Annotated in this window: 98 protein-coding genes (1 of these 98 cut by a window edge); 45 read left to right on the plus strand and 53 right to left on the minus strand. The window is 62.8% G+C overall.

Annotation, left to right across the window (positions count from 1 at the left end):
- Positions 1-228 carry the 3' end of a LysR family transcriptional regulator gene (locus OUZ45_RS06840; RefSeq protein ID WP_266169287.1) on the plus strand. Its footprint begins 747 nt before the window's first position, so 228 of the gene's 975 nt are visible here — the last part of the coding sequence; the start codon falls outside the window, past its left edge; its stop codon occupies positions 226-228.
- 106 nt (positions 229-334) lie between these two features.
- On the opposite strand, the gene OUZ45_RS06845 is transcribed toward OUZ45_RS06840, so the two are convergent.
- The 7 genes from OUZ45_RS06845 to OUZ45_RS06875 form a co-directional block, all read right to left on the minus strand.
- On the minus strand, positions 335-925 hold the full coding sequence (locus tag OUZ45_RS06845) for a 1-acyl-sn-glycerol-3-phosphate acyltransferase (protein ID WP_266169192.1): 591 nt from the start codon (positions 923-925) through the stop codon (positions 335-337).
- The gene (gene arfB, locus OUZ45_RS06850) at positions 922-1,344 is read right to left on the minus strand and encodes an alternative ribosome rescue aminoacyl-tRNA hydrolase ArfB (protein WP_266169193.1); all 423 of its coding nucleotides are present in this window, start codon (positions 1,342-1,344) and stop codon (positions 922-924) included. Before arfB ends, OUZ45_RS06845 begins: the two co-directional genes overlap by 4 nt.
- A 70-nt stretch (positions 1,345-1,414) precedes the next feature.
- Positions 1,415-2,122, minus strand: coding sequence for a pseudouridine synthase (locus OUZ45_RS06855; protein ID WP_266169194.1), 708 nt, complete (start codon positions 2,120-2,122; stop codon positions 1,415-1,417).
- Between the two features lie 223 nt (positions 2,123-2,345).
- Positions 2,346-3,983 (minus strand): ubiquinone biosynthesis regulatory protein kinase UbiB, encoded by a 1,638-nt coding sequence (gene ubiB, locus OUZ45_RS06860; RefSeq protein WP_266169288.1) that lies wholly within the window; start codon positions 3,981-3,983, stop codon positions 2,346-2,348.
- A gap of 5 nt (positions 3,984-3,988) precedes the next feature.
- Positions 3,989-4,639: a ubiquinone biosynthesis accessory factor UbiJ gene (locus OUZ45_RS06865; RefSeq protein WP_266169195.1), complete on the minus strand. Its 651-nt coding sequence runs from the start codon at positions 4,637-4,639 to the stop codon at positions 3,989-3,991.
- 69 nt (positions 4,640-4,708) lie between these two features.
- Positions 4,709-5,173 (minus strand): tRNA (uridine(34)/cytosine(34)/5-carboxymethylaminomethyluridine(34)-2'-O)-methyltransferase TrmL, encoded by a 465-nt coding sequence (gene trmL / locus OUZ45_RS06870; protein ID WP_266169196.1) that lies wholly within the window; start codon positions 5,171-5,173, stop codon positions 4,709-4,711.
- A gap of 46 nt (positions 5,174-5,219) precedes the next feature.
- Entirely contained in the window at positions 5,220-5,423 is a 204-nt protein-coding gene (locus OUZ45_RS06875) for a hypothetical protein (RefSeq protein WP_266169197.1), read from the minus strand.
- Positions 5,424-5,677: 254 nt separating this feature from the next.
- Here OUZ45_RS06875 and OUZ45_RS06880 point away from each other — a divergent pair, with 254 nt between their 5' ends.
- From OUZ45_RS06880 to pssA, 7 genes are all read left to right on the plus strand, one after another.
- Entirely contained in the window at positions 5,678-8,554 is a 2,877-nt protein-coding gene (locus tag OUZ45_RS06880; RefSeq protein ID WP_266169198.1) for a M16 family metallopeptidase, read from the plus strand.
- 152 nt (positions 8,555-8,706) lie between these two features.
- Entirely contained in the window at positions 8,707-9,114 is a 408-nt protein-coding gene (locus OUZ45_RS06885) for a DUF4156 domain-containing protein (protein WP_266169199.1), read from the plus strand.
- A 132-nt stretch (positions 9,115-9,246) separates the two neighbouring features.
- Positions 9,247-9,741, plus strand: a complete 495-nt coding sequence (locus OUZ45_RS06890) for a MarR family transcriptional regulator (protein WP_266169200.1) — start codon at positions 9,247-9,249, stop codon at positions 9,739-9,741.
- Between the two features lie 5 nt (positions 9,742-9,746).
- Entirely contained in the window at positions 9,747-11,876 is a 2,130-nt protein-coding gene (locus OUZ45_RS06895; RefSeq protein WP_266169201.1) for an FUSC family protein, read from the plus strand.
- The gene (locus tag OUZ45_RS06900) at positions 11,866-12,066 is read left to right on the plus strand and encodes a DUF1656 domain-containing protein (protein WP_266169202.1); all 201 of its coding nucleotides are present in this window, start codon (positions 11,866-11,868) and stop codon (positions 12,064-12,066) included. The genes OUZ45_RS06895 and OUZ45_RS06900 overlap by 11 nt, the downstream gene beginning before the upstream one ends.
- A gap of 9 nt (positions 12,067-12,075) precedes the next feature.
- Positions 12,076-13,092 carry an HlyD family secretion protein gene (locus OUZ45_RS06905; protein WP_266169203.1) on the plus strand — a complete coding sequence of 339 codons (1,017 nt, stop codon included), beginning with the start codon at positions 12,076-12,078 and terminating at the stop codon, positions 13,090-13,092.
- Positions 13,093-13,149: 57 nt separating this feature from the next.
- The gene (pssA, locus tag OUZ45_RS06910; protein ID WP_266169204.1) at positions 13,150-14,544 is read left to right on the plus strand and encodes a CDP-diacylglycerol--serine O-phosphatidyltransferase; all 1,395 of its coding nucleotides are present in this window, start codon (positions 13,150-13,152) and stop codon (positions 14,542-14,544) included.
- Positions 14,545-14,552: 8 nt separating this feature from the next.
- On the opposite strand, the gene OUZ45_RS06915 is transcribed toward pssA, so the two are convergent.
- Genes OUZ45_RS06915 through OUZ45_RS06925 form a run of 3 tightly spaced genes read right to left on the minus strand, consistent with a single transcriptional unit; the run spans position 14,553 to position 16,098 of the window.
- Positions 14,553-15,212, minus strand: a complete 660-nt coding sequence (locus tag OUZ45_RS06915; RefSeq protein ID WP_266169205.1) for a YdcF family protein — start codon at positions 15,210-15,212, stop codon at positions 14,553-14,555.
- Positions 15,213-15,258: 46 nt separating this feature from the next.
- Positions 15,259-15,870 (minus strand): GNAT family N-acetyltransferase, encoded by a 612-nt coding sequence (locus tag OUZ45_RS06920; protein WP_266169206.1) that lies wholly within the window; start codon positions 15,868-15,870, stop codon positions 15,259-15,261.
- Between the two features lie 21 nt (positions 15,871-15,891).
- Positions 15,892-16,098, minus strand: a complete 207-nt coding sequence (locus tag OUZ45_RS06925) for a YdcH family protein (protein ID WP_266169207.1) — start codon at positions 16,096-16,098, stop codon at positions 15,892-15,894.
- Positions 16,099-16,204: 106 nt separating this feature from the next.
- On the opposite strand from OUZ45_RS06925, the gene ttcA reads away from it, so the two are divergent.
- The 9 genes from ttcA to OUZ45_RS06970 all read left to right on the plus strand — a co-directional run bounded on the left by ttcA (position 16,205) and on the right by OUZ45_RS06970 (position 24,595).
- A complete protein-coding gene (gene ttcA, locus OUZ45_RS06930; protein WP_266169208.1) occupies positions 16,205-17,071 on the plus strand; it encodes a tRNA 2-thiocytidine(32) synthetase TtcA in 867 nt (288 codons plus the stop codon).
- Positions 17,072-17,117: 46 nt separating this feature from the next.
- Positions 17,118-18,317: an amino acid aminotransferase gene (locus OUZ45_RS06935; protein ID WP_266169209.1), complete on the plus strand. Its 1,200-nt coding sequence runs from the start codon at positions 17,118-17,120 to the stop codon at positions 18,315-18,317.
- 65 nt (positions 18,318-18,382) lie between these two features.
- On the plus strand, positions 18,383-19,300 hold the full coding sequence (locus OUZ45_RS06940; RefSeq protein WP_266169210.1) for a recombination-associated protein RdgC: 918 nt from the start codon (positions 18,383-18,385) through the stop codon (positions 19,298-19,300).
- 423 nt (positions 19,301-19,723) lie between these two features.
- On the plus strand, positions 19,724-20,494 hold the full coding sequence (locus tag OUZ45_RS06945; protein WP_266169211.1) for a M48 family metallopeptidase: 771 nt from the start codon (positions 19,724-19,726) through the stop codon (positions 20,492-20,494).
- Between the two features lie 76 nt (positions 20,495-20,570).
- The gene (locus OUZ45_RS06950; protein WP_266169212.1) at positions 20,571-20,939 is read left to right on the plus strand and encodes a YkgJ family cysteine cluster protein; all 369 of its coding nucleotides are present in this window, start codon (positions 20,571-20,573) and stop codon (positions 20,937-20,939) included.
- A 50-nt stretch (positions 20,940-20,989) separates the two neighbouring features.
- Entirely contained in the window at positions 20,990-21,763 is a 774-nt protein-coding gene (locus tag OUZ45_RS06955; protein ID WP_266169213.1) for a class I SAM-dependent methyltransferase, read from the plus strand.
- A gap of 154 nt (positions 21,764-21,917) precedes the next feature.
- The gene (locus OUZ45_RS06960; protein ID WP_266169214.1) at positions 21,918-22,283 is read left to right on the plus strand and encodes a YciI family protein; all 366 of its coding nucleotides are present in this window, start codon (positions 21,918-21,920) and stop codon (positions 22,281-22,283) included.
- Positions 22,284-22,295: 12 nt separating this feature from the next.
- On the plus strand, positions 22,296-23,537 hold the full coding sequence (locus OUZ45_RS06965) for an RNA polymerase sigma factor (RefSeq protein ID WP_266169215.1): 1,242 nt from the start codon (positions 22,296-22,298) through the stop codon (positions 23,535-23,537).
- Between the two features lie 260 nt (positions 23,538-23,797).
- Positions 23,798-24,595 (plus strand): hypothetical protein, encoded by a 798-nt coding sequence (locus OUZ45_RS06970; protein WP_266169216.1) that lies wholly within the window; start codon positions 23,798-23,800, stop codon positions 24,593-24,595.
- An 87-nt stretch (positions 24,596-24,682) separates the two neighbouring features.
- On the opposite strand, the gene OUZ45_RS06975 is transcribed toward OUZ45_RS06970, so the two are convergent.
- A complete protein-coding gene (locus tag OUZ45_RS06975) occupies positions 24,683-26,662 on the minus strand; it encodes a M9 family metallopeptidase (protein ID WP_425601672.1) in 1,980 nt (659 codons plus the stop codon).
- Positions 26,663-27,173: 511 nt separating this feature from the next.
- On the opposite strand from OUZ45_RS06975, the gene OUZ45_RS06980 reads away from it, so the two are divergent.
- Positions 27,174-27,920, plus strand: coding sequence for an AraC family transcriptional regulator (locus OUZ45_RS06980; protein WP_266169217.1), 747 nt, complete (start codon positions 27,174-27,176; stop codon positions 27,918-27,920).
- A 128-nt stretch (positions 27,921-28,048) separates the two neighbouring features.
- On the opposite strand, the gene OUZ45_RS06985 is transcribed toward OUZ45_RS06980, so the two are convergent.
- The 5 genes from OUZ45_RS06985 to OUZ45_RS07005 form a co-directional block, all read right to left on the minus strand.
- Complete coding sequence (locus tag OUZ45_RS06985) at positions 28,049-28,480, minus strand: GFA family protein (protein WP_266169218.1); 432 nt, start codon at positions 28,478-28,480, stop codon at positions 28,049-28,051.
- 187 nt (positions 28,481-28,667) lie between these two features.
- Positions 28,668-29,687: an MBL fold metallo-hydrolase gene (locus tag OUZ45_RS06990; protein ID WP_266169219.1), complete on the minus strand. Its 1,020-nt coding sequence runs from the start codon at positions 29,685-29,687 to the stop codon at positions 28,668-28,670.
- A 301-nt stretch (positions 29,688-29,988) separates the two neighbouring features.
- Positions 29,989-30,978: an alpha/beta fold hydrolase gene (locus tag OUZ45_RS06995; RefSeq protein ID WP_266169220.1), complete on the minus strand. Its 990-nt coding sequence runs from the start codon at positions 30,976-30,978 to the stop codon at positions 29,989-29,991.
- 83 nt (positions 30,979-31,061) lie between these two features.
- Positions 31,062-32,924 (minus strand): M1 family metallopeptidase, encoded by a 1,863-nt coding sequence (locus OUZ45_RS07000; RefSeq protein WP_266169290.1) that lies wholly within the window; start codon positions 32,922-32,924, stop codon positions 31,062-31,064.
- A 227-nt stretch (positions 32,925-33,151) separates the two neighbouring features.
- Entirely contained in the window at positions 33,152-33,793 is a 642-nt protein-coding gene (locus OUZ45_RS07005) for a glutathione S-transferase family protein (protein WP_266169221.1), read from the minus strand.
- Positions 33,794-33,934: 141 nt separating this feature from the next.
- Here OUZ45_RS07005 and OUZ45_RS07010 point away from each other — a divergent pair, with 141 nt between their 5' ends.
- On the plus strand, positions 33,935-34,081 hold the full coding sequence (locus OUZ45_RS07010; RefSeq protein ID WP_266169222.1) for a hypothetical protein: 147 nt from the start codon (positions 33,935-33,937) through the stop codon (positions 34,079-34,081).
- A gap of 87 nt (positions 34,082-34,168) precedes the next feature.
- On the opposite strand, the gene pip is transcribed toward OUZ45_RS07010, so the two are convergent.
- Entirely contained in the window at positions 34,169-35,122 is a 954-nt protein-coding gene (gene pip, locus OUZ45_RS07015) for a prolyl aminopeptidase (RefSeq protein WP_266169223.1), read from the minus strand.
- 140 nt (positions 35,123-35,262) lie between these two features.
- On the minus strand, positions 35,263-35,766 hold the full coding sequence (locus OUZ45_RS07020; protein ID WP_266169224.1) for an Lrp/AsnC family transcriptional regulator: 504 nt from the start codon (positions 35,764-35,766) through the stop codon (positions 35,263-35,265).
- A gap of 110 nt (positions 35,767-35,876) precedes the next feature.
- Between OUZ45_RS07020 and OUZ45_RS07025 the strand changes: the two genes are divergently transcribed.
- From OUZ45_RS07025 to OUZ45_RS07035, 3 genes are read left to right on the plus strand one after another with little or no spacing between them, the layout of a single operon-like run.
- Positions 35,877-36,800 carry a DMT family transporter gene (locus tag OUZ45_RS07025; protein ID WP_266169225.1) on the plus strand — a complete coding sequence of 308 codons (924 nt, stop codon included), beginning with the start codon at positions 35,877-35,879 and terminating at the stop codon, positions 36,798-36,800.
- 3 nt (positions 36,801-36,803) lie between these two features.
- Positions 36,804-37,100 carry a cupin domain-containing protein gene (locus OUZ45_RS07030; RefSeq protein ID WP_266169226.1) on the plus strand — a complete coding sequence of 99 codons (297 nt, stop codon included), beginning with the start codon at positions 36,804-36,806 and terminating at the stop codon, positions 37,098-37,100.
- Positions 37,101-37,128: 28 nt separating this feature from the next.
- Positions 37,129-37,815, plus strand: coding sequence for a glutathione S-transferase family protein (locus tag OUZ45_RS07035; RefSeq protein WP_266169227.1), 687 nt, complete (start codon positions 37,129-37,131; stop codon positions 37,813-37,815).
- A 171-nt stretch (positions 37,816-37,986) separates the two neighbouring features.
- On the opposite strand, the gene OUZ45_RS07040 is transcribed toward OUZ45_RS07035, so the two are convergent.
- From OUZ45_RS07040 to OUZ45_RS07050, 3 genes are all read right to left on the minus strand, one after another.
- Positions 37,987-38,538 (minus strand): NMCC_0638 family (lipo)protein, encoded by a 552-nt coding sequence (locus tag OUZ45_RS07040; protein WP_266169228.1) that lies wholly within the window; start codon positions 38,536-38,538, stop codon positions 37,987-37,989.
- Positions 38,539-38,600: 62 nt separating this feature from the next.
- Positions 38,601-39,260, minus strand: coding sequence for a Pr6Pr family membrane protein (locus OUZ45_RS07045; RefSeq protein WP_266169229.1), 660 nt, complete (start codon positions 39,258-39,260; stop codon positions 38,601-38,603).
- Between the two features lie 21 nt (positions 39,261-39,281).
- Complete coding sequence (locus OUZ45_RS07050) at positions 39,282-39,920, minus strand: TMEM175 family protein (RefSeq protein ID WP_266169230.1); 639 nt, start codon at positions 39,918-39,920, stop codon at positions 39,282-39,284.
- Between the two features lie 1,958 nt (positions 39,921-41,878).
- Here OUZ45_RS07050 and OUZ45_RS07055 point away from each other — a divergent pair.
- The 6 genes from OUZ45_RS07055 (at position 41,879) to OUZ45_RS07080 (ending at position 48,543) form a co-directional block, all read left to right on the plus strand.
- Entirely contained in the window at positions 41,879-44,818 is a 2,940-nt protein-coding gene (locus OUZ45_RS07055; protein WP_266169231.1) for an RHS repeat domain-containing protein, read from the plus strand.
- Between the two features lie 179 nt (positions 44,819-44,997).
- Positions 44,998-45,354: a hypothetical protein gene (locus OUZ45_RS07060; RefSeq protein ID WP_266169232.1), complete on the plus strand. Its 357-nt coding sequence runs from the start codon at positions 44,998-45,000 to the stop codon at positions 45,352-45,354.
- A 618-nt stretch (positions 45,355-45,972) separates the two neighbouring features.
- Entirely contained in the window at positions 45,973-46,962 is a 990-nt protein-coding gene (locus OUZ45_RS07065) for an RHS repeat domain-containing protein (RefSeq protein WP_266169233.1), read from the plus strand.
- Positions 46,944-47,555, plus strand: a complete 612-nt coding sequence (locus OUZ45_RS07070) for a hypothetical protein (RefSeq protein ID WP_266169234.1) — start codon at positions 46,944-46,946, stop codon at positions 47,553-47,555. Before OUZ45_RS07065 ends, OUZ45_RS07070 begins: the two co-directional genes overlap by 19 nt.
- Positions 47,556-47,804: 249 nt before the next feature.
- Complete coding sequence (locus tag OUZ45_RS07075; protein WP_266169235.1) at positions 47,805-48,161, plus strand: hypothetical protein; 357 nt, start codon at positions 47,805-47,807, stop codon at positions 48,159-48,161.
- A 28-nt stretch (positions 48,162-48,189) separates the two neighbouring features.
- Positions 48,190-48,543 carry a hypothetical protein gene (locus OUZ45_RS07080; RefSeq protein ID WP_266169236.1) on the plus strand — a complete coding sequence of 118 codons (354 nt, stop codon included), beginning with the start codon at positions 48,190-48,192 and terminating at the stop codon, positions 48,541-48,543.
- Between the two features lie 291 nt (positions 48,544-48,834).
- On the opposite strand, the gene OUZ45_RS07085 is transcribed toward OUZ45_RS07080, so the two are convergent.
- Entirely contained in the window at positions 48,835-49,185 is a 351-nt protein-coding gene (locus tag OUZ45_RS07085) for a hypothetical protein (protein WP_266169237.1), read from the minus strand.
- Between the two features lie 312 nt (positions 49,186-49,497).
- Here OUZ45_RS07085 and OUZ45_RS07090 point away from each other — a divergent pair, with 312 nt between their 5' ends.
- The 3 genes from OUZ45_RS07090 (at position 49,498) to OUZ45_RS07100 (ending at position 51,926) form a co-directional block, all read left to right on the plus strand.
- Complete coding sequence (locus tag OUZ45_RS07090; protein WP_266169291.1) at positions 49,498-49,782, plus strand: hypothetical protein; 285 nt, start codon at positions 49,498-49,500, stop codon at positions 49,780-49,782.
- Positions 49,783-49,979: 197 nt separating this feature from the next.
- Positions 49,980-50,336 (plus strand): hypothetical protein, encoded by a 357-nt coding sequence (locus OUZ45_RS07095; RefSeq protein ID WP_266169238.1) that lies wholly within the window; start codon positions 49,980-49,982, stop codon positions 50,334-50,336.
- 192 nt (positions 50,337-50,528) lie between these two features.
- Positions 50,529-51,926 carry a hypothetical protein gene (locus OUZ45_RS07100; protein WP_266169239.1) on the plus strand — a complete coding sequence of 466 codons (1,398 nt, stop codon included), beginning with the start codon at positions 50,529-50,531 and terminating at the stop codon, positions 51,924-51,926.
- A gap of 119 nt (positions 51,927-52,045) precedes the next feature.
- On the opposite strand, the gene ubiE is transcribed toward OUZ45_RS07100, so the two are convergent.
- Positions 52,046-52,801: a bifunctional demethylmenaquinone methyltransferase/2-methoxy-6-polyprenyl-1,4-benzoquinol methylase UbiE gene (ubiE, locus tag OUZ45_RS07105; RefSeq protein WP_266169240.1), complete on the minus strand. Its 756-nt coding sequence runs from the start codon at positions 52,799-52,801 to the stop codon at positions 52,046-52,048.
- A gap of 373 nt (positions 52,802-53,174) precedes the next feature.
- Here ubiE and OUZ45_RS07110 point away from each other — a divergent pair, with 373 nt between their 5' ends.
- Genes OUZ45_RS07110 through OUZ45_RS07125 form a run of 4 tightly spaced genes read left to right on the plus strand, consistent with a single transcriptional unit; the run spans position 53,175 to position 56,251 of the window.
- Positions 53,175-53,717, plus strand: a complete 543-nt coding sequence (locus OUZ45_RS07110; RefSeq protein WP_266169241.1) for a DsrE family protein — start codon at positions 53,175-53,177, stop codon at positions 53,715-53,717.
- Between the two features lie 13 nt (positions 53,718-53,730).
- On the plus strand, positions 53,731-54,675 hold the full coding sequence (locus tag OUZ45_RS07115) for a substrate-binding domain-containing protein (protein WP_266169242.1): 945 nt from the start codon (positions 53,731-53,733) through the stop codon (positions 54,673-54,675).
- Complete coding sequence (locus OUZ45_RS07120) at positions 54,672-55,322, plus strand: c-type cytochrome (RefSeq protein ID WP_266169243.1); 651 nt, start codon at positions 54,672-54,674, stop codon at positions 55,320-55,322. The genes OUZ45_RS07115 and OUZ45_RS07120 overlap by 4 nt, the downstream gene beginning before the upstream one ends.
- Positions 55,319-56,251, plus strand: a complete 933-nt coding sequence (locus OUZ45_RS07125) for a c-type cytochrome (RefSeq protein ID WP_266169244.1) — start codon at positions 55,319-55,321, stop codon at positions 56,249-56,251. Before OUZ45_RS07120 ends, OUZ45_RS07125 begins: the two co-directional genes overlap by 4 nt.
- A gap of 44 nt (positions 56,252-56,295) precedes the next feature.
- Here OUZ45_RS07125 and plsB read toward each other — a convergent pair whose 3' ends face one another.
- The 3 genes from plsB to OUZ45_RS07140 form a co-directional block, all read right to left on the minus strand.
- A complete protein-coding gene (gene plsB / locus OUZ45_RS07130; protein WP_266169245.1) occupies positions 56,296-58,938 on the minus strand; it encodes a glycerol-3-phosphate 1-O-acyltransferase PlsB in 2,643 nt (880 codons plus the stop codon).
- Between the two features lie 22 nt (positions 58,939-58,960).
- A complete protein-coding gene (locus OUZ45_RS07135) occupies positions 58,961-59,944 on the minus strand; it encodes an RAD23 family protein (protein ID WP_266169246.1) in 984 nt (327 codons plus the stop codon).
- A gap of 550 nt (positions 59,945-60,494) precedes the next feature.
- Positions 60,495-61,391, minus strand: a complete 897-nt coding sequence (locus OUZ45_RS07140) for a 5'-nucleotidase, lipoprotein e(P4) family (RefSeq protein ID WP_266169247.1) — start codon at positions 61,389-61,391, stop codon at positions 60,495-60,497.
- 161 nt (positions 61,392-61,552) lie between these two features.
- On the opposite strand from OUZ45_RS07140, the gene OUZ45_RS07145 reads away from it, so the two are divergent.
- Positions 61,553-62,584 (plus strand): AI-2E family transporter, encoded by a 1,032-nt coding sequence (locus tag OUZ45_RS07145; RefSeq protein ID WP_266169248.1) that lies wholly within the window; start codon positions 61,553-61,555, stop codon positions 62,582-62,584.
- Between the two features lie 7 nt (positions 62,585-62,591).
- On the opposite strand, the gene OUZ45_RS07150 is transcribed toward OUZ45_RS07145, so the two are convergent.
- The 3 genes from OUZ45_RS07150 to OUZ45_RS07160 are packed head-to-tail and all read right to left on the minus strand — an operon-like array spanning position 62,592 to position 66,293.
- Positions 62,592-63,518: a hypothetical protein gene (locus tag OUZ45_RS07150; protein ID WP_266169249.1), complete on the minus strand. Its 927-nt coding sequence runs from the start codon at positions 63,516-63,518 to the stop codon at positions 62,592-62,594.
- A 55-nt stretch (positions 63,519-63,573) separates the two neighbouring features.
- The gene (gene bluB / locus OUZ45_RS07155) at positions 63,574-64,287 is read right to left on the minus strand and encodes a 5,6-dimethylbenzimidazole synthase (protein WP_266169250.1); all 714 of its coding nucleotides are present in this window, start codon (positions 64,285-64,287) and stop codon (positions 63,574-63,576) included.
- 23 nt (positions 64,288-64,310) lie between these two features.
- On the minus strand, positions 64,311-66,293 hold the full coding sequence (locus OUZ45_RS07160) for a UvrD-helicase domain-containing protein (RefSeq protein ID WP_266169251.1): 1,983 nt from the start codon (positions 66,291-66,293) through the stop codon (positions 64,311-64,313).
- Between the two features lie 267 nt (positions 66,294-66,560).
- Between OUZ45_RS07160 and OUZ45_RS07165 the strand changes: the two genes are divergently transcribed.
- The 3 genes from OUZ45_RS07165 to OUZ45_RS07175 all read left to right on the plus strand — a co-directional run bounded on the left by OUZ45_RS07165 (position 66,561) and on the right by OUZ45_RS07175 (position 69,420).
- Positions 66,561-67,901: an NAD(P)/FAD-dependent oxidoreductase gene (locus OUZ45_RS07165; RefSeq protein ID WP_266169252.1), complete on the plus strand. Its 1,341-nt coding sequence runs from the start codon at positions 66,561-66,563 to the stop codon at positions 67,899-67,901.
- 54 nt (positions 67,902-67,955) lie between these two features.
- Positions 67,956-68,585, plus strand: a complete 630-nt coding sequence (locus OUZ45_RS07170; RefSeq protein ID WP_266169253.1) for a thymidine kinase — start codon at positions 67,956-67,958, stop codon at positions 68,583-68,585.
- A gap of 67 nt (positions 68,586-68,652) precedes the next feature.
- A complete protein-coding gene (locus OUZ45_RS07175) occupies positions 68,653-69,420 on the plus strand; it encodes a hypothetical protein (protein WP_266169254.1) in 768 nt (255 codons plus the stop codon).
- A gap of 73 nt (positions 69,421-69,493) precedes the next feature.
- Here OUZ45_RS07175 and mutM read toward each other — a convergent pair whose 3' ends face one another.
- The 6 genes from mutM to OUZ45_RS07205 all read right to left on the minus strand — a co-directional run bounded on the left by mutM (position 69,494) and on the right by OUZ45_RS07205 (position 75,491).
- Positions 69,494-70,321 (minus strand): bifunctional DNA-formamidopyrimidine glycosylase/DNA-(apurinic or apyrimidinic site) lyase, encoded by an 828-nt coding sequence (gene mutM / locus OUZ45_RS07180; RefSeq protein WP_266169255.1) that lies wholly within the window; start codon positions 70,319-70,321, stop codon positions 69,494-69,496.
- A gap of 189 nt (positions 70,322-70,510) precedes the next feature.
- Complete coding sequence (gene gndA / locus OUZ45_RS07185) at positions 70,511-71,935, minus strand: NADP-dependent phosphogluconate dehydrogenase (RefSeq protein ID WP_266169256.1); 1,425 nt, start codon at positions 71,933-71,935, stop codon at positions 70,511-70,513.
- Positions 71,936-72,104: 169 nt separating this feature from the next.
- Positions 72,105-72,596: a hypothetical protein gene (locus OUZ45_RS07190; protein WP_266169257.1), complete on the minus strand. Its 492-nt coding sequence runs from the start codon at positions 72,594-72,596 to the stop codon at positions 72,105-72,107.
- Complete coding sequence (locus OUZ45_RS07195) at positions 72,593-73,948, minus strand: GldG family protein (RefSeq protein WP_266169258.1); 1,356 nt, start codon at positions 73,946-73,948, stop codon at positions 72,593-72,595. The genes OUZ45_RS07190 and OUZ45_RS07195 overlap by 4 nt, the downstream gene beginning before the upstream one ends.
- Positions 73,948-74,736, minus strand: coding sequence for an ABC transporter permease (locus OUZ45_RS07200; RefSeq protein WP_266169259.1), 789 nt, complete (start codon positions 74,734-74,736; stop codon positions 73,948-73,950). The genes OUZ45_RS07195 and OUZ45_RS07200 overlap by 1 nt, the downstream gene beginning before the upstream one ends.
- Positions 74,733-75,491 (minus strand): ABC transporter ATP-binding protein, encoded by a 759-nt coding sequence (locus OUZ45_RS07205; protein WP_266169260.1) that lies wholly within the window; start codon positions 75,489-75,491, stop codon positions 74,733-74,735. The genes OUZ45_RS07200 and OUZ45_RS07205 overlap by 4 nt, the downstream gene beginning before the upstream one ends.
- Positions 75,492-75,652: 161 nt before the next feature.
- Here OUZ45_RS07205 and OUZ45_RS07210 point away from each other — a divergent pair, with 161 nt between their 5' ends.
- Both OUZ45_RS07210 and OUZ45_RS07215 read left to right on the plus strand, forming a co-directional pair.
- Complete coding sequence (locus OUZ45_RS07210) at positions 75,653-76,849, plus strand: DesA family fatty acid desaturase (protein WP_266169261.1); 1,197 nt, start codon at positions 75,653-75,655, stop codon at positions 76,847-76,849.
- A gap of 115 nt (positions 76,850-76,964) precedes the next feature.
- Entirely contained in the window at positions 76,965-78,074 is a 1,110-nt protein-coding gene (locus OUZ45_RS07215; protein WP_266169262.1) for a saccharopine dehydrogenase family protein, read from the plus strand.
- A 65-nt stretch (positions 78,075-78,139) separates the two neighbouring features.
- Here OUZ45_RS07215 and OUZ45_RS07220 read toward each other — a convergent pair whose 3' ends face one another.
- From OUZ45_RS07220 to rpmB, 3 genes are all read right to left on the minus strand, one after another.
- A complete protein-coding gene (locus OUZ45_RS07220) occupies positions 78,140-78,691 on the minus strand; it encodes a DUF4166 domain-containing protein (RefSeq protein ID WP_425601673.1) in 552 nt (183 codons plus the stop codon).
- Between the two features lie 141 nt (positions 78,692-78,832).
- Entirely contained in the window at positions 78,833-79,000 is a 168-nt protein-coding gene (rpmG, locus tag OUZ45_RS07225) for a 50S ribosomal protein L33 (RefSeq protein ID WP_008211962.1), read from the minus strand.
- 10 nt (positions 79,001-79,010) lie between these two features.
- Positions 79,011-79,247: a 50S ribosomal protein L28 gene (gene rpmB / locus OUZ45_RS07230; protein ID WP_266169264.1), complete on the minus strand. Its 237-nt coding sequence runs from the start codon at positions 79,245-79,247 to the stop codon at positions 79,011-79,013.
- A gap of 352 nt (positions 79,248-79,599) precedes the next feature.
- Between rpmB and secB the strand changes: the two genes are divergently transcribed.
- The 4 genes from secB to OUZ45_RS07250 all read left to right on the plus strand — a co-directional run bounded on the left by secB (position 79,600) and on the right by OUZ45_RS07250 (position 85,054).
- Complete coding sequence (gene secB / locus OUZ45_RS07235; RefSeq protein WP_266169265.1) at positions 79,600-80,094, plus strand: protein-export chaperone SecB; 495 nt, start codon at positions 79,600-79,602, stop codon at positions 80,092-80,094.
- A 9-nt stretch (positions 80,095-80,103) separates the two neighbouring features.
- On the plus strand, positions 80,104-81,129 hold the full coding sequence (locus OUZ45_RS07240) for an NAD(P)H-dependent glycerol-3-phosphate dehydrogenase (RefSeq protein WP_266169266.1): 1,026 nt from the start codon (positions 80,104-80,106) through the stop codon (positions 81,127-81,129).
- A gap of 149 nt (positions 81,130-81,278) precedes the next feature.
- A complete protein-coding gene (locus OUZ45_RS07245; RefSeq protein WP_266169267.1) occupies positions 81,279-84,305 on the plus strand; it encodes a DEAD/DEAH box helicase in 3,027 nt (1,008 codons plus the stop codon).
- 125 nt (positions 84,306-84,430) lie between these two features.
- Positions 84,431-85,054, plus strand: a complete 624-nt coding sequence (locus OUZ45_RS07250; protein ID WP_266169268.1) for a class I SAM-dependent methyltransferase — start codon at positions 84,431-84,433, stop codon at positions 85,052-85,054.
- A 6-nt stretch (positions 85,055-85,060) separates the two neighbouring features.
- On the opposite strand, the gene OUZ45_RS07255 is transcribed toward OUZ45_RS07250, so the two are convergent.
- From OUZ45_RS07255 to kdpB, 15 genes are all read right to left on the minus strand, one after another.
- Positions 85,061-85,399 (minus strand): hypothetical protein, encoded by a 339-nt coding sequence (locus tag OUZ45_RS07255; protein ID WP_266169269.1) that lies wholly within the window; start codon positions 85,397-85,399, stop codon positions 85,061-85,063.
- Between the two features lie 84 nt (positions 85,400-85,483).
- The gene (locus tag OUZ45_RS07260; RefSeq protein WP_266169270.1) at positions 85,484-86,167 is read right to left on the minus strand and encodes an HAD family hydrolase; all 684 of its coding nucleotides are present in this window, start codon (positions 86,165-86,167) and stop codon (positions 85,484-85,486) included.
- Positions 86,168-86,553: 386 nt separating this feature from the next.
- On the minus strand, positions 86,554-87,990 hold the full coding sequence (locus OUZ45_RS07265; RefSeq protein ID WP_266169271.1) for a Tle-like phospholipase domain-containing protein: 1,437 nt from the start codon (positions 87,988-87,990) through the stop codon (positions 86,554-86,556).
- Positions 87,987-88,586, minus strand: a complete 600-nt coding sequence (locus OUZ45_RS07270; protein ID WP_266169272.1) for a hypothetical protein — start codon at positions 88,584-88,586, stop codon at positions 87,987-87,989. Before OUZ45_RS07270 ends, OUZ45_RS07265 begins: the two co-directional genes overlap by 4 nt.
- Before the next feature lie 13 nt (positions 88,587-88,599).
- Positions 88,600-89,103, minus strand: coding sequence for a DUF4189 domain-containing protein (locus tag OUZ45_RS07275; protein ID WP_266169273.1), 504 nt, complete (start codon positions 89,101-89,103; stop codon positions 88,600-88,602).
- Positions 89,100-90,194 (minus strand): TrbL/VirB6 family protein, encoded by a 1,095-nt coding sequence (locus tag OUZ45_RS07280; RefSeq protein ID WP_266169274.1) that lies wholly within the window; start codon positions 90,192-90,194, stop codon positions 89,100-89,102. The genes OUZ45_RS07275 and OUZ45_RS07280 overlap by 4 nt, the downstream gene beginning before the upstream one ends.
- Positions 90,195-90,275: 81 nt before the next feature.
- Positions 90,276-91,043 carry a hypothetical protein gene (locus tag OUZ45_RS07285; protein ID WP_266169275.1) on the minus strand — a complete coding sequence of 256 codons (768 nt, stop codon included), beginning with the start codon at positions 91,041-91,043 and terminating at the stop codon, positions 90,276-90,278.
- Positions 91,044-91,173: 130 nt separating this feature from the next.
- A complete protein-coding gene (locus tag OUZ45_RS07290; RefSeq protein WP_266169276.1) occupies positions 91,174-91,629 on the minus strand; it encodes a hypothetical protein in 456 nt (151 codons plus the stop codon).
- The gene (locus tag OUZ45_RS07295) at positions 91,626-91,850 is read right to left on the minus strand and encodes a hypothetical protein (RefSeq protein ID WP_266169277.1); all 225 of its coding nucleotides are present in this window, start codon (positions 91,848-91,850) and stop codon (positions 91,626-91,628) included. The genes OUZ45_RS07290 and OUZ45_RS07295 overlap by 4 nt, the downstream gene beginning before the upstream one ends.
- A 336-nt stretch (positions 91,851-92,186) precedes the next feature.
- Complete coding sequence (locus OUZ45_RS07300; protein ID WP_266169278.1) at positions 92,187-92,885, minus strand: response regulator; 699 nt, start codon at positions 92,883-92,885, stop codon at positions 92,187-92,189.
- Positions 92,882-95,542 (minus strand): sensor histidine kinase, encoded by a 2,661-nt coding sequence (locus tag OUZ45_RS07305; protein WP_266169279.1) that lies wholly within the window; start codon positions 95,540-95,542, stop codon positions 92,882-92,884. Before OUZ45_RS07305 ends, OUZ45_RS07300 begins: the two co-directional genes overlap by 4 nt.
- Before the next feature lie 94 nt (positions 95,543-95,636).
- Positions 95,637-96,215: a potassium-transporting ATPase subunit KdpC gene (kdpC, locus tag OUZ45_RS07310; protein ID WP_266169280.1), complete on the minus strand. Its 579-nt coding sequence runs from the start codon at positions 96,213-96,215 to the stop codon at positions 95,637-95,639.
- A 10-nt stretch (positions 96,216-96,225) separates the two neighbouring features.
- A complete protein-coding gene (locus tag OUZ45_RS07315) occupies positions 96,226-97,701 on the minus strand; it encodes an outer membrane beta-barrel protein (RefSeq protein ID WP_266169281.1) in 1,476 nt (491 codons plus the stop codon).
- A 76-nt stretch (positions 97,702-97,777) separates the two neighbouring features.
- Positions 97,778-97,990: a hypothetical protein gene (locus tag OUZ45_RS07320; RefSeq protein WP_266169282.1), complete on the minus strand. Its 213-nt coding sequence runs from the start codon at positions 97,988-97,990 to the stop codon at positions 97,778-97,780.
- A gap of 175 nt (positions 97,991-98,165) precedes the next feature.
- Positions 98,166-100,238: a potassium-transporting ATPase subunit KdpB gene (gene kdpB / locus OUZ45_RS07325; protein ID WP_266169283.1), complete on the minus strand. Its 2,073-nt coding sequence runs from the start codon at positions 100,236-100,238 to the stop codon at positions 98,166-98,168.
- Between the last annotated feature and the right edge of the window lie 265 nt (positions 100,239-100,503).

Here is a 100,503-nt window from a genome sequence, read left to right on the forward strand (position 1 = left end):
GCGATGGGCCTGGGCATTTCCATCGTCACCGGCATCTGCATCACCGAGGCCGACCGCGGACGTCTAGCCGTCCGAAACCTTCGCCAGTATTTCCCGCAGCGAAGCTACGGCGTGGTGATGCGAAAGGGAAAATTCCTCAGCGCCGAGGCGCGTGCCTTCGTCGACCTGATCCGACCGGGCTTGCTAACCCATCGCGACTACGACGAGTCAGGTCATTCGGAGCGCTGAGCCCCGCTTGTCTGCAGGAGCGCACCCTGTGCGCTCCTGCACAAGGTGCGTTATTGCTGGCGCTGCAGCGCCATTCCACACACATGGCCCAATCCGCGCGTGGTCATCACGCATTCCGATGCTTGCCGCGGTATGGCGCAAACAGCGTGCGAATCTTCAGCATGTCGGCTTCATGGTCATCGGTGGCGCGCACCACCGGGCCGAGCGTGAAGGTCTTGGTGGGGTAATCGATAAACAGCGTCTGGATCGGTACGTTCGCATCGTGGGCAATGCGCAGGAAGCCCGACTTCCAATGCTTTACTTTCTTGCGCGTACCTTCCGGCGTGATGCCCAGCCACATCCGCTCTCGCTCGGCAAAGCGCACCACCATCTGGTCGACCACGTTGAGCGCGGCTTTGCGATTGATTGGAATCATGCCGATCGGGCGCAGAATCAGGCCCAGCGGTCCGTCCAGCACTTCGCGCTTGATCATGATGTTGATGTCCACACCCAGGCCGATCTTCATCAGCAGGCCCCACACGCCATCCCAATACGACGAATGCGGCGCGCCGATCAGGATCAGCTTGGGCTCGTCCGGAAACGCGCCGAGCAGGCGCCAGCCGGACAGACGCAGCAGGCTGCGCGCCAGCCACGGCCAGAAGCGGCTGTTGAGCTTGGGCGCGGACAGCGGCGAAGGCGGCAGGATGACTTGGCTCATTCGGAACTCCAGTTGCGCGAGCGCGTTTGCTTGACCTTGCCGCGCTGCTGCTTGCCGGCGAGCCGGCGCTCTTTCGACGCGCGCGTGGGCTTCGTCGCGACTCTTGGCTTGGGTGGCACGAGTGCGGCGCGGATGATCTCCACCAGCCGCTCGCGCGCATCCTCGCGATTGCGGCCCTGATCGCGGAAGCGCCGGGCCTGGATCACCATCACGCCATCGTCGGTCAGGCGTCGGTCCCGTCGCGCCAACAACCGCTCGCGCACGGCATCGGGCAGGGATGGGGAATGCGCCACGTCGAAACGCAGTTCTACCGCGCTTTCGGTACGGTTGACGTGCTGGCCGCCGGGGCCGTCGGCGCGCATGAAGCGCTCGGTCAGCTCGCTCTCGGGCAGGACGATGGATCGGCTGACAGTAAGCATGCCGCGCAGTTTAGCGGGCGCGGGGGTGACTTGCCGATCCGGATGTTGCGGCAGCCTGCCCGCCAAAGTCTCAGCTAGCGGGCATGGCCCAGTCGAAGCGTTTGAGCAGGGCGGCAAAAGCGTCATCCAGCGGTGCTTCGATCAGCATCGGCGCCCCTGTTACCGGATGCTTCAATCGCAGCCGCCAGGCATGCAGCAGCATGCGATGACAGCTGAAATACTGCTTGTAAAGCCGGTTGTGATCGCCGCGGCCGTGCTGGCAGTCGCCGATCACCGGGTGGTGGATGTGCGCCATGTGCTTGCGGATTTGACGGAAGCGACCGGTCTCCGGCTCGGCCAGTACCAGGGCGTAACGCTGCTGCGGATAGCGGCCCAGGGCAATCGGCACTTCGACCGTTTCGAGGCGGCGAAAGCGGGTGCGGGCATCACGGCGTGGCCCGGTCTCGCGCGAGCCCGGGAGTGGATAGTCGATCAATGCTTCTTCCGCTTCCGGCCAGCCGCGCACCACCGCGAGATATTGCTTGTGTACGTCACGGCTCATGAATTGCTCGCCGAACGCGGCGGCAATCTCAGTCGAGCGGGCGATCAGTAGCACGCCGCTGGTGGCACGATCCAGGCGGTGCGCCAGATACACCGTGCCGCCCACTTGATCGCGTAGCCGATCGATGAGGAATTCCTCGGCATTGCCGACCATCTTCGAGCGATGCACGGCCAGGCCCGCGGGTTTGTTCACCGCGATAAGGGCGTCGTCCTGGTAGAGGATTTCAAGTTGCGTCATTGAGATTCCGGGTGACTCCCTGCTCTGCGTGCAAGCAGGGGAGGAGCAAAGAGCACAAGCCGAAACAACCTACTCCCTCCCTTGCGTGAAGCAGGGGAGGGCCGGGGTGGGGTGAAGCCCCTCAAATCTGTAACGGCGTCACAAGGGCTTACCCCCTCCCAGCCTCCCCCTGCGAGCAAGGGGAGGGGCAAAGCGGCGTCACCATGTTCTGAGTGCGATGTGATTACCGGCGCGGCCAGCCCACGACAAAGGCAACGATGCCCGCGACGCCCACGCACAGCGACGGCCAAATGCCGTGTTGTGGCGCTAGCGTCCACAACAGCGCGGCGCTGATGATCAGCGCGCCACCAAGCAGGCCGGCGCCAAGCAGCCGGTGCTGCTCACGCGATGCTTCAAGCTGTTGTGCCAGAGCCAGCGGATCACTGAGCTGCCGCTGTTCACCGCGCGCTGTCTGGCGCAGCGCATCGCGAACCAACTCGGGAAGCTGCGGCGCCGCATGAAACCACTCCGGCAAGCGCTTGCGTACCTCGCGCAGTGTGCGGCGCGGGCTGTAGCGCTCGCGCAGAATGCGCTTGAGTACCGGGTGCGCCACCGCCCAGATGTCGATCTGCGGGTCGAGCATGCGGCCGACGCCTTCAATATTCAGCAGCGTCTTCTGCAGCAGGATCAACTGCGGCTGAAGGATCAGCTCGAAGCGCCGCGCGGTCTGGAACAGCTTCACCACCAGCTCGGCCAGCGAGATCTGCGACAGCGGGCGGGTGAAGTACGGTTCGCACACGGTGCGCACGGCTGCTTCCAACTCATCCACGCGTACCGTACCCGGCATCCAGCCGGCATCGATGTGCAGCTGTGCGATGCGTGCGTAATCACGCTCGAACAGAGCGATGAAGTTCTGCGCCAGCCAGTACTGGTCGGCCTCCGGCAGCGAGCCCATGATGCCGAAATCCAGCGCGATGAAGCGCGGTTCGGCAGCGCGCGTGACGTCGACCCAGATGTTGCCGGGATGCGCGTCCGCGTGGAAAAAGTTGTCGCGAAATACCTGCTCGTAAAACACGCGCACGCCCTTCACGGCGAGCGCCTTGCGATCGACGCCGGCCGCATCGATAGCGGCGATGTCGTCGCAGCTCACGCCGCTCACGCGCTCCAGCGTGAGCACGCGCTCGGCGGTCAGCTCCCAATGCACCTCGGGCACATAGAGATCGACGCCGCTCTCGAAGTTGCGGCGAAGCAGGCTGGCGCTGGCGCCTTCGCGCTGCAGGTCCAGCTCGTTCTCCAGCATCTTCTCGACTTCGGCGACCACGTCGAGCGGGCGGATCTTGTCGGCGTTGGGGTGCCAGCGCTGCGCCAGTTCGCCCAGCGAGCGCAGCAGGCGGATGTCGCGTGCGATGCGTTCGTCGATACCGGGGCGCAGCACCTTCACCACCATCTCGCGGCCATCGTGCAGCGCGGCGGCATGCACCTGGGCGATGGAGGCGGAGGCCAACGGCGCTTCGTCGAAGCGGGCGAACAACTGTGCGATCGGCGCCTTCAACTCGCGCTCGACGATGGCGCGCGCCTCGCTGCCCGGGAAGGGTGGCACCTGATCCTGCAGTAGCGCGAGTTCGTCGGCGATATCGGCAGGCACCAGATCGCGCCTTGTCGACAGCACTTGGCCGGCCTTGACGAAGATCGGACCCAGTTCGGTCATCGCCAGGCGCAGGCGTGCGCCGCGCGAAAGGTCTTTCACGTCCGCGCGCGGGCTCGCCAGCAGCGGACGCAGCAGTTTCAGCGGGCGGAACAGATGGGCGGCCTCAACCAGCTCATCGAGCCGGTAAGCCAACAACACGGATGCGACGCGCAGCACGCGCGGCACGACTTTCAGCGGCGTCACGCGGCAGGTCCTTTCAACTTCTGCTCCAGCCGGGCCAGGCGGGATTCCAGGCGTTCGCTGCGTTCGCGCAAGGCATCGACGCCATCGAGAAAACCTTCCACTTCGCCAGGCGCGATCGCGACGCGCACTTCTTCGCGCAGCCAGTCGGCGGTGTCCTCGGTCAGGTGGCTGGCGCTCTCGCGGGCATGGGCCAACCCCTTGCGCACGGCCTTGGCCAGAGGCACGCCGAGCACGTCGCCAAAGGTGCGTGCGAAGGCTTCCTCGAAGTCCGGTGCGAACTTGCTGGCGAGTTTCTCCAGGCGGCGCGCGAGTTCCGCGTCGCCAGCGATCTCCACCTTGCCCGGGGCGACACCTTCATCGTCGCGCTTGAGCATCATCGCCAGCAGGCTGCCCGGCGATGCGCTGACGCGCAAATGACTGTCGTCCTGCGCCGGGCCGACCTTGAGCCGCCCGTCTTCCACCGTGATCGCCAGGGCGAGGTTCGGCCCCTGCAGGTGTAACTGCACGCTGCGACCATTCAGGGCGGTAAGCCGTTGCACGGTGTCTGGATCGAGCGATAGTGCGTGATTCAGCGCAGTTTCCAGCGCGCGACCGGCGAGTGCTCGCAAGGGTCGCGGCAGGAAGGGACGGGAAGCGGGATCGGTCATGCCCGTCATTGTAGCGGGAGGCTGCCGCAGGCCGTGACAGGCGTGCCTGGGTGAAGCAGCCATCACTGCTCAGGCCGCGCCGATAAAACCAAGCTGACGCCAGGCCTCGTACACGGCCACCGCCACCGTATTAGAGAGATTGAGGCTGCGGCTATCAGGGCGCATCGGCAGGCGCAGGCGCTGCGCTTCGGGAATCGCGTCCAGCACGTCGCCGGGCAGGCCGGCCGTTTCGCAGCCGAACAGCAACGCGTCGTCCTCGGCGAAGCACGCATCGATATGCGCCACGCGTCCCCGAGTGGAGAACGCAAACACGCGCGGCTTGCCGATGCTTTCCAGGCAGCTGGCCAAATCGTCGTGCACGGCCAGCTGCGCGTACTCGTGATAGTCCAGGCCGGCGCGGCGCAGCCGCGTATCGTCGAGCTCGAAGCCCAGGGGCCGGATCAGATGCAGCGTGGCGCCGGTATTGGCGCACAGGCGGATCACGTTGCCGGTGTTCGGCGGAATCTCAGGACGGAACAGAATGACATGGAGCATCCGGTCATTATCAGGCCATGGCCGGTCGCTGTGTGCGTATCGGCGATCAGGTACCGATACGCGGGCAAACCACGCCGTCGGGTGGCAGCATGCAATGGGCATGCGCGGCCACCACCAGCTGACCGGCGCTACCGTTGGCGGCCAGACGAACGGCGTTGGGGGTGCCGATAACCATGGCGCCCAGGATCAGGCCGCAAACCAGCAAGCAGGCAACGAACAGGCCGCGCAACATCAAGGCTTCGAATTTCATGATCATGTCTCCGATGAATGAGTGGGTCCTACACCCCCTTTGTGGCAAGCACCGTGCCAATCTTTGATCGTCATCAAGACGTTGATTTCACGACATTTATTTTAATGATGCAGGGCGCATTGTCCGTCCGCGGACAGTGAGCACGGCCGCGCGGACAGTGTCCGGACACCGCCGTCATCCCTGCCGTTGGTCATTTGCGGTTCTCGGCAGGCACCACTAGCCTCGGGGGTTCTGTGAAACAGGAGGTTCACCTCATGCGCAAACCCCTTGCCTTGCTCATCGCCGGGCTGCTGACCTTCGGTGGCGTAGTCACCATGCCATCCATGGCCGCGCCGTCCGCGACCCAGACCATTCCCGAGATCGCCTATACCCGCTTCACTCTGCCCAACGGGTTGACCGTGGTGGTGCACGAGGACCACAAAGCGCCCGTGGTGGCGGTAAGCATCTGGTACCACGTGGGCTCCGGCGACGAACCCAAGGGCAAGACCGGTTTCGCGCATCTGTTCGAGCACCTGATGTTCTCCGGTTCGGAGAACCACAAGGGCACCTATTTCCAGCCGTTCGAACTGGCCGGTGCCACCGACATGAACGGCACGACCTGGTTCGACCGCACCAACTACTTCGAGACCGTGCCCACCACCGCGCTGGACATGGCGTTGTGGATGGAGTCCGACCGCATGGGCCATTTGCTCGGCGCCATCGGCCAGAAGGAACTCGACACCCAGCGCGGCGTGGTGCAGAACGAAAAGCGCCAGGGCGAGAACCGCCCCTATGGCCGCGTGGACCAGAACATCCTGTCCAACACCTATCCGGGCAATCACCCGTACCAGCACGACACCATCGGTTCGATGGCCGATCTGGATGCCGCCTCGCTGGGTGACGTGAAGCAGTGGTTCCACGACTACTACGGCGCCGCCAACACCACCATCGTGTTGGCCGGCGACATCACTGTGGCGCAGGCCAAGGAGAAGGTCGCCAAGTATTTCGGCGACATCCCGGCTGGCCCGCCAGTGCCGCGCCAGCAGGCGTGGATCACCCCGCTGGAGAAATCCACGCGTGGCGTGCAGCACGACCATGTCGCGCAGCCGCGCATCTACCGCACCTGGGTGGTGCCGCAGCTCGGCACCGACGACCTGATTTTGCTTGACCTCGCTTCTACCGCACTCGGTGGCGGCAAGACCTCGCGCCTGTATCAGCGTCTGGTTTACCAGGACAAGCTGGTCGACGAGATCTCCGCCAGCGTGGCGCCGTTTGCGCTGGCCGGCCAGTTCCAGATTCAGGCCGACGTGAAGGAAGGCGTGGACCAGGCCAAGGTCGAAGCGGCCATTGCCGACGAGCTGAAGAAATTCCTCGCCGAAGGTCCGACCCAGGATGAACTGAGCCGCGCCAAGGTCAGCAGTCGCGCCGCCTTCGTGCGCGGTCTGGAGAAAGTCGGCGGCTTTGGCGGCAAGGCGGTGATCCTGGCCGAGGGACAGGTCTATCGCGGCGACCCGGGCGCCTACAAGAAGGACCTGGAGCGCATCGAAGGCGCCACGGTATCCAGCGTCAAGGCCGCCGCGGACAAGTGGCTGAGCAAGGGCGATTACCTGCTGACCGTGCTGCCCGCCGGCAAGGACTTCAATCCCGATACCGAGGACGCCAAGGTGGTCGCGCTCAGCGATGCCGCGGGTCGTCCGCAGGCCAAGCTGCCGGCTGCGCACGATTACAGCGTGGGCAAGAACGAGGTCGATCGTGCCAAGGGTGTACCCGAGGTCAGTCAGTTTCCCGACCTGAGCTTCCCCGAGCTGGAGCGCGGCAAGCTCAAGAACGGTATCGAAGTGGTACTGGCGCAGCGCCACACCATCCCGGTTACCCACGTTCAATTGCAGTTCGATGCCGGCTATGCAGCCGACCAGGGGCACAAGCTTGGCACGGCCAGCTTCACCACCACGCTGATGAACGAGAGCACCAAGGCGCTCGACTCGGTGGAAGTGGCCAAGCGCAGGCAGCGCCTCGGTGCCATCACCAGCATCGGTTGCGGCCTGGATACCTGCTCTGCCTCGCTCAACGCGTTGAACGACCAGTTGAAGCCGTCGCTGGAGCTGTTCGCTGACATCGTGCGCAACCCGGCCTTCAAGGCGGAGGACATCGAGCGCGTGCGCGGCCAGTGGCTGGCGAGCATCGCGCAGGAGAAAACCCAGCCCACCGGTCTGGCCCTGCGCACACTGCCACCGCTGCTTTACGGTGCGAATCACGCCTACGGTATTCCGTTCACCGGCACCGGTACCGAAGCCGCCGTCAAGTCGTTTACCGCGGCGGATCTCACCGCGTTCCAGCACGACTGGCTGCGTCCGGACAACGTGAAGATTCTCGTCGCCGGCGACACCACGCTGGCGCAGATCATTCCGCAGCTCGAGGCGGTGTTCGACGATTGGAAGGCGCCGTCGACGGCACTGCCCAAGAAGAACATTGCCAAGGTGGCGGCACAGCCGAAGCCGCGCGTGTTCCTGATCGATCGCCCGGATGCACCGCAGTCGCTGATCCTTGCCGGCTTGTTGGCACCGTCGAGTACCGCGCCCAACGACATCGAGATCGAAGTTGCCAATGGTGCGTTCGGCGGCAGCTTTACCTCGCGCCTCAATATGAACCTGCGTGAGGACAAGCGCTGGGCCTACGGTGCCTTCAGCTTCCTGCGCGATGCGATCGGCCAGCGTCCGTTCCTGATGTACGCACCGGTGCAGACCGACAAGACCGCCGACTCGGCCAAAGAAGTGCAAAAGGAAGCCGTGGCGGTGGTCGGCGACAAGCCGCTGACCAAGCAGGAAGTGGACAAGATCAAGGCCTCAAACATCCGCGGCCTGCCGGGCAGCTTTGAAACCACCTCGGCGGTGCTTGGTGCGGTTAGCGAGATCGTCCAGTACCACCGTCCCGACGACTATGTGCAGACCCTCAAGCAGCACACCGAAGCCGTGGCTCAGTCAAGCGCGCAGGCGGCAATCACGGAGATCGTCAAGCCGCAGGCGCTCACCTGGGTGATCGTGGGCGATCTGAAAAAGATCGAGCAGCCGGTGCGCGCGCTGAAGCTGGGCGAGGTGCAGGTGATCGACGCCGATGGCAAACCGGTCAAGGCCAAGGAAACGGCCGGTCAGTAAGAAGATTGGGTGGAGGCTGTCGCCTTCACCCCGCCCGGCACAGCGCGACGCCTGTTCAGCTGTGCTTGGGTTGTTCGTACTTCCTCACGTTAGGATGTGAGCCGGGCAGGGAACTGCCCGGCTTTCTTTATGGCTGATACTCGGAGTGACCCATGCGCAAGACCCTGCTGCTGCTTGTTCCCATCACGCTGCTCGGCGCCTGCACCTGGGGCATCACCCTCGACGATGCGGCCAAGGACGTACGCACGGCCTGGAGTGGTGATGTCTCCTCCTGCCACGAACTGGGCAAGGTCACCGTATCGGTGATGAACCGCGTCGGCCCGGTCAACCGCAACGACATCAAAGTGCGCGACGAGCTGGAAGTGATGGCTCGCAACGAAGCCGCCAAGATGCACGCCGATACCATCAAGCCGCTGGCCGAACCCTCCGAAGGCTCGCAGCCCTGGGGCGCTTATCAGTGCGGCGCCCATCGCCCGGCACCGAGCCGTGCCCCGACGCCGGCGCCAGGCCAGTCGGGTGCGCCGGGCAACGCGGAGACTTTCCCGGTCAAAGGCAGCTAAGCGCCCAAGCTATCGGATGACGAAGAAGCGCCCCTTGAGGGCGCTTTCTTTTTGCGCGTAATCGGCCTATTCTTCACAAGTTGATTGTACATAAATGTACTAAATGCACGACCGCCATCCAGGCCCGAGCCCATGAGCAGCTTCCTTCCCACCGAACAGCGACTGGCGATCACCTGCCGGCGATACCCGGAATTTCCGCGCGAACCCGCCGTGCTGGTGCGTCTGGTCAAGCACATCCACAAGCGCGTGCATGACGGCGCCAACGCCATGCTCAAGCCCTGGGGTATCAACCACCCCGAGTACAACATCCTGATGATGCTGTACGGCACCGAGGGCTACACGCTCAACCCTTCGCAACTGGCCGACGCGGCCGGCGAGAAGTCGGCCAACATCACGCGGCTTACCAACGAGCTATGCGATAAGGGCCTGATCGAGCGCACCGCCAGCGACGAGGATCGCCGCAAGGTCACGCTCACGTTGACAGCGGAGGGGCTGGCGATGATCAAAGGGTTCCTGCCCGATGTCTGCACCCTGCTGGACCGGCAGGCCGGTGGCCTGCAACCGCGCGAAGCCGCGCAGCTGGAGCGGCTGCTGAAGAAATTTCTCGACCATCTCGATCAAGGTTGAGGCGCATGTCCACCGCGATGGAATCACCCCCGGCCGCTTCACCGCGCTGGCCTTGGCTGGCCGCTTTCATGGCGGAAGAGCGGGCCGCGTGGATCTTCGTCGCCAAGACGTTGCTAGCCATGTACATCACCTGTTGGCTGGCGATGCTGTTCCAGTTGGAACAGCCGGCCACGGCGATGATCACCGTGGCGATCGTGATGCATCCGCAAAGCGGCATGGTATTGGCCAAGAGCTTCTATCGTGCGCTGGGCACGCTGGCCGGCAGCCTGTTCGGACTGGCCCTGATGAGCGCGTTTCCGCAGCAGCGTGAGCTGTTCCTGCTGAGCCTTTCCCTGTGGGTGGCGCTGTGCGCTGGCGGCGCCACGCTCTACCGCAACTTTGCCGCGTATGGCTTCGTGCTGGCGGGCTATACGGCAGCCATCGTTACGTTGCCTGCGGTGAGCAATCCGTTGGCCGTGTTCGATTCCGCGGTGATGCGCGTGAGCGAAGTGTTGCTCGGCATCATAGTGTCGGGCGTCGTCAGCGACATGGTCTTGCCTGAGCGCCTGCGTGATTTGCTTCGTCGCAGTGCGCGCGAACACTTTGCGCACTTCATCGACTTTGCTCGCGGCAGCACCGGCGGAAGCATTCCGCGTCGTGACATGGAGCAGGCGCATATGCGCTTCGTGCGCGCGGCCGTCCAGCTGGAAGACCTGCGCGCATCGGTGATCTTCGAGGACCCGGAAGCACGCGCCCGCAGCAGTCGCATGCGCCTGCTCAACCAGCGCTACATGGCCGCTTCCACCAGCTTCCAGTCGGTGCATCATCTGATCAACCGCCTGCAGCGCAGCGGTCGCGACAACGTAGCGGCAGCACTGATCGCGCTCTACGCACCCATCGGCGAGGCGCTGTCGCCGGAGCCGGCCTTGCAGCAGATCCCTGGTGTGCTGGCCCCGCGCCTGCAGGCCTGCGAAGCGTCGCTGCCGACGTTGGTCGCACGCCTGCGCGAGGCGTTGCCAGAAACCGCCTGGCTCGAATTCGACACCGGCGCCGATCTGGTGCGCCGCTTCGCCAGCGAGATGCGCGAGTTCACCGCGCTCGAAGCTTCGCTGCGCGCGGGCCATCTCAGCGGCAGTGTGGAGGCGGTGCGCTTCAGTCGCGGCAACGACTATCTCGGCGCGGCCGTCAGCGTACTGCGCACCTTTCTCACCATGTCCGCGCTGAGCGTGTTCTGGCTGATCAGCGGCTGGCCGTTCGGCTCCAGCGCAATGCTGCTGGCGACCATCTTCAGCGGTTTGTTCGGCGCTTCGGCGCATCCGATCACCGCCATCGTCAACACCCTGGTCGGCTACGCCGCGGGCATGCTTGCGGGCTACGCGGTCACCTTCTGGCTGCTGCCGGGGGGTGATGGCTTCACCATGCTGATCATCGCCACGCTGCCTTTCCTGTTGATCGGTCCGTATCTCAGCACGCGCAACACACTGCCGGGTGTCGGTGCGGGGTACACGCTGGGCTATGTCTACATCCTGGCGTTGAAGAACCCGATGGTTTACGACCCCACGCACTTCCTCAACGATGCGATAGCGCAGGTGGTCGGCCTGGGGCTGACGGCGGTGGCCTTCGTGTTCGTACCGGCCGTCACCGGTTCCGGCTGGCAGCGTCGCCGTCAGCTGGTGCAGCTGCGCCGACAAGTGGTGCTCGCCGCCAGCGCGCCGCTGGAAGGTCTGCTGTACCGCTTCGAAAGCGTCAACCGCGATCTGTTTCAGCAGATCGTGACGCATACGCGGCCGAACAGTGACGAATCCCGCAGTCTGTTGGCGTGGGCGCTGTCGGTGCACGAATGCGGCCGCGCCGTGATCGAGCTACGCCAGGACATGGCGGACAGCGGCTTGCCCGCCGCCGTGGGCGAAGCCGTACAACACGCCGTGCAGACGATAGGGCGGCTGTACCAACAACCGAGCGCCGCGCATTGGCAGCAGGCAGATGCCGCGGTGGATCGCGCTATCGCCATGACGGCACACCACTTGGCGCAGGCTCGTTCCAACTGTCAGTCGGCGCTTACCCATCTGCACCTGTTGCGCAGCGCATTGCGCGACGACGAATCGGCCATGGCGCCGTACATCTCATCCGTCGCGGAGCCCATCCATGCCTCGTGAAATCGCCCTTGCCGACGCCCTCGTACCCGGCCTGCTGCTGGTCTTCGTTGGCTGCCTGTTGCTGCTGTGGCTGGTGGACACGATCGTCGGCCGCTTCGGTCTGTATCGCTTCGTGTGGCATCCGCCGCTGTTCCGTCTTGCCCTCTTCGTTTGCATGTTCGGCGCCGCCGGACTGTTGTTGTTCCACTGAGTCACGCTCATGAAAATCCCGTCCATACTTCGCTTTGCCATCACCGCCGTCGTTGTTGTCGTGGCCCTGTTGCTCGGCCACGCGCTATGGCGTCACTACATGTATTCGCCGTGGACCCGCGACGGTCGCGTGCGCGCTGAAGTGGTGCGCATTGCGCCGGACGTATCCGGTCTGGTCACCCGCGTCGCGGTCGTCGACAACCAGCTGGTGAAGAAGGGCGATCTGCTGTTCGCCATCGACCAGGAGCGCTTCAAGAACGCCGTGGCCCAGGCCGAGGCCAATCTCGCTGCGTCCGAGGCGAGCGCGCGCGCTGCCGGTGCGAATATCAACGCCGCCCTGGCCAGTGCCGCCGCGCGCAGGGCCGACTATGAAATGCTCGCCGAGCAGGCCCAGCGCCGCCAGAAACTGGGCGACGTGGTGTCGATGGAGGTGCGCACTGATGCGGTGTCTTCCGCCAACGCCGCGCGCGCCACCTGGCAACAGGCCCAGGCCGGCGGCAACCAGGCCAGCGCCTCGCGTCAGCAGGCGGAGGCCGCGGTGGAGCAGGCGCAGGTGGCACTGGATCGCGCCAAGCTCGACCTGGCTCGCACCGAAGTGCGCGCACCGGTGGATGGTTACATCACCAATCTCGACGTACGTGTGGGCGACTACGCGCCCACCGGCAACCCGCGCTTGGCCCTGATCGACAGCCACAGCTACTACATCTACGGCTACTTCGAAGAAACCAAGCTGCCGCATCTGCGCGTGGGCGATCCGGTGACCATCCGCCTAATGGCTGGCGGTGTGCATCTCAAGGGCCAGATCATCGGCGTGGCGCGTGGCATCACCGACCGCGACAACCCCACCGGAAGCGATCTGCTCGCCGACGTCAACCCCACATTCAATTGGGTGCGCCTGGCCCAGCGCGTGCCGGTGCGTATCGCCATCGATACGTCCGACCTGCCGGCCGACGTTGTGTTGGCCGCTGGCATGACCGCGTCCATCGAAGTGCAGCCGCGCGAGGACGGACGCAAGGCGTCGCCGTAAACCACGAGCGTTGACCGTTGGCAGGGGCGATCGCGCGACCGGTTACCATGACGGGCTATGAGTCGATCCCTGCCCACCCCCGGCAGCCTGGCGCGCCGCCTGCTGCCGTTCCGCCGTTTCCGCTCCATGCAAGCGGAGGCCTTGCCGGCATTCGCCGTGCCGGCCAGCGCCATCGAAGCGCTGCAAGATCCGGCGGCGTTTCGTCAGACCTTGCTGGCGCAGATCGCGCAGGCAAGGCGGCGCATCGTGATCGTTGCGCTGTATCTGCAGGATGACGACGCGGGGCGCGAAGTGCTCGATGCGCTGTATGCCGCGCGTGCGGCGCGGCCCGAGCTCAAGGTGGAGATCTACGTCGACTGGCATCGCGCGCGGCGCGGACTGATCGGCAAGGGGCACAGCCACGGCAACGCGGCGATGTATCGCGAATACGCCAGTCGCCTGGGCGACGGCGTGGCGATCCGTGGCGTGCCGGTGCAGACGCGCGAGCTGTTCGGTGTGCTGCACCTGAAGGGCTTTGTGATCGACGACACCGTGCTTTACAGCGGTGCCAGCCTCAACGACGTCTACCTGGCCAAGCACCATCGCTATCGGCTCGATCGCTATCACCTGATCCGCGACCGCGCGCTGGCCGACAGCATGGCGGGCTTCGTGGAAACCTATCTCCGCTGCAGCGATGCGGTATGCCGGCTCGACCAGTCCACCCTGCCGGCCACGCGTGACCTGCAGGGCGCGATTCATCGCCTGCGGCAGCGCTTGCAGCAGGCGCGCTACGAGGCGCCTCGCGTAACGCTCAAGGACGGCGAGGTGGCGGTGACGCCGCTGGTGGGTTTCGGGCGTTCGGACAATGCGCTCAACGACACTTTGTTGTCCCTGTTGCGCAGCGCGCGCGAGCGCGTGGTGATCTTTACGCCGTACTTCAACCTGCCGCGCCCGGTGCGCGCCGTGCTGGGCCAGCTGCTGCGGCGTGGTTGCCGCATCGACATCATGGTCGGCGACAAGACGGCCAACGATTTCTACCTTCCACCTGGCCAGCCGTTCACCCGCATCGGCCTGCTGCCCTATCTTTACGAGAGCAACCTGCGCCGCTTCGCGCGCACGCACCAGTCACATGTCGAGCGCGGCCAGCTCAACCTGTGGTTGTGGCGCCACGGCGACAACAGCTACCACCTCAAAGGACTGTTCGTGGACGAGGAAATCGCCGTGCTCACCGGCAACAACCTCAATCCGCGCGCCTGGGCGCTGGATCTGGAAAACGGCCTGCTGCTACGCGATCCCTCGCATCAGCTCGTCGCGCAGCATCAGGCGGAGTGGGACGCTCTGCGTCGGCATGCCACCCGCCTGAGCGACTATCACGCGCTGGAAAGTCCGCGCGCGTATCCGGCGGAAGTGCGCCGCCTGCTGCGCCGACTCAGCCGCGTGAGACTCGACCGTTTGTTGAACCGCCTGCTTTGAGCAGGCTCTCAGTGCAAGCGCAGCAAGTAGGCCAGGTAACCCGGTACTTCGCGCAGGCTTGAATAGAGATCGCGTGCGAACCAACGCCGCGGATAGGCACCGCCGGCATCCTCCACGCCGGCTTGCCGCAAAGCGAGCCTTGCGCGGGGCAAGTGGAAGTATTGCGACACAGCCACCGCGCGTCGTTGCCCGTGCGTTTCGAGCCATGCCTTCGCGTGCAGGGCCGAAGCGCGCGTGTTGTCGCCGAAAGGGTCAGCCACCACGTCGTCGGCCGGCACGCCATGGTCAATCAGCCAACGTTTCATCCCTGCCGCTTCATTGCGGCCATCGGCGGGATCGATGCCGCCACTGACCATGATCACGCCGCATCCGCCATGCCGATACAACGCGAGTGCGGCCTCCAGTCGCGCCTGCAGGCGTGGCATGGGCTGATTATCCAGAGCGACGGTATTGCCCAGCACCAAGGCAAGATCGGCGGGCGTGGGGCGCGTGAAAAGGCCGGCCAGTGTAATGCCCACGGCACAGACCATCCATAGACAACCCATCGCGGCGGCCAGCAGACCGATACGTTGGAACCAGTACGCCCACGATGTGAGCGATAGGGCGGCATGCGCATCCATGGCGTGGCGGAACTCGGTTAGTGAGAACTGCGCGAGCTTGCGCCACATTCATGGCCGCATCCAGGCAGGACCCTGACTGCGCTGTGGCGCGTGGTCAGGCCGGCTGCCGCAACGCGCCAAGCCGATCCAGGCGCATTCCCAGCCAGCGCGCCACATCCGGCCATTCCGCGGCGAGGATGCTGTAGCACACGGTGTCGCGCAGGGTGCCGTCGGGGCGGCGCTTATGGGCGCGCAGCACGCCGTCTTTGTGCGCACCAAGGCGCTCGATGGCGCGTTGCGAATCCTGGTTGCGGCCGTCGGTGTGGAATTCCACCGTGACGCAGCCGAGTGCTTCGAACGCATGCTTCAGCAGCAGGCGCTTGCAGGCCGTGTTGAGATGGCTCTTCTGCCAGCGCTTCGCGTACCAGGTGTAGCCGATGGCGAGGCGCGGAAGCTCGGGCACAAAATCGTAATAGCGCGTGGTGCCGACGATCTCGCCGGTGGACGTCTCGCGCACCGCGAAGGGCAGCATCAAGCCCTTGGCTTGGCCTTCCAGCGCGGCATCGATATAGGTGGCCACCTTGCCCGGTGCCGGGGCGCTGGTAAACCACAGGTTCCACAGCTCGCCATCGGCTGCGGCGGCTTCCAGGGCAGGGGCGTGCTCAGGGCGCAAGGGTTCGAGGGAGACGTAGTCGTCTTCCAGCCGGGTGGGGACAAGAATGGGCATGGGAATCCGGTGCGTGGCGCGTCAGGCGTCGAGATCGGGGATCAGCTTGCTTTCGAGCCTGGCGATGGCGTCTTTCAGCAGCAATTTGCGCTTTTTCATGCGGGTCAGCTGCAACTCGTCGCGGCCGATGGCCAAGGCCAGGTGTTCGATGGCCACATCCAGGTCGCGATGCTCGATGCGCAGCTCGGCTAGCAGATGGGCAATCTCGGCGGGATCCTGGACCTGCATGGGGGCGGCTGGCGATAAGTCGATGGGCGGGCCCCGAGTGTAGCGCCGCCAGACCCCAGCCGGTCAGGCCGTTACAATAGGGAGCCTTCCCGCGCCATTCATATCCATGTCCGCCCAACCCGCAGACGCCGCCCGCAAACACCAGTACGAAGCCAGCAAGCTGACCAAGCGCCTGCGTCATCAGGTGGGTCAGGCTATTGCCGACTTCAACATGATCGAGGACGGCGACAAGGTGATGGTGTGCCTGTCCGGCGGCAAGGACTCTTACACCCTGCTGGACATGCTGCTTTCGCTGCAGGTCAAGGCGCCAGTGCGCTTCGAGCTGATCGCGGTGAATCTGGACCAGAAGCAGCCGGGTTTTCCCGAGCACGTACTGCCGGAATACCTCACCGCGCGCGGTGTGCCGTTTCACATCATCGAGCAGGACACCTACAGCACCGTCACTCGGGTGATCCCTGAAGGCAAGACCATGTGCAGCCTGTGCTCGCGCCTGCGACGCGGCGCGCTGTATGAGTGGGCGGCAGCTAACGGTGTCACCAAGATCGCGCTGGGTCACCACCGGGAGGACATTCTCGGCACCTTTTTCCTCAACCTGTTCTATCAGGCGCAGTTGAAGGCGATGCCGCCCAAGCTGCGCTCGGACGATGGTCGCCACGTGGTGATCCGTCCATTGGCGTACTGCAAGGAAAGCGATATAGCCGTCTATGCCGAGCAGCAGCAATTCCCCATCATTCCCTGCAATCTCTGCGGCTCACAGGAGAATCTGCAGCGCAAGGCCGTCAAGCGCATGCTGGAGGATTGGGAAAAACAGCAGCCGGGCCGCAGCGAAAATATCTTCCGCGCGCTCGGATCTGTGGCACCCTCGCAGCTCGCCGACCGCAAATTGTTCGACTTCGCCACGCTCGGCGCGCGCGAAGTTACCGTTCGCACGGATGCGCACCAATGGCTCGCCGGCACGCCGGCCGAGTCGTGAAACCCCACCACGACCCCATATGTCACTAACCCCAGCGAGTAACGCCGTGTCTCACTTTGCATCCGTTGAAATGACCCCGGGCGATCCGATCCTGGGACTCACCGAGGCCTATCTGGCCGATACGCGTCCGGGCAAGGTCAACCTGGGCGTGGGCATTTATTACGACGAACAAGGCCGCATTCCGCTGCTGCGCGCCGTGCGCGAAGTGGAGCAGGCGCTGGCGCTGGAAGCGAAACCGCGCGGCTACCTGCCGATCGACGGCCTGCCGGCGTATACCCAGGCCACGCAGAAGCTGGTGTTCGGCCCCGAGTCGCCGCTGTTGGCCGCTGGCCGCGTGGCCACCTCGCAGACCATCGGCGGCAGTGGCGCGTTGCGCATCGGTGCGGACCTGCTGAAGAAAGTGCTGCCCAAAGCCAAGATCGCCATCAGCAATCCGAGCTGGGAAAACCATCGCGTGGTGTTCAGCGCCGCCGGTTTCGACGTCGTCGAATACGCCTACTACGACGCGGCCACGCATGGCCTGGATTTCGCCGGCATGCTTGCCGATCTCGGCAAACTGGAACCAGGCACCGTGGTGTTGCTGCACGCCTGCTGCCATAACCCGACCGGCGTGGACCTCACCGCCGAGCAGTGGAAGCAAGTGGTCGCGCTGGTGAAGGACCGCAACCTGCTGCCCTTCATCGACATGGCCTATCAGGGCTTCGATCAGGGTATCGATGCGGACGCCACCGCCGTACGCTTGTTTGCCGAGTCCGGCATCGAATCCTTCGTGGTCGCCAACTCGTACTCCAAGTCGTTCTCGCTGTATGGCGAGCGCGTGGGCGCGTTGTCCGTCGTCGGTGCCAACCGCGAGGAAGCGCTGCGCGTGCAATCGCTGGTCAAGCGCACCATCCGCTCCAACTACTCCAGCCCGTCCACGCACGGTGGTGCGCTGGTCGCTGGCGTGCTCAACAGCGTCGAGCTGCGTGCGGTGTGGGAGCAGGAGCTGACCGAGATGCGCGAGCGCATCCACGCGATGCGTGCGGGCATGGTGGAGAAGCTGGCCGCGAACGGTTCGCCGCAGTTCGGTTTCATCCAGAAGCAGGCAGGCATGTTCTCCTATTCGGGCTTGAGCAAGGAGCAGGTGGATAAGCTGCGCGAGGAGTATGCGATCTATGCCATCGGCACCGGCCGCATCTGTGTGGCTGCGTTAAATCGCGCCAACCTGGATACCGTGGTGTCGGCCGTCTCTGCGGTCAGTCGCTGACCCCTGTTTACTGCTTACTGGTCCGGCCGCCGCAAGGCGGCCCTCACCCTGCTTTCGGAACTTGAATGTTTTTTCGCAATTTGACGCTGTTCCGCTTCTCCCCCGCCGTAGCCGAAGACCTGAGCCGCCTCGATGAAGCCCTGGGCGAAAACCGCCTGCGGCCCTGCGGTCCGCTGGAAATGGGCACCAAGGGTTTCGTACCCCCGGTGGGCCGTGGCGAGGAAGCCGCGCTGACCCATGCCGTCAACGCCTGCACCCTGGTCACCGTGGGCAGCGAAGACAAGCTGCTGCCCGCCGCCGTGGTCAACGACGAGCTGTACCGCAAGGTGCAGAAGATCGCCGAGGAAGAAGGCCGCAAAGTCGGCGGCCGCGAACGCAAGCGCATCAAGGAAGACCTGCTCACCGAGCTGCTGCCGCGCGCTTTCGTGCGCAGTTCGCGCCTGTCCGCCTACGTCGACAAGAAACACGGCTGGCTGGTGCTGGACACCTCCAGCCGCAAGTCCGCCGAAAATGCCCTCACCCAGGTGCGCGAAGCCCTGGGCAGCTTCCCTGCGGTGCCGCTGGCGCCGGAAGAGGGCCCGCGCGTACTGATGACCGACTGGCTCGCCACCGGCAATCTGCCGGGCGGCTTGGCGTTGGGCGACGAGTGCGAACTGCGCGACCCCGCCACCGCCACCGGCGCCATTGCCCGCTGCCGCCGGCAGGAGCTGGACAGCGAAGAGGTCAAGGAACACCTGCGCAACGGCAAGCAGGTCTTCCAGCTCGGTCTCACCTTCGACGACCGCATGAGCTTCGTGCTGGGCGAAGACCTGATCGTCCGCAAACTCAAATTCCTCGACGTGGTGCTGGACGAGATGGGCGACAGCCACCAGGACGCCTCCGCCGAAATGGACGCCCGCTTCGCACTGCTCACCCTGGAGCTGGAGCGCCTGCTGGGCAAACTGGAAGAGTGGTTCGGCCTGCCACGCCCCGCCGACGCCTAGGCTCTTGCCCCTCCCGGGGCCAGGGTTGCAGCTTTTGCCCCTCCCCCTGCTTGCGACGCGAAGCTAGTCCCGTGGGCCAGGGGGCTGGGGGGATAAGCCCTTGCGACGACATAGCCGGCTTGCGGGACTTAACCCCGGCCTGACTTAGTAGCCTGAACGACATCTCGAATGCTTCGAGGTGTCCCCTCTCCAGGCCCGCCACTGTGAGGTCGCTGCCCCGCGCCCCGCGCTGCGCCTCACTTGTTCGCGCCGAAGCGAGTCTGCAGGCCGCTTCCGGCGAAATTCCCCCTCCGCTGAAGCCATAGACACGACCAACACGTCACAGGAGAGTCTTGCGAAGCCTGCATGCTCTCCCAACATAGGCCGGGGGAGAATGACCGCAGGACGCGCTGGCAAAGCAGGCGAGTCGAACAAGGCAGGACCATGGCGCAGCACCTCGAAGGCGATTGGCTGGAACTGGCGACAACAAGCGGCAGCACCATCCGTGTGCAGAAGTCCGCGCATCCGCGTGCGCGCCGCTTGCGTCTCACCGTCACGCCGAAAGGCGCGCGCGTGTCATATCCGCACGGCACGCATCCCGCGCAAGTCAGCGCCTTCTTGCGCAGCCATGTGGATTGGCTGGAGAAGAAGCTCGACGAACTCAACCTCATCAGCAAACCGCTGCCGCCGTTGCGCATGGGCTACGCCACGGAATTTCCGCTGCGCGGCGACACCGTGTTGCTGGATTGGGCCGAAGGCCCGTATCCCAAAGTGGAGCACTACGACGGCGGCATCACCTTGGTGATACCGCGTCCGCACACGCGCGCACTGCCTGTCGCGCGCGGACTGCTCGCGTCGCATTTCGAATCGCTGATGCGCCGCGATGTCTCGCGCTGGATGGCCGCCTATGTGCCTCAGCTTGGCCTCGCGCCCACCGCGCTCAGGATTCGCCCCATGAAAAGCCTGTGGGGCAGCCTCGACACGCGCGACCGCATCAACCTCGATCTCGCCCTCGCGTTAGCGCCGCCTGCGGCATTGCGCTACGTGCTTGCGCACGAGCTGTGTCATCTGCGCGTGCGCAGCCACTCGCCGCGATTCTGGGCGCATGTCGAAAGCATTTTTCCCGACTGGCGCGAACAGCGCGATTGGTTGCGGCAGAACGGTGCGATCTTGAAAGCGGAGCTGGATCGGCTGATCGCCGACGTCGCGGATTGACGCGCGCTCGTTGTTTTCGTCGCTACTTCCGATAGGTGGTTCAGGGTGGCAAAGCGAAAAGCAGTCATACTGCCCCGTGAATACCCTCCCCGATCCCTACGCCGAGCGCGTAGACCCCGCTGTCAGTTGCAGCAGTTGCGAGGCCGTCTGTTGCCGCCTCACCGTGGTACTGATGCCCGATGACAACGTTCCCGACTGGTTGATCGACCGCCACACCCATGGCCTGGAAACCCTGGCCAAAGGCGACGACGGCTGGTGCATCGGCGTAGACCGCAACACCTTGCGCTGCACGATCTACGACCAGCGCCCCGGCATCTGCCGCAAATTCGCCATGGGCAGCCCAGGCTGCCGGCATGAGCGTGAGCAATGGTTCGATCGGCCCGCTCCTGCGGATCATGACGCACATACGCACTCGGACAAGATGCCGCTGTTTTTCTCTCGTTGACGAAGTCAGCGCGACACGCATACTCACCCCTTCCATCCAAGGAGGATTCGATGCGTCTCGCACTGCTTACTGCACTTACCGCCCTGGCGTTGCCCGTTGCTGCGGGTGCTCAGGCGTCGCACGAAGCGACATCCTCAGCATCTAGCATGATCGCCACCGCTTTGAGCGACCCGGCCCGCCAAGCCGATGCCGCCAATGATGCACGTCGCAAGGCGGCTGACGTCATTGCCTTCTCCGAGATCAAACCCGGAAGCCGCGTGCTGGACCTGATTCCGGGCGGTGGATACTTCAGTCGCGCTTTCAGCGCTGTCGTGGGGCCCAAAGGCTACGTGTACGCCGTTTTTCCGGAAGCCTACGAGAAGGTGGAGCCGGGCTTCGCTGACAAGCTGCGCGAAGTCGCCAAGCAACCTCACTACGGAAATATCGAAGTGCTGCTGCAGCCTGCCAACCAGCTCACCGTGCCTGCACCTGTCGACCTGGTGTTCACCTCGCAGAACTATCACGACTACCCGGACAAGTTCATGGGCAACGTGGACCCGGCGGTGCTCAACAAGCAGGTGTTCGACGCGCTTCGCCCGGGCGGCCTGTTCGTGATCGTCGATCACGCCGCCGAAACCGGTTCCGGCATGCGGGATACCGACACGCTGCATCGCATCGATCCGGCGATCGTCAAAAAGCAGGTCGAAGCGGCCGGATTCGTGTTCGATGGCGAGTTGAACGTGCTGCGCAACCCGGCCGATACCCACACCAAGAAGGTCTTCGACAAATCCATCCGCGGCCAGACCGATCAATTCATCTATCGCTTCCGCAAGCCGGCGGCCTGACGGCGCTCACATAAAACAACGTTCGCATCGCCGTTGTAGGTGCCCACGCGAGGCGCACAATCAAGCAAAGCCCATGTTGTCCAAATCCCCGACGCTCGCGCGTCATAGTGTTGGCGGCGCACATGCCCGTCTAAACCCATGAAGGAGAAGGCGCATGCAATACATCTTGATGACTTACGTGAACGAAGGTGGCTGGACCAAGCTGACGCCTGCCGAGCAAGCGCAGGGCGTCGCGTCTTACCAGGCGTATTCCGATGCGCTGGTCGAGGCGAAGGTGATGGTCGGCGCCAATCGTCTGCAACACACCCCTTCGGCGACTACGGTCCGCGCGGTGAACGGCAAGGCGCAGGTGCTGGATGGCCCTTATGCGGATTCCAAGGAACAGCTGGCCGGCTATTTTCTGATCGATGTGCCCGACCTCGATGCGGCGATCTCGTGGGCGGCGCGCTGTCCGGCCACCCACCATGGCGTAGTCGAAGTGCGTCCCGTCTGGGAGAGGTGCGACCAGTCTGGGACATGACGACGTAGGGCCATGAGTCCGTGCGAGAAAGACGCGCAACAGACGGCGGACGCGGTAGCGCGACGCAGCTATGGCAAGCTCGTCGCCTACCTCGCCGTCCGCGCGCGCGATGTCGCGGCCGCCGAGGATGCGCTTTCGGAAGCGTTTGCCTCGGCGCTTGCCGCGTGGCCACGAAGTGGATGTCCGTCGAATCCGGAAGCGTGGTTGATGACGGTGGCGCGTCGGAAGCTTATCGATGTCGCACGGCATCAGCGCAGTGGCGAAGCGGTGACTACGCAATTGCAGATTCTGGCCGAGGAGCCGGAAGCGCCGCTCGATACGGCGATCCCCGATATGCGCCTGGCTTTGATGTTTGCCTGCGCGCATCCAGCGATTGAAGAAGGCATCCACGCACCCCTGATTCTGCAGGCGGTGCTCGGACTCGATGCCAAGGCCATTGCCTCGGCTTTCCTCACCTCTCCCGCGGCCATGGGCAAGCGTTTGGTCCGGGCCAAGGACAAGATCCGTCAGGCCGGCATACCTTTCTCCATCCCGGAGCGCGAAGAGCTGCCCGCGCGCCTTGCCAGTGTGCTTGACGCCATCTATGCCGCGTTCACCGAAGGTTGGAGCGATCCCGGAGGCATGGACGCAACGCGTCGGGACCTCAGCGAAGAAGTGCTGTTCCTCGCCAAACTGGTGGCCGAACTTTTGCCCGACGAAGCTGAAGCTCTCGGCCTGCTCGCACTCATGCTGCACGCCGAGGCGCGCCGTCGCGCCAGGCGTTCGACGTCCGGCGCTTACATACCGTTCGCCGAACAGGAGTTGACGCTATGGGACACGGCGATGATCGAAGAAGCCGAATCCCTGCTCCGGCATGCGAGTGCGTTGCACGCCATCGGTCGTTATCAACTGGAGGCCGCGCTGCAATCGGCGCACGTCCACCGCCGCCGCACGGGTCACGACAATTGGGCGGACGTAGTGCGGCTATACGATGCCTTGCTGACTCTCGCGCCGTCGCCCGTCGTAGCCGTCAATCGCGCGCTGGCCATGTCGGAACTGCACGGCGTGAAAGCCGGACTCGATGCGCTAGATGATGTCGCGACGGACACACGTCTCGCCGAATACCAACCTTACTGGGCGACGCGCGCTGAACTCCTGGCGAGGGGCGGCGCTTACGGCGAGGCGCGTCATGCCTATGAGATGGCAGTGGGTCTCGAGCGCGATCCCGCGGTCCGTCAGTTCTTGTTGCAACGCTGTGCGGTGCTGCCAGCCTGATCGAACGACAAGTCGTTCGATCCGCCTATGGCGGCACCTGATTAGCGTCGATTCTTAGCTGGCGCGGTTTTGCCCCTCCCCTAGCTTTGCGTCGCAAGCAATGGAGCTAACCGCACACGTAGCTGAGAGTCGATCCGCTGCGTGCATCAATCTCTGACAGTTGTCATAGCGACAGCCTCAGATTCCACACTTGGGTGCGCGGAGCGCATGCGGGACCATCAAGTGACACTTTAGGGGAGTGGATGATGGAAGAGAGCGACATGCATGCACGTCCGCGGGTCGATCCATGGACTATGGTGGGATTGGTGTTGCTGCTGTTGCCCTTGCTCACGATGGCGCATGAGCTGCTTGGACATGCACTCACCTGCGTCGCTTCCGGTCATCGGCCCAGTGAACTCGGTGCCTATTACATCGAATGCCCCTCTACGGAAGGGTGGGCTACTCGCATCGTGTCCATGGCGGGTACCGGCATGGATGTCTTGCTGGCGGTGTTGGCGTATCTCGCATGGCGAAGGGTGGAGCGGCCGCTACTGCGATTGATGCTCTGGATCGTGTTTGCTGTGACAGGCATGGTCGCGGCCGGCTACTGGATGTTCTCGGGCGTAACCAATCTCGGTGACTGGGGGCCGGACGTGGGTGGTGGTATCGGTCCGCTGCCCTGGCCGTGGCTATGGCGCGTTGGGTTGTTCGTCATCGGCCTGTACGCCTACAAGCGGGTGATACTCATCAGTATCCGCATGCTGATCGCGATGCTGGGCGGCGGCGATCAGGCCCGCCGCGTGCAGCGGCATATCGCCATGACGGTCTATGTGGTCGGAGGTGTGGGCGCGCTGGTGGTCAGCCTATTCAATCCGCATGGCATGGTGATCACCCTGACGTCGGCGATCGCCTCAACGTTCGGCGGCCTCGCCGGTATGTTCAATGTAGCGTATTTCCCGCGTTGCGATCTGCCAGTGCAGGACTTCTACATCGGCCGCCACAACGCTCTCGTTGCGGTTGGCGTGCTGGTAACGCTGGCGTTTGCGGCCATTCTTGGGCCGACCGTTTATTTGCATTGAGTGACTATTCGCACCTGACAGAGCTCGGCGGGCTGACGCCCGCCGAGCTCTGAATCCAAACGATACCACTAGGTTCTCGTATTGCCGTCAGGGCGTCAGGGATGCACTGATGCGTACGCCGCTGAACGGCGCTGTGGCGGATACGGCTATGTGGTAATAGTGCCCAACCTGCGGATTGGTGATCACCACGCTTTCACTATTGTCCGGGTTGATGGAACGGGCTTCGTATGAGGTGGTGGATGGCCATCCGGACGCACTGTTAATGATGTAGAGATCCGCGTTGCCCGTGCCACCACTGGTGGTGATGGTCAGATGGCCGGTGCCGGCCGGTATGAACACGTAGAAGTACTGCAGATCGCCAGCGCGCGGTGTATCCGCCACGCTGCGCGAGCAACCATCGTTGAGCGCGCGGGTGTCGCCAGCGGGGCATCCAGCGCTCGCGCCAGTGCCGCAGCTCGCCGTATCGCCGCTGTGTGCGGCGAGGCAAGTCAGCCAGGTACTCCAGTCGGCGTCATGCGTGTAACGGATCTGGCTGAGGTAGTTGGCATAGCCGCTGTAGTTGCCAGGGCGGAAATAGCCGAGGATGTTGCCGACCTCGTCCTGATGGTTTTCGAACATGTAACGGACCGACAGATAACCCCAGCGGTAAACGCGTTCCTGGCCGCTGTTGTAGTCGTTGGCAAAGATAGTGCTGAGCGGAAAGGTGCCGGCGCCTGCATCAGCGAAGGCTTCAGGGTAAGGCACGCCGCGATAGCTGTAAGACATGTATTCGGCCAGCCCTTCGATCCACCAGATCGTCGGAGCACTGGTCTCGGCGGTGAAGTCGCCATACATGTCGAAGCGGCCGTCGAGGTAGTGGATGAATTCGTGCGTAAGATTCCAGATCTCGAAGGTGGGACGGAGCCACTCAGCCTCGTAGGCGATAAAGCGCGCCTGATTGCCTGCAGCCGATGGATCGCCTTCCAGATAGATGCCGCCGTTATTCGTGCTGTTACCGAAAATTGCGCCCGAATAAGTCTGGTAATCCGAGCTGCTGTGGAAGACGACCAGCTCGAGCGTGGTGTTATTGTCATTGGCTACCGGCGCATCGCTGTTCTGCACACGCTGATGGAAAAAGCTCTTCTCGCCGATCACTTTGGCGCAGGTTTGCGAAACCTGGTCGGAAGTAAGCGCCTGCGCGCGCAAATGCAGGTCTGCGCTGCATTGATAGTCCACCGTCAATACCGCCTTGGCGAGCTGCGTTCTGAAATCGCAAATGCCGTAGTAGCTGCAATTGGCATGGTCGTAGTAATCGGCGATGTCTGCCGTGGCCACCCAGATCGACGCACCGGCGCCGGTCATGCCATAGGAGGTGAGAATGCTCTTTACCCTGGGCTGCACGCTGGGCGCCAGCGGTGCATATTGCAGGAAGCGGGTGAGCTCGCGAGCCGCATTGGCGAGTAGATATTCGTAACCCGTGCCGGCATCGGCGCCGTTGCGGGTAATAAAGTTCGACAGCGATGGCGTGATGAAGTCGTTGGCCTCCACCGCCGTGACGAACTCCGGTAGATAGTGGCCGCGGAACAGCACCGTGAATACGTTGTTGGTCGCCGCCGTCATATACCAATAGCTGTGATAGCTGTTGTTATAGGCATCCAGCAGGTCGCGCACGGTTGACAGCTGATAGGCGTTTTCGCCGGCGCTGTCGATCAAGGTCACGAACTCGGCCAGCACCTGCCCATGGCTGTCGTTCACATCGTGAAAGTGTGGGTTGGCGACGAATGCGTCGAGGGCGGGGCGGATGGCATTCTTCAATAACGAGCCATAGCTGCCCACATCGGCGGAATCGCCGTATTGCACGTAGTAGCCGGCGCGCAAGAACAAGATCAGCTGCAGGTCGCTGTTGGCGTTGCTGCCTGGGTAGCTGGGGGCGGCGACACGCAAGGCGTCGGCCACGGTGGTCATCTTGCTCTCGTTGAACATCTGGCCCGCGGTGGTTCCGGTGAGGTTGAACAGCGTGTTGATGCAGCTATTCACGTCAGAACCACGGATCAGAGAAACCAGCTGACTGCCACTGGCCGCGGCCATGCCTGGTACGTCACAGCTAGCCGCCGCAGCGGCTGCGCGCAAGCGGCTCGTTTCGTTTGGATATTTATACGGCTTATCGTAATCGGTTCGAAGATGCTCGCGCGAGCTCGGCTGCGGCGCACGCTCGGCAGGCGTTAGTGCGCGCTTTTGCTGGTGATTTATGGGTGTTACAGGAGGTGATCCAAGGCGCATTGCCTCGGCTGTGGGTGGTGGCAGACTCACCGGTGCTGGTTGAATCTTGCTGTCGGACTGCGCGGCATGACTGGCCCCGCAGGCCAATAGCAATGCGATGCAAAGCACATTTTTCAAACGCAACGAAACGGAATGGTTGCTCATGAAAGCTCCTCAAGTAGGAGTGACCCCCTGTCACCCACCGTGCGCTTTGTGGTGCCGCGGCACGCGGACCTGCACGGTCAGCACAGATATTAGGCAGGGCTATAAGGGTCGTCTTGACGCCATATCCGCGCACGACGTGGTAAACGCACAAATTTGTCCGGGAGGGGGGCTGACTATGATCGGAAAGAAACAGTGGCAAACCACCTTTATGCAACAGCTTGGGCAAGGCATGTTTGTTGCCACGCTGTTTGACCGGCTGCCGGATATTGTTTTCTCAGTAAAGGACATCCAAGGCCGCTATGTATGGATGAGCGAAGCCTGCGTGTCGCGCTGCAACTTGCTTCATCGCGACGCTGCCATCGGGTTGACCGCGTTTGATCTGTTCCCGGCGCCAATGGCCGAGCGTTACGCGCGTCAGGATGCGCAGTTGTTCCGCACGGGGCAGTCGCTGCTCAACGCGCTTGACCTTACGCTCTACCCGGATCGCAGCTCCGGTTGGTGCCTGACCACCAAAGAACCACTGCGAGATGCCAATGGCCGCTTGATCGGGTTGGCCTGTATATCAAGGGATTTATTCGAGCCGAGTCGGGCCGGCATGGTCAGCGAGGGGTTTGCCGAAGCCATCGACTATATGCATGCCAACCTGGCGGCACCGCTGCGGGTAGAGGAAATGGTGCGGCGCTCCGGTCTTACATCGGCTCAGTTCGATCGGCGCATGAAGATGGTTTTTCAGCTTTCCGCAGGGCAATACCTGCAAAAGATCCGCATTGATATGGCGGCGCGCATGCTCGCCGAGAGCACCGTGCAAATCGCGCAAATCGCCCAGATCGCCGGCTTCTGCGATCAGAGCAGTCTGTCCCGGCAGTTCCGGCAGTTTACGGGTGTGTCGCCGCGGCAATATCGCGCGCTGGTCAGAAGTTGAAGGCTTCGAAGTTTGCTATTCGCCGAAACTGGGGCCGATCCTGCCGATAACCGTTTCAGCCTTAGCTGATAACCAGTGGTTGTGCGCCACCATGGAAGCCATGAGTGGAGTGTCGGAAGGATGCGTGCTCAGCTGCCGAGTCCTATGTACTCGACCTTCGCAATCCAGTTGCGTTGGCGTCGGGCCAGGCGGTCGCCCTTCGTTTCCCCGTCCAGGGTGGACGATGAGCGCCGAAGCAAAGAAGGGTCCACGTCTTCAAAGGTATTGACGTTGACGACCGCGTAAAGCTGGCCATCGATTCGGCTGGTGACCAAGGGCACGACACCGCAGACGGCACAGACATGAAATTCAGCCGTCTTCGTGCCGAAGGCATATTTCGACACATGCGTGGGTTCCTTCACCGTTATCGTGAGCGAACCGGTTGGGCAAGACGTCCAGACGCCACCATGCTTGACGCAGAACGAGCACGTGCAAGCGCGCGCGTGGATTTCCGTTGGCTCGGGTAGCCAGTTCAACGCGAAGGAGATGTTTCCGCAGTGGCAACGGCCGGAGATCAGCATGACGTGTCTCTTGGGAGGTTAGGACTGCCGGCGAATATACGAGGGTCGCGAGTGGTGCGGCATCTCAGTTGGCGCGATGTTCTCCTCCCTTTTTTTTTGGGACAAGCACGGGAGGGAGCCATCAGAGCGCACAGCTGAGATTCGATGCCAATCAGAAGGATGGAAGTGCCATTGTCAGCCTACGGGGTCACGCTGAAGCGACGGCCGCCGCAAGCCGCCTCGCCTTGCGGTGACGCACGAAGCGATACAACCCGTAGCCGATGCCCGCCAGCACGATGAGTACGCCGGCGAGCAGTGCCAGCAGCACACGCGTCTGGCTCATCATCACAAACATGCCGTGGCTGCTGTAGAAGCCGTTGAAGCTGGCGATGGTGGCGGGCAGGTCGAGTAGATCCTGTTTGTTCAGCGGCAATGCGCGTTCATTGGGGTGGTACGACTCGCCCAGGCTGCTCAAAGCGTTGTTCTTGTCCAGTTCGATATGGCCGCCGAGTACATAGCTGACCGGACGATCCTTGAAGAAGTCGGCGACGCGATGTGCGCTGGCCAGGTCGGCGGCCTTGTCCTCGATCAGCAGGCGGCCCGGCAGCAGGAAGTCGCCGGAGAAGACCAGGCCAGTCATGCGGTCGTAGTAAGTGACGTGGGACGGGTAGTGTCCGGGCGTGGGGATCGCATCCACGATGCGGTTGCCCAGGTCCACAGTGGCCGTGCCGTTGGGCCAATCGTGAAAGCCGAAGTACTGTTTGACGTGTTCGAGGTCGGTGCCGACGACTTGCGTATTCGGCAGCGCTGAGAATTGCGCATCGCCCGAACGATGATCCAGATGGCCGTGCGTGTGCACCACGATCAGTGGCAGCTTCGTCGTTCCCGCGCCCGGCAACAGCGACAGGACGGTGTTGGCCAGTGGCATACGCTTCGGATCGGAGACGTCGCCGGTGTCGATCAGCAGCGCCTTGTCCGTACCCAGCAGCAGGTATATGAAAGGCGCTTCGGCGGTTTCGCATAGGCTCTCGCGCAGCACGAAGGTCTGCGCGTTGTAACGGTGCACCTGGAGCGGCGAAGGCGGCTGCGCGTCGCAATGCTCGCTGCCCTCGTTCCATTGGACGTCCATCGAGTGGACGTCCATCGAGCCTGGCGCGAGTTGCGACCATGCAGATGGCATGGCGAGCAGGCCTGCGGCGATCAGCAAAACGTAAAGCCATGACTTCATGGTGGAGCGCTCCCGAATTGTTGACGTGGACGATATCGCGAGTTCGGATGCAGCGTCTGTGATCAAGGTTTAGTGCATGTGTCAGGTACTAGTTGGCTGGCGTTAAGTCCCAGCGCACTGGCACATCGGCGAACCTGATTGGCGCCGAATCTCAGCTAGCGCGATGTTCTCCCTCCCTTGCTTGCAGGGGGAGGCTGGGAGGGTGTGAGCCCTTGCGAGAACCTCTCCCGAAACGCTTTCTCAAGTACTCACCCCTGCCCAGCCATCCCCTGCGAGCAGGGGAGGGAGCCAACGGCTCACTTCAATGCGACAACGCAAACGCCGTCAGGATGCGCGAAGTTTCGTCCGCCTTCTCCAATATCGGCATGTGGTTGCAGCCGTTGAGGATGGTGGAGCTGATCGCGCTGGCGTGGGTGAGGCCGTTGCGCAGGCTGTCCAGCGAGGAGATGTCGGTGATCTTGTCGTCGTGGCACCACAGGCCCATCACCGGCATGCCGAGGCGGTCGAGGCGGCTCTGCAGCGCGAGGTACTGCGAGGGATCGCGCAGCTCGTTGAAAGTGCGCTCGATGAAGGGGTGATCTTTCTGGTTCTGCTTGACCAGCACGTCGATGAAACGGCCCGGGATCGCCGGCACTTGCTGGAAGGCGAGGGCGGTGGCGCGGGCGAAGCTCTCGCGGTCGTCGAACAGGAACGGGTTCTTGCCGGCGAGGGCATTACGGGCGAAGTCGTTCTCGTTGGCCTTGAGGCCGAAGGAATCGATCAGGACCAGCGAGGCGACGTGCTCGGGATGATCCGCGGCATACACGCCGGCGATGGCGCCGCCCATGGAATGACCGACCAGCATGAAGCGTTGCAGGCGCAATGCGGCGACGAAGCCCTGCAAACGCGCGGCCTGCGCGTCGATGTTGTAGCTGGCGCCCTCTACGCGGCTGGAGTCGCCCCAGCCCGGCAGGTCGGGCGCGATCACGTGGAAATGCGGGGTCAGCAGCTTGGCCTGTTCCAGCCACACGTTCCTGTCGGCGGCAAAGCCGTGCAGCAACAGCAAGGTGGGGCCTTCGCCGCCTTCGTAGTACACCCACTTGGTGTCGCCCACCTGCACCGAGTGCTCCTCGACATGCGCGGTCATGGCCTTGCGCGCGATCTCTGCACGCAACAGCCACTGCGGCGCGAACAGATAGCTGCCGCCCAGCACGACGCCGAGTAGGACCACGACGAAAGCGAGGAACTTCAGGCGGCGCAGCAGCAGGCGCTGCCACAGCGGGCGGGTGTTCGTAGCGGCGGGGTTGGGCATCGTGAGGGTTCGCTTTGGAATGACGTGAGCATGTCGGGTCGCGCGCCGTTCCGATCAAGTCCGGAACGGCGCGCTGGTGTGCCCTACTTCTTGGCTTTGGCTTTCTTTGCCTTGGCGAAGATGTCTTCGACCGCTGCCTGGGTCAGCGGGTGATAACCCGCCTTGGCCTTGGCATAAACCTGCTCGGCGTAAGCCAGGCCCTCCGGCGTTTTGACGAACGCCTTGTACAGCGGCGTGGTGAGATAGAGGCGGCCGATGCGCGTCATGTGCTCCGCGGCGGCGCTCCACACATCCTTGTTGCCGGCGGCGATGGCGTGGCTGTACCAACGCATGCCGATCTCGGCGTTGGGCGTGCCGGTGAGATGCCAGGCGGCATCGATCTGCTTGATCTTATCCAGTGGAGCCGCGTCCGGCAGGCGGTCGAGGAAGTACATCCACTCCTGCGTGTTCCAGCCCTTGGCATCAAGCTTGGCGGCATCGAGCTTACCGGCGAGGAAGTCGTCGCGCTGCTTGTCGATGCTGTTGAAACGAGGCGAGTCGGGCAGCGGCGCGTTCTTCGGGATGCCCGGCTTGTAGACCCATTCGTTCACCTCGTCCCAGCTGACCTTGCCCGGGTATTTGTCGATCAGGTTGGCTTTGAGGTAATCCAGCATCTGCTCGGTGGTGATGCTCTGGAACGCGAAGTGATTGAAATAGCCCTTGAGGTAAGGGTCGAACACGTCGCGGCCGTAGCGCTGCTCCAGCGTGCGCAGGAACCACGAGCCCTTGTCGTAGGGCACTTCGGATAGCGAATCGTCGGCACCGATGCCGTGCGGCTCCGGCGCCAGCTTCTGTGCGTTCTCCGGCATCGCCCCGATACTCTTCTGCAGCGCGCGCGCGGAAAGCAGCGCCTCCTCATCGGCAAGGGCCTTGCCATACACGGCTTCCGTGATGCGGCCCTGCACATAGGTGGTGAAGCCTTCGTTGAGCCAGATGTCGCGCCATGCGGCGCTGGTCACCAGGTTGCCCGACCACGAATGCGCCAGTTCATGCGATACCAGCGAGACCAGGCTCTTGTCGCCCACCAGCACGGTCGGCGTGGCGAAGGTCATGTTGGGGTTTTCCATGCCGCCAAACGGGAACGACGGCGGTAGCACCAGCAGGTCGTAGCGGTCCCATGCATACGGGCCGTACAGTTTCTCGGTCGCGGCGATCAGCTTTTCCGTGTCCTCGAACTCATGCGCGGCTTTATCGACCACGCTGGGTTCCGCATAGACGGCCGAACGCGGGCCGGTTTCCTTCACTGCCAGATCGCCGGCGGTGATGGCCAGCAGATAGGACGGAATCGGATGCGGCTGGTTGAAGCTGAAGTCACCATCCAGCGCATGCTTGGCGTCGTTGATCGCACTCATCGCTACGCGCACATCCTTCGGTGCGGTGACATGGGCGGTATAGGTGAAGCGGATCGCGGGTGAATCCTGCAGCGGCACCCACGAGCGTGCATGGATGGATTCGGACTGCGAGAACATGAAGGGCAGCTTCTTGTCCGCGGTCTGCTCCGGCGTCAGCCACTGCAGGCCGGAAGCGGTCGGCACGGTGGTGTAGACAATGCGCACCTGCGCTGGATGGCTGGGTGCATTGATCGTCAGCTTGCTGCCAAGCTCTTTGTCGCGCGGCGCCAGTGCGAAGGTCAGCGCGCTCGCCTTGCCCTTCGTGTCGATCGCTTCAATCTTGGCGATCTTCAGGTCGCGCGTATCCAGTACTAACGACTTCGCCTTGGCGTCCTTCCAGTCCAGCTTCAACGTAGCCTGGCCATCGAGTTGCTTAAGCGGAAAGTCGATCTTCAGGTCCAGATCGAGGTGCGTCACGCGCACCTGGTCGGGCTGGGCGTAGGAATGTGGGTCGGCGGCGAAGGCGGTCAGCGGCAGCGTGAACGCACCGACGGCAAGAGCGGAGATCAGGCGCATAGAGAACGACTCCAGGAACGGGAGCGCCGAGTATGCCATCGGCGTTCCTGGGGCGGCCTGTGGCGGTGGTCATTGGAGAGCGGCGCCTTACTCTCCATGAAAGGCGCCGCCCTGGATTCCGGCCTACGCCGGAATGACGATAGGGAAGGTAGTGGTCAGCTCTTAGCTCGTCATTCCGGCGTAGGCCGGAATCCAGTGGCGCAGACCTGACACGGCACCCAAACGCCTCAGCGCAATTCCTTGCTTGCCTGTGGGTCCACCGAGTACGGATACATCGTCGCCAAAAATCCTGGCTGCGCCGCCACCCGCGCGATCCATGCACGAAAGGATGGATACGGCTCCAGCGACAGCCCCGCTTCCTCGGCACGACTGGCATACGCAAACACAGCGATATCCGCGATGGTGTAGTGGTCGCCCGCAAGAAAGGGGCGCGTCGCCAGCTCGGATTCCAGCATGCCCAATGCGCGCAACGACGCTTTGCGCTTCAGGTCGATCAACGCCTGCGGTCGATTCGGCAACTTCCCGGTCATGGTCCAGAACCGCAGCGAACCGATCACCGACTCCACCCGCTCCTGTTCGAAACACAGCCACTGGAACACCTTGGCGCGTCCAAAGACATCGGATGGAAGATAGGGCGTGCCTTCGGCCAGGTAAGCGAGGATGGCATTGGATTCGGCCAGCACGCGGCCATCCTCCAACTGGATCGCCGGCACCGTGCCGGTGGGGTTGATGCGCAGGTAATCCGCCGTCTGTCCCTCGCCCTCGAAGATGCTCACTTGCACGCTGCGATACGGCTGGCCAAGGTGATGCAGCAGCTGGCGAACTTTCCAGCCGTTCTGGGAGGGGAGGTAGTCGTACAAGGTCAGCATCGGAAGCGCTCCGTCGAAGTGAGGTCCAGCAGTGTGCTGGACGCATGCAAGCGGCGCTCTCCGATTCTTGCGCTGTCTCCCTGTCAACCGGATCGCGCCCGGCGCGTCATCTCTCGGATGTCCGCCTGCGCGCACCACTCCATGCCAACTCGCCGCATCTCGATCCTGAAGTCCTGCCTTGGTCTGGCTGTATTCCTCCTGGTGCTGGGGGTCTGGCTGGCGTCCGATGCCCATGCCCAGGTCGCTCAGCCGGTGAGCCTCAAGCGCAGCCAGGTTGTGCTGCGCTAACGATTTCCCTTGTAGGAGCCCACCCTGTGGGTGATTGCGCATATACCAGGCCGGTCGCCCACAGTGTGGGCTCCTACACCGGCGGCCTCAGCCATAGCGATCCGCCAATCGATCCGTCGCGGTCACCAGCACATCGACAATCGCCGGCTCACCCGCGGCATGTCCAGCCACCACCACATGAAAATCCGCCTCCGGCCACACGGCGGCGAGGTCGTAAGCGTTCTTCACCGGGCACACGATGTCGTAGCGGCCGTGCACGATGGTGGCGGGGATGTGGCGGATCTTCGCCACGTCACGCAGTAACTGGCCCGGCTCAAGAAACGCAAGGTGACGGAAGTAGTGCGCCTCGGTGCGCGCCATGCTCAGTGCCACTTCCGGCGCGCTGAAACTCGCCACTGTTTCGGGGCTTTCTTCCAGCGTGATGGTGCTGCCTTCCCATGCGCCCCAGGCCTGCGCCGCCGCAAGCCGCACCGCTTCGTCGTCGCTGGTGAGGCGGCGCCAATAGGCTTCGACCATGTTGCCGCGTTCGTTCTCGGGAATGGCCGCGGCATAGCGACGCCACTCTTCAGGCCGAATCCACGATGCGCCGCCGCCTTCCTCGTTGTACCAGCGAATCTCCTCCGGCCGGCACAGAAAGATGCCGCGTAATACCAAGCCCAGCACCCGTTCCGGATGGGTCTGCGCATAAGCCAAGCCCAGCGTCGAACCCCACGAGCCGCCGAACACCACCCAGCGCTCGATGCCCAGCGCTTCGCGGATCGTTTCGATATCGGCCACCAGGTGCCAGGTGGTGTTGTCCTGCAACACGGCAAACGGCGTGGACTGTCCCGCGCCGCGCTGGTCGAACAGCACGATGCGATAGCGCTGTGGATCGAAGAAGCGACGGTGGTAGGTGGCGATGCCGGCGCCGGGGCCACCATGCAGGAAGACCACCGGCAGACCTTTAGGGTTGCCGCATTCCTCGACGCGCAAGGTGTGCAGCGCGTCGACCGCGATGTGATGCGTCTGATAGGGCTCGATCTCGGGGTATAGCTCGCGCATGAAATGGCTCCGTGAAACCCGCGCGAGCATACCAATCCTTGCAGGAGACCACCTGTGGGCGACCGGGCGTTACGGAATCCTGCTATGCAGGACAGTGAAGCGTTGTCTCAAGGGCCTGCCCCATAGAAGCTCAAATGAAGCTACGGCGCTGAGGTCGCCGCATTCCGCATCGCCAACGTCAGCGGCCGATTCTCATGTGACGTCTGCAGCACGATCAGCGTCGTCGTGCTGATGCTCGGATGAATCTTGAGCAGCCGATCCAGCACGGTTTCCAGATGCGGAATGGACATCGCCACCACCCGCAGCAGCGCCGAGTCCTCCCCCGCCAGCCGCCGGCAATCCAGTACTTCCGGAATGTCCGCCACTAGCGCACCCACACGCGCACAAGTACCGCCATCGCAGCGCAGCCGGATCATCGCGTCGATCTCATAACCCAGTTTGCGCGGGTTGATCACGGCGCGATAACTGGTGATCACGCCGGCTTCTTCCAGGCGCTTCACCCGCTCGGCTACGGCCGGTGCGGACAGGCGCACCTTGCGCCCCAGCTCGGCATAGCCGAGGCGTGCGTCCTGCTGCAGGGCCTCCAGCAGTTGCCAATCCTTATTGTCCCAAACGGGTTTCGATTCAAAGGTCGTTGAGTTCATTTCACATTCCGATCGTTGGCGAAACATCGCCATCGTACGCCGATTCATTATTCCTGCGTGCGGCGGCCAGGACTACGATGCGCACATTGTTTCCCCACGGAATCTTCCCCATGCAGACCCCGGAACGCCTCGACGGGCGTGCCCTTGCCTATATCGGCATCGCCCTGCTTACCTGGTCGTCGGCCTATGCCGCGATCGCCTATGCGCTGGCCTCGTTCACCCCTGGCGAAGTGGCGCTGGCGCGCCTGTCCATTGGCTCGTTCTGCTTCGCCCTGCTGCTCTTGGTGAAGCGCGTGCCGATGCCAGCGCGGCGCGATTGGTCGCAGATGGTGTTGCTCGGCGTGATTGGCCTGACCGTGTATCACCTTTGCCTCAACTCTGCGGAAACCCGCGTGGCCAGTGGCACCGCGGCCATCCTGATTTCGCTGATACCGGCGGCCACCGCGGCGCTTTCGGCCATCTGGCTGCGCGAGCGCCTGTCGCCGCGCACCCTGGCGGGGCTCGGCGTGGCGCTGGTGGGCGTGGTGATGGTGGTGCTGGTTAGCGGCAAGGACGTGAAGTTCGAGCCGATGGCTGCGCTGGTGTTAGTGAGCGTGCTGGCTTCGGCGACCTTCTTCGTCGGGCAGAAGCCACTGTTCGCGCGCAACAGCATGCTGGGCGTCACCGGTTTTACCTTCTTCGCCGGCACGCTCGCTACCTTGCCGTTCGGCCTGGGTTTGCCACATGCGCTGGCTGTTGCACCGGCTTCGCATATCGGCGCGTTGCTGTGGCTGGGCATCGCGCCCACCTTCATCGGCTACATCGCGTGGAACGCGGCGCTGCATCGCGCCTCCGCGTCGCAGGTCAGCAGCTTCATCTATTTCTCGCCGCCGATTGCGGTGCTGATCGGATGGGTGTGGCTGGGCGAGCGTCCGACCTTGCTGACTCTGGTGGGCGGCGCGGTCACCGTGGGTGGCGTGGTGCTGGCCAATACGAAGCGTCGCGCACCGCAGGTGGCAGCACCGATGGCAGCGACGCCAGTCAAGCAGAGCTGAGCCATGGCGCTGATTCGTTTGACTGACTTGGCAGAGCAGCTGCCACAGGCGTGGTCGTCCAGCATCGTGGCCCGCTTCGGCGACGCCAACCTCAAGCTGGTGCGCATGGACGACTCCGCGTATCCGGAGGAGTGCCACGACTACGCGGAAGGTCTACTGGTGCTCGAAGGAGGGATGGTGCTGCAGCTGGAGGGCGAAGCGTTGCGCGTCGGTACCGGTGAGATCTATGTAGTACCGGCCGGTGTGCCACACAGCGTAGGGAAGGGGAGTCGAGGTACGCTGTTGATCCTCGACGTCTGACGTCGCCGCGCTGGTTCCGGGGCATCGTATGTACACGCTCTACATCGCCAACAAAAATTACTCCTCGTGGTCGATGCGGCCGTGGGTGTTGATGAGCGAGCTTGACATTCCGTTCGAGGAGCGCCTTGCGCCGTTTGGGCAGGGCAGCAACTGGAACAACTTCCGCGTGTTCTCGCCCACCGGGAAGGTGCCGTGCCTGCATGACGGCGACACTACGATCTGGGATTCCCTCGCCATCGCCGAGTACCTGGCTGAACGCCATCCCGGCGTGTGGCCGGCGGATGCCTCCGCACGTACATGGGCACGTTGCGCCGCGGCCGAAATGCATTCCGGTTTCACGACATTGCGCGAAGAGGCGTCGATGAATTGCGGCGTTCGCGTGCGCCTGCATCACATGTCGAAGGCGCTCAAGGTAGAGCTGGCGCGGCTGGATGAGCTGTGGGGCGATGGCCTGAAACGCTTCGGTGGTCCCTTCCTCGCGGGCGAGACATTTACCGCCGTCGATGCGTTCTACGCACCCGTCGCCTTTCGCATCCAGACCTATGGATTGCCCATGCAGCCACACTCGGCCGCCTACGCACAGCGTTTGCGCGAACTGCCATCCTCGCGCCGCTGGTATGCGGAAGCCCTCCGCGAAACCTGGCGCGATAACGCGCACGAAGACCAGACGCATCTGGCCGGCGAGTGGCTGGAAGACCTGCGCAAATCATTGTAGGAGCGCTTCGCCGGACTAGATCGGGAGGCACGCCTGCATACCCGATTGGCGTCGACGTTCAGCGGATGCGATCTTCCCCTCCCTCCCCTGTCCCACGGGACTAGCTTTGCGTCGCAAGCAGGGGAGGGAGCTAACGGCTCGCGTAACTGAGTTTCGCCGCCAATCAGCTGCTTACTTGGCCACCCGCGCCAGCGTCGCCATCGCCTGAACCGGCGCATCCGGCGATACCGCCGTCGTCAGCGTGAACAGCAATTTTGACGTATCGCCCGGCCGCGCCCACGCATAGCTCAGCGTATGGATGGGCCCCGTCGGCGCCATGCCGCGCTCGTCCTGCTCGGGCGATGCCTTCAAGGGTGCGGGGCTGCTGCTCACCAATGCAGTGAACTGTTGCTCGACATTGATCGCATCCGCCTGCTGCGCGAACACAGCGCACACGCCATCGTCGCGCAACGACACCACAAACTTGCCGTCGCCCGGGCCGCTACGCGCCCAGGCCGTGCCCGGCATGCCGCCGAGGAAATTCTTCGCGGTGGCGTCGGCGAGTGCTGGTGTTTTCGCCGCCTCGAACTCCGCCTTCAACGCTTCCGGCTTCGCGTAATGCTTCATGCAGGTGGTGGCGTAGAGCTTCACGAAAAACGCGGACGCATCCGTGGCGTCTTGCGCCTGGCCGGCGGTGGAAGCCAGCAGCAACGCGATACCTGACAGCAAAGAGCGAAGACGCATGACGTTTCCCGTGGGCTGGCGACACTCGTGCCACATTTTGCCGTAAGCGTGTGACGGCGTCGTCAGGCCGCCTGCACCACTTCACGCGTCGCCCTGCGCACCTGCCAGCGCGCCAGGGCGACCAGCACCAGCGCGACCGCAACGAACGCCAGCAACACCAGGCAGGCATTGCCCACCACGCGCGCATAGCCCAGCGTGTTCACGTCCAGAAACGGATAGGGATACCGGCCGATTAAGGCGCCGCGGGCCAGCACATAAGCGAAGTAGCCCACGGGGTAGGCTTGCCACAACACGATGTGCTGCCAGCGCAGCGACCACTTGGGTACAGCCAACCACCAATACAGCAGAAAGATCGGCGGCATCGCATCATGCACCATGATGTCGGCAAACAACTGCCAGCCCTGCGGATTCCACAAGTGACGCAGCAGCAGGCTGTAGATGACGCCGACCACCGCGATGCTCATAGCGATGGCGGTATTCACGCCCGGCCGTCCAAAAAAGCGCGTGATCGGCCCGCGCGGTCCCGTCGATCCCGCGGTGAGCGCCAACGCCACCAGCATATTCGTCAGTACGGTATAGAAACCCAGATAGAGCCACACACCGGCCAACGCACCTTGGCCCATGGCCTGCGTCATCCGGATCGAAAGCAGTAATTTCAGTGCCAACGTGAACCAGCCGAGTGCGGCGGCAAAAGCAGCGAACCAACGATAGCGCGTGGACATGCGGACTCCGGTCGGGTGTGCTCAGGCGCCGGCAGGCGCTGCCTGCAAATGCAGTGCACGGCGCCGACCCACCGAAGCATACAGTCGAACCAACAGCGGGATGCCGAGCATCAGAAAATTGTTCCACCCCGGCGCGAACCAGGCCGCCACCAGCGACAACGCCGCCGCCGTCGGCAGACCCCAGGAACGCCAGCGCGTAGCGGCGATCTCATCCGGCGTCACGTCCTTGCGCACATACGGCGCGCGCAACGCCACGGAGAACAACCAGTGCTGCAGCAACCCGGCCAGCAGCAGCGTTCCCGCATAAAACAACTCCGGCACCCGAGCCGACGCATTCGAACTCATCAACGCCGTGGCAAACGGCATAAACGCCACCACCATCAACAACACCATGTTCGGCCACATAATCGCCGAGTTGTAATCGGCCAGCATGCCGAACACACGATGGTGCGCCATCCACAGCGCGCCGATCACCAGAAAGCTCAACATGAAACCCATGAAACTCGGCTGCAGCTCACGCAACGCCTGCAAATAAGCCAGGTCATCGCCAGTGCTCATGTGCGGCACGTGCACCTCGATGATCAACAAGGTGATGGCGATGGCGAAGACGGCGTCGGAGAAGAAGGTGAGGCGTTCGAGTTGCGAGGCGTTGGTGGTCATTGAGGTGGGCGGCTCCTGGGTAAGGGGCAGGATGCTGCGATGGTAGTCAGGTATTGTCCAGAGGAGGCGATAGTGATGAGTGGATGCATCCCGCTCGGCGCTCGTGAAGCAACAAGCTCTCCTGTTTGCGTAAGCCATCGAAGTCCATCTCAGCGTGACTACTGGTGATCGATCTTCTGCACGGCAAAATATTTGACCTTGCGAACATGGAATTTCTTCGTTAACTTTATAAGTTCCGCGCGCTATGCGCGGACTTGGGGATCAAGGGGAATGGAATGCGCGTTAGTGCCTGGATTTTGGGCAGAATTGCTCTTCGTCTTGCGGTGGTTTTCTGCATTGGTGTGTGGGTACCGGCCCATGCCCAGTCCGATGAGTTAACTCCTGAAGAGCAGTTTCATCGTCGAATTCACGTTAGCGAAGATATCCAGCCGCTCGGAGAGAATCCGTTTGGCGAGCATGTTGACCTCTATACGGGCGAATTGTCGTTTGAGCAAACCGATATCGTGTTGCATGGTACCGGACCGGATATTGTCATCTCGCGAACGTTTTCACCCGGCACCCGTACGGCCAATTCTGGAGGATTCACCGAACCGGTCAATGGAGAATTTGGCGACTGGCAATTAAATCTTCCGCGTTTAACTACGCTTGTAAGTGGCTTATATAACAATGCGACGGGTGACTCGGCCGGTAACTGGGTAACTAGCTGGGTGGCAGGCGTTGGCACCGGAACCAATCGCTGTTCGGGCATGAGCGGAGGCACTCAGCTCAGGTCAAGAATTCCCCAGATTGCGTGGTGGCATGGCTATCAGTTGCATATTCCTGGGCAAGGGGAGCAACCCATCCTCGCGCGGGCAAATGGGCACGTCTCTCCGTCGATGAATGGTCCATCGGGCTCGGCGATGACCTTTAACGCATACACTCCGCATAATTGGATGATCGGTTGCCTGCCGCAGACAGCGAGCGGTGAAGCTGGCGAAGCATTCTGGGTGGTGGCCCCTGATGGGACCAAGTATTGGCTCGACTGGCTCACCTACCAATGGGCCACCCCTGTCAGTTGGAAGGGCACGCCGTCAGCCCCCGTGGTAACGGATCAATTGGCGACCGCAGCCGCCCAGGTCACCCAAGTCCAGGACCGCTTCGGCAACTGGGTGCAGTATCACTACACGGGTAGTGAGCTCACCGGCATTACGGCCAGTGACGGGCGTAATGTCTCGATCGTCTGGCGTTCGGATGCCCACTATATCGACCATATTTCGGTAACTTCGAGTTCAGGAGCTACGCGCACCTGGACATACCAATACGCGGACTTGCCGCAGACGGCTGCGGGGTACGTTGCGCGCTTGTCTACTGTTGTGCTGCCCGACAATTCCAGCTGGCAGTTCAATCTTCTGAATCTGCTCACTTCAACGGTTGGGCCCGATGACGTGGATGGCCGGCCGGATTGCATAGGTGGCTATTTTCACGCGCGAAACCAGGGCGCGACGTTCTCCGGTTCAATTACTCATCCTTCCGGATTGCAAGGCACCTTCACTATCACACCTACTGCACGCACGAGGGTTGGCGCAACTAGGCCACCGTCACCTAGTTGCCCCTTAACCGTATCCCAGTTCTTCATTCCATCTTCGTATTTTATCAATGCACTGGTAAGCAAGACCTTCATGGGCGCGGGAGTCAATAACTCTTGGAATTACGCTTATTCAAGCCCTCCAATCTATTGGGCTGACCAGTGTCCGAACAGCGTCTGCCCCATTCATACGGTCAGCACTGATGTAACCGACCCAAACGGCAATATCACGCGCTACAGTTTTGACAATACTTACCAGTCGTACCTTGAAGGAAGCCTGGTCAGTACGTTACATGGGTTTAATCCATCTACGTCCGCCGCGATTCGCACTGAATCACAGAGCTATCCCGTTCCGGCCAGTGGTGATTACTTCAATAATCCCATTGGCTTTGTCATGGATTCGCTGCTAGTCAATTCAAGCCAAAAGAACAACCTCTACCCTGTCAATCTGATACAGACAACGCAAGAAGGCGACATCTATACCTGGCAGGCGCTGGCTTTCAACGCTTATGGACAAGCTACTGACGTAAGCCGCTACAACTCCATTGCCGGGCAAAGTGGCATCGAAAAGGCGACGACCTATCTCAACGACCCTGCACTTTGGGTGCTTGGCCTGCCGCTACAGGTCACGAACGTCACGAAAGGCGAGATCGAGTCGACCAACACCTACACGAGTTCGGACGCGCTGCAATCGCGCGCGCGTTTCGGCCAGACGCTGATGAATTACGGCTACGACGGACAGGGTCAGCTTACCAGCTTCACCGATCCCAACAATCACACCACGACGCTAGGCAGCTACAAGCTCGGCATTCCCCAGTCGATTGGTTATCCAGATGGCACCTCCGTAAGTCTGGTTGTAGATGATTTCGGTCAGATCAGCAGCCTCACCGATCAGGCCGGCAGCACCACCAACTACAGCTACGACGCGATCGGCCGGATCACCGGCATCACCTATCCCGCCGGCGATGAGGTGGCGTGGTTTCCGAAGAGCTTCAGCTACGCCTACGTAACCACTGCCGAGCGCGGTCTCTGGGCGGGCCATTGGCGCCGCACCACCAGCAAGGGTGGCGCGGTCACCACTACCTACTTCGATGCCATGCTGCGCCCGGTGTTGAGCGATACCGCCATCAGCGGTACGGCGAATTCCGACATCAGCACGCGCACCGATTACGACTGGAAAGGCCAGAAGATCTTTGTCTCCTATCCGGTGAGCGGTACGCCGGATCTCAGCGGCATCACCAGTGGCGCTACCAGCATCTACGACGCGCTGGGCCGCGTGATCCAGCTACAGCAAGCGTCCGAGTTGGGCACGCTGACCAGCAGCACGGCCTACCTCGCCGGCGCGCGCAAGCAGGTCACCGATCCCAAGGGCTACGTCACCACCACCAGTTACCAGGTGTTCGATCAGCCGAGCTACGACGCGGTGATCCAGGTGCAGGCGCCGGAAGGCATCACCCAGGCGATCAGCCGCGATCTCTATGGCAATCCGCTGTCGATCACCCAGTCCGGCCTCTACGGTACCGAAAGCGACAACGTCACCAAGTGGTTGGTGTACGACAGCTACCACCGTCTGTGCCGCAGCACTGAGCCGGAGAGCGGCAGCGAAGTGACCGCCTACGATGCCGCCAACAACGTGGCGTGGACGGCCTCTGGGCTGTCGTTCAGCGGTAGCGTCAGCGGTTGCGGCCAGGAGCAAGTGCCAGCGGCGGCGCAGGCCACCCGCAGCTACGACGCGATGAATCGGCTGCTGACCCTGGCCCCGCCCGCGGGCACCCAAAGCACCAGCTATACCTATGACGCGCTAGGCAACGTCGCTACAGCGAACTCCGGCATCACCGCCTGGGCAGCCACTCGCAATACCTTGGGCCAACTCACCGCGGAGTCGCTGGGCGTCACCGGCAATGGCAGCAAGGTGATTCGTTACGCGCATGACGCCTATGGCAGCGTGCGTTTGGTCAGCTATCCGGACGGCACGGTGGTCGATTACGCGCCGGATGCGCTCGGTCGCGCCACCCAGGTGGGCAGCTACGCCAACAACCTCAACTATTTTCCCGATGGCGACCTGCAGAGCTTCACCTATGGCAACGGCACCAGCTACCTGGCGCAGAAGAACGCACGCCAGCTGCTGAGTAACTTCAGCTATGGCAAAACCGGCACGCTGAATGTCAGCGAGGATTACACCTACGACGGCAACGGCAACATCACCAACATCACCGATCTGGCCAGTGGGCAGCGGACCAAGGCGCTGAGCTACGACACCCTGAACCGCCTGACCCAGGCGCAGGCCAATGGCCTATGGGGTACCGAAAGCTACAGCTACGACCCACTGAACAACATTCGTAGCCGGGTCAGTGGTGGCCAGACCTTCACCTATAACTACGACGCCTCCAAAACACTCCTGAGCAGCATTACCCAGGGCGCCACGCCGGTGGTGACCCTGCAGTACGACAACCGCGGCAACGTCAATCTGCGCAATGGCGCGGCGTTGGTCTTCGATCAGAAGAACCAGCTTACCGGCATCCCGGGCTACGACAGCTACGCCTACGATACGGCGGGCCGGCGTGTGCTGAAGACGCCCGCCAGTGGTGCAGCGTCGACGTACTACTTCTATACCCAGGCCGGTCAGTTGCTGTACCAGTTCGATGCGGCGGCCAATACCGACACCGACTATCTCTATCTAGGCAAAAAGCTCATTGCGAAGACGGTGCAAGCCTCGGGTTCGGCACCCGACCAGTCCTCGATCCCCGCCATGGCGCCAGGCACGTACTCGCCTTTGAGCAGTGCGACGGGCAGCTATACCGTGAGTTGGTATGGCGTCGCCAATGCCGCCACCTATGAATTGCAGGAACAGGTCAATGGTGGTGCCTGGGCCACGATCTACAGTGGGGCGGGGCAGTTGTGGGGTATGGCGAGCAAGGGCGCTGGCACCTATGGCTACCGCACACGCGCCTGCAATACGCAGGGCTGCGGGCCTTGGAGTCAGCCCAGCACGGTGGTCGTCAATGGGCAAAGTCCGCCCGTAGCGCCTACCACCTCGCCGCTGTTGTCCGTGCCGGCCGTTAGCACGACGGCTAGCTACGCGGTGCGCTGGACCGGCGTGGATGGGGCATCCAGCTATGTGCTGCAGGAGCAGTCCGGTACGGGGGCATGGGCGCAGGTGTACAGCGGCCCCGAGGGCGTTTGGCAAGCGATCGGTAAGCCTAATGGTAGCTATGGCTACCGCGTACAGGCGTGCAATGCCGGTGGCTGCGGGCCGTGGAGCGAAGTGGGAACGCTCAACGTCAAAAACCCCAATGCCGCACTGCCGGCTATTTTGCAGCTGTTGTTGGATTAAGCAATGGTGTGAGCGTCGCGTTCGATCGGACTTTCTCCTGGCCTTATGTCCGGAGATATATAGGAAGCGTGCTGCGAGAAGCATTGACCGGGACATGGTCATAGCGTTCAGGTCAATGCGGTGATTCAAGCGGGCTAGGTGATGTCAAGATCTTATTCGTCGATACTAAGGGGCGAGTCATGAGTAATGAAATAAAAACAATATCTTTGGCCCTGCTCTTTTTTGTTTCAATGATTCTTTCGGCGGCATCACCGGCGCAGACTGCGGTGGGTCCAATAAACCTCACTCAGGTAAACACTGGGTGGAATTCAGACGAAATATCTGTTGGGACGGGTGCGCCAGCCATAAATCCGGCAACCTGCCCCATGACGGACCTCTACGTTACTGAATCCGGAGCGCCCGGCAATAGAAGTCATTACGCAGCGGCCCTCACTGCCCTCGCGAACGGCCTTGCCGTGGTTATCGTTGTTGCCAACCAAGGGTGCTCAAGCGATGGTCGCCCCAAAATCTGGGGTATCACGATCTACAAGAAATAGTGATCGAAGGGCTGTTTGATTAGCGCCGAATCTCAGTCGGAGTTCGGGCTGTTGATATTCACCATTTTCCCTCCTGAAGAACGATAAGGGGGTGGCTCAGTGAGGAGTGTTAAGAGCAACTAACTACCGTCGTCTTGTCGATGCGCAACTAAAAAAGCCGACTACTCCCAACTCTTGACAATCAGAGTCTCGTAAACATGCACAAAATCATCATCGCCGTAGGAATGTTCTTGGCGTCAGCCACCACACTGGCGGAACCGACGACCTCACCCACCACGGTGGTCCGGGCGCGTGCCTACCTTCCATCTCAGGCATATATCGACGTCACGTCCAGCGACCAATGTGGCACGAGTACATTCATGATTGACATGTCGAGCAGTAGCGGTCGTGCGGCCTATGCCAATGTCCTTGCGGCACTCAGCGCCGGGAAGAAAATCCAGGTCGAGGTTTCGTCGTGCTCGGGGTGGGGATCGCCCGTGCAGTCAATCTACATTTGGGCGAACGGGTGATCTATCACTCTTGCTGCGCAATAAGTGATGGCTCCGCACAGAGCCGTTTGGAAGCTAACAGTAGCGGCCTCATCAGGTTTCAGTGCGAGTTCCAACCAGGGAAATGGTCATGCCGATGTTGAAGAACCTTCTTGCCGTGGTCAGCCTTTGGATGCTGGTGTGCCTGACGGCCAGCGCGGGCACGGTGACTTATATCTATACCGATCCGCAGGGGACGCCGCTGGCGGAGGCGGATGCCAGCGGCAATATCACGGCGACGTTTGATTACAAGCCTTATGGGTCGCTGGCGTTGGGTAATCCTCCGAACGGCCCAGCCTATACGGGACATGTCGATGATCCAGATACAAGTCTCGTATACATGCAGGCGCGTTATTACGATCCAATGATTGGGCGATTTGTGAGCGCCGATCCGGTGGCAGTCTCGCCAGCCAGCGTATTTAATTTTAGCCGTTACGATTACGCTGACAACAATCCCATCATAAATTTTGATCCCACGGGGATGGCGTGTGCTGCTTCCGGGGAGGTTTCCGCGTCAGTGCAACGGATGCGAGATTCCTCTGATAAATGCAGCGGGAGCTCAGTACAGCCAGCGACAAGTCCATCACCATCGCTTGGTGGAAGGGTTGCGGGTGTGGCTATTGGCGTTGGAAAAGCTGTGGTTAATGGGTTATCAGACTTCATGGAGCTGCTCGCTCCTCCAGAGGGGGATCCTCTGGAGCCCGCAAGTAACGATCAGGCTAACGGGATGATTGCTGGAGGCATTATTGTTGATGTGGCTACGGCTGTCGCAACTGAAGGTGATTCACTTGAGATTTCGGCTGGAAGGAGTACTACTGTAATAGGTAGGGTTAAGGACCTGCAGTCACTGGGAGCAGGAGAGCAGTCGCTGTTAAGTCGCTTGCCAAACCGAGGAAGCCCCAAGGCAAACTGGACTCAGAATGCAGGAGTTCTTCGTCAGGAGATGGCGCGGAGAGTGCCGATTCGAGATGCCTCGCCGGGAAATAATAGTGGCCAGTTTCTTAACGCCGAACGAAATTTGCTCAGGGATCGTGGTTGGACATTTAATGAAAATACAAACTATTGGATGCCGCCAAAGTGATGACCAAACACAAAGCCGCCGATGACTTTGGGCGGACGTTCATAGATCTGAATTTTTCCCTTGGTGCAACACAGTCATTTGATTTTCTCGGTGAATTCGGGTTTGAGCGCGTGGAGGCTTTACCGTCAATTGTGCGATATCGATATGGTGATATTGAGGTCGATATATGTATCGGTCGAAAATCATATGAGCTGGATTTTGAAATTTCTCGTGGTGGCGAGAAATATTCGATCCAGGAGCTTATTCGGATCACTGATCCTAATGCTGCGAGGCAATATCGTAGTTATGCTGCGACCACCCAGGATGGTCTGAAAGAAGGTTTTAATAAATTGAGGGATATTGTAAAGAAGTACGGACGAAATGCACTTCGAGGGGACCCCGAAGTATTCATATTGCTCGAGCAGCAGAGAAAGTCTTGGTCTCGTGAGTATGCACTCGATGTTCTGGAAGGTCAGTTACGTCCAAAGGCTGAGTTAGCGTTCCGACAGAAGAAGTATTCAGAAGCCGTTGAGTTGTACGAGAAAATTCGATCTCGTCTTACTCTCGCAGAACTAAAGAAGCTCGAAATTGCGAAGGCACGGTCGCGTAGTTAGAAGAATTTGTGTCAGAGTGCAGTTATGAGAGCTCTCGATCAGATTAACTTTCTGTGTGGGTAATTGAACCGGGCTCCGTTTCGACGATCTTTAAAAAAAGTTTGCTGTGTTCCTGCCAGGGATGCTTTTGAGCTTAGAGTGAGTAATGGCTAGGTGGCCTGAGGTGTCCATGGCCTCCTATTCTTCGGGATACCTCAGTCTCTGACACCGTTTTCAAAGAATGGAATCACAATCTCTGTGGAGTAGATGATGCGCTTTGGTGATTTAGTGAAGGGCGCTGTCGCCGTTTGGTTGGCGGTTGCTGTAGGGAACGTCTATGCCTGGGACGGCGCTGTTACCGGGAAGATCGCGCAGATCAATGGTGTTGGTGGAGCGGGGGCAGCTCCAGGCAACTATGACATTCGTGTCTATATCGGGGGGCAAGCATCAGTTTGTGCTGGAGCTGTCGACCCCAGTTGGGGCTATATCAACATCAATGATCCAAACTACAAAGGCCTTCTTGCCATGCTACTGATGGCTCAGGCTACTGGCAAAACTGTCACTCTGTATACGAATAAGGATTCGAACGGCTATTGCCAAATTGGTTACATCGCAGTCGTGACCTGACGGTCGAGGAATCAGTAAGGAGTCGACAATGCATAGGGCGATTAAGGGGGTGGCTATTTCTGTCATCGTGGCGACGAGTATCGCCCTGTCTTCAGCCGCTTTGGCTCAGGCCACCTCAGGGCAGATGATCATCAACAACATGATGACTGGCTGGGGCGCGGACTCCTTCGCAATTCAGACGTATGGCTACACGCCGGTAAACCCTGCCAACTGCCCTAGCAGTGACTACTACCAAGTCGATGGCATTGATGGAGGATACAAAACTCTCTATGCCGCCGCACTGATCGCATACACCAATAGGACACCCGTTTATATCGTTGTGTCGAATACGGATTGTCGCAACACACGTCCAAAGATCATTGGCATCACGCTGGCTAAGTGATGCAACCCATCAGCACCCTCTGTGCCAATATGAGGCACATGCACCTCGATGATCAGCGAAGTGATGGCGAAGACGGCGTCGAAAAAGAAGGTGTGGCGTTCGGACTGTGAGGTGTTGGTGCTCTTTGAGATGGGCTGCCTCATCTCATCGGGTGCCGCACTTCAGAACAGAATTCGCCACCGGTTTTGTGCAATCCAGATGGGTTGGTCCGGAGCTATCCCCTCGATGGAAGGGTTAGGTCTGCGGTGAGGTGGCGTGCCGAGAACGACTGCAACGAGCAATTTTGTCGAGCTATTTCGACACGCTGATGGTCGTCGCCGTTACGATGACGAAACTGCCGTTACCCCATACGTCCGTACACCCATTGACCCACCCTTGTATTGGCCGATCGGTCGACAAGGCGAGAAGAGCTGTGGCATACATCGCATTGAAGTTCGCATTCGTCTTGGGGATCAAGATGTAATTCTTGAGGGCGGGAGTGGCGCAACCTTCCGTGTTGGCGCTTGAGCCCAGCGTGATGAGGGCGTTTCCCGAGTCGTGGATGGTTACCGAGAGCACCGCGTTGCTTCCGTTGTCGCTGTTTGCGTCGGAGCTGCTGAAAGCACAGGCAAGAAGAAGCGTAGTACCAATGCGAGCGAGCATGTGCCGGTGTTCCATGATTCCCTTCTCGGTGGTGATTGTGACGTAGAGCGCAGAGTCGGTGCCGTCTTGAGCCGCTCATGGATCGGTACGATACCAGGGCTGGTTGAGCGGGTGCACGCACAACTTGCGGACATCGCCTCTCAACCAAATCTGGCTTGCTCGTTTTTCAAGCATCCAGGTGTCGTCTATATTTCCGGTTTCCGAGTAATTCAGGCGTTGTGCCGTGAGGGCATTGAGTCTCGATCTATTCTTACAGTGGAGGCATGTGGCAGAACTTATCGCTCATGGAGAGCGATCTACAGGGAGGAAAGAATGATCAATAAGAAGATGTGGCTTCATTTGATTGTGTTGCTCGCGGCGTTGGTGGCTGGCGCGAGCAGCATTGCTGGTGAAGCCGTTGGCCCGCGTAAGGTTGTGAATCTGGGCTGCCAGAACAGCAACGGTACTTGCTACGTCATCCTTGATGGGGCCTCATTCGGAAGTACGTTGGGTTGTGCGGTGCGACAACAGAATTTCGTTTCGACAATGGCGATACCGACAATGGAAAGCGTTCGTACGCTTCCTTCCTTGCCGCTTTCCTCACCGGAAAGCAGGTAACGATTTATCTGAATGGATGTACCTCGCAAAGGTATCCGGCTCTCTTGTGTTTCTCTGTGGTGAACTAGAGCAAGTGAATTGGGAAGCGTCTGGCCCTTCCATCGAGACGCCTTCCAGGGGGGGGCGAAATGGCGACCCCTTTTTGCTTTCCCCGGACAAGGTTTTTTAGGTAGATTCCAATAAAGAGGATGAAAGCAATGTCATTGCTCCGTACAAGAATTATTGCAACCTTAATTGTGGCGCTATTTCCAATGAGCCAGGTCGCGGCTTATGACTGGGTGGCTACCGGACATGTGGTTGATCTAGAGGCCACCTACCTTCCAGGGCTCGTCGTCTTCACTCTTGATGTACAGGCCGGTGCGAATTCTTGCCATATTTTTTGGAATGGCAGCTCCGCTCAACCAGCAAGCGCTCAAGCAGATAACGTCAAGGCTGTTTATGCGACGCTGCTAGCGGCGAAGGTTAGCGGACAGAAGATAACGGTCTATGGTTCAAATCCAAGCACGACTGATAACACTTCCTGCGAGGGCAACTTCATTCATGTTGCGGGATGAATGAACGGCTGGATATTTTAATTTATTGGCGAAATGGCGCCACCTTTCCTGTGGACCTCGTTGAAGCGCCCCTGGCTCTACTTTTGACAGGTGTCGAAACAACCGTACCAGCGTCGCTGCGCTGCACCACCTGAGTTGCCTATTGGGTACCAAGCCTTGGTGAGTGCATGATGGCGCCAGGAGGACCAACACATGCGTGGGATACCTCGTGTCAGGGTGGCTCTTGGCAAATCCGTGGCGATTGCCGTCACATGCATGCTGTGGCTGGTCTGTGCAGCATCGGCTATCCATGCGCAGTCGGCCGAAACATGGCGGGCACAGCAGGCTTCCGCCATGGAAAAGGCGAACGATATTCTGGTCCAGGCACGCAGCCACAAGGGTGTGCTGGCGCAATACCTGGTGATGCGCCGGGCCTCCGCGAGGGAGGATACGCCGGCGTTCGGCTTGATCTTTGGGCAATACCTGAGTTGGTATCAGAGCTTTTTGGGCGATTACCCGGCCGCCGTGAGGAGCTTCTCGATCGCGCAGATCCCGCAAGCGGATGACTTGCCTTCGCCACTGACTGAAGGCGGCTATAGGGCTCGTCCGGCGCTGGACGCCATTCCCGATCTGGCCAGGAACTACCAGATCGTGCTTCTCAATGAAGCGCACAACGTGGCGCTCACGCGCAGCCTGACCGTGCAGCTGCTCGGCCGCCTGTACGCGGAGGGCTTTCGCTATTTCGCCGCCGAAACGTTGATGCAAAGCGATACCGGTTTGCAGGCGCGTGGCTACCCCACCGAAGACAGTGGCTTCTACACCGAAGAGCCGATCTACGGAGAAATGGTGCGCACGGCGCTAAAGCTCGGTTTCAAAGTGATCGCCTATGAAGCGACTTCGAATGCCAGCAGCCCCGATGCGCGCGAGGCCGAACAAGCGCGCCACCTCTACGAGAGCGTGTTCGCGCACGATCCGAGTGCACGCCTGGTTGTCCAGGCCGGCTACGACCATATCGCGAAATCGGGCCGTTACCTCGGCGGCCAATCCATGGCAGAGCATCTGCACAAGCTTACGGCCGCGCCGATGCTGTCCATTAATCAGACCGCGATGTATCCACGCCCTAAGAGCAAGAACGATCATCCTTATTACACGGCGACGATGAAGCAACTGCAGCCCGATGTACCTATCGTCTTCGTCGACGCGAAAGGTAAACCGTGGTCGCTTGGCCCGGCTTATGACGTAACCGTGTTCTTTCCGCCGGAAAAGCTGGAGCGCGGGCGCCCCACTTGGCTGAGCCTGGGCGGCCTGCGCCGCGCACATCTGGTGAATGCCAACGCTTGCCGTGGGCAGTACCCCTGCCTGGTCGAAGCGCGTTACGCCGGTGAAGGAGCGGATGCGATACCCGCTGACCGCTTGCTGCTTGACTTGCCATCGGCCGCGCTGTCCTTCGGCCCGATGGTCGTGTATGGCGGCAGCGCGCAAGAGGTACCTTCCGGCGACCTCTATCTACGCCCCGGTAGCTATCAATTGAGCTTCATCGTCGATAAGGGCGGGGAGCCACAGCGGGAAACTGTCGTGGTGCCGGACGCACCGTCAGGGCAGCCTGAGTAGCGCTCTGAGATCACCCGCGGCGCATCGCGTTACGAACTCGATGTGCCGCACCTGAGCGACTGATGGCTTATGCGTTGTTGCTCGATGCTGTCATGACGGACAGCGGCAGCGCATAGCGCTTAAAGCTTGTAAGCCCGATGGATCGCCACGATCCCATTGGTGAGGTTGCGCAATTCAACACGACCGAAGCCTGCGCGCTCCATCATCCCTTTCAGCGTTTCCTGATCCGGATGCTTGCGGATGGATTCGGCGAGGTACTGGTAGCTGTCCGCATCACCCGCAAAGAGTTGCCCCAGCTTGGGCAGCACTTTGAAGGAGTGGAAGTCGTAGAGCTTGCTGAAGAGGTCGCTCTGCACCTTGGAGAATTCCAGCACCAGGGCACGGCCGCCGGGCTTGAGGACGCGGCAGATGTCGGCGAGCGCCTTGTCTTTGTCGGTGACGTTGCGCAGGCCGAAGGCCATGGTCACGGCGTCGAAGCTGTTGTCGGGGAAGGGCAGTGCTTCCGCGTTGAGCTGGGCCCAGCGCAGGCCGGAGACGAGGCCGCGGTCGGTCATGCGGTCGCGGCCGACGCCGAGCATGGCGGCGTTGATGTCGCCAACGATCACTTCACCTTCTGCGCCGACAACGGGCTTGAGCAGTGCGGCGATGTCGCCGGTGCCGCCGGCCAGGTCGAGCACGCGGTCGCCTTTGCGCACGCCGCTGATGGCGACGAAGTGGCGCTTCCACAGGCGATGGACGCCGAACGACATCAGGTCGTTCATCAGGTCGTAGCTGCGCGCTACCGAGGTGAACACCTGGCCGACCAGCTTTTGCTTGTCGCCGACGGGGACGTCACGGAAACCGAAATGGGTGGTTTTAGGCTGCTGTTCGCTCATGCGCACATGCTACAGGATCGTGCTTTCCGGCGGTTCTTTGCTGGCTGGTGCCTATAGCTCCACCGCCTTGCTGTCCTGCTTTTGGGTGCTCGCGATCACGTACATCGAAACCTGCTTCGAATCTGCCGCGTCGCAAGATTTCCCCCTCACCCCAACCCTCTCCCCGTAGGGGAGAGGGAGCTAAAACCACGCTACCTCAAGCTTCTCGAAGACCTTGAGAGGGATGGATCTTAGAGCCTGTTCAATAGCTTCGCGTGGCCCGCGCATAAGCCGGGCTTATCCACGTCATAGAAAATATAACGTTGTCCGATAGGGTGTGGCAGCGTACTGTTTCGCGCGGCGCCGGCCGGCGTCTTCATAGGGAGTGTGTGCGATGTTCCGTAAAGTCTTGTCTCTTTCGTTCGCACTTAGCCTGGGCGGCGCTGCTGCCGCGATGGCCGCCGATGCGCCTGCGCCGGTGATTACCGCGGCCGGCGCGATCCATCCGCTACCGCAGGCGGCTTACCAGCCGGACGCCAAGGCGACCTACAAGGTGGTATTCGCGCTGACCAAGCCCTCGGACAAGCCCGGTGAGGTGAACCCGGCGCTGGAGCGCGTGGCGCGCGCGGTCAATCTCTATACGAGTGCCGGTGTGCCACTGAGCCATTTGAAGTTTGTCGCCATCGCCTATGGGCCGGCCACGGGGCTGGTGCTTGACGACGAGCACTATCGCGCGCAGTTCGGCGTGGCCAATCCCAACCTGCCGGTGATCGCGCAGCTGCACAAGGCGGGGGTGGATGTGGCGGTATGCGGTCAGGCCATGGCCGAGCACAAATACGACAACAGCTGGGCTTCGAAGGATGTCACCCTCGCCCTCTCGGCGCTGACGACGATCAGCGATCTCGAGCGGCAGGGTTATGCCTTGATGCCGCTGTAACGGGGGGGCTGATATGCGATTGCGTCTTGCGCGTTGCCTGCTGGTGGCAGGTTTGGGTGTGTCTTTCGGAGTGAGTGCGGAAGGCCTGGCGAAGTCCGACTACCTGCCGCCATGGAACCCGCCGCCGACGGGCGGTGTGGCGTTCTCGGTGCCGCCGGTGGATGCCATCGCCGACCTGCATGGCGATATCGTCGATCCGCAGCTGGTAGTGTTTTTCGCCGGCAACCAGTTCATGGTGGTGCACGATCTGCTGGTGGCGTTCAAGCAGGCGCATCCGCAATACCAGCGGATCTTTGTCGAGACCTTGCCGCCGGGCATTCTGGCCAAGCAGATCGAGAGCGGATCGCTGGTCATGGGCAATCTGAAGATCGAGCTGAAGCCGGACATTTATACGGCCGGCAAGAACGACATGGCCGAGGCGCAGAAGCAGCACGGCTGGTTCGGCGATGTTTACGACTACGCGCGCAATCCCTTGGCGATCCTGGTCGCCAAGGGCAATCCGAAGGGCATCAGGGGCCTGGTTGATCTCGGCCGCGCCGACGTACGGGTGAGCATGCCGAACCCGCAGTGGGAAGGCGTCGCAAAGCAGATCGAGGCCGGCTATCGAAAGGCCGGCGGCGATGCGCTGGATCACGCCATCATGGATACGAAGGTGAAAGATGGCAGCACCTTCCTCACCAGCATTCACCATCGGCAATCGCCGTTGCGTGTGTTGCAAGGCGATTCGGATGCGGCGCCGGTGTGGTTGACCGAGGCATATTTCCAGCAGGAAATTTTGCATCATCCCGTCGAGACGGTGGCGATTCCGGCCGAACAGAACGTCACCGCCACCTACTCCGCCGCACGCATGAAGGATGCGCCGCACGCGCAGGCGGCCAAGGATTTCCTCGCCTTCATGCGCACGCCGCAGGCACAGGCGATCTATCGCAAGTACGGATTCCAGGAGCCGAAGCCATGAGCGCGCGATGGGCCTTTCTTTTCACCCTGGCCGGCCTGTCGATGGCCGGCAGCGCCTGCGCGGGGTCGCCGGATGGCGCCACGCTTGCCACGCAGGGCAACGGGCGCGGGGCCGCACCCTGCGCGGCTTGCCATGGCGCCGATGGCGGCGGGCAAACGGCGAGCGGATATCCGAGGCTCGCGGGCCTGCCGGCCGAGTACCTGCGCAAGCAGTTGGAGGATTTCGCCTCCGGCATCCGCGGCAATGCCGTCATGCAGCCGGTAGCCACCGCGTTGAACGCCGACGAGCGCGCGACATTGACCGCCTACTACGCGTCGCTGCAACCGCCTCCGGCGGCACCCACAACAGCGTCGTCGTCGGCGGGGCCGGTGCTGGCCGACCGCGGCCGTTGGCCGCAAGGTCTGCCCGCGTGTGATCAGTGCCATGGGCCTGGGGGCGTGGGCGTCGGCAACAGCTTTCCGCCGTTGGCCGCGCAACCGGCGAGCTATCTCGCGAACCAGTTGCGCGCCTGGCAGCATGGCACGCGCAAAAACGACCCGTTGGAGTTGATGCGCGGCGTCGCTGCCAAGCTGAGCGCTGCCGATATCGACGCTGTTACCGCCTGGTATGCCGCGCAATCTGTCGCGGCGCAGGGAGTCAAACCATGAACCGCCTGCGTTTCGCCGCTCTCGCTTCGACGCTGTGCCTGGCCGCGTGCAGCGGCGCTGGCGATCTGCCCGCGAACATCGTCGCCGCTGCGCCATCGCCCGCTACAAGCTCGGCCAAGCCGCAGGCCACCGCTTTCACCCCGCCGCCCGAGTCGGCGATACCCAACGACGAGTTCGGCAAGCAGATCGAGCTGGGCCGGAAGATCTTTACCGAGACGGCAAAGTACGCGCCCGGCTATGTCGGCAACCAGCTCAATTGCGAGAACTGCCATCTCGACGCCGGCCGGCTCGCTGGCTCCGGGCCGTTGTGGGGCGCCTACAGCATGTACCCGGCCTACCGCGCCAAGAACCATCACGTGAACACCTTCACTGAGCGGTTGCAGGGCTGCTTCATGTACAGCATGAACGGCAAGGCCCCGCCGGCCGACAGTGCGGAGATGGTCGCGCTGGAAACGTATGCCTACTGGATGTCGCAAGGCGAGCCGGTGGGCAAGGAGCTGGCAGGACGCGGCTATCCGAAGCTGGCCAAGCCGGTGCAGGCGCCCGACTTCGCGCGCGGCGAGCAGGTGTTCAAGCGCGACTGCGCGCTATGCCATGGCCCCGACGGGCAAGGCCAGATGGCCGCGGGAAAGATGGTGTTCCCGCCGCTGTGGGGTCCGCAGTCGTTCAACTGGGGCGCGGGCATGCACGAAGTGGACAAGGCCGCTTCCTTCATCAAGGCCAACATGCCGCTGGGCCGGGGCAATACCTTGACTGAGCAGGATGCCTGGGACGCGGCGTACTTCATGAATGCCCACGAGCGTCCGCAAGACCCGCGCTACGCCGGCAACGTGGCGCAGACGCGAGCGAAGTTCCACGACACGCCGCAGTCGCTGTATGGCGTGGAGGTCAACGGGCAGGTGCTGGGGCAGGGTAGCGCGGCGCACTGAGGTGCGCCGCCTCGCTTCTAGATGATTACGTCTAGGTGATTACGTCATCGGTCGCCGTGACCCGGCGGCCGATGTGCGTGTGCCTGGTGCTCGGCCGCCACGTGGCGTGCGTGCAAGTCCTCGCTGGAAGCGTCAGCAGGCACCGATGTGGTGGCGACGGGTTCCATGGGCGCTGCCGCTGGCGCTGCATCTTTCTCGCCGTCGCCACCCGGGGTGATCTTGAGGATCGAGTGGCGCACTTCGCGAGCGAGGATGACGCGCGCATCGCGCACCATCACTTCCAGTGCGCTGTCGTAATCGAGCTTGCCGGCTTCGTCGGTCCACACGATGCGGCTCTCGCGCAGCTTCTGGATGAAGCCGCGGAATAGCGCCTTGTCGAAGAACTCCGGCGCCGACAGTTCGTTGAGCAGGGCCAAGCGCTGCGCGGTGAGCGTGCAGGCGTTTTCCAGTTCGGCGGCGGTGAGGGTGTGCGGGCCGTTCTTCACCAGCGCGGCGATGGTGATGTAGTAGCGCTCGAAGGCCTGGATCAGGCTGCGTGCGATCACCTTGAGCTGATAAGCCGCATCGTCCTGGCCGGGGCCGCGTTCCAGCAGGCGGCCTTCGCCGTTGGATTCGAGCAGGCCGCGGCGCACGAAGAAATCGACCGTGGCCTGCAGCTGTGCACAGAAACCCTCGGCATCCCACGGCAGGAACAGCTCGCCCTGGATGAACGGGTAGATGATTTTGCCCAGGCGCAATATCGAAGCGCGCGACATGCGGCGATTGTTGAGGAAGCAGCAGGCCACCCACGCCGCGGTGGCGGTGAGGTGCAGCACGTTGTTGCGGAAGTAGCTGAGCAGTACCGCCTGCTCGCCCTCGGTGACCAGCACGTCGCCGAGCGGGTGACGCACGCGGCGGATCCAGCCCATCTGCTCGCCGTAGGCAATGATGCCGGCCGGGTCCATTGGCGTGAGCGTCATGCGATCGGAATAGGGCAGCTCTTCCAGCAGCGCCTTCATCAGCTCGATCTGGGCGAGCAGGTCGTTTTCCGCCATCGCGTGCTTGGGCGTGGCCAGCAAGGCCAGTGCGAGCAGGTTGATTGGGTTGACGTCGGCGGCGCGGTTGATGTTGATCTGGATCTTGTCGGCCAGCTGGTCGACGACCTTGCCGAGCCACTCGGGCTTGGCATCCGGATGGGCGGCGGTTTCGCGCCAGTTGGCGCTGGCGGCGTCGAGCAGTGGGTTCAGTTCGATCGGCTCGCCGAAATTGAGCGCGACGTGGCCGTAGCGCTGGCGCAGCACTTTCAGGCCGCGCAGCAGGCCGAGCAGGGATTCCTTCTCCTTCGGTTTGCCGGAGAGTTCACCCGCGTAGCTCTTGCCCTCCATCAGCTTTTCGTAGCCGATGTACACCGGCTGGAACAGCACCGGGCGGCGCGGCGCGCGCAGGAAGGCGCGCACGGTCATCGCCAGCATGCCGGCGCGCGGCGCCAACAGGCGGCCCGTGCGGGAGCGGCCGCCTTCGATGAAGTATTCGATCGGCACGCCGCGGTCGATCAGCTGCGCGAGGTATTCGTTGAACACCACCGAATACAGCGCATTGCCCTTGAAGGTGCGGCGCAGGAAGAACGCACCGCCGCGACGCAGGATAGGGCCGATGCCGGGCAGGTTGAGATTCACACCGGCGGCGATATGCGGCACCACCACGCCAGCCACATGCAGCTGATAGCTCAGCAGCAGATAGTCGGCATGGCTGCGGTGGCAGGGCACGTAGACCACTTCGTGGCCCGGCGCGGCGGCGCGGGCTTTGTCGAAGTGGTGCATGGCGATGCCGTCGTACAGCTTGTTCCAGAAATTGGAGAGCAGGAACGACACCGAGCGCACCACCGGGTGCGAATAGTCGGCGGCGATTTCCAACACCAGCTTCTGCGCGTTACGCCAGGCTTTGGCGTGGCTGATCTTTTCCTTCGCGGCGGTGGCGGCGATGGCTTCGCGCACCGGTTCGGCGTTGAGCACGGCGTCGACCATGGTGCGGCGATGCGACAGGTCGGGCCCGATCACCGCCGCACGGATGCGCCGGAAGTGGGTGCGCAGCACGCGGGCGATCTTGCGGACAAAACGCTCCGGCTGGATGTCGCCGGCTTCGTTCAATACGGTGCGTAGCGAGACCGGCGCGGAGAAATGCACCACGGTGTCGCGGCCGTTGAGCAGCAGAGCGAGCAGACGGCGGAAGCGGCCCACCATCACCCAGTTTTCCGAGAACAGCACGCTGAACCAGCCCGACTCGCGCGTGGGCGCGCGGCCGACATAGATGGAGACCGGCACGATCTGGATGTCGCGCGCTGAGTCGCCTTCCAGCGAGCGCACCAGCTGGCCCAGTGGTTCGTTGGGCGCGCGATGCCGGTTGCGGCCGAACAGCCAGCCGTCGCGGCGCGCCAGGGCGAACACCGAACGCTTGCGGCGGGTGCCGGCCAGCGGCTGCATGGGGCTGGGCAGGCCGGCTTCGCGGCAAGCGCGTTCGAGGATCAGTGCGTCGGAGAAGCCGTCGCGCTCGATCACGTAGCAGACCGGTGCGCCCGTCTGCAGCAGGGTGGCGGGTTCGGCGGGGTCGCGCCGGAGGCGCAGCCAGGGTTCGAGCAGTTGCCCGGCCAGGGTGAACCACCATGGCGCGCGGCTGCGGGCGGGAGTTTCCGCGGTCGACATATTCAGCATCCGCGCATTGTACTTGGTGCGCCTAGCGCTTCGCCGGTGGCCTGGCCGAGCTGGCGGGGGCAGGTGCATGAACTGTCATCACCGGGGTGCTCGTGGCCGGCGTTGGTGCGCTGCTCGCCGGTGCCGGCTCGTTCAACCGCGCATGCGCCTCGCGCACGTTATGCAGCATGTCCTCGCTGTACCAGCGGTCGTCCAGTCGCACCAGGGTGGATTCGGTGCTGATCGGCTTGCCCAGCAGGGTGTAGTCGATCTTCACGTGGGCATAGCCGTAGGCGTTCTCCAGCGTGCTGACCTTGACCGAGTTCAGCGTGTCGTCCACCGACAGGCCATAGATACCCAGCACCTCCTTCAAGCCAAGGAAGCCGATGTGGTACTTCTGCATGGCGATGTCGAAATCCATCGCGCGCAGTTGGTCGGCACCCTTGAGGTCGAGCTTGCGGGCGGTGGAGACGAGCACGCCGATGGACTGCTTGGCCTTGGCCTGATCGAACCAGTTCACCTGCTGCGCCCAGGGAGCGACCACGTTGACGATGTCGGCCGCCTGCTTCTTCTGGGCGGCGCTCATGTCCTTGCTCTGCTGGATGCCGGCGTGGGCGATGCCCTGCATGATGCCGATCAGCACTGGCAGCTGGTCGTTGTATTCCTGTTGCAGCTGCGTGAGCTTGGGCTTGGCCTGGGCGAACAGTTTGTCTTCGGCGCCGGGCTCGGTGAATTCCTTGAGCTTGGCATTGAAGTCGGCGCGATCCTCGTCGGTCAGTGGCCGCTGGTCCGGGCGCTGACGCGGCCAGTCGGTGCGCAGCGTGGCGTAGTCGGCCGGTGGCAGGGCGTGCTTCCAGAAACCGGCAAAGTCGCCGGTCTTGATCAGCGTGACCGACTGCTGCACGGCAGCTTCCGGCGTCTCGCCACCCGGCTGCGCGGCTTGTTCCTGCTCCTTGTTGTGGCAGGCAGCCAGAGCCAGCAGCGCAACGAACCCGATCAGGGCGTGACGGAAGAGCGTGGATCGCATGAGGCGGATCTCGCGGTAGGTGGCGGCAGACGCCATGCGGGATAGGCGTGCGGTGAGCGGCCGAGCGTAAGCGGGGCGGCTGCGGCGAAACAAGGGCCGGTCGTCCGGATCGCCGGCTGCGCCTCGGATGGGGGCTTGATTCCCTCGCCTGCAAGCAAGGTGGGAGAGCTAAAAGCTTGGAGCAGCCTGCCCCCTCCCTTGCTTGCAGGGGAGGGTTGGGGAGGGGTGGGTACTTGAGAAAGCGTTTCAGGAGAGGTTTTCCCAAGGGCTTACCCCCTCCCGGCCTCCCCCTGCAAGCAAGGGGAGGGGCCAAAAGCTCGCGACAACCTACCCGCTCTCCTACTTGTGAGGGAGGAGTCGACAGCTACCCCAGAAAAAGAAAACCCCGCGGGCGTTGGCCTCGCGGGGTAATCCGGCAGAGCCGGAAGGGAAATGGCCTTGCCCGCGGAATGTCTAGGTCAGCAGGTGTTGGCGGAAGCGATCTTAACCGCTCCCTTAAAGCTAAGGCAACACTTTATATTTTGCTATATAACTTATTGATTTTAATATATCAGTCAATGCGCAATGCGTTGACCTTCAGGCGATGCCGCTCTTCGCGTGGGGCCGTCCAGTCGTTATGGAACAGCGCTGGCTCCCAGGAGCCGTAGGTGGCGTTGGGCAGCACAAACCAGCGGCTGCCGATCCAGGACAGATAGGGCGCCATGGCTTTCTGGCGGCCTTCGGCGTTGTTGGCGATAACAGTCACAAAATCGCCGATCTGGTCGCCAAATTGCATCAAAACACGATATTGCCGGCTAACCAGCTGGCGGCGGCAGCCCTTTTCGGTGCCTATCTGCTCGCAATCCTGGACAAACGTACCCAAGCCGAGGAAGGCCTTCGGCCCCGACACCGGCAGGCCGGCTTTGCGCAGGTTGGCGAGGGTGGCTTCGTCCAGGTCTTTGGCGCGGTTGGAGATATAGATGACGGCGATGCCATGTTTGGCGGCGAACTGGGTGAACTCGACCACGCCGGGCAGCGCGCGGGCGTTCTGCTCCTTGCACCAGGCGGCCCAGTCGGCTTCGTTGAATTCGCCGCCGCTCTTGATCAGGCGGGCCTGATAGGGCGAGTTGTCCAGCACGGTCTCGTCGATATCCAGCACCACGGCCGGCTTCAGGCCCTTGGCGGGCGCCACGCGGTCGTCCTTGGCCAGGGCATCCCAATCCTTGTCCTTCATGGCGGCCAACAGGCGGGCCTGGGCGTTGCGGTAGGTCTGCAGATAGATCAGGTCGTGCTCGATGGCGGTCTGGCTCCAGGCCACCGCGTTGAGATTGTCGTCGGCGATGGCCGGCGCCGGAGCGGCGGCCTTGGCGGCCGGAACGGGTGTCTCGGTCGGCTTGACCGAAGTGGTGGTCGAGCACCCGGCAAGCAGGACGAGTGCGGCGAGGGTCGCCGAGAAGCGTGCAGTCATGGAGGGTCCCTGTAGATCGAGCAAGGCAGCCGAATCGTGGAAGTTTACGACACAGGCATGTCGAGGCTCGGGGGTAGCCAAATGAACGGCCGGGCCGAAAAGGTGGCGGCTGCAACGGGCTGCTGACAGACTGCGGACTCCTTCCGCTGCCGCAAGATTTCATGGAATCCACGCTGCCACTACCGCGCCAGCCCAGTCCTATCGTTCGTGCCATCACCTATGTGCTGATGGCGCTCGCCCTGCTGCTGGTGCTGTACCTGCATCTGCTGCCGGCGCTGCTAGCTGGACTGCTGGTGTACGAACTGGTGCAGTCGACGGCGCCGCTGCTGGGCAAGCGCGTGCCGAGCGATCGCGCGCGCGTGCTGGTGGTCGCCCTTCTTGGCACCATCGTGGTGGGGTTGCTTACCCTGCTGATCCTCGGCGCGATCAGTTTCTTTCGCACAGAGATCGGTAATCCCGAGTTGCTCTGGCAGGAGCAGTTGATGCCGCTGGTGGAAAAGGCGCGTCAGCAGTTGCCGTCCTCGGTGGTCGGCTGGCTGCCCGACAGCGTGGACGATCTGCGGGTGATGGCGCTGGAGCTGACCCGCAAGCATTCGGTGAGCCTGCAGTCGCTGGGCAAGGAAACCGCGCGCGTCTTCGTGCACATCATCATCGGCATGGTGCTCGGCGCCATCGTGGCATTGAGCCGGGCTCGCCCGGCCCACCAGGTGGGGCCGCTGGCTTCGGCGATGAGCCAGCGCTGCCAGCGTCTGGCCGAGGCGTTTCACAACATCGTGTTCGCGCAGATCAAGATTTCGCTGATCAACACCGTATTCACCGCGATCTTCCTGCTCGGCGTACTGCCGCTGACGGGCATCCATCTCCCGCTGGGCAAAACGCTGGTGGCGGTCACCTTCATCGTCGGCCTGCTGCCGGTGATCGGCAACCTCATCTCCAACACCGCCATCACCATCGCCGGCCTGTCGGTGTCGCTTGGCGTGGGCGTGGCGGCGCTGGGCTTCCTGATCCTGATCCACAAGCTGGAGTACTTCCTCAACGCACGCATCATCGGCACGCAGATCCGCGCGCGCGCATGGGAACTGCTGATCGCGATGCTGTTGATGGAAGCCGCCTTCGGCCTACCCGGCCTGATCGCGGCGCCGATTTACTACGCCTACCTCAAGAGCGAGCTGGAAGCGGAGCAGTTGATCTGAGCGTAGTTCACGCACTGGCCGCGGCACGACGCACGCTGGCGTAGAAGATGCGGCTCCATAGCCAGTAGGAGAACGGGCATCCCAGCAGCAGTGCGAAGGCCAGCAGGCCGAGCAGCACCATCATGCTGGTGTCGCTCCAGCCGGGAACCAAAAGCGCGCCGGATAATCCCGCGCCGATGAAGAGCAGGCTGCTGCAGACCATGGCTACCGTGGATGCGGCGAGCAGTCGCCCAACGCGCACGGCGGACAGGCCGCGCGGCAAGCCGATCAGGGCGCCGGTGAACGCGAGGGCCGCAGGCACCAGCAATCCGACGCGGATGGCCAGCCATGTCCATGGCGCGTCGGGGGTAACAGAGCCAGCTTCGGGTTTGATCAGTGACGCCACGATGAGCAGCACGGTGTAGAGCATCCATGCCATGAGGCCGGCGGCACGCAGGGTCAGACTGGGTGACGGCGGCAAGGCCAGGACGTCTTTGCGGCACAGTCGCGTGGCGACCCACCAGGCGAGCCAGGTGCCAAGCACATCGAGTGGCAGGTTGACGAACGTTATGAGCATCGCGCTCATGCTGGCGTCATTCATGTCGACTATCACCTTGAGCAGCACTAACTGATACAACGCCACCATCATCACGACCCGCAGCAGCAGTCCGCCGGCGAACAGCAGCAAGAGCAGCCATGGCCGGCGGAAGGCCACTTCGCGGCGACGCTCGCCGTGCCATTGCGCGATCAGGAAGGCGAGCCCTCCAATCGACAGCCATTGGCTGTTCAATGACAGCAGCAAGGTCGCGATACGGCTTACCGGTTCGTCGGCATCGGTGTTCGCCCGCGTGAGCAACGAGATCAGATACGGGCCGTGCTGCAGCAGTGTCACCAGCATGGCGGTGGCAGCTGCCAGCCAAGGTAGCGAGGAGCGTTGGGAGAGCGGGCGATTCATCGGACGTCCTTGTGCGTGAGGGGGGTGTCGGAGAGATCTCCGAACACATAAATGGTCAGGGCGGTACGTGGGTGGCCATGTCGAGCAAAGCCTCTTGCAGCGATGTGTCCTGCAAGGGTTCGTCCCACCGGTTGCCGTGCAGCAAACTATCCAGTGGCAGTCGCGAACGCCACCCTGCGGTTTCCAGCTCGGGACGAGGCAGAAATTCGCTGACATGGCCCAGGCAGAGATAAGCGACGGGCACCACATGCGAAGGCAGGCCCAGCACGGCGGCCAGTTCCAGCGGGTCGACAATGCTGACCCAGCCCACACCGATACCTTCGGCCCGTGCCGCCAGCCACAGGTTCTGCACGGCGAGGCAGGTGCTGAACAGGTCAGCATCCAGCATGGTGTTGCGGCCCAGCACGTGCGGGCCGCCGCGCGTGCGGTCGCAGGTGATGCAGAGGTTGATCGGGCTGTCGACGATGCCTTCCAGTTTCAGTCGTCGGTACAGCGCGGCGCGCTCGTCCGTGTAGTGGCCTGCAGCATCGGCGTTGGCGCGATCATGGAGCGCCTTGATCGCCTGCTTGGTTTCCAGCCGGTCGATTACGATGAAATCCCACGGCTGCATGAAACCTACCGAGGGTGCGTGATGCGCCGCATGGAGCAGGCGCGCCAGTACTGCGGGCGCGATCGGATCGGGGAGGAACTGCGAGCGCACGTCGCGGCGCTCGTGAATGGCGCGATACAGGCCCTCGCGCTGCGACTCGGGAAATGCGTGATTGTTCATGCGTGGGTTTTCGGATGCAGGCGTCAGTTGCCGGCCAGCATCGCGGCGATCTTCGCCATATGCGATTCGGCGGTTTCGCGCACCACCTCCTTGTCTGCTTCCGGGTCTTTGCCCTGCCAGTGGAGATCGTCCTGCGGTAGTTCGTGCAGGAAGCGGCTGGGTTGGTTGCTGTGCACTTCGCCGTAGCGCTTGGTCTTGGACGACCATGACAGCGTGAGCATTTCCTTGGCGCGGGTGATGCCCACGTACATCAGGCGGCGTTCTTCGTCGATGCGGCCCTCGTCCATGGCGCCTTCGTGCGGCAGCGTGCCTTCTTCGCAGCCCACGATGAAAACGAAGCGGAACTCCAGGCCCTTGGCTGCGTGCATGGTCATCATGCGCACTGCGTTGCCGGGCTCGTCGCGGTCGGCGTGGCTGAGCAGGGCCAGCTGTGCGGCGAGATCGCCAGCGCTGCCGTTGCCCTTCTGCATAGCGCGGAACCACTCGGCCAGTTCGCGCAGATTGCCCAGGCGGCGTTCGCGCATGGCGGGGTCGGGGGTGCTGGCGGCGATCTGTGCGGCGTAGCCGGTGCGCTTGAGCACGGTTTCCACCAGGTCGGCGGCGTTCTCGTGCAGCGAAGCGCTGCGCAGTTCATCCAGCAGGGTGGTGAAAGACGCGAGCGCGGCGGCCGGGCGAGGCGTGAGCTGGCGCAGCACGGCGTCGCTGCGCGCGGCGTCGAGCAGGGAGGCGTTGCGCGTCTGCGCGATCTGGCCGAGTTTCTCCAGCGTGGTCGCGCCGATCTCGCGTTTGGGCACGTTCACTACGCGCAGGAAGGCCGCGTCATCGCTGGGGTTGGTCAGCAGGCGCAGATAGCACAGCAAGTCCTTCACCTCGGCGCGATCGAGGAAGCTGAGCGCGCCGGTCAGGTGATAAGGAATGCGCGCCAGACGCAGCGCCTTTTCCAGCGGACGCGCCTGGAAGTTGCCGCGATACAGGATGGCGATGTCGTGCCAACGAGCCTTGTGCTTCTCGGCCAGGGTGGTGGCGATGGCGGCGACTCGTTCGGCCTCGTGCTCGTTTTCCTTGCATTCCAGTACGCGGATCTGCGGCCCTTCCGGGTGCTCGCTCCACAGCTTCTTTTCGTGCAGATGCGGGTTGTTGGCGATCAGCTTGTTCGCCGCGCGCAGGATGCGTTTGCCGCAGCGGTAGTTCTGCTCCAGCTTGATCACGCGCAGGGTGGGCCAGTCCTTGCCGAGCTGGTCGATGTTTTCCGGGTTGGCGCCGCGCCAGGCGTAAATGGACTGGTCATCGTCGCCCACGCAGGTAAAGCCGCCGCGGTCGCCCGTCAGCGCCTTGAGCAGCCGGTACTGCGCGTCGTTGGTGTCCTGGTATTCGTCGACCAGCAGATAGCGCAGGCGCTCGCGCCAGGCGTTGCGGCATTCCTCATCGCTTTCCAGGATACGCAGCGGCAGGCGGATCAGGTCGTCGAAATCCACCGCGTTGAAGGCGGCCAGGCGCTGCTGGTAGAGCTGGTAGATCATCGCCGCGTCCAGCTCTTTCGGGCTGCGCGCGGCGGCGGAAGCTTCCTCCGGCGACAGGCCGGCGTTCTTGGCGCGGCTGAGCAGGTTGCGGATGCCGAACAGCACATCGGACTTGGCGCCCTTGGGTACGAGTTCCTTGACGATGCTTTCGCTGTCGTCCGCGTCCAGCACGGAAAAGCCTTTGCGCAGCCCCGCGCGCTCATGCTCCATCTGCAGGAACTTCAACCCCAGCGCATGGAAGGTGCACACGGTGAGGGCCGCCGCATCCTCTGTGCTGATCAGCTTGGCCACACGCTCGCGCATTTCCTTCGCCGCCTTGTTGGTGAAGGTGATGGCGGCGATTTTCGACGGCGACAGCTTCCTGCGCTGGATCAGGTACGCGATCTTCTGCGTGATCACGCTGGTCTTGCCGGAGCCGGCGCCAGCGAGCACGAGTAGAGGGCTGTCGCAGTGCTCGACAGCGGCCAATTGTTGGGGGTTGAGCATGGAGCGTGCGTGCGGTGAAGTGCGGTGCACGATGGTAGCAGGACGGGCGACAAGAGCCTGTCTGATGTCTCCGCGTAACTCGCGTTGGGTCGCTGTGGGCGCCATGCGTCGGCGCGCGGCTTGGCCTGGCGGCCAGCCAGGCCAAGCCACGCCCCACCACCTGACGCCCACAGCGACCCAACGCGAGCCACGCGGAGACGTCAGACAGGCTCTGCCATAATCCCGCCGGGGGGAGTTTCAGCGCTTGATCACTTGATGGAGAAGGACATGACGGAAGGAACGGTCCAAGTCGCACAGGAATGCGACGTGGTGGTGATCGGCGGCGGCCCGGCCGGAAGCACCGCTGCGGCCATGCTGACGCGCAAGGGCTACAAGGTGATCGCGCTGGAGAAAGACCGCCACCCGCGCTTTCACATCGGCGAGTCGCTGCTGCCCATGAATCTGCCACTGTTCGAGCGGCTCGGCGTGATGGACAAGGTTCGCGCGATCGGCGTATTCAAGCCTGGCGCGGATTTCGAGGCGGACAACGAGCGCGGCTACAACACCTATGCCTTCGCGCGCGCCATCGGCAACAGCCCGCCGCACGCCTACCAGGTGTGGCGGCAGGATTTCGACAAGATGCTCTACGACCACGCGCGCGAATGCGGCGCGGATGCGCGCGAAGGGCACGAGGTGAAGCAGGTCGCTCAGGCCGGTCCACGCGAATCGCTGATCGACGTGGCGACCGATGCTGGCGAGAGCTACCGCATCCGTGCGCGCTACGTGGTCGATGCGAGCGGGCGGGATGCCTTTCTGTCGTCGAAGAAGAAGCTCAAGCGCAAGAACGACGAACATCAGAGCGCGGCCATTTTCGGTCACTTCCGTGGCGCCGAGTGCCGCATGGGCGAGGATGCCGGCAACATCAGCATTTACCGCTTCGAACACGGCTGGATGTGGATGATCCCGCTGCCCGACGGCGTGATGAGCGTGGGGGCGGTGTGCCGTCCCGAGTACCTCAAGCAGCGCAAAAGCCGCACGGTCGAGTTCCTGCTCGACACGCTGCGCAAGAATGCCGATCTTTGGAAGCGCATCGAACAGGCTGAGCTGATCGACAACGAAATACGTGTCACCGGCAACTACTCCTATGACTCCAGCTGCATGGGTGGGCCGGGCTGGGTGCTGATCGGCGATGCGTTCGCCTTTCTCGACCCGGTGTTTTCTTCCGGCGTGTACCTGGCCATGAGCGGTGCCGAGCAGGCGGTGGCTGTGGTCGACCAGTCGCTGCGCGAACCGCGACGCGAGGTCGGCCTGCTGCGCCGGCTGGAGCGCCGCCAGCGTCGCGGCATGCGCCGTTTCGCCTTCTTCATCTACCGCTTCAATGGGCCGGTGATGAGCCAGATGTTCCGCTCGCCGCGCAATACCTGGCAGATCGAGCAGGGGGTGATCTCCATGCTGGCCGGGGACGTGTTCGACTCGTTCAAGGTATGGAGCCGCATCCAGGCGTTCCGGCTGGTCTATGCGATATGCGCCTTGCGCGACTGGCGGCGCTGGAACAGTGAACGCAAATACCGGTTACGCCAGGCGCAGGCCGACTTTACGGGTGGTAACACGCCGCTCGACAAGGCATGAAAGCCTTGGGCAAAGCGAACCGAGTAACATCGTCGCCCCGCCGAGAGAACGACCATGGCCAAGCTCTATTTCTATTACTCGGCAATGAATGCCGGCAAGACCACCACGCTGCTGCAGAGCGCCTACAACTATCACGAGCGCGGCATGCGCACGGTGATCCTAACGCCCGCGCTGGACAACCGTTTCGGTGAGGGTGTGGTGGCTTCGCGCATTGGCTTGAAGGCGAATGCGCGTCGCTTCAGCGGCGAGGAAAACCTGCTCGCCCTGATCGAAGCCGACATCGCCGAACGCGGCCCGCTGCATTGCGTGTTTGTGGATGAGGCGCAATTCCTCACCAAGGCGCAGGTGTGGCAGATCAGCGACGTGGTCGACCGGCTGAATGTCCCGGTGCTGGCCTTTGGTCTGCGCACCGATTTTCGGGGCGAGTTGTTCGAGGGCAGCAAGTATCTGCTGGCCTGGGCCGACAACCTGGAAGAGATCAAGACCATCTGCCACACCGGCCGCAAGGCCACCATGGTGGTGCGCGTGGATGCACAGGGGCGGGCTGTCACTGAGGGCCCGCAGGTTGAGATCGGCGGCAACGACCGCTATGTCTCGGTGAGCCGCGCCGAGTTCAAGCACATTACCGAAGGGCGCGGCCGCATCGAGCTGCAGCAAACTGTCTTGCCGTTGGGCGAACACTGAGCACTCGGGCGCGCCATGGTTGCGCGCTTAGTCGCTAAAGCCCACGGCCACCACAAGGAATCCCCGCATGGCCAACCCGATCACCATCCCCGCCTGGCAGCGCCCGCATTGGCAGCCCAGCGACGAGGAGATCGTTGTGCAGTTCTACGTTTTCGGCCAGTTCGAGGCGGTGCGCGCGCCTTCGGCCGACTACGGCAGCGACGGCCTGCCGGATGGCATCGAGTTGACCAGCCATCACCACGCGGCGCTACGCCAGTGGGAGGGTTACCCACTCAAGGGCTCGCTCGGCCGCATGTTCAAGGACGATGCGCCGGAGGCCTACAAGGCGGCATTGGACGCACCTCAGGTGCTGGTGGTTCGCGGTCGTATCAAGGACAGCCACGAGACCGGCTACCTGCGCGACATTCTCGGTGTGCTGGCGGGCCTGCTCGACATTGGTGGCACGGCGATCCTCGATCCGCAGATCCTTACCTTGTTCGATGCCGCGACCTGGCGCCGCCACTACCTGGTGCGTGACGGCGCGCCGATCCGCAACCACCTGTTGATCCTTTGCGACGCGGAGGACGACACGGGCCGCAACTGGATCCACAGCCGCGGTATGCGCAAGTTCGGTCGCCCCGACGTGAGCATCCGCAACGTGCCCGACAGCGACATCGATCGCGCCGGTATGCTGTGCGAACGGTTGGTGGATGTGCAGGCGTTGGGTGCGCATTTCAGCGACGGGCAGCCGCTCGACACTGGCGGCGAGCCGGGCGGGTTGACCGCGAAGCTCGGTGGTGGCGAAGACGACGTGGACTTCAACAACACTTACGTCGAGTTCCGCTGGCCGGACTGATAGAGCGAGGAGTGAGTGGAGAGGAGTGAGAGTTGGCGCCCGCCGCCTTCTCTCACTTCTCACTCCTCTCCACTCACTTCTGACACTGAGGGCACCAGAACGTGGAGCGCTGCCCGATCACCGCTTGCCGGATGGCCGTGCCGCATACCTTGCACGGCTCGCCTTCGCGGCCGTAGACCATAAGCTCACGGAAGAAATAGCCGGGCAGGCCGTCCGGTTTGATGAAGTCGCGCAGCGTGGTGCCGCCGCGTTCGATGGCCCAGGCCAGGATGCGTTTCACCTCGGTGGCCAGTCGCGCATAGCGGGCACGGGACACGGAACCGGCAGGTCGGCGTGGATCGATGCCGGCAGCGAACAGCGCCTCGCTGGCGTAGATGTTGCCAACCCCCACCACCACCGCGTTGTCCATCAAGAACAGCTTCACCGCGGCCGTGCGTCCGCGCGAGGCGTGCCATAGTAGGTCGCCGTCGAAATCGTCGGTGAGTGGCTCCGGCCCAAGATTCGCAAGCAACTCATGTGTCGTTCCTGGTGGTTGCCACAGCAGGCAGCCGAAACGGCGTGCGTCGGTGAAGCGCAGTACGCGCGGTCCTTCGGTGGCGGTCGGTTCCAGTGCGATGTCGACGTGGTCGTGCTTGCCGACCAGTGCGTCTGGCGGCAGCACACGCAGCACACCCGTCATGCCGAGATGCAGCAGCGCGCTGCCGACCTGCGTGTGCAGTAGCAGGTACTTGGCGCGGCGTTCGACGCTCTCGATGCACTGGCCTGGCAGCAGTTCGCTCACTTCCGGCGGAATCGGCCAGCGCAGATCCGGACGGCGCAGCGTGACGCTGGTGATGCGGCGGCCGATCAGGTGCGGAGCGATGCCGCGACGGGTGGTTTCGACTTCGGGGAGTTCGGGCACGGGGGTGTCGGTTTTAGAGGGGTGATCAGATGGTGTCGCTAAATGGGAAAGGGTGTCTCAAGGGCTTACCCCTCCCCAGCCCTCCCCTGCAAGCAAGGGAGGGAGCAGGTGGTCGCAAGCCCTGAGCTTTTGCCCCTCCCCTTGCTTGCAGGGGGAGGCTGGGAGGGGGTAGGCCCTTGTGACAACCTCTCACCCCCACTCCGCATGAAAACTCCCCGGCTTATCAACCCGCTCAAACGTATGCGCACCAAAGTAATCCCGCTGCGCCTGCACCAGGTTCGCCGGTAAACGCTCTGCCCGATAGCTATCGAAATACGCGATGGCGGAGGCAAAGCCCGGCACCGGCACGCCTGCCTGCACCGCTGCCGACACCACGTCGCGCAGCGCCTGTTGGTATTGCGTGGCGATGTCGCGGAAGTACGGATCGAGCAGCAGGTTCGCCAGCGCCGGGTCGTGCGCATAAGCGTCGGTGATCTTCTGCAGAAAGCGCGCACGGATGATGCAACCGGCGCGGAAGATCTTGGCGATGGTGCCGTAGGGCAGATTCCAGCGATATTCGTCGGACGCTGCGCGCAGCTGGGCGAAGCCCTGTGCGTAAGACACGATCTTGCTCAGATACAGCGCGCGGCGTACGGCTTCAATGAAGGCGGTGCGATCGCCGTTGAAAGACGTTGTGGCCGGACCGTTCAGCAGCTTGCTCGCGGCAACGCGCTCATCCTTCAGGGCCGACAGCAGTCGCGCGAATACCGACTCGGTAATCAGCGGCAGCGGCACGGCAAGGTCGAGCGCGCTCTGGCTGGTCCACTTGCCCGTGCCTTTCTGTGCGGCGCGGTCGAGGATCACGTCGACCATGTCCTTGCCGGTCTCGGGGTCTTTCTTGCCGAAGATGTCGGCGGTGATCGAGATGAGATAGCTGTCCAGCTCGCCGCCGTTCCACTCCGCGTAGACCTTGGCCAGCTCGGCATTGGAAAGGCCAAGCACCTGCTTGAGTACGGCATAGCTTTCGGCGATCAACTGCATGTCGCCGTATTCGATGCCGTTGTGGACCATCTTTACGTAATGGCCGGCGCCGTTCTCGCCCATGTAGGCCACGCAGGGCTCGCCGTCGGGCGCGCGCGCGGCGATCTCGGTGAGGATGGGCGCTACCAGTTCATACGCGTCGCGCGGGCCGCCCGGCATGATCGAAGGACCATGCAGCGCGCCCTCTTCGCCGCCGGATACACCGGTGCCGATAAAGTGCAGGCCGGCCGCGCTGAGTTCGTGTTCGCGCCGGATGGTGTCCTGGAAAAAGGTGTTGCCGCCGTCGATCAGAATGTCGCCTTTGTCGAGCAGGGGCTTGAGTTCGGCGATGGTGGCGTCGGTGGGTTCGCCGGCTTTCACCATCAGCAGGATGCGTCGCGGTTTCTGCAGGCTGTCGACGAATGCTTGCAGGCTGTATCCCGGCACCAGGCGGCGGTCAGGGCGTTCGGCGAGCACTTCGTCGGTCTTCTCGCGACTGCGGTTGTAGATCGCCACCGTATGCCCACGGCTCTCGATGTTCAGCGCGAGGTTGCGGCCCATGACCGCCATGCCGACCACGCCAATGACAGGTTGCTCCACCGCTTGCTGACTCATCGTGTTGCTCCGGGCGAAAGGGTTTCTTGAATATGGGGAAGGGTAAGGCTCATGCAAGATGATCGTCGACGTCGACTGTAGGAGCCCACCCTGTGGGCGACCTGCGCTGGCGGCTCGCGCTTCGTAGGCTTCGCGCACAGGGTGCGCTCCTACAGACACGCTTGCAGCATTAGCGGACTTTGGCGGCGTTGGCCGGCGCGGGCCGTGGTGTGTAGCGAACGGAAATCAACGCGATGCGATCGCCAGCGCGTACGTAGCGTTGCGGGCCGGTGACGGAGGTTTCGCCGAATTCCAGTCGTTGTCCGTCGAGGGTGAGCACCGCCGCCGGTGGGGCGAGGCCGATTTTTGCAGGGTCGAAGTCGCTCGCCGGACGCCAGCTCAGCACCGCCGCGGTAGCGGTGGCGGCCAGTTCGGTGAGGCGGCCGTCATCGGCGGGGCCAGATGCGCCGTCGCTGGCCTGCCAGTGGCCGTCGCGCTTGGTGTAGTGCTCGGCGGGGACGCCGGGCAGTTCGAGATCGATGCGATGGATCGTTGTCGGATCGAGGCTGAGCAAGGTGCCGGGATCGGTCATGCGATCATCGCGCCACTGCCAGCCGGCCAACCCAACCAGCACCAGTGCGCCTGCGATCAACATCAAGCGTTGGCGTATCGATCGCTTCATGCGCGGCGTCGACGCCATACGATCACGCCACCGATCCCCAGCAGCAGCAACGGCAGGCCGACGAGGAAGCCGAGCGTGACGGCATTGAGCTGACCCTGGCTGATTTGCAGCAAGCGATCCGGTGCGCCGCGCGGCGGCAGGTTCACCAGCGCGTCGTCGCCGAGCAGCCAGTCGAACACGCGCTCGCCCAAGGCGCGGTTGCCGCCGTTGCCGAGGAAAGTGTTGGAGAGAAAATCGCCGTCGCCGATCACCACCACGCGCTGCTCGCCTTTGTCGGGGCTGGGCGAGAGACGGGTGAGCGCGAAACCGAAATCCAGCGGGCCCTTCAACTCGCCGGCCTCAGCGTCGTACCGGATGTCGGAAGCGTGGGCGTTGTCGATGGGCTTGAATGCGGTCCAGCTCTGCGGGCCGGAGCGCAGGAAGGCATAGACCTCCCAGCCGCTGCGGTTCACTTGCGCCAACGCGGAGACCTGCGGGAACAGCGTGGTGAGCGTGAAGCCGCGAGTGATCGCATGAATCGGATAGCTGCCTAGCGCGATCAGCCGCGGGTCCTGCAGACCCAATGCCGTGCCTTGGCCATCCACCAGCACGCCCGGCAGTACGCGTACGCCGAGTGCATCGGCCAGCGGCTGCAGCCCCAGGTCCTCATTGGCCGGCTCGGTCAGCCACAGCAGATTGCCGCCATTGGCGACGTAGTCGGTCAACGCCTTCACGGCGCCTGGCGGCAGCGCCAGTGTGGGGCTGGCCAGCACCACCAGATCAGTGTGCTGCGGCACCGCCGTTACCTGCGAGAAGTTCAGCGGCACGGCGCGCATGCCGCGGCCTTCCAGCTGCGCCGTGAACATGCCGAGATCGGCGTTGGCCTTGCCGTCGGCGTGGCGTTCGCCGTCGCCAGTGACGAAGGCGACGACGCGCTCGCCGCCACGTGCAAGGCGTTCCAGTGCATTGGTGAGGCTGCGCTCGGAGAGTTCGTCCAGCCGCTGCTCGCGGTTCTGGTAATGCAGGATCAGTGCGCCATCCACCGTGATGCCCAGCTCGCGCATGGCGGCCGGGTCTTGCTGCGGATCGACGAAGCGCAAGGTGAGATCGGGTTTCACCCGGCGATAGCGCTCGATGAAGCTGCTGACGGTCTGGCGCAGATCGCCCCGCGGGTTGGCGTAGCTGACGATGTCCACCGGGCCGGTCAGCGTGGCCAGCACCGCCTGGCTTTCCGGCGTGAGGCTGGAGCGGCCTTCGTGACTCCAGTCCGCGATGTGGTTGTGGCGGACGGTGAGGTAGCCGATGGCGCCGGCGCCAGCCAGCAGGGCCAATGCGAACAGCCAGCCATCCAGACGTCTAAACCCTCGTGCCATCAGCCGAGCTCCTTGTCAGCCGCGAGGCGGCGCGTCGCCAAGGCCAGTGCCACGGCAATGGCCAGCACGAACCAGGCTATATCCGCGCTGGACACCAATCCACGCAGCAGGGCTTCCAGATGAGTGCTCATCGCCAGCCAGTTGACCAGATCGTTGTCGACGCCAGCTTTCTGCGCGGCGAGATTCACAGTGAAGAGCGCCAGGCTCAGGGTCAGGCTGGCGGTCGCGGCGATGGCCGGCAGCGAAGCGAACGCTGAACAGGCGATGCCGATGGCGCCCAGCGCGGCGAGCGCCAGCACCAGTCCCAGCGTGGCGGCGGCGAACTTGCCCCAATCCAGGTGCGTGCCGTGGGCGAGGCTCAATGGCATGGCCAGCGTCAGCGCCAGCCAGCACAGCAGCCACAGCAACACGGCCAGATATTTGCCCAGCACGATCTTCGACGGCGCGAGTCCGCTGGCGAACAGCAGCGGTAGCGTGCCGTTGGCGCGATCGCCGGCCAGCGTCGACATGGTGAGCAACGGCACGATCAGCAAGGCCAGTTCGGTCAAGCCGAACGGCAGGATGCCGACGGTCAATGCGCTGCTGAGCAGCGGCACGCCGACCAGATCGGTGTAACCGGGGCCGCCCGGCAAGGCAGCCAGCTTGATCTGGTTGTCGAGGAAGTTGCCCAGCAGCAGCACGAAGCGCCATGCCAGCTGGGCCAGTGTGAGCGCGGCCAGGACCCAGGCCAGCGGGCGAACGAACAGGCGGCGCAGTTCCAGCCGGGTCACCGCGAACGTCGAACTCATGCGGTTGGGTTCCTTCTGTTGTTCATGGCACCGTTGTTCATGGCGATGTCAAAAAAGGTCCGCTCCAGCGCCTTGTGATCGCTATCGGTGACCGCCGCATCGTGGCGCAAGCTGCCCTCATGCAGAATCGCCACGCGATCGCACATGGCGGTGACCTCGGCCAGCAGATGGGTGGAAAGGATCACCGCAGTGCCGGCCGCGGCTTCTTCGCGGATCACGGTGCGGAGTGCGGCCACCTGCACGGGGTCGAGGGCGTTGGCCGGTTCGTCCAGCACCAGCAGCGCCGGTCGATGCAGTAGCGCGCAGGCCAGGCCCAAACGTTGCCGCTGGCCCTGTGAGAGCACGCCGGCCAAGCGGCGCAGCAGCGATCCCAGTTCCAGTCGCTGGATGATGGTGTCGCGCGCCTGTTTGAGCGCGTTGCTGCGAAGGCCGCGCAGACGTCCATGAGCCACCAAATGCTCGCTGACGGTCAGTTCTGGCCACAAAGGGGCACGTTCCGGCAGCCAGCCGACCAGCTGACGAGCCAGCGCGGGATGCTCCAGGAAGTCTTCGCCGCTCAGTTGGATGCCGCCGCTGTCGGGGCGCAAGGCACCGGCGATCATCGACAGAGTGGTGGACTTGCCCGCCCCGTTGACGCCAAGCAGGCCAAGGATCTGCCCCCTGTCCAGCGTCAGGCTGAGACGCTCCACGGCGGGCCGCCCGGCGCGATGCCGGCGAAGCTGATCAAGCTTTAACAGGGGTTGTGGCAAAGTCATTGCTTGATTGTCACGGTGCCCCCATGGTTAAACAACCGGTGGGTGCCGTTCTTGCGTGTGAAGACACGTTCCATTTGGTCGCGCGATGACGTGGCGCGGCCGTGCTGGTGGGTATGGAAACCCTCGATTAGACTCGCTTTCAACCTATCTGAGTGTTTCTCATGCTCGACACAGTGCTCAACTTCCTGTCCAACGGCCTCACTGGCGCCAGTTGGGTCACCATGCTGGTGTACGTGCTGGTGATGACGCAGATCACCATCTTCACGGTGACGCTGTACCTGCATCGCAGCCAGACCCATCGCGGCGTGGATTTCCACCCGGCGCTGGCCAACTTCTTCCGTTTCTGGGGCTGGCTCACCACGGGCATGGTCACCAAGGAGTGGGTGGCGATCCATCGCAAGCACCACGCCAAGGTGGAGACCGAGGAAGATCCGCACAGCCCGATGATCTTCGGCATCAAGAAGGTGTTCTGGGACGGCGTGTCGCTCTATCGCGAGGCCAGCTACAACAGAGCCGACATGGAGAAGTACGGTCGCGGTACGCCGGAAGACTGGTTCGAGCGCAAGCTGTTCAGCGGTCACCCGTACTGGGGCCCGACCCTGATGCTGCTCATCAATCTCGCGTTGTTCGGTGTGATCGGTGCGGCCATTTGGGCCGTGCAGATGATCTGGATCCCGTTCTGGGCCGCCGGCTTCGTCAACGGCATCGGCCACTGGTGGGGCTATCGCAACTTCGAGAGCGCCGACACCGCGCGCAATCTGTCGCCGTGGGGCATCTGGATCGGTGGCGAAGAGTTGCACAACAACCACCATGCCTTCCCGAGCTCGGCCAAGTTCGCCCTGCGCAAGTGGGAATTCGACATCGGCTGGGCCGCCATCTGCGCATTGCGCGCCGTGGGTCTGGCCAAGGTGCTGCGCGTCGCGCCGACGCTTGACGTGCGTCCGAACGTGCACCTGCCGGACGCTGAAACGCTGAAGGCCTTGCTCACCCATCGCTTCCAGGCGATGACCGACTACTACCGTGGCGTGATCATGCCGACCCTGCGCGACGAAGCGCAGCACGCCGGTGAGAACATCAAATCGATCCCGCGCCGCCTGCGCCGCTCGCTCGCCGATGGCGGCCGTTGGCTCGACAACGAAGGCCGCGATCGCATGCAGGCCGTACTGGCCAAGCGTCCCAACCTGCGCGTCGTGTGCGACTTCCGCGCCCGCCTCGCCGAATTGATGGAGCAGCGCGGTGCCGAGCAGGCTCTGAAGGGTCTGCAGCAGTGGATCGCCGAAGCCGAGCAGAGCGGCATCCGCGCCCTGCAGGATTTCGCCAAGCGCCTGAAGACCTACGCGGTCAGCAGCGCCGCCTGATTCGCGGCCATCGAACGATGAAAAGGCCCGCCCTTCCGGCGGGCTTTTTTTTGGCGTGCGTGGGCGCGCGCGTTGGGTTTAAATGCGGCGCATCGGAATGGGCAGTGGAGCAAGGATGAGCTTGCGTGTTGTGGTGATCGGCGCCACGGGTGTTTTCGGGTCCCGGGTGGCGCGCCGCCTGGCGCATGACCACCGCTTCGCCCTGATCCTGGCTGGGCGTCATCGCCTATCGCTGGATGAGATGCGTACCGCTATCGGTGACTCGTCCGTGCAAACAGCGGAGCTTGATGTATCCGGCGGTGATTTCGCGGTGGCATTGGCCGCACTGCGGCCGCAATTGGTGATTCACACCGCAGGCCCCTTCCAGGGCCAGGACTACCGCGTGGCGGAAGCCTGTCTGGCCTGTGGCAGCGACTATGTGGATCTGGCCGACGGCCGCGCTTTTGTCAGTGGCATGGAGCGTTTGGACGCTCGCGCGAAAGCCGCTGGGCGTCTGCTGGTCAGCGGCGCATCGAGCGTGCCCGCGCTGAGCGCCGCCGTCGTGGATGCCTTGTTGCCGCGTTTTCGCCAGCTCGATGCCATCGAACATGCCATCAACCCGGGCAACCGCACGCCGCGCGGCGATGCCACCGTGGCTTCAATCCTGGGTTATTGCGGGCGACCCATTCGCGTGTGGCGCGATGGGCGTTGGCAGCGGGTCTATGGCTGGATGGATGGCAAACGGCAAATGTTTTCCTTCGGGCGACGTCGTGTGGGTGCATGCGAAATCCCGGACCTGGAGCTGTTTCCCGCGCGCTATTCGCAGGTGCGCACCGTGCTGTTCCGTGCTGGTTTGGAATTGCCGCTACTGCAGGCCGGTACCTGGTGTGCGGCGGCTCTGGTGAGGCTGGGCCTGATGCGCGACCTGGCGGCATGCGCGCCAGCCTTGCGGCGCTTCAGTGAGCGCTTTATCCGTTTCGGTTCGGATATCGGCGGCATGGTGGTGGAGCTGAGCGGCACGGACATGGATGACAAGCCGTTGCGGCTGCGCTGGTGGCTCGATGCGGCGGCTGGCGACGGGCCGCAGGTGCCGGTGACGCCGGCGGTTGTGCTGGCGCAACGCCTTGCAGATGGGTTGATCGATGCCAAGGGCGCGCAGCCTTGTATGGGTCTGCTGACGCTGGATCAGCTGGAAGCAGGCTTCGCGGGTTACGCCTTGCGTACAGGCATGGATACGCTCAGTTGAGCCTGTTCAGTCGATGAAGCGCCAGGTCTGCGCGGGATCCGGCAGACGGCATAATGACGGGCGCGCTATTCGCGTTCGTCGGTGATTTCCAGCCAGCCGCGATAGGCAATCAGCTGCCCGAGTAAGGGCAGTCGGGTGTCGATATGGAAAACATAGCGGCCGTGTTCTGCGGTGCTGCGTGAAAGCACGCTGCCGAGCAGCGCTCGCGGCACAGGCAGGCCGAGGAAGCGCCCCCGTTTCAGCTGCCAATCGATGGTCTCGCCGTCCCTGCTCAAGGTGAAATACAGGGCCATCGGTCCGAGCTGCTCGCGCAGATGTTTACCGTCGGCGGAGCGCTCAAGCGTAGAGCGCATTTGCCCGTTCTCGAAAAGCCGGGTCCAGGTTTCCCGACCGCCCTCTCGCTCGATGGTCAGTTCGAGGGGTTGGTCCTTGCCGGGTTCAGGCAGGCCGAGCAGCCTGCGTAGGAGCTTGGCTGGGAAATGGCTGGCGCCTTCGACTTGAGCCATGCCTCTTGCATGCACGTGCCTGGAAGATCCGTGCATGCGTTGCACGGCATTCGCCAGCAGGGGCCAGTCGGTGGGGCTGATAAGGGCTGGGAATAACGCATGTGGCGACACGGCGCGATCATGCTTGGGCTGTAGTGGGCGGGCAATGGGTAAGCCCTTGAAAAGACCCCCTGGCCTAGACAGTTGACCTCCCTGTCAAAGGCCATAAAAAAACCCGCCACAAGGGCGGGTTTCTTCAGGAGCAGCGATCAATTACTTGATCTTGCCTTCCTTGTAGATCACGTGCTTGCGAACGACCGGATCGTACTTCTTGAACTCGAACTTTTCCGGCGTGTTCTTCTTGTTCTTCTGCGTGGTGTAGAAGTGGCCGGTACCGGCCGAGGAGATCAGGCGGATCTTGTCTTGTTTGCTATTAGCCATGGCTCAATCCTCAGACCTTTTCGCCGCGAGCACGCAGGTCGGCGATCACGGCCTCGATGCCCTTCTTGTCGATGGTGCGCAGCGCCTGGTTGGAGACGCGCAGTTTGACCCAGCGATTCTCGCTGGCGACCCAGAAGCGACGCTCATGCAGGTTCGGCAACCAGCGGCGACGGGTCTTGTTGTTTGCGTGCGAGACATTGTTGCCGGTCTGCACACCTTTTCCGGTGACTTGGCAAATACGGGCCATGATGACCTCCGTGACTGTGCTCTATAAAGAGCAGCGTTTACCGCCCGTTGGCCAGGGCGACATCGGCCCAGCGGCGCCTTGCGCCACGCGATGCTGGAGGGTGCTGCTTTCGGGGGCTGCCGTGAGGTCCGCATCGCGTTGCGAACGTGCCCGAAAGATCGGGCCGGCATGGCCGAGCCGCGCATTCTCCCAGAAAACCCGCCCGCTGCGCAAACTTTGACCAATCTGTGCTGAGAGCCTGTTCGATATCTCTGACCCGCGGGGCGGCTATGTCTCATGGCGGCTGGCGGGGATGTATGGAACAATCGGCCTCTTTGTCGTTTCCGCATACGTTAATAGCGAGGGGTTTCCGATGGCAGATGTCACCGCCAATGGCCAGGCTGGCCAGCCGCAGCTGGTGCTGCAGAAGATCTATGTGAAGGATGTGTCCTACGAAGCGCCCAACGCGCCGCAGATTTTCCAGGAGATTGGCGAGACCGACCAGCAGCCGCAGGTTCAGCTGAATCTGGGCCAGAAGGCCACGGATCTCGGCAACGACCTGTATGAGGTGGTGCTGAGCCTTACCCTGACCTGCACCGTCGGCGAGCGCACCGCTTATCTGGCCGAAGTGCAGCAGGCTGGCGTGTTTGGCGTGGCTGGCTTCAACGAGGCCGATCATGCCGGCATCATCGGCAGCTACTGCCCGAACCTGCTGTTCCCCTACGCCCGCCAGGTGATCTCGGCGTTGGTGATGGAGGGTGGCTTCCCGCCGTTCCTGCTGCAGCCGATCAACTTCGACGCACTGTACGCCGAGCAGGCTCGCCGCTTGGCCGGTGGTGGCGACGAGACCCCGGTGCTCAACAGCTGAGCACCCGCCATGGCTGAATATCCGACTCTGGCGGTCCTTGGAGCCGGTTCGTGGGGTACAGCGCTTGCCGCGCTGGCCTCACGTAATGGCGTACCCACCCGCTTGTGGGGCCGTGACGCCAAAGCGCTGGCGGCCATAGCCGAAAGCGGTCAGAACCAGCGCTATCTGCCGGAGATCCAATTGCCGGCGGAGCTACAGTACGAAAGCGATCTCGCCGCCGCCGTGCGCGGTGCCGAGGTCGTCTTGCTGGTCGTACCGAGCCACGCTTTCGCCTCCATGCTGGACGAGATCGCGCCCCTGCTCGAACCTGGCGCCAGCATTGCCTGGGCTACCAAGGGTTTTGAGCCGGGCACCGGCCGTTTCCTGCATGAACTGGTGGCTGAGAAGCTGCCGGGACGTGCCGCGGCGGTCATCACCGGCCCGTCCTTCGCCAAGGAAGTCGCTCTGGGCATGCCCAGCGCCGTCACCGTGCATTCGGACGACGATGCGTTTGCGCATCAACTCGCCTTGATGCTGCACGCACCGAACTTCCGCGCTTATTCCGGCAGTGATGTGCTGGGTGCCGAGCTGGGCGGCGCGATGAAGAACGTGCTGGCGGTCGCCACGGGCGTCGCCGACGGCATGGAGCTGGGCCTCAACGCCCGCGCCGGCCTGATCACCCGCGGCATGAACGAGATGCTGCGACTGGGCGTGGCGCTTGGCGCGCGCCCGGAAACGTTGATGGGCCTTTCCGGGCTCGGCGACCTGGTGCTCACCTGCACCGGCGATCTGTCGCGCAACCGCCGTCTCGGTCTTGCGCTGGGTCGCGGCATCGGCATCGACGAGGCTGTGCGTCAGATCGGCCAGGTGGTGGAAAGCGTGGTTACTGCCGATGAAGTGGCCCGGCTGGCCTCCAAGCACGGCTTGGACCTGCCCATCAGTAGCGGCGTACGCGCCGTTCTGCATGGCGAAGTGACCCCGGTCGAAGGCTTGAAGGCGCTGATGTCGCGCGAGCAGAAGCCGGAATACCCGCAGGGCCTGTTCGGGCCATTCTAAGCGGCCGTTCGTGCGCGCCGATTTACCCCCATCACTTCGTTTGAATCGCGCCTTTGCGCCCGTCGTCAAAAAACGAGCGCAAAGGCGCGCACACGCGCATCGGCCTTGCTAAGCTCGGTCTTTTGGTTGCCCCGGCGGACCGCACGCGCATGCAGCAACCCGACGAAAAACAGCTCGACGAACCCACCTCGCCGCATCGCGACGACAGTGGCGAGCCGCTACCGGCAGTGTGGCGCAAGCTGTTGGCTGAATCCGCCGCCGCCGCAGCGCACGAGCGGGGTGTGCTGGGCTTCTTTCTCGATGTGATTCCGGAAGAAGGCGTGCCCTTCGTGCGCCTGGATGTGGCGCCGGTGCTGCTGGCCGTGGTCGAGCAAGGGCGCTTCGCGCGACCGGCACCGCTGGACAGCCGCCACCTTGCCCATCTGCCGCTGGAGCCGCACGAGCAACGCCTCGCCGCCACCGTGCTCGGCCTGCCGCAATCGGTGCGCAAGAGCCGTAGCTACGCGCGACTGGCCGGCCACGTCGGCGACACCTTGCTGGCGGAAATTCTCGACACGGCGCCATGCTTCCTCGGCGGTCTGGCCGGGCTGCGCCTGTCGCGCGGCAAATCGCACCAGCTCAACTGGCATTGGCATTTGGATGAGGACGGCAGTCAGCGCCTGCTCCCATCGCTGCCGACCAATCAGCGCCTGCTGCGCATCGATGCGCTCTGGTATCTCGATCCCGAGCGCGCTGAGCTAGGCCATCTCGAAGCCCCCACCGAAGAAACCTCCTGGCTGGACCTGCCCGCGCTGAAGCACGAGCACAGCCGCCGCCTGCGCGATTCGCTGCCGTCCAGCCGCCTGGCGCACCGCGTGCCACTGCCGCTGGTGTTCAGCGAGCTGCGACGCTCCGAGCTATCGCCCAAGCCGGTGCTGACCCTGCACGCGCTTACCCGCCATGCACGCCTTGCCGCCGGCACACCGCCGCTGGCCTACGCGCGATTGGCCTTCGACTACGCTGGCGAACGCCTGCCTGGGCGCGGTGGCGAGCCCTTGGTGCGCCGTGTACGCAACGGCAACCTGGTGGAGATCGCGCGCCGACGCGCGGAAGAACTCACCGCCATGGAGCAGCTCGAACGCGCCGGCCTGACACCAGGCGTGGACACCGAAGGCCTGCCCTGGGACCTGGCCGACACCTTGCCCGAGGACGCCTGGCTATTCCCCGGCAAGGGCTACGCCGGTGCCCTGGAAGTGAACACCCCCGCGCGTTGGCTCGCGCTGCGGCCGAAGCTCGAAGTCGAAGGCTTCCAGCTCGAATACGCGCCTAGCTTCCCGTTCGAAGTGCTGGAAGGTCCGGTGCAGTGGTATGGCAACGCGGTGGAAGACGCCGACGACCACGCCTTCGATCTGGAGATCGGCATCGAGGTCGAAGGCAAGCGACACAACTTGCTGCCCGCGGTGGCGCAGGCGCTGGCCGAACACCAGCTCAACCTCAGCCCCGCACCGAACGAACCGGAAGACGCGGTGTGGTATGCGCCGGTGGACGAGCGCCGCCGCGTGCCGGTGCGTTTGAAAGAACTGCGCGGCCTGCTGGCGCCACTCGCCGAGTACCTGGAAAAACCCAAGAAGAAATTGCACCTCCCGCGCGTGCAAGCCGGTCGTCTGGAGGAGATCGTCGAGGCGCTGCCCGCCGGTGGCGCGCTGGAAGCACCGGAGCAACTGCGCGGCTTCACCGCACGTCTGCGCGATGCCGCCGAGCGCGCCAGCGATGCCGTTCCGCCGGAACTCACCGTCGAACTTCGTCCGTATCAGCGTGAAGGCCTGCGCTGGTTGAACGCGCTGGCCGAAGCCGGTGTGGGCGGTGTGTTGGCCGACGACATGGGGCTCGGCAAAACGCTGCAGCTCATCACGCATCTGCTTGCGCTGAAAGAGCGCGGCGCGCTGACGCGTCCGGCGTTGATCGTGGTGCCGACCAGCTTGATTCCCAATTGGCAGGCCGAGGTCGCGCGCTTCGCACCGTCGCTGAAAGTGCTGGCCCTGCACGGCCCGCAGCGCGGTGGCGATTTCTCCCAACTGGGTGCGCAGGACATCGTGCTCACCAGCTACGCGCTGCTGCCGCGCGATGTCGTGACGCTGCGCAAGCAAGCGTTCGAGCTGATCGTGTTGGACGAAGCGCAGCAGGTGAAGAACCCGCGCACGCAAGCGCGCCGCGCTGTACTCAGCCTGCGCGCGCCGCGTTGCATCTGCCTCACCGGCACGCCGCTGGAAAACCACCTCGGCGAGCTGTGGTCGCAAGTGGATCTGGCCGTGCCCGGCCTGCTCGGCGATGAAGGTGCGTTCCGCCGCCACTATCGCGTACCGATCGAAAAGCAGCGCGACACCGAATGTCAGGATCGCCTCAACCACCGCCTCGCGCCCTTCATCCTGCGGCGTACCAAGGCGCAAGTGGCCTCCGAACTGCCGCCGAAAACCGAGATCACCCGCCGCGTGGTGCTGGAAGGCCGTCAGCGCGAACTCTACGAAGGCCTGCGCCTGTCGCTGGCGGAAGAACTGCGCGATGTGATCTCCCAGCGCGGCATCGCACATAGCGGCATCGTGGTGCTCGATGCGTTGCTCAAGCTGCGTCAGGTCTGCTGCGATCCGCGCCTGGTCAAACTGGAAGCGGCGCGCGGTGTGCGCGATTCGGCCAAGTTTGAATTGCTGATGGACATGCTGCCCGCGCTGCTCGCCGAAGGCCGCAAAGTGCTGCTGTTCTCGCAGTTCACCGAGATGCTCAAGCTGATCGCGCACGAACTGGACCGCCATCGCATTACCTACGTCACGCTGACCGGCGAAACGCGCGACCGTGCTGAACCCGTGCGCCAATTCCAGGAAGGCGAAGTGCCGCTATTCCTGCTCTCGCTCAAGGCCGGCGGCGTCGGCCTCAACCTCACCGCCGCCGACACCGTCATCCACTACGACCCGTGGTGGAATCCGGCAGCGGAGGCGCAAGCCAGCGACCGCGCGCACCGTATCGGTCAGGACAAACCGGTATTCGTATTCCGCCTGATCACATCAGGTACGGTCGAAGAGCGCATCGAAGAATTGAAAGCGCGCAAGGCCGAACTGGCCGAAGCGGTGCTGGAAGGCGGCGGTACGCGCGAAAGGCTGAGCTTCGATCAGGAAGATCTGGACGCGTTGCTCGCGCCGGGCTGAGTGCAGAGCTACAAAGTCGACGGTAGGAGCCCACCCTGTGGGCGACCGTAGTAGTACCCGATTCGCGCACAGGGTGCGCTCCTACCGGGCGTATCCTCAGTGACAGTCCGATGCAGGCGAGCACCATGACCGACATTCCCCGCAAACGCCACTGGGAACACGTCTACGAGACCAAGCCCACCGATACGGTGAGCTGGTATCAGCGGCGGCCTCACATATCGCTGACGTTGATCGATCATGCGGACCTGCCGCTGGACGCTCCCATCATCGATGTCGGTGCCGGTGCCTCCACTTTGGTCGACCATCTGCTGGCCGAAGGTCGCAGCGATCTTTCCGTGCTGGATATCTCCGCAGCCGCGTTGGATAAGGTCCGGGAACGCCTTGGCGACGGCGCAGGCAAGGTGGCATGGATCGCCGCGGACGTGCTCGGCTTCGCGCCCTCGAAGCGCTATGCGCTATGGCACGACCGCGCGGTGTTTCACTTCCTCACTGATGCGTCCGATCGTGCGGCTTACCTCGATGCGCTGCAGCGCAGTCTGGCGCCGGATGGCCAGGTGATCGTCGCCACATTCGCACTGGACGGTCCTGAGCGTTGCAGCGGCCTGCCGGTGGCTCGCTACGATGTGGCGAGTCTGCACGCGGCCTTTGGCGATGCCTTCGAGTTGCTGGAATCCACCAGAGAGTCGCATCTCACACCCGGCGGCGCCGAGCAGCACTTCACCTACGTGCGGATGCAGCTGCGGTCATAAGCCGAGCTAGTCGGTTGCGTCGCCACGCGTGCGCAGCAGCGCGTCCACCGACTGCTGCCACTCGGGCGAGCCGGGTTTGGACTGCGGTGCTTCCTGTCCCAGCTTGCGTTGCACGGCGTGGTTCCATTCGTCGGAACCCTCGTCTGGGCCATGCGCCTGGTCGTCGCTGATGCCCAGGCGCTGATCGACCCACTGATACCACGCGTGCGAGCCGAGCATCGCATTGGCCGGTACGGCGGTATCCGCCTGCGGCTTGGGCGGATGATCCGGTTGCGGCGCCTGCGGCGAGGAGCAGCCGGCGAGAATCACCGCCAGGGGCAGGCTGATGAAGGCAAGTCGTCGCATGGTGTGGCTCCGGCGTCCGAATTGGTCTTCGAGACTAATCCTTAGGCCGGGTGCCGCGGTGAATCGCGCCTGACGGGAGCGGCTTCAGCGGCGTGCCGCCACTTCATCGATATGGCGCAGCAGATCGGCCGGGTCGTCGTAGACGCGGAACGCACCGGACCGCTCAAGTTCGTCTTCACCATAGCCGCCCGAGAGCAGCCCCACGCCGAGCGCACGGGCGCGCTGCGCGGCGAGCATGTCCCAGATGCTGTCGCCGATCACCAGCGACTGCTGGATGTCCACGCCAAGACGTTCGGCGGCGGCGAGGAACAGGTCGGGATCGGGCTTGGCGTACTTCACCTGGTCGCGCGTTACCACCGGCACCTTCGATGGATCGACACCGAGCGCTTCAAGGTTGTGCGCGGCCGTCTGCATGCGACCACTGGTGGCGATAGCCCAGGGATAACCATGCTCAGTGAGATACGCCAGCAATTCGCGCGCCCCGGGAAGCGGGCGCACCAGGCCTTGCGTGTGCTGACGGTTGAACGCCTCCACATGTCGTTGATGCAGGCGAGCCAGTCGCTCCTCGGTGATCTCCAGTCCGGTTTCGCGCAACAGGATGTTGGTGAACAGCCCGCCGCTCATACCGATCTTGCGGTGAATGCGCCACACCGACAGCTCTACGCCTTCGGCATCGAGTGCTTCCTTCCACGCCAGCACGTGTTGGTAAACGCTGTCGACCAGGGTGCCGTCGAGGTCGAACAAGAAGGCGGTGCTGCTGCGGGGCATGGAGATTCTCCGGGTCGGCGAGTACGAAGTGTCGCCCATCCCGGGCGCCGATGGCGAGCGCTGCCGAGCGTGACCCAGGCTATGTGTTCGTACTATTGGTTGCCCTTGGCATCCATGGCGATGGCGAATACCCGAGTGCGCTACATCTCTGACCCAGACGCCGTGATTCGTGCTGCTGCGTCATCTGTTGTTCTCGTTAGTGATGGCCTGATCCATCGCGGTAACGAACATCCGTGTGTGTTACCGCGTACTGTTGCCTCTTTTCATGCACTCTTCTGCTGCCGGTGCGGTCTTTAATGACCCATGCCGCGGCTAGGGCTGTGGCCCATGCTTTGCTGCTGATCCAGTGCCTGCTGCATGTCGTGTTGCAGCTGCTGCATTTGGGCCTAGTGCTGTGCGGTCAGGCGATCTTCCTGGTCGACCATGGCGACGGCTTGTGCCTGCAGCTCCCGGCCGGCCGGCATGTCGGCCAGGGCCTTGGTGTCCTGGCGGAAGCTGTCCCAGTCGCCCCGGTCGGCGGCCGCGAGCATGCGGTCCAGCCGGGCCTCGAAACTGACGGGTTCGGTAGGGCTGGCTGGTCCGGGTGCGGAACCTTGGGCGCTCGCTTGCTCGTGCGCGTCGGGCTTGGACTCGAACCACGACGAGGGGTGGCTCAGCGTATCGGCGACGTGCGACAGGCCATCGCTCATCACCTCGGTGACAAGCTGCGTTTGCTGCTTGAGCATATGGGCACCTTGCGCCAGTTCCTGCGCTCCATGGGTTACGGCATCACGCGTGGCGTCGTACGCCTCACCCACCGCATGGGCGGCTTGCTGGCCGATCTGTTCGACGGCGTGGGCGGTGAGCTTGACTGTGTGGATGACGGTGTCGCGCTGGTGCGCGAGGTTTTCCACGGTGCGATGGCCGGCGAGTTCCAGCGTGTGGCCGGCCTGCTTGAACTCACCGTGCAATACCGAGCGGCCTGCCGAGGTGAACAGTTCCCGCGCGGTGCTGGCTTTGTGCGCCATCTCCCACGTGTGGGACAAGGTGTTGGAGCGAAGTGCCTGCACATCGGCGCGATACAGGCCAATGGCGTGAGCATGCACGCGGGCACGGGCTTCGTTCTCGGCCGAGAGGTCCGACAGGGCAAGGCCAGGATCGTCCGGGGCGAAGTTGTCGATGCTGTGCGCCGCGAAGCTGATCGCACTCAGCGGATTGCGGAGGCTGGATGCCGTGACCCGATCGCCGTAGCCCGCATGGGCAAGATCATGAATGTCCTGCGCGGTCGCCAGCACGCGTACCGTGCCGAAGTGGCGGCTGGCCGCACTGACCACGTCGGTGGCACGCACGACGTTGGTGACCTGACTTCCGCCTTCGGAGATGTGGTGTTGCGGATTCACGGCACCGTAGGCGTTGAAGGTGACGCCGTGTAGATGGTTCTCGTAGGCGATGATCTGGGCGAGAGTTCCGCCTAGGGAGTGGCCGGTGGTGGTGACTTGAATGGTCCAGTGCTTATCTCTTGCTTCTTTGTCAGCGTATTCCAGCACACGCTTCGTGAAAGCCCGCGCATCGGGCAGTTGCGTGTTGAGGCCGGTCACCACCATACCCAGATCGGTGGCGCCATCCTGGATCACACCCCAGTTCTTCTCGGTGCCGCGATGGGTGATGGCGATTTCTTTGGTATCAGCGCGCTGGTAAGCGGTACCGTGGTAGCCGGTGATGGGGTCGCTGTAGGTGTCAAAGACGGTATAGCTCACGCCGCCAAGCACCACCGGATCGTTCTTTTTGCGATCAATGTAGGAGTCCTGGTCGAGCAGTGCGTAGTCCTTGTCGGTGATGGTCATGGAATGCTCTCCTTGGCAACAAGCGTGATCGAGAAGATGTCTTTTTGCAGTTCGGGCGGGTAATCAGATGAACGCCTGCTGCCGGAACTGCCGCGCTCCTGGTCGTTGTCTGAGTAATCTCCTCGCACGAAGTAAGCCTCAACGGACTTTTGTGAAAAAATTTCGTCTGAAAGCAAGTAGGGAACGAGAGTGAGGTTTTTGACTTTCAGCCTTGCCGTGGCGCTCATCAGCGACCAATGGCACACACCCTCGCCGAAATAGTCTTCGTCCAAGAAGTAGTCTGCATACACCGTGCCCGTGTAGACGTTGTCGGAGACCCGTTTGAAGTCAATGGCGGGATGAGCCGTGGGAGGAATCCGCATCGCATTCATGGGCCCACCCGTCAGGGGAATGCACTGTTTGTTGGTGACTTCGTACTGCATGAAGCCACTGATGGAGTCGAACGGGCCTGGTGCGCCGTCAATCGTCACGGTGATCTCGTAGCGCATCTTCGGATGCGGGTTCTGTTTGATGTCGGGTGTGTTCATGGAGGAGCTGCAGGCGGTGGTGATCAGGGCAAAAGGAACAGCGAAAGCCAGTGAGAACGCAGATTTCATGGCGGCGAAGTTGTTACTGAACCCGTTGTGCTGGGCTGCAGCTTGTGAAGTAGACCTGGCAACTGGCATTTCCTGCCTTGCAGACATCCATAGCCTTTTGGACGGCTATCGTCTCAGTTGATCCTGCATTGAGATTGAATGTCTTGTCACCCACAAGAAGTACGCCACATCCGTTGGAATAGGAGATTTGCATGGTGCAAGTGACCCCGCCCTTGGATTTGCAATCGGCTATGGCGTCATGTTTGGCGGCTTTCTCGCTTAAACCATTACGTGATGCTCCAACAATTCCGTGAGGCTCATCTGTAGCAATCGCCCCCCAGCGCGACTCCCACCGTGGTGGTGGCACTGCGGGCGCCTGCGGCTGTTGCTGTTGGTTATAGCCAGGAATAGGTCCACAACTGCCGATATCGGTACCACTGTATGGAATCTGGCCGGGAGGGCATCCGCCTTCGGCATGTGCCGGTGCATAAGACATCGTGATACCCAGCAGCAGCGACAACAGAACAATCGGTTTCATGAGCGTGCTCCCCCGTCATAGGGTTTGGTCACGTCTTTGTCGGCGGGATTGGTGGTCTGGGCATAGTTGCGTTGTGCAGTCGCGCCAGGATGGAAACCGCCTGAATTATTCTGTCTGCTTGTATTGCCATCGTATGTGTTCGCCTGCGGCCCATATCCCCCTCCATACGACCCCGGCGGCTGCCCCTGCGGGCCAGGCATGCTGCTACTGCCTCCGCCATTCACCGCAGCGAAGTGCATGAAACTCCCCAGCGGCCCATTGAAGAACGCCGCCGCCATGGCCGGTGTGGAAATCAGCAGCATCGTCATCATCAGCCCCACGCCGCCCTGCTGAAACGCCATGGTGCTAAAACCCTGCGACTCGATGCCAGTCATCTTGCTGATCGCCTCGGTGGCCCAGATGGCGCCCGCCACCCGCTCGGTCAGCTCCAGCACGATGGAGACCATGCCGCTGAGCACGGCCAGCGAGAACATGGTGCCCAGGCCATAGGTGATCCAGCGCCGGAAGAAGTCCTTGGTCTGCTCGAACATCAGGCTAAGGATGAACAGAGGCCCCAGGCCCACCATCAGCGCCAGCCCCACCTGATACATCAGCAGCAAGGTGCCGGCCGTCATGGCCGGCGCGGCAATGCCGAACTGGGCCATGATCGAGGCGCGCGCCTTGTCATCGGCCAGCGCTGTGTCGCCCAGTGGCACCTGCACCGCGTCGATCGCGCTGGTCGCCAGCGACACCTTGAGCAGGTTGCGGTCGATCTGCGTCTTGGGTGACGCATCCGAACCGGTCACGATCTGGTTGATCTCCTGCGGCAGCTGCTTGTACAGGAAGTCGTACAGGTGGATGCTGCCCAGCGACATGGTCTTGGCGACGGTCACGATCAGGGCGATTTTGATCATGTGCGACACCGCGGTCATCATCGATTCCTGCGACTGGCCGGTGACCAGGCGGTAGCCGCGGAAGAAGACCCACAGCGTCACCATAATGAAGGCGAAGTTCGTGACCCAGCTGGTGGCATGGTTCATGCCGTCGACCGCGAACTGCTCAATCTTGTGGGTGAGGTAGTTGTAGATCAGCGCGAAGTAGGCCGATTCCATGGGTTTTCCCTGGCTCTTCCAGATGGTTATCTGATCCGTCGCCGTAAGTGATGACGTTTGGTGAGGGGACGGTACGCGGGCTTAGTTGTCGATATTGAGCGCTGCGCCGAACGCAATGGTTTGCATGGCGTTGCCGATGAGCGATGGGCTGCCCTTGACGGCGATATGGCCCAGCATGGACTGCTGCGCCTGCAAGGTGGCGATGGCGGCGTCATTAACGCGCAGTTGCTGCTCGATATTGCTCATTTCGATGCTGAGCGAGGTCTGGGCCTGGCTGGTCTGGTTTTGCACGGCACCGCGATCGCCGACCGCATGGGTTGCCTCGCCAACGATCCCGTCGGCGTTTGATGCGAGTTGCTGCAGCCCAGCGAAGTAGTCGTTCATGTGATTGAGCATGTTGACTACCTTGTTGTACTTGTCGATCTGCAACAGCGTGATCCTCTGGCAGATCTTGTTCTGTGTGGTTTTGATGTCGCCCGTCAGTTCGGCGGTGTCCAGTCCGACGAAGCCTGCTGCCATGCTCAGCGGCTCGGTGGTGCCGGGGCAGGCCTGCTGCACCAGCGGGGCGGTATCGGTGATCGGCTGGAGCTGGTTGTTCACCGGCATCACGTTGAGGTTGAGGCTCTTGAGCGTGGTCAGCATCGAGGTGTACTGCGTCACCATCTGCGAGTACTGCTGTACCAGCTGGCCATACTGCTTCAGCTGCCCCGCTTCGTTGCTCTTGATGGCCGAATGGTCGATGACTTCCCACTGCGCATGGGCGGGTGTGGCCATGCTGCCCATGACCAGCAGAAGTCCGAGCACGGCAGCGCGTTGACGCAAAGTATGTCGTAGCTGGTGAATGCGCATGATGGATTCCTTTGTTCGGAATGGTTATGGGTCACTTGGCGTGGCGCTTGCCGCAGCGCAGGCCTTAGCACCGCAGCGATAAAGGGTGCGTGCCAAGGCCAGCGGTCGAGCTAAGAGGTAGGGGGGCATTTCATTTGAGAAGCGCCTCCGAGGCGACGTGGACGCCTACCCAACACGTCACAATGCTTCCGAAAATCACGGCGGCTTGCACCAAGGCAGTGACCAGGTTCTTTCGGAGAGTCCGGGTCCTGGCCAGATATTCGGAAAAGAACACTGCATGCAGTAAGGTCTGCAAGGTTGATAGCTGGTCAGTGCGTTCCATGGCGTCGAGCCGAACCCACTGGTAAGTGAATAGGCGTGTCCCCACTATCGCCACGGCCAGCAGCTCCGTCAGTGGGCGATACTCCTGGACCATCAGCACAAAGAATGGCCGCGTGCCACCGAGATAGCGCGCATAGATGACGCACACGATGCCGATGACGAACCAGTAGCCAAGGCTGGAGACCATGACGCCCACCTTGCGCTGGCGCAGATCGCCTTGTTCGGCATCCAGGGCCGAGGAGGTGGTAGCAGGGGCGTTCTTCATGGCTGGCACCCCGGATACGCGTTATTGAATGCGCTTGGGAAGGCATGCACGGCGGTGGCGACCAGCGCCATCACCGTACCCATGCGCCGGGTCCAGGCAGCGGCGTTGGCCTGGATGTGTTGGCGGTTTGCAACCTGACGTTGGGCCTGGCGGTTGCCAGCGAAAGGTCCAAGGACCAGCAGCGTGCCTCTGGGAATGCTTGTGTTTCGCAGGGTGTTCATGAAACGAAGGCGGCGAAGTGTTTTGTGACGCATGGCGATCTGTCCGTGTGGCGCTCCAACGGCGATTGCGGGGCGGCGAGTTACCACTTCCGGGCGACATCTTGCTGCTGTGGCGGTCGTCCAATGACGTGAGCGTGGGGCGCCATCCCGTGTCATCAGGGGACGATGACAACACGTCAGTACCTGACGGTATATGGGGAATAATCGGAAAATAGGTCAGTGGAGGGCGAGACAGTCGGAATTCGGCCGCCGCTGACAGTGCGCATCAGCCAAGGCGCACAAGGGCAGCGGTTGTGGAAGGACAAGAGGAAGGACACCTCTTATCAAAGGGTCTCGCTAGTTGTGGGGAAGAAAGCGGTAGCCCACGCCCGGCTCCGTCTTCAACCAGCGTGGTGTGGTCGGGTCGTCCCCCAACTTCTGCCGCAGCTTGCCCAGCACGATGCGCAGGTAATGCGTGTCCTGCACATGTGTGGCGCCCCAGATGTCACGCAGCAACTGTTGTTGCGTCACCACGCGGCCGGCGTGTCGAAACAGCATGGCAAGCACGGCGTATTCCTTGCGGGTCAGCGCCAGCAGCTCGCCATCCAGATGCACTTCACGACGCGCCAGGTCGATCGCCAGCCGGCCGTCGTCATAGCGTTGCTGTGCCGGTTCCGGTTCGCCAGGGCGGTTGCGCAGCAGTGCGCGCAGGCGCGCCATCAATTCCTGGATGCCGAACGGTTTGGTCACGTAGTCGTTGGCGCCCGCATCGAGCGCGCGGACTTTCTCGCTCTCCGAGTCGCGCACGGAAAGCATCAGCACCGGCACCTGGCTCCACTGGCGCAGCTCGGCCAGCACGTCATGGCCTTCGCGGTCCGGCAGGCCGATGTCGAGGATCACCAGATCCGGCGTGCGTGTGGCGGCCTTGGCGAGACCTTCGGCTGCATTGGCTGCCAGCACCACCTCGTAGCCCTCGGCGCGCAGGCCGATGTCGAGGAACTTGCGGATCTGCGCTTCGTCGTCGATCACCAATACGCAGGGAGCGGAGATACTCATTCTTCGGGCGGAGCCGGCAAGGGCAGGGTGATGCGAATGGTGGTGCCACCACCGTCGCCAGGCAAGGCCTCCACGCTGCCGCCATGCGCCCCGATCATGCCGCGGCAGATCGCCAGGCCCAGCCCGGTGCCCTGCGGCGCGCGGTCGCCGCGCGAGACCGAATAGAACATGTCGAAGATGCGCGCGCGCTCGTCTTCGGGAATGCCGGGGCCGCGATCGCTGACGTCGATGGTCAGCCGTTCCTTATCGCTGCGCACTATCACACGCACCGCTTCACCCACCGGCGAGAACCTTGCGGCGTTCTCCAGAATGTTGAATAACGCCTGCTCGATCAGCGCGGGATGGACATAAAGCAGCAAAGTGTCGACCGGCAGCACGGTGTCCACCTTCAGTTCGGGGAACAGCTTGTGCAAGCGCGTGACGGCGGCAGCGACGATTTCGGCCACATCGGTCCAGTCGCGATTGAGCTTGAGCGTGCCGTGACCCAACTTGGTCATGTCGAGCAGGTTCTGGATGTAGCGGTCCAGTCGCTGTCCTTCGCCGAGAATCGCTTCAAGCAACTCCTTCCGTTCGCCCGGCGGCAGCTGATCGCCGTAGCTGGACAGCGTGCCGGCGGAGCCGATCATGGAGGCGAGTGGCGAGCGCAGGTCGTGCGACACGGATGACAGCAGCGCGTTGCGCAGGCGTTCGGTTTCGCCTTGCACGCGCGCGCCCTCCAGTTCGTCGGCCAAGCGTGCGCGCTCCAGCGCCTGGCTGATGTCTTGCACCATCGCCAGCGCAAGGCTGCGCTGGTCTGGCGACAAGTCGCGTTGCTCGGGTGTAAAGCGCAGGGCGGCGACGCCCAGCGGATTCCCCTCGCTACCCAGCGGAAGCAGCCAGCAGGGGGCGGCATTCAAGGTGTCGGTGTAGCGACCGGCCGGTTCGGTATGTCGCTCACTCCAGTCGGCGGCGGCCAGATCCTGCGGCGTCAGGTGGACATCGCGTGGCGAGATGGCCACCACGCCCAACACACGACTGGCGTCGCGCGCGAGGATCGCCGCATCGCAGCGCAATGCGTGCGCCAGCGCGGCTGCGCCGACGTCGCGAATGCCGCCGGCATCCGCGCTAGTCGCCAGCCGTTGTCCCAGCGCAAGCAAAGCACGCGACTGCGCATGCGCGGCGCGCATCGACTCCACCTGGCTCGACAGCTGCGTCGCTAGCCGGCTACATACCATGGCCGCAACAAAGAACAGACACACCGCCAACACGTCGTCAAAGTTGGCGATCATCAACGTGTAACGCGGCGGCGCGAAGAAGAAGTTGTAGCCGAGGAAGCACAGGATGGCAGTGTAGATCGCGACGGCCATGCGCGTCCGCACCGCCACCACCAGCACGGCGGTGAGGAAGATCGACGAGAGATTGGCGACCGACAGATAGCGATCCCCAATGAACGACAGGCCGAAAGCCACGATAGTGGCAACGGTGGCGTACACGTACTCGTCGCGACGGCCACGACCTCCGGGCATGCGCAGGCGCAGACGCGAGCGCACGCGCTCGGCCGGTGTGGCGATGATGGTCAGCTCCAGATGCGCGCCGCGGCGCAATAGCAGCTGGGTCAGCGAGCGGCCCAGCATGCGTGCCAACGGCCGTTCGCGCGTACGGCCGAGGATGATCTGGCCAATGCCTTCGCGATCGGCATGCGCGATCAATTCATCGGCAATCGCATGGCCGCGCAGCACGATGGTGTCGCCGCCGAGCCGGCGCGCCAGCCGCATCGCCGCATCGAGCTGCTCGCGACGCGTCTTGTCGAGCGTGGCGCCGGTGTCGACAAAAGCCACGCTCCATGGCGCGCCACGACGCTCGGCAATACGCCGCGCCACGCGCACCAGGTACTCGCTCTGACCGTGGCCGTCGATGGCGGCCAGCACGCGGCGACGCACCGGCATCGCCCCGCCGCGCGCCAGCATGTGATCGCGCAGATCGCTATCGACATGGCCGGCGACCGTCTCCACCGCCAGTTCACGCAATGCGGCGAGGTTGGTGGGCGAGAAGAAGGCATCCAGCGCGGCGGCTGCGGTTTCGGGCACGTAGACCTTGCCCTGCTTGAGCCGTTGGATCAGCTCGCGTGGCGGCAGATCCACCAGCACGATGTCGCGCGCGCGGTCGAGAAACGCATCCGGCACCGTCTCGCGTACGGTGACGTTGGTGATGCGCCGCACCTGGTCGTTGAGACTTTCCAGATGCTGCACGTTGAGCGCGCTATAGACCTCGATACCGGCGTCGAGCAGTTCGGCAATGTCCTGCCAGCGCCGCTCGTGTCGACCACCCGGCAGATTGCTGTGAGCCAGTTCGTCGACCAGGATCACGGCCGGACGCCGCTCCAGTGCGGCATCCAGATCGAACTCGGTGAAATCGCGCCCGCGGTAGTTCACCGGCCGGCGCGGCAATACCTCCAGCCCCTCCAGCAACGCACTGGTCTCGGCACGCCCGTGTGTTTCCACCAGGCCAACCACGATGTCCACGCCCTGCCGTTTCAGTTCGCGCGCGGCCGAGAGCATGGCGAAAGTTTTGCCCACGCCAGGCGCGGCGCCGAGGAAAATCTTCAGGCGGCGGTGCCGCTCCTCCTGCACGCTCTCGAGCAGGGCGTCGGCGCGTGCTTCGCGGTTAACCTCGGACATGTTTCATTGCCTGGTGGAGCCTTGTCGTACTTTAGAGCTTGTACGCCATCGCCGAGCAGTCCGCTTGGACTACCCGGCGACAGTGAGCGCGCTTTCAGTGCTTTTGTAGTGCATCCAGCGCAAGGTTGAGGCTGAGCACGTTTACGCGCGGCTCGCCCAGCACGCCAAGTTGGCGACTGGAAGTTGCCTGGGTCACCAGCTGCTGCACCTGCGCCACGTCCAGCCCACGTGTTTTCGCGACACGAGCTACTTGGTACTGCGCAGCCGCCGGACTGATCTCCGGATCCAGTCCACTGCCTGAAGCGGTGACCAGGTCGACCGGCACCGGCGCGTTGTTGCCGGGGTCGGCGGCCCGCAGTGCGTCGATGCGCTGCTTCACCGCATCGGTCAGCGCCGGGTTGGTCGGACCAAGGTTCGAGCCATTGGAGGACACGCCGTTATTGGCCATCGGCGTCGTTGCCGATGGCCGTCCCCAGAAGTACTTGGGCTCGGTGAACGACTGCCCGATCAGGCTGGACCCGACCGGCTTGCCATCCTTGACGATCAGGCTGCCGTTCGCCTGCGCAGGAAACAGCGCCTGCGCCAAGCCCGTGGCCACCATCGGATACACCACGCCGGTGATGACGGTCATCAGCAGCAACATGACCAGGATCGTGCGAATCAGCTTGCTCATGATCTTTACCTCAGTAGTGCAGGATCGCGTCGACCAGCGCGGTGAGCTGGTAGTTCTTCTTGCCGGCGTCGTAGATCGGCTGGTCGTACGCATGCTCGTAACGAAGTTCAGGACGGATCTCCAGATCCGGCGACACCCAGTGCGTCAGGCCCAGCGTGTGGCTGGTGTAGCGGGTGGCAAAGCCGGTGCGCTCGCCCTTCATGTCCTTATAGAACTCGTTGCGGAACGTCACGTAGGTCTTCGAGTTCAGCTCGAAGTTGAGGTAATTGACGATACCGAACTCGCCAGCGGTGCCCGGCAACGGCGACGATCCCGCGACGCCCGGCGTGCCGCCCGGGCCAAAGCCGGGGGCATTGCGGGAGTACATACGGTAGGCCTCGGTCTGCATATGCACGCGCTGATTGAAGCGGTGGCCCCAGGTCATGACGTACATCTGGACGTTGTTGTAATTCTTGTCGGACTTGTTCCAGTTGTTGATGCAGGGGTACAGCATGTCGTTGTTGTCGGCCGACACCCAGCGCACGCAGCTCTGCAGCGAAGGTCGTGCGGACTTGTTCCAGGGAGCGACGTCATTGCCGGCGTTGATGCCGATCTGGAACGTCCACTGCTTGTTGAGCCGGGTGGTGGTCATGATGCCGGTCTGGGTGTACGGGTCGACCGTGTACAGAATCGAGTGGGTCACCAGATAGTTCTGCGGCGCGAACTGGGCCTCGATGTCCGGCACCGACAATTCACGACCGACACGGATAACCATGCCCTCGGCGATCGAGGGAATATAGAAATCGAAGTAGAACAGCATCGGGTCGACGCCGTAGATCTTGCCGTTCAACGCGCTGTGCGCCTTGGGGTGGTTGAGCAGCTGATTGCTGAATACGCCCTTGGTCACAGTGTAGTGGTAGTCGTAGCCATACAGCGTGGAGATGTTGAAACCCCAGTCCATATGGTCGGTCTGCACCGTGTCTTCGACGCGCGAGATATTGGCGACCAGCTGGTCGAACTCCACCCGGTTGGGGCGCGTGGCATAGGACAGCGGATAGTTGGTGAAGCTGGACGAGCTCGCATTCATCGACGGATTGATCCAGCCGTTGATCTCGATGCGGTTGCGCTCCATCCAGTGGCCGAGCGACGTGCAGGACAATGCTTTCTGTAGCGGGTATTGGCCATAGGAGTACGGCACGCCGATCGGTGCAGGCACGCCGCCCAGCTGCCATTCCGAACTGGGAAACGGCAGCGAATCGAGTGGCGCGTCTAAACCGCGGCGCGCCGCCGCCGGCGCGTTCGGATCGGCCGGCTGCGCATCCTCGCGATAAGCCGCGGCTAGACGGGAGAAAATGCCGCTGGAACAGTTGCTGCTGGCTGTTGGCGACGGCGACCCGGGGAGATCGGCTGCAGCGGAAACGGGGACTTCCACGACCGAGGCAAACGCCTGACCAGCCGGAGCCAGTGCAAGCACGACCGCGAAAGCAAGAGCCTTTTTGTATTGCATATCCAATCCTGAGTCTGGTCCGGGGCGGACCGCCTTATTGTTGATAGTCGAATGGTGAGGGTGTCGTGACACCCGGTCAGATACCGGCGTAGCCGCCAAGCGCATAGTCATCACGCTCACTGCCCGCCGCTTCGGCGTCACGTGGCGCCTGGGCAACATGCGCTACTCGACCTGATTGCGTGGGCAGGGTGATGATCACGTCGCAGGTCGCGTCGTCGGCTGACAGACGAAGCTCCATGTCGGGATGCGTAGCGTCGGGTAGTGAAACGGCCACTTTAAGCGTCTGCATAACGTTGAACCTCCAGAGGTTCGAGAGTGTTCTCCCTCCCTTGCGTGTCCCGCGGGGACTTCCTTCGGGCGTAGCGGGGGAGGGCTGGGGTGGGGTGAAGCCCCGCAAGTTTGCAACGTCGTCGCAAGGGCTTTACCCCCTCCCAACCTCCCCTGCGCGCAGGGGGAGGAGCAAGTCAGGCCAGTCCGATCAAGACCAGCAGCATGTCGATTATTTTGATGCCCACGAACGGCACTGCGATACCACCCAGGCCATACACCAGCAGGTTGCGGCGCAGCAGCGCACCGGCACCGAGCGCCCGGTACTTCACGCCTTTCAGCGCCAGCGGAATCAGGAAGATGATGATCAGCGCGTTGAAGATCACCGCCGACAGAATCGCGCTCTGTGGTGTGGCCAGCTTCATCACGTTGAGCGTATTGAGCGCCGGATAAGTGGTGGCGAATGCGGCCGGAATGATAGCGAAGTATTTCGCGATGTCGTTGGCGATCGAGAACGTGGTCAGCGAACCGCGCGTGATCAGCATCTGCTTGCCGATCTCCACCACCTCGATCAGCTTGGTCGGATTGGAGTCGAGGTCGACCATGTTGCCGGCTTCTTTCGCCGCCTGCGTGCCGGTGTTCATCGCCACCGCCACGTCGGCCTGGGCCAGTGCCGGGGCGTCGTTGGTGCCGTCGCCGCACATCGCCACCAGGCGGTTTTCGGCCTGGATGCTGCGGATCAGCTTGAGCTTGGCCTCGGGCGTAGCTTCGGCGAGGAAATCGTCCACGCCTGCCTCGGCGGCGATGGCCGCGGCGGTGAGCGGGTTGTCGCCGGTGATCATCACCGTCTTGATACCCATGCGGCGCATCTCGGCGAAGCGCTCGCGGATGCCGCCCTTCACGATGTCCTTCAGCTCGATCACGCCCAGCGCGGTAGAGCCTTCAGTGACGATCAGCGGGGTGGCGCCGCGGCGTGCGATGTCCTCGGCCATCCGCTTGACCAACGGCGGCAGATGGCTGCCGTTGGCTTCGAGGTAACGCTCGACGGCATCCAGCGCGCCCTTGCGGATCTGCCGGTCACCGATATTCACGCCACTCATGCGGGTTTGCGCGGTGAACGGCACGAACTCGGCGTGGCCCTCTTCCAGCTGGCGTTCGCGCAGGCCGAAGCGCTCCTTCGCCAGAATCACCACGCTGCGACCTTCCGGTGTTTCGTCGGAGAGCGACGCAAGCTGCGCGGCATCGGCGAGGATCGCCTCCTCAATGCCCGGCGCCGGCAAGAAGGCCACGGCCTGGCGATTGCCGAGCGTGATGGTGCCGGTCTTGTCCAGCAGCAGCACGTCAACGTCGCCGGCAGCTTCCACGGCGCGGCCGGAGGTGGCGATCACATTGGCGCGGATCATGCGGTCCATGCCGGCGATGCCGATGGCCGAGAGCAGGGCGCCGATCGTGGTCGGGATCAGGCAGACCAGCAGCGCGATCAGCACGGTCAACGTGATCGGGCTGCCGTGACCGGTCACCTGCACGCTGTAAATCGAATACGGCAGCAGGGTGGCGCAAGCCAGCAGGAAGATCAGCGTGAACTTCGCCAGCATGATGGTCAGCGCGATCTCGTTCGGCGTCTTGCGCCGCGCGGCGCCTTCCACCATCGCGATCATGCGGTCCAGAAAGCTCTCGCCCGGGTTGGCGGTGATGCGCACCACCAGCCAGTCCGACAGCACGCGGGTGCCGCCGGTGACCGCGCTGCGGTCGCCGCCGGATTCGCGGATCACTGGCGCGGATTCGCCGGTGATCGCGCTTTCGTCGACGCTGGCGGCGCCGAGGACCACTTCGCCGTCGCCCGGCAACTGTTCACCGGCTTCCACCAGCACGAAGTCGCCGGTACGCAGATCGCTGGAAGCGAGCAGGGTGACGGCCGCCTCACGTGTCGGGCCGGCCAGCTTCTTGGCGATCACGTCCTTGCGCGAACTGCGTAGTGCGGCGGCCTGAGCTTTGCCGCGTCCTTCGGCCAGTGCTTCGGCGAAGTTGGCGAACAACAGGGTGAACCACAGCCACAGCGTGACCCAGAAGATGAAGCCGGTGGGCGCTTCGCCGTGGCCGGCCAAGGCCTGAGCCCACAGCAGCGTGGTCAGCACGCTGCATACGAACACCACGAACATCACCGGGTTGCGGATCTGCTGCCGCGGCGAGAGCTTGCGGAACGAGTCCGCGATGGCCTTGAGGATCAGCTCGCGATCGAACGTGCGGACTGCATGGGTATGAGTTGTCATGAAATCTATGTCCCGGTGGATCAGTGGGCTGGCGGGGGCTGGCGGTGCCCTTGATATGCGCCTCGCTGCTTTACGGCGGCCACCAGGTGGTGAGGCGCGGCGCAGGGCATGGTGGTTCCATGTTCAAGTCGTGGATCTCCGCCTGGTGGCCGCCGTAAAGCAGCCCGAAGGGTCGGGCCTGAGCGCCCGCATAACTGCGTCATCGCTCGGTTGTGTATTGACATACACGCCCTCACTCTTCCTTGTTCTGCGGGCGCTCAGGCCC

The organism is Dyella subtropica (assembly GCF_026283965.1).
GTDB classification, from domain to species: Bacteria; Pseudomonadota; Gammaproteobacteria; order Xanthomonadales; family Rhodanobacteraceae; genus Dyella_D; species Dyella_D subtropica.

Excerpts from the sequence above, each read along its gene's own strand:
- OUZ45_RS06845 (WP_266169192.1), bottom strand. The coding sequence starts at position 925 with ATGAGCCAAGTCATCCTGCCGCCTTCGCCGCTGTCCGCGCCCAAGCTC.
- arfB (WP_266169193.1), bottom strand. The coding sequence starts at position 1,344 with ATGCTTACTGTCAGCCGATCCATCGTCCTGCCCGAGAGCGAGCTGACC.
- OUZ45_RS06855 (WP_266169194.1), bottom strand. The coding sequence starts at position 2,122 with ATGACGCAACTTGAAATCCTCTACCAGGACGACGCCCTTATCGCGGTG.
- OUZ45_RS06865 (WP_266169195.1), bottom strand. The coding sequence starts at position 4,639 with ATGACCGATCCCGCTTCCCGTCCCTTCCTGCCGCGACCCTTGCGAGCA.
- trmL (WP_266169196.1), bottom strand. The coding sequence starts at position 5,173 with ATGCTCCATGTCATTCTGTTCCGTCCTGAGATTCCGCCGAACACCGGC.
- OUZ45_RS06875 (WP_266169197.1), bottom strand. The coding sequence starts at position 5,423 with ATGAAATTCGAAGCCTTGATGTTGCGCGGCCTGTTCGTTGCCTGCTTG.
- OUZ45_RS06880 (WP_266169198.1), top strand. The coding sequence starts at position 5,678 with ATGCGCAAACCCCTTGCCTTGCTCATCGCCGGGCTGCTGACCTTCGGT.
- OUZ45_RS06885 (WP_266169199.1), top strand. The coding sequence starts at position 8,707 with ATGCGCAAGACCCTGCTGCTGCTTGTTCCCATCACGCTGCTCGGCGCC.
- OUZ45_RS06890 (WP_266169200.1), top strand. The coding sequence starts at position 9,247 with ATGAGCAGCTTCCTTCCCACCGAACAGCGACTGGCGATCACCTGCCGG.
- OUZ45_RS06895 (WP_266169201.1), top strand. The coding sequence starts at position 9,747 with ATGTCCACCGCGATGGAATCACCCCCGGCCGCTTCACCGCGCTGGCCT.
- OUZ45_RS06900 (WP_266169202.1), top strand. The coding sequence starts at position 11,866 with ATGCCTCGTGAAATCGCCCTTGCCGACGCCCTCGTACCCGGCCTGCTG.
- OUZ45_RS06905 (WP_266169203.1), top strand. The coding sequence starts at position 12,076 with ATGAAAATCCCGTCCATACTTCGCTTTGCCATCACCGCCGTCGTTGTT.
- pssA (WP_266169204.1), top strand. The coding sequence starts at position 13,150 with ATGAGTCGATCCCTGCCCACCCCCGGCAGCCTGGCGCGCCGCCTGCTG.
- OUZ45_RS06915 (WP_266169205.1), bottom strand. The coding sequence starts at position 15,212 with ATGTGGCGCAAGCTCGCGCAGTTCTCACTAACCGAGTTCCGCCACGCC.
- OUZ45_RS06920 (WP_266169206.1), bottom strand. The coding sequence starts at position 15,870 with ATGCCCATTCTTGTCCCCACCCGGCTGGAAGACGACTACGTCTCCCTC.
- OUZ45_RS06925 (WP_266169207.1), bottom strand. The coding sequence starts at position 16,098 with ATGCAGGTCCAGGATCCCGCCGAGATTGCCCATCTGCTAGCCGAGCTG.
- ttcA (WP_266169208.1), top strand. The coding sequence starts at position 16,205 with ATGTCCGCCCAACCCGCAGACGCCGCCCGCAAACACCAGTACGAAGCC.
- OUZ45_RS06940 (WP_266169210.1), top strand. The coding sequence starts at position 18,383 with ATGTTTTTTCGCAATTTGACGCTGTTCCGCTTCTCCCCCGCCGTAGCC.
- OUZ45_RS06945 (WP_266169211.1), top strand. The coding sequence starts at position 19,724 with ATGGCGCAGCACCTCGAAGGCGATTGGCTGGAACTGGCGACAACAAGC.
- OUZ45_RS06955 (WP_266169213.1), top strand. The coding sequence starts at position 20,990 with ATGCGTCTCGCACTGCTTACTGCACTTACCGCCCTGGCGTTGCCCGTT.
- OUZ45_RS06960 (WP_266169214.1), top strand. The coding sequence starts at position 21,918 with ATGCAATACATCTTGATGACTTACGTGAACGAAGGTGGCTGGACCAAG.
- OUZ45_RS06965 (WP_266169215.1), top strand. The coding sequence starts at position 22,296 with ATGAGTCCGTGCGAGAAAGACGCGCAACAGACGGCGGACGCGGTAGCG.
- OUZ45_RS06970 (WP_266169216.1), top strand. The coding sequence starts at position 23,798 with ATGCATGCACGTCCGCGGGTCGATCCATGGACTATGGTGGGATTGGTG.
- OUZ45_RS06975 (WP_425601672.1), bottom strand. The coding sequence starts at position 26,662 with ATGGCCGCGGCCAGTGGCAGTCAGCTGGTTTCTCTGATCCGTGGTTCT.
- OUZ45_RS06980 (WP_266169217.1), top strand. The coding sequence starts at position 27,174 with ATGATCGGAAAGAAACAGTGGCAAACCACCTTTATGCAACAGCTTGGG.
- OUZ45_RS06985 (WP_266169218.1), bottom strand. The coding sequence starts at position 28,480 with ATGCTGATCTCCGGCCGTTGCCACTGCGGAAACATCTCCTTCGCGTTG.
- OUZ45_RS06990 (WP_266169219.1), bottom strand. The coding sequence starts at position 29,687 with ATGAAGTCATGGCTTTACGTTTTGCTGATCGCCGCAGGCCTGCTCGCC.
- OUZ45_RS06995 (WP_266169220.1), bottom strand. The coding sequence starts at position 30,978 with ATGCCCAACCCCGCCGCTACGAACACCCGCCCGCTGTGGCAGCGCCTG.
- OUZ45_RS07000 (WP_266169290.1), bottom strand. The coding sequence starts at position 32,924 with ATGCGCCTGATCTCCGCTCTTGCCGTCGGTGCGTTCACGCTGCCGCTG.
- OUZ45_RS07005 (WP_266169221.1), bottom strand. The coding sequence starts at position 33,793 with ATGCTGACCTTGTACGACTACCTCCCCTCCCAGAACGGCTGGAAAGTT.
- OUZ45_RS07010 (WP_266169222.1), top strand. The coding sequence starts at position 33,935 with ATGCCAACTCGCCGCATCTCGATCCTGAAGTCCTGCCTTGGTCTGGCT.
- pip (WP_266169223.1), bottom strand. The coding sequence starts at position 35,122 with ATGCGCGAGCTATACCCCGAGATCGAGCCCTATCAGACGCATCACATC.
- OUZ45_RS07020 (WP_266169224.1), bottom strand. The coding sequence starts at position 35,766 with ATGAACTCAACGACCTTTGAATCGAAACCCGTTTGGGACAATAAGGAT.
- OUZ45_RS07025 (WP_266169225.1), top strand. The coding sequence starts at position 35,877 with ATGCAGACCCCGGAACGCCTCGACGGGCGTGCCCTTGCCTATATCGGC.
- OUZ45_RS07030 (WP_266169226.1), top strand. The coding sequence starts at position 36,804 with ATGGCGCTGATTCGTTTGACTGACTTGGCAGAGCAGCTGCCACAGGCG.
- OUZ45_RS07035 (WP_266169227.1), top strand. The coding sequence starts at position 37,129 with ATGTACACGCTCTACATCGCCAACAAAAATTACTCCTCGTGGTCGATG.
- OUZ45_RS07040 (WP_266169228.1), bottom strand. The coding sequence starts at position 38,538 with ATGCGTCTTCGCTCTTTGCTGTCAGGTATCGCGTTGCTGCTGGCTTCC.
- OUZ45_RS07045 (WP_266169229.1), bottom strand. The coding sequence starts at position 39,260 with ATGTCCACGCGCTATCGTTGGTTCGCTGCTTTTGCCGCCGCACTCGGC.
- OUZ45_RS07050 (WP_266169230.1), bottom strand. The coding sequence starts at position 39,920 with ATGACCACCAACGCCTCGCAACTCGAACGCCTCACCTTCTTCTCCGAC.
- OUZ45_RS07055 (WP_266169231.1), top strand. The coding sequence starts at position 41,879 with ATGGATTCGCTGCTAGTCAATTCAAGCCAAAAGAACAACCTCTACCCT.
- OUZ45_RS07060 (WP_266169232.1), top strand. The coding sequence starts at position 44,998 with ATGAGTAATGAAATAAAAACAATATCTTTGGCCCTGCTCTTTTTTGTT.
- OUZ45_RS07065 (WP_266169233.1), top strand. The coding sequence starts at position 45,973 with ATGCCGATGTTGAAGAACCTTCTTGCCGTGGTCAGCCTTTGGATGCTG.
- OUZ45_RS07075 (WP_266169235.1), top strand. The coding sequence starts at position 47,805 with ATGCGCTTTGGTGATTTAGTGAAGGGCGCTGTCGCCGTTTGGTTGGCG.
- OUZ45_RS07080 (WP_266169236.1), top strand. The coding sequence starts at position 48,190 with ATGCATAGGGCGATTAAGGGGGTGGCTATTTCTGTCATCGTGGCGACG.
- OUZ45_RS07085 (WP_266169237.1), bottom strand. The coding sequence starts at position 49,185 with ATGCTCGCTCGCATTGGTACTACGCTTCTTCTTGCCTGTGCTTTCAGC.
- OUZ45_RS07090 (WP_266169291.1), top strand. The coding sequence starts at position 49,498 with ATGATCAATAAGAAGATGTGGCTTCATTTGATTGTGTTGCTCGCGGCG.
- OUZ45_RS07095 (WP_266169238.1), top strand. The coding sequence starts at position 49,980 with ATGTCATTGCTCCGTACAAGAATTATTGCAACCTTAATTGTGGCGCTA.
- OUZ45_RS07100 (WP_266169239.1), top strand. The coding sequence starts at position 50,529 with ATGCGTGGGATACCTCGTGTCAGGGTGGCTCTTGGCAAATCCGTGGCG.
- ubiE (WP_266169240.1), bottom strand. The coding sequence starts at position 52,801 with ATGAGCGAACAGCAGCCTAAAACCACCCATTTCGGTTTCCGTGACGTC.
- OUZ45_RS07110 (WP_266169241.1), top strand. The coding sequence starts at position 53,175 with ATGTTCCGTAAAGTCTTGTCTCTTTCGTTCGCACTTAGCCTGGGCGGC.
- OUZ45_RS07115 (WP_266169242.1), top strand. The coding sequence starts at position 53,731 with ATGCGATTGCGTCTTGCGCGTTGCCTGCTGGTGGCAGGTTTGGGTGTG.
- OUZ45_RS07120 (WP_266169243.1), top strand. The coding sequence starts at position 54,672 with ATGAGCGCGCGATGGGCCTTTCTTTTCACCCTGGCCGGCCTGTCGATG.
- OUZ45_RS07125 (WP_266169244.1), top strand. The coding sequence starts at position 55,319 with ATGAACCGCCTGCGTTTCGCCGCTCTCGCTTCGACGCTGTGCCTGGCC.
- plsB (WP_266169245.1), bottom strand. The coding sequence starts at position 58,938 with ATGCTGAATATGTCGACCGCGGAAACTCCCGCCCGCAGCCGCGCGCCA.
- OUZ45_RS07135 (WP_266169246.1), bottom strand. The coding sequence starts at position 59,944 with ATGCGATCCACGCTCTTCCGTCACGCCCTGATCGGGTTCGTTGCGCTG.
- OUZ45_RS07140 (WP_266169247.1), bottom strand. The coding sequence starts at position 61,391 with ATGACTGCACGCTTCTCGGCGACCCTCGCCGCACTCGTCCTGCTTGCC.
- OUZ45_RS07145 (WP_266169248.1), top strand. The coding sequence starts at position 61,553 with ATGGAATCCACGCTGCCACTACCGCGCCAGCCCAGTCCTATCGTTCGT.
- OUZ45_RS07150 (WP_266169249.1), bottom strand. The coding sequence starts at position 63,518 with ATGAATCGCCCGCTCTCCCAACGCTCCTCGCTACCTTGGCTGGCAGCT.
- bluB (WP_266169250.1), bottom strand. The coding sequence starts at position 64,287 with ATGAACAATCACGCATTTCCCGAGTCGCAGCGCGAGGGCCTGTATCGC.
- OUZ45_RS07160 (WP_266169251.1), bottom strand. The coding sequence starts at position 66,293 with ATGCTCAACCCCCAACAATTGGCCGCTGTCGAGCACTGCGACAGCCCT.
- OUZ45_RS07165 (WP_266169252.1), top strand. The coding sequence starts at position 66,561 with ATGACGGAAGGAACGGTCCAAGTCGCACAGGAATGCGACGTGGTGGTG.
- OUZ45_RS07170 (WP_266169253.1), top strand. The coding sequence starts at position 67,956 with ATGGCCAAGCTCTATTTCTATTACTCGGCAATGAATGCCGGCAAGACC.
- OUZ45_RS07175 (WP_266169254.1), top strand. The coding sequence starts at position 68,653 with ATGGCCAACCCGATCACCATCCCCGCCTGGCAGCGCCCGCATTGGCAG.
- gndA (WP_266169256.1), bottom strand. The coding sequence starts at position 71,935 with ATGAGTCAGCAAGCGGTGGAGCAACCTGTCATTGGCGTGGTCGGCATG.
- OUZ45_RS07190 (WP_266169257.1), bottom strand. The coding sequence starts at position 72,596 with ATGAAGCGATCGATACGCCAACGCTTGATGTTGATCGCAGGCGCACTG.
- OUZ45_RS07195 (WP_266169258.1), bottom strand. The coding sequence starts at position 73,948 with ATGGCACGAGGGTTTAGACGTCTGGATGGCTGGCTGTTCGCATTGGCC.
- OUZ45_RS07200 (WP_266169259.1), bottom strand. The coding sequence starts at position 74,736 with ATGAGTTCGACGTTCGCGGTGACCCGGCTGGAACTGCGCCGCCTGTTC.
- OUZ45_RS07205 (WP_266169260.1), bottom strand. The coding sequence starts at position 75,491 with ATGACTTTGCCACAACCCCTGTTAAAGCTTGATCAGCTTCGCCGGCAT.
- OUZ45_RS07210 (WP_266169261.1), top strand. The coding sequence starts at position 75,653 with ATGCTCGACACAGTGCTCAACTTCCTGTCCAACGGCCTCACTGGCGCC.
- OUZ45_RS07215 (WP_266169262.1), top strand. The coding sequence starts at position 76,965 with ATGAGCTTGCGTGTTGTGGTGATCGGCGCCACGGGTGTTTTCGGGTCC.
- rpmG (WP_008211962.1), bottom strand. The coding sequence starts at position 79,000 with ATGGCTAATAGCAAACAAGACAAGATCCGCCTGATCTCCTCGGCCGGT.
- rpmB (WP_266169264.1), bottom strand. The coding sequence starts at position 79,247 with ATGGCCCGTATTTGCCAAGTCACCGGAAAAGGTGTGCAGACCGGCAAC.
- secB (WP_266169265.1), top strand. The coding sequence starts at position 79,600 with ATGGCAGATGTCACCGCCAATGGCCAGGCTGGCCAGCCGCAGCTGGTG.
- OUZ45_RS07240 (WP_266169266.1), top strand. The coding sequence starts at position 80,104 with ATGGCTGAATATCCGACTCTGGCGGTCCTTGGAGCCGGTTCGTGGGGT.
- OUZ45_RS07245 (WP_266169267.1), top strand. The coding sequence starts at position 81,279 with ATGCAGCAACCCGACGAAAAACAGCTCGACGAACCCACCTCGCCGCAT.
- OUZ45_RS07250 (WP_266169268.1), top strand. The coding sequence starts at position 84,431 with ATGACCGACATTCCCCGCAAACGCCACTGGGAACACGTCTACGAGACC.
- OUZ45_RS07255 (WP_266169269.1), bottom strand. The coding sequence starts at position 85,399 with ATGCGACGACTTGCCTTCATCAGCCTGCCCCTGGCGGTGATTCTCGCC.
- OUZ45_RS07260 (WP_266169270.1), bottom strand. The coding sequence starts at position 86,167 with ATGCCCCGCAGCAGCACCGCCTTCTTGTTCGACCTCGACGGCACCCTG.
- OUZ45_RS07265 (WP_266169271.1), bottom strand. The coding sequence starts at position 87,990 with ATGACCATCACCGACAAGGACTACGCACTGCTCGACCAGGACTCCTAC.
- OUZ45_RS07270 (WP_266169272.1), bottom strand. The coding sequence starts at position 88,586 with ATGAAATCTGCGTTCTCACTGGCTTTCGCTGTTCCTTTTGCCCTGATC.
- OUZ45_RS07275 (WP_266169273.1), bottom strand. The coding sequence starts at position 89,103 with ATGAAACCGATTGTTCTGTTGTCGCTGCTGCTGGGTATCACGATGTCT.
- OUZ45_RS07280 (WP_266169274.1), bottom strand. The coding sequence starts at position 90,194 with ATGGAATCGGCCTACTTCGCGCTGATCTACAACTACCTCACCCACAAG.
- OUZ45_RS07285 (WP_266169275.1), bottom strand. The coding sequence starts at position 91,043 with ATGCGCATTCACCAGCTACGACATACTTTGCGTCAACGCGCTGCCGTG.
- OUZ45_RS07290 (WP_266169276.1), bottom strand. The coding sequence starts at position 91,629 with ATGAAGAACGCCCCTGCTACCACCTCCTCGGCCCTGGATGCCGAACAA.
- OUZ45_RS07295 (WP_266169277.1), bottom strand. The coding sequence starts at position 91,850 with ATGAACACCCTGCGAAACACAAGCATTCCCAGAGGCACGCTGCTGGTC.
- OUZ45_RS07300 (WP_266169278.1), bottom strand. The coding sequence starts at position 92,885 with ATGAGTATCTCCGCTCCCTGCGTATTGGTGATCGACGACGAAGCGCAG.
- OUZ45_RS07305 (WP_266169279.1), bottom strand. The coding sequence starts at position 95,542 with ATGTCCGAGGTTAACCGCGAAGCACGCGCCGACGCCCTGCTCGAGAGC.
- kdpC (WP_266169280.1), bottom strand. The coding sequence starts at position 96,215 with ATGAGCAAGCTGATTCGCACGATCCTGGTCATGTTGCTGCTGATGACC.
- OUZ45_RS07315 (WP_266169281.1), bottom strand. The coding sequence starts at position 97,701 with ATGCAATACAAAAAGGCTCTTGCTTTCGCGGTCGTGCTTGCACTGGCT.
- OUZ45_RS07320 (WP_266169282.1), bottom strand. The coding sequence starts at position 97,990 with ATGCAGACGCTTAAAGTGGCCGTTTCACTACCCGACGCTACGCATCCC.
- kdpB (WP_266169283.1), bottom strand. The coding sequence starts at position 100,238 with ATGACAACTCATACCCATGCAGTCCGCACGTTCGATCGCGAGCTGATC.